Here is a 103,349-nt window from a genome sequence, read left to right on the forward strand (position 1 = left end):
GATCCGTCCGGTGTTGTTCCGGCCGCCCGATTTGGTCAAACCCTCAGTGAGAGACTTGACCGGACGTCCTTTCCAAAGCTCCGAACGGTCGATCAGCACCAGCCCGCGCTGGCCCGGCGTCGTCGGCTTGTACGACTTGAGTGCCATGCTTTCTGTCTTCCGTTTAGCAAGTGCGAGGGGGTTCCCCGCTATGTGAGAGGCCCCCGTAGGTGCCAAGGGTATAGGGCCCCGAAGGTCCCCGGTTCAAAATATCTAAGGCCCCGGAACGAATCCGAGGCCGCAAGATTGGGTGCGTTTAGCAGTGTTGGGGCCGGGTGACAAGAGAGAGTGTCAAACTTCTTCTGTGGCCGTGAATACCACACCCTGGCCGAACGCGTCGTGGTTAACGGCCGGGAATCTAACCGAGTAATGCAGGAGCTGTCGCTGGAACTTAGAGAGCGGGAACAGGACCTGACAGAAAAGATTGAAGCCGTTTCCTGTGAGCTTTGGTGCAGTGAACCCCGATCGGAAGGTTCAGAGACCGGGCTTATAGGTGTCGGGTCGGAAGGTTTCGCGGAAACCGATCTGGCAAAGTGCTGCCCCTGCAATCAGTCCAATGTATTTTATATAGAGCCGCTGTAGCCGGGGGGTCTGATTCATGTGCGGGCTGGGGAAGCACCCGACCGATTGGCCGTATTTGTCAGTCCATCGCGATATTCGTGCAGGGCGGGTTGATCCGGAATGGAGCGAGGGCGTCACCGAGGACATGTTCGGAGAGCCGTAGGATGGGGCTGCTTAATGTCAGGCCAAGTTTGTGGGCCGGGCTTCAGCCCGGCCTACTTGCGTGGGAGTGATAGGTGCGAGCACCCATCGTACGCTTGCTGTCATAGGTGTTTTATTCGTAAAGCTCTGCAATCCTGGCTTGGTCTATATATCGGGTAAAGCCAGTGAGATATTCGTTAACAGCCCTGTCCTGAGCCAACTCAAGCGCGGCAATTCTTCCGAGAGCTTCAAACGCTTTTTCCAGCGCAATGTCGCCGTCTTGCTTTAGTGCTGCACGAGTCTCTTCCATGCATTGATCAAGAAGCAACTTTGTGAAGACATCAGCCACGTTACTCTGAACGTCCTCGCTGGAGCCTTCTTTGGCCGAAACAACGGATGAGACGTCAGGGTGGTTCGAATAGCCAAGAACCATCCATTGGATCAACTCTATTCGATCTTGACCAGTGCTTTGCTTGACAAGGCAATCGGCCATCTTTTGGGTCGCTGGTCCGGCTAACGCACTGCTACAAGTTGTGGCAAATACGATTACGGAGAATACCCTTGAAAATGAGTTTAACATATATGCGTCCTTGTTTGGGTATTGCTGGGTGAGCGAATGCGCCTAACCAGCTAGATCTATTGGTATGATTCACCTCAACAAAGTGGGCAAATCTTATGGTTGTTTGACAAGCCGTGCCATGTTTACTACCGCGCAAACTTCTTATGCTTCAACCGCTTGGGCTCCAGCGCGTCGGGTCCCAGACGGCGCTTTTTGTCCTCTTCGTAATCCTCGAAGTTGCCCTCGAACCACTCCACATGGGCATCGCCCTCGAACGCCAGAATATGCGTACAGATCCGGTCGAGGAAGAAACGGTCATGCGAGATCACCACGGCGCAGCCGGCAAAATCGACAAGGGCATCTTCCAGCGCGCGCAGGGTTTCGACGTCCAGATCGTTGGTCGGCTCATCCAGCAGCAGGACGTTGCCGCCCTCTTTCAGCAGGCGGGCCATGTGGACGCGGTTGCGCTCACCCCCTGACAGCAGAGAGACCTTTTTCTGCTGGTCGCCGCCCTTGAAGTTGAAGGACGAGCAGTAGGCGCGGGAATTGACCTGCGCGTCGCCCAGTTGGATAATCTCGGCGCCGCCGGTGATCGCCTCCCACACGGTGTCGTTGTCGTTGAGGTCGTCGCGCGACTGATCGACATAGGACAGCTGCACCGTATCGCCGTATTCGATGGTGCCGGCGTCGGGCTTTTCCTGGCCGGTGAGCATTTTGAACAGGGTCGATTTACCGGCGCCGTTGGGGCCGATCACGCCGACGATGCCACCGGGCGGCAGGCTGAACGAGAGATTTTCGATCAGTTGCTTGTCGCCCATGTGCTTGGCCAGCCCATTGACCTCGATCACCTTGCTGCCCAGGCGCGGGCCGTTGGGGATGACGATCTGAGCGCGGGTCAGTTTTTCGCGCTCGGACTGTTCGGCCAGCTCGTTATAGGCGTTGATCCGGGCTTTGGACTTGGCCTGACGCGCCTTTTGACCCTGACGCATCCATTCCAGTTCGCGCTGTAGCGTCTTCTGCTTGGATTTGTCCTCGCGGGCTTCCTGCTCCAGCCGCTTGGCCTTTTGTTCCAGCCACGAGGAGTAGTTGCCCTCGTAGGGGATGCCGCGGCCGCGGTCCAATTCGAGAATCCAGCCGGTGATGTCATCCAGGAAGTAGCGGTCGTGGGTGACGATCAGGATGGTGCCTTTGTAGTCGATCAGGTGCTGTTGCAGCCAGGCGATGGTCTCGGCGTCCAGGTGGTTGGTCGGTTCGTCCAACAGCAGCATGTCGGGCGCTTCTAGCAGCAGCTTGCACAGCGCCACGCGGCGTTTCTCACCACCCGAGAGGTTGGCGATATTGGCGTCATCCGGCGGGCAGCGCAGCGCCTCCATCGAGACATCGATCTGGCTGTCCAGATCCCACAGGTTTTCCGCGTCGATCGCGTCCTGAAGGGTGGTCATTTCCTCCATCAGCTCGTCCGAGTAGTTCTCGGCGATCTCCATCGCGATCTCGTTGAACCGGTCGACCTTGGCCTTTTTCCCGGCCACGCCCAGCATGACGTTTTCGCGAACGGTCAGGGATTCGTCCAGTTGCGGTTCCTGCGGCAGATAGCCGACCTTGGCGCCCTCGGCGGCCCATGCCTCGCCGGTGAAGTCGGTGTCGAGTCCGGCCATGATCTTCATCAGCGTCGATTTACCGGCGCCGTTGACGCCGACGACACCGATTTTCACGCCGGGCAGAAAGCTGAGGTGGATGTTTTCAAAGCACTTCTTGCCACCGGGATAGGTCTTGGAGACACCCTGCATGTGGTAGACATATTGATAGGCGGCCATGTCGCGTCCTCTGGGTCGGGGAAATCAGGTTGGACGGTGTGATAGCGGATGGTTGGGGTGGGGGCAATCCGCTGCACATCAGTGACATCACATTCATTCAAGTTTAAAGACGTCCGCATAGTTCCTAAGAAGATAATACAGTTCACTCCGGTCAAAACTGTTAAGATATGAGTGCACTTCGTTGCCGAAGTACTCGGACCAGAACTCGGTTTTCAATTGTTCGGAAAAACAAAGAAACCAAGCGACGCTGAGAGTCTCGATATCGTTCTTATCTGCTTCTGGTGGATAGATCGGCCTAATCGTCCGTGCCAACTCTTCCCAGGTTAGTCGGTCTTCGCGGATCAGATGGATGATCTTGGGAGCAAATGCTTTGAAGAACAATATGCCAACCAACAAGTAGTGGCGATATTCCCCCATACCCGGCGACGCCAAGGGTGTTGTCGCGATTAGCCGCGCAAACTGCTGGATGCCTCGAAGTGACAAGTGAGCACTATCGGCTAAGTGTTTCAAGTATGTTTGACCAATTTCGACGTAGTAATCGCCCTCGATCTGCATTTGTTTGCTGAGGTATTCATAGTAATTCAAATAGACAGAACGCATATTCCGATTTGTCAGCTGGTTTTGAAGGCGAAGAGACACAGACAAGAACTTTTGAAGGTAAAGAGGGGCGTCTACGTCTTGCCCGTAACGAGCTCGAGTTCCGTTTTCAAATTCCCTCAAGTTCACCCCAAAAATGAAATGTACTCCGTCTACGTTGAAGAAGTGTTTTACGATTTCAAGTAACGAAAGTGCATAGTCAGGGCGGCATCGATCCAACTCATCAATCACAACAACGAGCTTTCGAGTTGGTGCTTCTTCGCCGTCCGGTTTGGTCAATCCCACCAAAGCTTGCCTGAACCCCGCCATCGCCGCGCGTTTTCCGTTTTCTCTTTGCCAGAATTCGGCCACAGCCCCGTCGAGCTCGCTGGAAACAGTGTTGATAGCGGCATCCGCCAATTCGTCTGCTTTTGTCACAAGGCCCGCTGTCGCCACTGAAACCCCCGTGCGCACGAGCGCTCGCCCGAGAGCAGGGGCGACCTGTTTGGCTTTTTTCCAAGCTGTTTGAGCCGATGTGTCATCAGCCTCATCGAACCGTTCGGCAATCGCTCCGGTCAAGGCAATCAAAGGATCGTCTAGAAAGTCATGCTTGAAAGCATCGAAATAGACGGTCTGTGTCGTGTTCTTTTCGCGCTTCAGATGCTCACCAACCCAACACTTCAAAAAGAACGATTTGCCGGACCCCCACGCTCCGTCCAATGCGATCACAAGAGGGTCGTCGATACGCTCGACCAGTTCCGACAGTTTGTCACCGGTGGGTTTGCGCGAGAGTTTGTCGTGCTTATCAAACCCGTCTTGGTAAAGCGTGATCTCAGGTTCGGGGATAGTCAGGCGCATGTTTGGCTCCAATTCACAAATCAATCAGCGCTACTATTAGCGGCTGCCTTGCGAAGGGCCAGACTGCTAGATGAGGGGAGGTGCGAAAATCTTGGAGCCATCGATGTCCTTGAAAGATCTCATTGCCGGTTGGGCGCAGCCGGGACGTGTCGAATGGATCGGGCTGCGGCTCGAGCGGCGGTCGGAGATGGCTATAGTGGACGCGGTCACGATCTCTGCCAAGGGGCTTGATGGTGACCGCGCCCGCGTTGGCAAGAGGGCAGTGACTTTGATCCAGCAGGAGCATCTGGCGGCGATTTGGTCGTATCTGGGGCAAGGGCCGGTTTCGCCTGAAATCCTACGGCGCAACCTGGTGGTTTCGGGGATCAATCTGACGGCGCTCAAAGGACGCGAGGTGCAGGTGGGCGAGGCTATTTTGCGATTTACAGTGATCTGTGCGCCATGCAGCCGGATGGAAGAAGCGCTGGGCAAGGGCGGCTATTCCGCCGTGCGTGGGCACGGAGGATGGTGTGCCGAAGTCGTGCGACCCGGGCGGGTTCGGCTGGGCGATGTGGTGCAACCTGTTGATTGACAACGCCCCGCAGTTCTGAACATCAGCAGGGTATGGAGCGGTACGGCATACCCTATGCGCGACCTGGGCAGGTCGTCGGTCTGTTCGGCGGGTCGTTTGATCCACCGCATCAAGGCCATGTGCATGTCACGCTTGAGGCGATGAAGGCGTTCGGGCTGGATCGGGTTTGGTGGCTGGTATCGCCGGGCAATCCGTTGAAGGAACGCGGGCCGGCCCCCATGGACAGGCGACTGTCGGCAGCACGGAATGTGATGCAGCACCCAGGGGTCGAGGTGACGGACATCGAGGCGCTGACGGGTACGCGCGCGACTGCGGATACTCTGACAGCATTGCAGCGATTGTATCCACAGGTCCGATTTGTCTGGCTGATGGGGGCGGACAATCTGGCGCAATTTCACCGCTGGAAAGATTGGCGGAGGATCATGGACAGCGTCCCTGTCGGTGTGGTCGCACGGCCCGGCGACCGGATATCCGCCCGGATGTCCAGGGCGGCGCGGGTTTATGCCAAGTACAGGATCGACGGGCAGGCGCGGCATCTTTTGGGGCGGGCGCAGGCTCCGGCCTGGTGTTTCGTGAACGTGCCGATGGTTGATGTCAGTTCCACTGAGATTCGGACACGCGGCGAATGGCGCGCGGAAGTGTTGCCGGAATAGCCTTGCCGGGCGCATAATCGCAGCGAGTGGTTGCGCGCATTTGATCTGTGGGATTTTATTTCACCTATGACTGGTCGTTTTTCACGTCGTGTGTTTCTGGGGGGATTGGGGGCATCTCTGATCCCGGTAGCTGGTCTGGCGCAGGCGCCGTTGGTCTCGCTCAGGCCGCGCGCGCGTGGTGTGCCGTTGAGTGGCGCCGAGCGTTTGGTCGCAGCCGCAGGGTTGACGGGCGAAGTTGTTTTCGCCGTTGCGGATGTGGCGACGGGGACGACGCTGGAGGTTTTTGGCGAAGGTACGGGTTTGCCCCCGGCCAGCGTCGGCAAGGCGATGACCGCGCTTTACGCGCTGGACATTCTGGGGCCTGACCATCGGTTCGAAACCCGTTTGATCGCAGATGGGCCAATTGAAAACGGAATTCTGCATGGCGATCTGATACTGGCAGGCGGGGGCGATCCGCTGTTGGACACGGATGCGCTGGCCATGATGGCGGCCAACCTGCGCGAAGCCGGAATTATCGAGGTTCGCGGAGCCTTCAAGGTCTATGACGGGGCGCTGCCCTTCGTGTTCAGTATTGATCCCGGACAGCCGGATCATGTGGGGTACAGCCCGGCGATCAGTGGGATATCGTTGAATTTCAATCGGGTCCATTTCGAGTGGAAGCGTGCCGGTAAGGGTTATGATGTGACCATGGATGCACGCAGCGCGCGCTATGTGCCGGCAGTGGATGTGGCAGCCATGCGGGTCGAGAACCGCAGCTTGCCGATCTATACGTATCAGCCAAGCCCGCGTCAGGATCGCTGGACCGTGGCCAAGGGCGCGTTGGGCAATGGCGGGGCGCGCTGGCTGCCAGTGCGCAAACCGGCATTGTACGCGGGTGATGTGTTTCGCACTTTGGCCCGATCCAATGGAATCGTTCTGAATCGGGTGCAGGTGACACGAGAGGCGCCAAAAGGTGTCGACCTTGTCGTGCATCGCAGCGATCCATTGGACAGTATTTTGCGCGGGATGCTGAAATACTCAACCAACCTGACGGCCGAGATGGTCGGATTGGCCGCAACCAAAGCGCGCGGCATTGACCCGCGGAACCTGGCAGAGTCGGCGGCCGAGATGAATCTCTGGGCGGCTCAGAGCTTTGGCGTGAACGGGATCGCGATGGTCGATCATTCCGGTCTTGGCGATGCCTCGCGTATGGTGCCGGCGGATCTGGTCGCGGCCCTTGTCGCGGCCCGGAAAATGGGCGCATTGCGCCCATTGATGAAGCCATTTGCCTTGACGGATCGCAATGGACGGCCGGTCAAGAACCACCCGATCAAGGTCGATGCCAAGACAGGGACATTGAACTTCGTATCCGGGCTGGGCGGTTTCCTGACAACGGCGGACGGGGTTGATCTGGCTTTTGCCATTTTTACGGCGGACGTGGCCCATCGCGCCAAGATCTCACGCGCACAACGTGAACGGCCTGAAGGTGCGCGCAGTTGGAACCGCAGGTCGCGGAAACTGCAACGGGTCTTGCTGGAACGTTGGGGCGCACTCTACGGAAGCTGAAACCTGTAGATTGCCCGGATCAGACCGTGTGGCGTGCGCGCGCCCCGCGTTCGATTGCGGCGGCATGCAGACGGTCGATATTCAGCTCGTACCGGATTTCTTCCAGCAGGCGCAGTTCCGTTTCGGCCAGCGCACCATCGGCAGCCGCAACATCGCAAGCCAGAGCATAGGCCGTTTCGTTCAGACGCTCGGGCAGGTTTTCACGGATCAGGCCAAACAGCGCATCCAGCCCGTCTTCCTGTTCGAACAGGTCAAAAACAACCTGCGATACGCGACGGGTCCGATCACTGTCGTATCCTGCAAAGACCGGCAACATGTTGACGGCAACTTCGATCTTGACCAGCTCGGCGGTTCGGATGTTTTCGTCAGAGGCCGAGACTGCAACCATGATCGCCACAAGGCAATCCTGCGGGGACATCGGGTGGGGCACTTGCTCGGTCATGGGATGGTCCTGATTGGGGTTGTTCGAAGACGCACGATATGAGCGCAGCGGGTCAGGTTCAACACCTTGTTTCATCCACCCCGTGCGATCAGGTGTTCATGACCATCATTCCCGAAATCAAAAGCGCAGCCCCCAGCCAGTAGCGCAGCCCAAGTGTTTCGCCGAAGAAGACGTGCGAGGCAAGTGGCACAAGAACGAAACTGAGGGCCATGAAGGGGTAGGCCTGGGACAGTGTCAGAAACCGCAGGACATACACCCACAGCACCGTTGCCGAGCCATAGATGGCAAAGGCTGTCAGAAGGAAAGGATCGAAAAGCGTCTGGATGAGGCCCGCCAATCCGGAGGCTTCGCGCCCATCAATCCGATTTCCTGCCAGTTTGAACAGGATTTGCCCGGCTGAGATCATGACTGGTGTGCAAAGCAACCCAGCCCAGACCATTGTCGTGGGGGCGGGCGGGGTCATCCTTGTTGTTCCGGTTCCGGTTTTTCCTCGGGGCGGTCTTCACAGTAATAGATGTCGCGCCCCAGATCTTCGCAGACATGGATGTCCGGGCTGGGATGCACGGCACGCAGAAAGCTGTGTGTGTATGGGAAAAAGTTGAAATGTGGATTGAAGGTGAACCTGCTTTCGCGTTCACGCGGGACGACGATAATGACGCGTTTTCGCGCGACACGACGCAGTTCAGCGATCGCTTGCCGGTAGTCCAGAAGATGCTCGATCACATGGGTGCAGATGACGGTGTCAAAGCTGTTGTCTTCAAACGGAAGCTCTTCGATCCGGGCGGCGACATAGTCGATATTGTCGATGGCATCCGCATCATCGACGACGAAATCCACCCCTGTCAGCTGCGTGATATCCGGTCGGGCGGCTTTGATGCGTTGCAAAAGAACTCCGGTGCCGCAGCCGATATCGCAGATGCTTTGCCCAACGATATCCCTTGCTATCCGCTTGATGCAGGCTTCGGAATTGTCGGTGCCCTGATGCACGCGCGGATGATCGCGGTAGAGTTTTTCGTATTCGTCATCCGTCAGGTAGGTTGCGCGTTCACGGAATTCGGCAAGGCGCGTGATATGGTCGCCCCAAACCCTGCATGCCAGCCAATGAAAAGCGGCGCTGTCACGCAGGATGGGCGGCACGATATCTTCGAGTACAAAGCGTATACGGTTGGTGGTTTCGCGTCGCATCCCGTTTCCTCTGGTCCGGGGAAAACCCCCGTGTCGCCTTTGTCTAACACCGCCCGGTAAGCGTGCGAAACAACCAGGTCAAGTTTGCGCCCGCGCCCGTGTCTTTTTTGTTTCGGGGAACAATCGAACCGCCATTGTGGCCTGAGCAAGGCTGGCCGGTGAAAATGCAGCGCAAATATCCCCGACAGAGTGTTTGCGGGCCCAAAAACGGTTTCCCTACCGGCCCGAGGACGACTGTTTTTTGGCGCAGTGTGTCGCGAATTGCGCCACTGCTTTATTGACTCATGCTGCACTGGCACAATAGGAGGGGCCGGTCCGGTTGCATGGGGTGACCGTGACATTTTCCCCGATGGAGCACATTGAAATGTCTGAACTGCGTGAAACCGCGATGTCGTCCAAGGCCTGGCCTTTTGAAGAGGCGCGCCGGTTGCTCAAACGCTATCAGAAAGGTGCTCCGGAAAAGGGGTATGTGCTGTTCGAAACCGGTTACGGCCCGTCGGGCCTTCCACACATCGGTACGTTCGGCGAAGTTGCGCGGACCACGATGGTCAAGCGCGCGTTCGAGGCGCTTTCGGACATACCGACCAAGCTGATCTGTTTTTCGGACGATCTGGACGGGATGCGCAAAGTGCCCAGCAACGTGCCCAACCCGGAGGCGCTTGAAGAGCATTTGCAGCGCCCGCTGACTTCGGTTCCCGATCCGTTTGGCGAATACCCCAGCTTCGGCGAGCACAACAACGCGATGTTGCGCCGGTTCCTCGATACGTTCGGATTCGACTATGAGTTCTATTCGGCACGCGATTTCTATCGGTCAGGCCAGTTCGACGAGATCCTGAAGCGCGCGGTCGAGCGCTATGACGACATCATGGCCATCATGCTCAAAAGCCTGCGGGAAGAACGCCAGCAGACCTATTCGATTTTCCTGCCGATCCATCCGGAAACCGGGCGGGTTCTGTATGTGCCGATGAAGAAGGTTTGCGCTGAGACCTATACCGTCACATTCGATGACGAGGACGGCAAGGAATGGACCCTGCCCGTGACTGGCGGCAACGTGAAACTGCAATGGAAGCCGGATTTCGGGGCGCGCTGGGCAGCGCTGGGTGTCGATTTCGAGATGTACGGCAAGGAACATGCGACCAACGAAAAGATCTATGACGCGATCTGCCGTGCATTGGGCGGCCGCGCGCCCGAGCATTTTTCCTATGAGCTGTTCCTAGATGAGAATGGCCAGAAGATCTCGAAATCGTCCGGCAATGGTGTGTCGATCGACGAATGGCTGACCTATGCACCGACCGAAAGCCTGGCGTATTTCATGTATCAAAAGCCCAAAACGGCCAAGCGGATGCATTTTGACGTGATCCCGAAGGCTTATGACGAATATCATCAACAGTTGCGCGCCTATCCGGGGCAGGACCTGAAAGCTCGGTTGAACAATCCGGTCTGGCACATTCATGGTGGCGACGTTCCTGAATCGACCCTGATCGTACCGTTTGCGATGTTGCTGAACCTGGCGTCGGTCTCGGGCGCGGAAGACAAGGAGACGCTGTGGGGCTTTATTCGCCGCTATGCGCCGGAAGCAACAGCTGAAAGCCATCCCGATCTGGATCAGGCTGCGGGCTTTGCGGTTCGCTACTTCAACGATTTCGTCAAACCAACGCGCAAACACCGCGCACCTACGGATCAGGAGCGTGAGGCGCTGGAAGCGCTGAAAGCCGCGCTTGAAGCTTATGATGGCCCGGCCGAGGACGAGGCGCTGCAATCGGTGGTCTATTCCATCGGGCGTGAGAGGTTCGACCCCATGCGCGGTTGGTTCACCGCGTTGTACGAAGTGCTTCTGGGTGCATCGCAGGGCCCGCGTTTTGGCGGCTTTATCGCGCTGTACGGTGTGCCTGAAACAATTGCCCTGATCGACAAGGCTTTGACCGGAGAGCTGACCTGATTTGACCTGATCCCGTATGGGGCTACTCTTTTTTGCAGGAGGTGGCCCCATGCGTCGATTTTTGCTTGCTGTATCCCTGAGTGTCGGGCTGGGGTCGGGCGCATTTGCGCAAAACGCAGAGATCGAAGCAAACATTTCGGCGCAGATACAGGCCTTCAAGGCGGATGATTTTGCCACGGCCTTCACCTTTGCCAGCCCCAGCATCCAGCGCCTTTTTCAGACCCCCGACAATTTCGGACAGATGGTGCGCAATGGATATCCTATGGTCTGGCGTCCAGCCGACATACGTTTTCTGGAATTGCGTGAAATTGCAGGAGCCTTGTGGCAGAAGGTGATGATCACGGATGCAAACGGGCGTGTGCACATACTGGACTATCAGATGATCCCTCTGGAAGGCGGTTGGAAAATCAACGGCGTCCAATTGTTGGGCAACGCGGACCCGGCGGCCTGAGGCAACACCACCGTCACGGTGAGATGAGCCGTGGTTAACTCTCTTTCGGTATTCAGACTGACGCGTTCGGGGCGGACCTGGACACGGGGTTTGGACGCGTCGCCAGATTGGCGCGGCGCGATTTAGAAAGGGTTTTCAATGAACAAGGCAATCACTGACGGCATCGTCTTCATGCCGCCTCAATTCGCGAATGGCCTGACCGTATGGTCTGCGGGGGACGGAACGCCGGGCTCGCCCACATATGGTGGATCCGGCACCGGGGTTTTCGTGCCTGCGGATGCCGATTTTGGTGGCTGTCTGGAGATCCTGAAAGTTCAAACTACCCAACAGCTTCGATATATGGGCCAGACGCCGATTTTGCCCGGTTGCTATTTGCAGATCAAAGCGCGGGTCAAGGCGATCAGCGGTCCTTTACCGTCGGTGCGTATAGCGGCCTGGGCCGGGGGCGCAGGTGACACGCATGTGGCAGGTGTCGTGGAGCAGGGGCCTGCAACACAGCTGTCGGGCTATGGAAGCGTGCATGAAATAACGGCGATTGTCGGAACCGGCAAGCGCCCCGGCGTGGACATGCCCTGGGGGCTGGCCGCCCTGTATGGCCATTTCGGTCTGGATATTGAGGGCGCGAATGGGGCGCTGGTGCGCGTCGACGATCTGGAGATCACGGATGTCACCGGTGTCTTCCTGCGTGAGATGATCAGTGTTGTGGATGTGCGCGACTACGGTGCCATCGGCGACGGTGTGACGGACGATTCGGCTGCGTTTGAAGCGGCCGACCAGGCGGCGGGTGGCCGTCGGGTTTACGTTCCGCAAGGGACTTATCATCTGGCCGAAAACACCAGTATGACGTCCGAAATGGACTTTGAAGGCACAGTCACCATGCCGGATGACAAGATGCTGTTGCTGACAAAGGATTTCCATCTGCCGGCTTACATTTCGGCTTTCGGAGACGAAGAACTGGCATTCAAAAAAGCGTTTCAGGCCCTTCTGAACAATTCGGATCATGACTCGCTGGATTTGGGTGGTCGCAAGATTTCCGTCACCGCGCCGATCGATATGGCAGCAGCGGTTCCCAACAAGCAGAGTGGTTTTTCAACCCGTCGCGTGATCCGGAATGGTCAGTTTGACGTCAAAAGCAGTTCGGCGTGGGATACGGAAACGTTCACCTCGACCGCGACCTATGACCCGTCCGACAAAACGCGTCTGACCAATGTCGCGAATATCGCCAACATTCCCGTCGGGTCCTATGTTGCCGGCAGCGGAGTCGGGCGCGAAATCTATGTACGGTCAAAGAATGTCGGTGCGGGTGAGATCACGCTGAGCGCGCCTCTTGTTGGGGCGTCGGGGACCCAGTCTTTCACATTCTATTCCTTCAAGTACCTGCTGGATTTCAGCGGCTTCAGCACGCTTCGGAAATTCGGCATGGAACAGATCGAATTACAGTGCAACAGCCGATGCAGCGGAATTCGATTGGCGGCCGCCGGAAGTACATTTTCGTTGAACGACTGTTTCATCAGCCGCCCGAAAGACCGGGGGATCACGTCGACCGGAACGGGGTGCAAGGGCATGCTGATCGACAATTGCCAGTTCCTGTCAGCAGAAGAATCCCTTGTCGTAACGGACCGGTATTCCATTGCGTTGAATACCAATTCAAACGATGTGAAGCTGCGCCACAACCGAGCGGTGCGTTTCAGACATTTCGCCGTTCTGGGGGGCGACAACAACATGGTTCTGGGCAACCATGTTTTTCAGGGCGATAGCATCCCGCAAGGTGTGCGTACGGCCGGTTTGATCATGATCGGCACCTACAACAGCTCCACTATCGCCGAGAATTATGTCGACAACTGTTTCATCGAATGGACCAATGAACGCGACCCGTCGCCGACCTACACGAGTGGCTTTTCGTTCAGTGCGATGAGCATCACGGACAACATCTTTTATTCCAGTCAGGCCCCGTCCTGGTTCAGTTTCATCGTCATTCGCCCCTATGGGCCCGGGCATTATCTCAACGGCCTGGTCGTGACCGGCAACAAGTTCCGTGCCACGAGCGGCGAAATCTTTCGAGCGGAACGGGTGGATACAAGCTTTGCCGACTTGAACAAAGACAGGCACACGAACGTGACCTTCCAGAACAACACGTATCATGGCGTAACCAGGAAATCCGCAAACCCGTTGAGGGTTCGCTATACGCAGAACTCGGTGTCCAATCTTTGGCCTGTCTCGGCAAACGGGCAGTTGCCTTTCGACGGCAAGGCGCGAGGCTGCGATGGGGTTGCGACGATCGGTGTGCTTTCGGGGGTGTTCAACAACCACGTCTTCAGCGCGCCTCATGTTGAGGTCGAACAGGGGGCGACAGGCGACAGTTTTCTGTTGCGTTGGCCAGAGCATGTGAAAGGTACGGCCTCGGTTCTGATGCGCATGGAACGTTAAAAGGCTGTCTGGCCACCCTGAAACGGGTGGCCATTTCACTCTGATCTGACCGTAAATGACTGACCTGGTTTGCAAGGTTGGCAGGAAATAGGCGACGTTTCATTTTCATGTGTTAGGCTTGGGACAGAAAGTGGAGAATCCCGATGCTGAAAATCGACAAAAACACCAGTGTTCAAACAGTTATCACGACCTTTGAAATGACGCCCGGCACCTGCCAGGACCTTCTGGAAGCTCTGACGGATGCCTATGCCGAGTTCATTTCGAAGCAGCCAGGTTTCGTTTCCGCCGGGCTGCACGTCAATGACGCACAAACCCGGATCGCAAACTATTCGCAATGGGAACGCCGCGAAGATTTCCTTGCCATGCTGCGCACGCCTGAAATGCGCGATCGCAACCGCAAGATCAACGAGCTCTGCAAAAGCTTTGAGCCGGTCATGTATGACGTCGCTGAGACATTCGGCAGTTCCTGACCTGAATCAAAGCCTGAAATTCAATTCTGTTTCAAAGTGAGCCTGCAAAAATGGAGGCTCACATCATGTATCACAACATTCTGGTCCCCATCTCGTTCGATGCTGAAAGAGATACATCCGGGCCTTTGAAGCTGGCCCGGATTCTGGCCACGCCAGACGCGCAGGTGACATTGTTGCATGTGGTCGAGCATATTCCCAACTATGCAATCTCGTACATGCCGTCCGAATACCTGACAGAGGCGCGTAAGGCGATTCAGACAGAACTGGATGAACTGGCATCGCAACTGCCGAATGCCAAGGGTCTGGTGATCGAAGGACATTCCGGCCGGACCATTCTGGATTGGGCCGAGGCGAACAAACCCGACCTGATCATAATTGCATCCCACCGACCGGGGATGCAGGATCTGTTGCTGGGCTCAACCGCATCTCATGTCGTGCGCCATGCGGGATGCGCCGTGCATGTGGTCCGCTGAGCGCTAGAAATCCTGTGCGGTAAGGCGGTAGGCCCTGCCAAATCCGGCGTTCAATAGGCCGTCCTGAATGGCGAACCGGACCAGTCCGAAATCGGCGAAATCGATGTAGAGTTTCGCTTTGGGCCGCCGCGTCAGGTACCAGTCGCGCAAGTCACCATAGCCTGCCGTGTCCCGGTGAACTGGCTGAGCGATCACGTGCAAGGTCAGGCGCGGATGGGTCAGCGGGTCGCCTTTGTCTGCGGACTCTCCGATCAGAAGGGCGCAGTTGGGGCAAGCGTTCAACGCGCGCGTATGTTCCGCAAGGGTTGAAATCAGCGAGATGGGGCAACCTGCTTCATCCGTGGCCAGCGCGATCCGCGAGACAGACGGCAACCCGGTGTCAGGGCGCAGAAAGGCCAGTGCGGCACATTTGGCTTGAAAGAGAAGGTCCTGTGCTTGCGAGCGCGCCGCTGTGTCGGGCGTCTGATAAGGATCGGATCGGGTCAAGATATCGGTTCGGCAGCAAAGAAAATACGGGCAGATGAGGTTCCTTGTCATCTTAAGTGCCTGAAACGGATTGCGCCATTTGTTTTACCTCAGCCGATATGGGATTGCCTCGGCTTTGCCACAAATCGACGTTAAAGATCAGACAATGCTGTTCAAGAAACCCTCGCAGGATACGCCTGATACGAAGCCGCGGTCGTCCAGACGACACCGACGCGCAGAGGCAACGCGCAGGCAGGCGTTGTCTCCGGTTCGCATTCTGGTCATGGTTCTGTTGTTGCCGCTGACCACCGTGTTGATCGCCACGGGTGTTTTTCTGCGCCTGTCTGAATTTGAGCGGGACGAGGCGGTGATCCACCTGATCGCATTGGCGGGTTGTGATGCAACGCAGTCGCTGGGGGTGGGGCCATTTTACGAAGGGCAGGCAGGTTATCACAAGCGCAATGACCCGGATGGCGACGGGGTCGCCTGTGGTTCTGCCAGCGTGCCGCGGTCAACTGCGCCGCCAGTTCACAACAGTCCTGAACCGCAACAACGGTCTCTTGGAACGGCCAAGTTCGTGCGACCCTGACGGCGGCAATTGCGAAGTTCAGAAGACCCACTCGGGACAGGACCAGTTGCCTGCGTCACCCGACTTCGGCCCGGGCGATCGGGCGTCATGTCACAGAGGGATGGCAATGCAGCGGATCAACCCCATCTCATACTGGTAGCAAAATGGGAGATCGTATGATGCAATGCCCGATTGACGGAACTCAACTGGTCATCACGGACCGAAACGGGGTTGAAATCGACTATTGTCCGCAATGCCGAGGTGTCTGGTTGGATCGGGGCGAACTGGACAAGATCATTGAGCGGTCGACAGCTTATGCTCCACCGCCTCCGCCACAATCCGGCTATGATGACCGGGCGGATCACGGCTATCGCAAGAAAAAGAAACGTGGCGGCTTTCTGGAAGATCTGTTCGATTTCTGACCCGGTCAGGACAGCTGAGCCCCGGCACATTCGCGGAAAATGCGAACCTGGGGCGCTGCACCGTCCAAGGGAAATTCAGTCACACTGTCCTGCGTAAACGCATAGGCGGTCAGGTTGTATTCCAGCCCGTCCAGCACGTTGCCAAAGCCGGTATCAGTGACTGTCAGAGACGACGAACCGTCAGACAGGACATGATGCGGAGTGGCGATTTTGATGGGGTTCGGCCCCTCGAACCGCATCGCGAACCATGGGGTATTGGTCCAACCTTCGGTCTTGCGGGTAACGGACAGGGTATAGAGCGGTTTTGCCGGGTCATAGGTCAGGAATATCTCTGCCGTGTCCGTCACGTGTGACAGGGTGCAGATTTGGCCCACCGTTGCTTCCCACGCGGCGGCGGGTGTGCCGAGGATCAGTGATAACAGGACAACGCGCATGGTGCGGAGTCTAGCGGCCGAAAGGTCCGGGGCAAGGGCTGCCTCAGCCTTTCATCGCATTCAGCAGTTCCAGCAACCCCTTGCGGTCGTCATCATCGGCATAATCGCCCGCGGCCAACCGTTCAGCGATGCGCAGGCGCAGACGCTCGTGCTGGGTGCGGACCTCTTCGCCGGCGGTTTCGGCGAGGGTTTTCATGATCACGGCCACCGCTTGCTGGCGCTTGGTGGTGGGGTTGGCGATGTAATCGACAAGGCTCTGCTGCCCGGAATCGAGGATGTTTTCGGCCAGATCGCGCAGTTGCTCGCCGTTGGGCAGCAGCGGGGCAGGGGCCTGTTCGGCCGGCAGGATCTCGGGCACGCTGCGCGGGATTTCAGTCAGGGCGTTCGCGCCATCGACGAAGGCTTCGGTGATCATGCGGGTGATCTTGATCGCGCGCGGGTCCTTGAACAGGGCCGAGGCGATGGCCACGCCGTAATCGGTATAGACCCAAGGATTGACCCGCCGCCCGCCTCGGCCCTTGGGTTTTGAGATCACATTCCGTGATTGCAAATCGGCGACCTCGGCATCGGTCAGCTGAAAGCGGTAGCCTTCAAACAGGTCGGTGTTGCGCGAGACGGCCTGGTTGAAGGCGCTGACGGATTTTCCGTAGAACTGCGCCAGATCCTCGGCCAGCACCACACGGGTGCCGCGCACCCGGTGAATGGCGCTTTGGACCTCATGCGTGCTGGGCAGGGTGTTCGGGTTCGTCATGGCAACCGTTTGGAATCACAATTTGTGATTTCAAACGTGGAGGAGAGGGCGCTGGGCTGCAAGGGTTGAGTGTGGCATTGGAAAAAACGATTTGGGATGGAGGATTTCACCCATCAATGCGCGTCATCGGAAAAGATTGGTGCAAGCACTCTTCGTGTATTCGTTGAAGAAAAAGAAACACTAAAATGATGCGGTATATCGCTAGTGCCAATTAATTCAACGGTTTCATAAAAAAGTCACCGCATCCTGGAAGACCTTTACCTCCGTCAGTACCTCTACAGTGGCGAGCGTGAGCGCTACTGTGCATTCCTGGTACAACACACCTACCTTGATTATAGAGCCGGACATAATCCGGAAACTTGACCAATTCGTAATAGATGACTCCGTCATACCATGATCGCCCTCTGCCATGGCCTCTCCGCGGAGTCCACGTATAAAGTTGAATAAGATCTTTACTGGCATGAATAATAAAAAGCGTAGCTCGATCCCCCGACGATGGGACGACCGAGGTGGTGATCACCCGCACGTTACAATAAACCAAACCATTGGGCGCAGGAATGTCTGTGTGCCATTCTTCTCCCGCTACGTTGTAGGTGAAGCTATTGATAACAGCCAATGCATCGATAGCTTTAGGGTCCAATCCAAAGTACGCAGCTGCCGCACTCAATGCGCTCTTACAAAGTCGGTCGTTGAGGCATTCAGGAACTAAATCCGAGGGGCCGCGTGGTTCCATAACTGGGTTGTATCGAAAATAGCCAGAAATAATTTCATCTGCAGCCGCAGGGGTAAAAAAAATATTAACGGAGATTAACAACCATAATACTTTCCGAAAAGCAAATTGCGAAAATTTAGAAAACACTCCAGCCTTTACCATTGCATTTAACCGATCTATCAAAAAAAGGATATTTGATAGTATAACAAAATTGGCAAATCAGAGCAATTTTTTGGCCAAATTTACTTCCGCCGCTTAACATTCCCACCCCTTTGCCCCGGCCTGCCAGCCGTTGACCGTCCGCGCGATTTCACCGCGTCTTCCGAGGCTTTCTCGACCGCCCATTGGCGCGCCATGGGGTCGTCGGCGACGGCCAGATCGACCGCTTCCAAGCGTTTGATCTCATCCCGGATATTGGCGGCCTCTTCGAATTCCAGGTTCTCGGCCGCCTTGCGCATCTTGTCGCGCAGACCGTCCAGATGGGCCTCCAAATTCGCGCCGTGCATCGGTTTGTCGATGGTGGCGGTGACGCGGTTCATGTCCACGTCGCCCTGATAGAGCCCGGCCAGAACGTCCTCGACATTCTTCTTCACCGTCTCGGGCGTGATGCCGTGTTCCTCGTTATAGGCGATCTGCTTGGCGCGGCGGCGGTTGGTTTCCTCCAGCGCGCGTTCCATGCTGCCGGTGATGCGGTCGGCATACATGATCACGCGGCCCTCGGCGTTGCGGGCGGCGCGGCCGATGGTCTGGATCAGCGAGGTTTCCGAGCGCAGGAAGCCTTCCTTATCCGCGTCCAGAATGGCGACCAAGCCGCATTCGGGGATGTCGAGCCCCTCGCGCAGCAGGTTGATGCCCACCAGCACGTCGAAAGCCCCCAGCCGCAGGTCGCGCAGGATTTCGATGCGTTCCAGCGTGTCGATATCCGAGTGCATGTAGCGGACCTTGATGCCCTGTTCGTGCAGGTATTCGGTCAGGTCCTCGGCCATGCGCTTGGTCAGCGTGGTGACCAGCGTGCGGAACCCCTTGGCCGCGACCTTGCGCACCTCGTCCAGCAGGTCGTCCACCTGCATCTCGACCGGGCGGATTTCGACCTCGGGATCCAAGAGGCCCGTGGGGCGGATCACCTGTTCGGTGAAGACGCCGCCGGTCTGTTCGATTTCCCACTTCGCCGGGGTGGCGCTGACGAAGACGGATTGCGGGCGCATGGCGTCCCATTCCTCGAACTTGAGGGGGCGATTGTCCATGCAGGACGGCAGGCGGAAGCCGTGTTCGGCCAGGGTGAATTTCCGCCGATAGTCGCCCCGATACATGCCGCCGATCTGCGGGACGCTGACGTGGCTTTCGTCGGCAAACACGATGGCGTTGTCGGGGATGAATTCGAACAGGGTCGGGGGCGGCTCTCCGGGCGCGCGGCCGGTCAGATAGCGCGAGTAGTTCTCGATCCCGTTGCAGACGCCGGTGGCCTCGAGCATTTCCAGATCGAAATTGGTGCGCTGTTCCAGCCGCTGCGCTTCCAGCAGCTTGCCCTCGCCCACCAGTTGATCCAGCCGCTGGCGCAGTTCCTTTTTGATGCCGATGATCGCCTGCTGCATCGTCGGTTTCGGCGTCACGTAGTGCGAGTTCGCATAGACGCGCACCTGTTCCATCGTTGCGGCGCGCTCGCCGGTCAGCGGGTCGAATTCGGTGATGCTTTCCAGTTCCTCACCGAAGAACGAGAATTTCCAGGCGCGATCCTCAAGGTGGGCGGGCCAGATTTCCAGGGAATCGCCCCGTACCCGGAAGCTGCCGCGCTGGAAGGCCTGATCGTTGCGGCGGTATTGCTGGGCCACCAGATCGGCCATCACCTGCCGCTGGTCGTATTCGTTTCCGACCTTCAGATCCTGCGTCATCGCCCCGTAGGTCTCGACCGAACCGATACCGTAGATGCACGAGACCGAGGCCACGATGATCACGTCATCCCGTTCCAGCAGCGCCCGCGTGGCCGAGTGGCGCATCCGGTCGATCTGTTCGTTGATCTGCGATTCCTTCTCGATATACGTGTCCGATCGCGCGACATAGGCCTCGGGCTGGTAGTAGTCGTAGTAGGAGACGAAGTATTCGACCGCGTTTTCCGGGAAGAAGCCTTTGAACTCGCCATATAGCTGCGCCGCCAATGTCTTGTTGGGGGCGAGGATGATGGCCGGGCGTTGGGTTTCCTCGATCACCTTGGCCATCGTGAAGGTTTTGCCCGTACCGGTCGCCCCCAACAGAACCTGATCGCGCTCCCCATCCAGAATGCCGCCAGCAAGTTCCTTGATCGCGGTTGGCTGGTCTCCTGCGGGGGCGAACTCCGTATGCATGACAAACTGTTTGCCGCCTTCCAGTTTCAGGCGGGCCCGAACATCTTCGGTTGTCATTTGGGTCTTGTCGGAATGGGCGTATGGCATGGGCGGGCTCCGGATCAGGCCCTTACATTTGTTCTTATTTTGTCCAACTGCAAGGGCTGATCCGGTACAAATCCCCCAGTTTCGACACTGGGCAGATACGCATCCGGATCGTGATCCGAGCCAACCTTGCCGGCCAGCGCGGCAAACTCGCCGATGAGAGCCTTCGTCATCATCGGTTTGACGGCGATCACGGCAAGGGCTTCGGTCGAGGGCATCGCCCGGATGTTCCCGGGGTTTGCGTCGACGTCCGGAGTGCGTTCGTGATGGATCATCTGTTTATCCTTTGGCTGATTGATGGAAGATCATAATAGGTCCTGATGACAGTTTCTGGCATTGGCTTGCTTCGGTGATCCGCGACAATTGTTGTCTTGTCCCGGGCCGCACTCTGACGCATAAACAGGTCCAGCCAAGTGAGTACGGAGAGGCGACATGCGCGCACGGATTTACCAGCCTGCAAGGAATGCGATGACTTCAGGGATGGCCAAGACCCGCAAGTGGGTTCTGGAATATGCCCCCGCTTCGGCACGTGAGGTTGATCCGCTGATGGGCTGGACATCATCCAACGACACGCAAACCCAGATACGCCTGAAATTCGACACCAAGAAAGAGGCGATGGATTACGCCCGGGACAATGGTATCGACGCGCAGGTCAGCGAGCCGCACAAGCGCAAACCCAACCTGCGCGCACGCGGCTACGGGGAAAACTTCGCCACCGACCGCCGTGGTCCCTGGACTCACTGAATGATCCAAATTCGCGAGGCCGACCCGACCTCGGACGTGTTGCGCCCGATTGTCGAAGCGCATTTCGCCCACAGCGAATCGGCCGGCCCTGCGGAAAGCAACCACACGATGAGCGCAGAATCACTGGCCGGACCGGGTATTCGATTCTGTGCGGTTTTCGACGATCAGCAGGCTTTGGGCTGCGGCGCCCTGAAGCTGTTGCCCGATGGCACGGCAGAGGTGAAGTCGGTGCATATCCTTGCACGGGCACGGGGGCGCGGACTGGCGCGCGTCATGATGACTCATCTGGCCGAACTGGCGCGCGCAGAAGGCGTCGAAGCATTGGTTTTGGAAACCGGGGCAGAGCATCTTCCGGAGTATGATGCCGCCCGCAAGCTTTACGAAGCGTTGGGTTATTCCTACTGCGGTCCGATCTTTGGGTACAGCGACGATCCGAACAGCGCATTCATGCGCTTGGCTCTTGAACCCCGCTCGTAAAAACCGCAAGAAGGGTGCAGCGGTCCCTTAGCTCAACTGGATAGAGCAGCTGACTTCTAATCAGCAGGTTGAGGGTTCGAGTCCTTCAGGGATCGCCATTCTCGAACGTCAATTTCAATGAACGCATCGGGCCGCAATGCGGGCCGTTTTCTTGTGGCAGTTGGGAGGGAATGAAGGGCTGGACGAGGGGGTCATGCCAGCCCTTCTAAGGGGTCACAGTGTGGTAGTGTGTGTTCCTTAACCAAGTATTAACCTGATTCACCATGTTCCGAAATTGGGGGATTCCCGTAGGACGGCCAATGCGCGGATTTCAGCGTGTGGGTTGCGGCCGGCGGATCGGGACCCGGGACCATATCGCGATTCTTCAGGGTGATTTGGGGATTGGGCCGTAAAAGTGTCAAGGTTGTGAAAAAAATATTGCAACCGGTTGCAAATGGAATCATTGTTGCGCGCAACAACAAGATTCGGGAGATCTGTATGTTGAACGTCGGATTGTTGGGTGCCGGGCGCATCGGGCGTGTTCATGCGCAGGCGATTGCATCGCATCCCGGCAGCAAACTCATTGCTGTTTCCGATGCCTTGCCCGAGGCCGCAGCCAGCCTTGCCAGCGATCATGGGGCCGAGGCGCGCAGTTCCGAAGAGATCATTGCCGATCCGGAAATCGGCGCGGTTCTGATTGCAACTCCAACAGATACGCATTCTGATCTGATTGAAGCAGCGACAGGCGCAGGAAAAGCCGTTCTGTGTGAAAAGCCCGTTGATTTGGACCTGAAGCGCGCCACGGATTGTCTGAAAACCGTCTCGGAACGCGGCAAGCCGGTCATGATAGGATTCAATCGACGATTTGATCCCAATTTTGCGACCTTGAAGGCGGGGCTGGACGCGGGTGAGATCGGTAAGGCAGAGCTCCTGTCGATCACCTCTTTTGACCCGGCGCCACCACCTGTCAGCTACGTAAAGGTGTCTGGTGGTTTGTTTCGGGACATGATGATCCATGATTTTGACATGGCGAATTTTCTGATGGGGGAGGTTCCCGAAACGATCTCGGCGGTTGGGTCCTCGCTTGTGGATGCTGAAATTGGCGCCGCTGGAGATGTGGATACAGCCGCAGTCACAATGACTTACGCGGATGGCCGCATCGCGGTAATCAAGAACTCGCGACGTGCGGCCTATGGTTATGACCAACGGGTCGAGTTGCTGGGGTCCGAGGGGTTGCTACAGGCTCAGAACATGCTGGAAAACACTGTCGTAAAGTCAACGGCGGACGGTGTCGTGGGTGCCAAGCCGACCTATTTTTTCCTGGAACGCTACATGCCTGCATACCGCGTGGAATGGGCCGCCTTTGTCGACGCAGTTGAACGTGGATCCGAAGTTCCGGTCACGTTGAAGGACGGTGTTGCGGCGCTGGCGATGGCCGAGGCCGCAACCCTGTCGGCGCGGGCAGGAAAACCGGTTCGAATGGAGGAAATTTTGAAACCGGTTGCAAAATGATCGAAATTCTTCAAACTGACATCAGCTCGGCCCAGCGCCGCAGCCACTGAGATTCGGCACAGCCGGATGATTGGGGCCGGTACCCCGACAGAAGATCAGACTGAACCATTGGGAGGAAACTGAAATGAAGAAATTCGTTAAAGGCGCGCTTGCTGCCGGGGCACTGGCCTTGGCCACACCTGCATTTGCGCAGGAAATCGTGGTCGTGTCGCATGGCCAGGCCAATGACGCATTCTGGAACGTCGTGAAAAACGGCGTTGAGCAGGCCGGAAAAGATGTCGGTGTGAACGTGGAATATCGTGCACCTGAGACCTTTGACATGGTTGCCATGTCGCAGCTGATCGACGCCGCCGTGAACCAGGAGCCTGACGGACTGATCGTCTCGATCCCGGATGCCGATGCGCTTGGCCCCTCGATCGAACGTGCGGTTGCCGCCGGTATCCCGGTGATCTCGATCAACTCGGGTGCGGAAGTGGCCAAGGAACTGGGCGCTCTGCTGCATGTGGGTCAGGACGAATATGATGCGGGCAAGGCGGCTGGTGAAAAGCTGGCCTCGATGGGTGGAACCAATGCGATCTGTGTCAACCACGAGGTCGGCAACGTGTCACTTGACCTGCGCTGTGAAGGCTTCACCGAAGGGTTTGGCGGTAAAGTAACCGTTCTGCCGACCTCGAACGATCCGTCCGAGATCGAGTCCAAAGTTGCCGCAGCGCTGGCCGCTGACGAAAGTGTCGATACCGTTATGGCGCTGGGCGCGAGCTCGGCCGGCGAGCCTTCGGTCGCCGCGGCCAAAGCCTCGGGGCGGGATTTGAATGTTGCCTCGTTCGACCTGTCGGCCAACTTCCTCCAGTCAATCGTGGATGGTGACGCGGCCTTTGCCATTGACCAGCAGCAGTACCTTCAGGGCTACCTGTCGGTGAACTTCATGGGTCTGCACGCCAAATACGGCCTGATGCCGGGCGGCGACGTGCCTTCGGGTCCGAACCTGATCACTCAGGACAAGGCCGCACAGGTCATCGAACTGTCCGCGCAGGGTATCCGCTGATTTCGGCGCGATCCGACAAACAACAGGATCGGCGCCAACGCGCCGGTCTCACCGAATTGGGAGGAAACCATGAGTGAATCAGCGCCCGTCCTGTCGGACGAAAGGGTCAAGAAAGAACCGTTCCTGACCAAACTGATGAAAAGACCCGAGCTGGGCGCCATTGCAGGGGCGGTTCTGGTATTCGTGTTCTTTGCGATCACCGCAGATGAATCGATGTTCACTCTTGCCGGTGTCATGAACTTCATGACCCCTGCGGCACAGTTGGGTATCCTGGCGATCGGTGCGGCACTGCTGATGATCGGTGGAGAGTTCGACCTGTCGATCGGATCGATGGTCGCGTTCTCGGGGCTGTTTTTCGGCGTCTGCGTCGTGACCTGGCAATTGCCGCTGATCTTTGCCATCCCAATGACATTCGTATTTGCGGCCTGTGTCGGTGCGGTCAACGGCAATATCGTGATCCGTTCGGGCCTGCCTTCGTTCATTGTAACGCTGGCGTTTCTGTTCATCCTTCGTGGCCTGTCACTGGTGGGGCTGAAAATGGCGACAGGCGGTTCGACCCAACTGCGCGGCGTGCGCGACGCGGTCGAAAACGACTGGCTGGCCCCCTTCTTTTCGGGCGAAGCATTCGGCAGCCTGTTCGCATGGCTGGCCGCCAACGGCATGATCGATACATTCAAAAGCGGCGCGCCCAAGGTCCCGGGTATTCCGGTCGAAATCCTGTGGTTCATCGTCATTACACTGGCGGCGACCTACGTGCTGCTGCGTACCCCGGTAGGGAACTGGATTTTCGCCTCGGGTGGTGACAGCACGGCTGCATCCAATTCGGGTGTACCGGTGAACCGCGTCAAGGTTTCACTGTTCATGCTGACGGCGTGCTGTGCCGCCCTTGTGGCGATCATTACCGTCATGGACGCAGGCTCGACCGATGCGCGGCGGGGGTTCCAGAAAGAATTCGAGGCGATCATCGCCGCGGTGATCGGCGGCTGCCTGCTGACCGGCGGATACGGCTCGGCCATCGGGGCTTTCTTCGGCTCGATCATCTTTGGAATGGTCGTCATCGGCCTGACCTATACCGACTTTGATCAGGATTGGTTCCAGGTCTTCCTGGGTGCCATGCTGTTGATTGCCGTTCTGTTCAACAACGCGATCCGCAAGCGCGTAACCGGGGAGCGCTGATATGACCGAAGACACCAAGTTCCACCATGGCGATGCCGTCGATGATCAGGCGCCCATCGTTCAGATGAAAGACATCGAAAAGCACTTTGGCAATATCATCGCACTTGCTGGCGTCAGCTTTGACGTCAAGCCCGGGGAATGCCATTGCCTGCTGGGCGACAACGGCGCGGGCAAGTCCACCTTCATCAAGACCATGTCCGGGGTGCACAAACCCACCAAGGGCGAGATTTTGTTCGAAGGCCAGCCGTTGCATTTCGACACGCCGCGTGACGCGATGGAAGCGGGCATCGCGACCGTGTTTCAGGATCTTGCGATGATCCCGCTGATGAGCGTGACGCGCAATTTCTTCATGGGGCGCGAACCCACAAAGGGCAAAGGGTTGCTCAAGCGGTTCGATGTGGATCATGCAAACGAAGTCTGCATGGAAGAGATGCGCAAGATGGGCATCAATCTGCGCGCGCCGGATCAGGCGGTTGGTACATTGTCAGGCGGCGAACGTCAGACGGTGGCCATCGCGCGGGCGGTGTATTTCGGCGCCAAGATCCTGATCCTCGACGAACCGACCTCGGCGCTTGGTGTGCGTCAGACGTCGAATGTTCTTGCCACGATCGACCGGGTGCGCAGCCAGGGTGTCGGCGTGGTTTTCATCAGCCACAACGTGCGCCATGCGCTGGCGGTGGGCGATCGTTTTACCGTACTGAACCGCGGCAAAACACTGGGCACTGCCAAACGCGGTGAAATCACACCCGAAGAGTTGCAGGACCTGATGGCCGGCGGTCAGGAAATGGCCGAGCTTGAGGGATCACTGGGCGGTACTGTTTAAAGCAAAACACACGGATGCCCCCACGGGGGCATCCATCGGGCGGTGGCACCTGACGCCACTCTGATTTCAGGCTCTGGTAAAAGGCCTGACACCTTCGCAAATGAGAAAACCCGCGGACCGCCGACAGCGGCTCCGAGCTGAAAGGGATCATGATGAGCAAAACAGTCCGATTGACCGCGGCGCAGGCTCTGGTGCGCTATCTCGGGGCGCAGATGAACGAGGCCGGAGAGCCGTTCATCGCAGGTGTGTGGGCGATCTTCGGCCATGGCAACGTGGCAGGTCTGGGCGAGGCGCTGCATGGCGTGAAAGACAGTCTTCCCACCTATCGCGGTCACAACGAACAGACCATGGCACACAGCGCGATTGCTTATGCCAAGCAATTGGGTCGGCGGCGCGCCATGGCGGTGACATCGTCAATCGGACCGGGGGCGACCAATATGGTCACGGCCGCTGCTCTGGCCCATGTAAACCGTCTGCCTGTTTTGTTGCTGCCTGGCGATGTATTTGCGACGCGTGGCCCCGATCCGGTATTGCAGCAACCCGAAGTGTTCTCGGATGGAACGATCAGTGCGAATGATTGTTTCAGACCGGTCAGCCGGTATTTCGACCGCATCACTCGCCCGGAACATCTGCTGACGGCTCTGCCGCGTGCCTTCCGCACGATGACGGACCCGGCGGATTGCGGCCCGGCGACACTGGCCTTTTGTCAGGACGTGCAGGCCGAGGCCTATGACTATCCCGAAAGCTTCTTTGAACCACGCGTCTGGTATCAGCGCCGCATTCGCCCGGATGAGGGTGAACTGGCCCGTGCCGTTGCCGCGATCAAGGCCGCCAAGCGTCCCGTTATCGTTGCAGGCGGGGGTGTGCATTATTCGGACGCAACCGCCGCGTTGCAGCGCTTTGCCGAAGCACACAATGTCCCGGTGGCCGAGACACAGGCGGGCAAGTCCGCATTGCCCTGGGATCATCCGCTCAACCTTGGTCCCGTTGGTGTGACCGGGGGCGAACCCGCCAATGACATCTGCGCAAAGGCGGATCTTGTGCTGGGCGTCGGCACCCGGTTTCAGGATTTCACTACCGGGTCATGGGGTTTGTTCGCGAACCCCGAGCGAGAGTTGATCAGCCTGAACACCGCCGCCTACGACGCCGAAAAGCACGGAGCGATGCCGTTGCAGGCCGACGCTCGGGTTGGTCTAAAAGAACTCGGCGAAGCGCTGGGCGACCATCGCGCGCCGGGTCTGCCTGCGACATTGAAATCTGATTGGTTCGGCAAAGTTGATGCGCTGACGGATGCCCCCACCGACAGCAATGCACTGCCCACGGATATGCAGGTGATCGGTGCCGTGCAGCGGGCCGCCAAGGAAAACACTGTTGCGATGTGCGCCGCCGGCACGATGCCGGGTGAGCTGCACAAGCTGTGGAAGGCGCCGCGCCCCGGTGCCTATCACATGGAATATGGTTTCAGTTGCATGGGGTATGAGATCGCCGGTGCCATGGGCATCAAAATGGCCCAGCCCGACCGCGACGTGATCTGCTTTACCGGTGACGGCACCTATATGATGGCCAACTCGGAAATGGCGACGGCGGCGATGATGGGGATCTCGTTCACCGTTGTCGTCACGGACAACCGCGGGTTTGGGTGCATCAACCGTTTGCAAATGGGGACAGGCGGGGCCGAGTTCAACAACCTTCTTGACCATACCGTGCACGAGACAGCATCCGCCATCGATTTTGCAGCCCATGCGGCAGCGATGGGGGCGACTTCGGTCAAGGTCAGTTCAATTGCCGAGCTTGAAGACGCGCTGGCCAAACGCGGTGAGGTCAACGGCCCCTATGTCGTGGTGATCGACACCGATCCCTACCCATCGACCGAGTATGGCGGAACGTGGTGGGAAGTGGCGGTGCCCGAGGTCAGCACCCGCCCGGAAGTGAATGAAAAACGCGCGGCCTATGAAGCCGCCATCAAGGAAAGAAACACGAAATGAGCGTGAAGATCGGTATCTCTCCGATTGCCTGGCAGAATGACGACCTGCCGGACCTGACCGCAGCCTACACGATGGAGCAGGCGCTGAAAGAAGCGCGCGAGATCGGTTACACAGGTGTTGAACGTGGCCAGAGGATGCCCGGCGACACCGAAGGACTGCGCGCGTATCTCGAAGGCAATGACATTGCGTTGTGTGGCGGTTGGTGTTCCGGCGCCTCGTTAGTCAACGATTTTTCGACTGAACGCGAAACGGTTCGTGAACAGGTCGAACAGTTCGTAGCGCTGAACAGCCCGTGCATCGTCTATGCCGAGTGTTCAAATACCGTGCAGGGTCAGATCGGGACACCGGTGAACAACCGTCCCAAGCTGTCCAAAGACGAGGTTCTGACCTACGCCGCCAAGATCACCGAACTTGCTAAGTGGATGGCAGATCAGGGCATGCCCATGGCCTATCACCACCACATGGGCACGATTATCGAAAGCGAAGATGAGGTGAACTGGCTGATGGAGGGTTCAGGCCCCGAATTGAAGCTGTGCTTCGATACGGGCCATCTGCTGTTTGGAGGCGGCGATGTGATGGCCACGCTGAACCGTTGGGGCGACCGGGTTCATCACGTGCATTTCAAGGATATCCGTCCTGAAATCGTACAGGACACGCGTGAGAACAATCGCAGTTTTCTGGATGCGGTGATCGCGGGCGCGTTCACAGTGCCGGGTGATGGTTGCATCGGCTTTCAGGCCGTGGCCAATGCATTGAAAGCAATGGATTACAACGGCTGGATCGTGGTCGAGGCAGAGCAGGACCCCGCCAAGGCGCCGCCATGTGAGTACTCCAAGAAGGGCTATGACCACATTGTCGAGGTTTGTGGCAAGGCAGGATTGGAGATCAAAGCGTAACAACCCGCCCTTCGAGGCAACACTGAAGCCATGAAAGAGGAGAAAAATCATGGTAAATCAAGAACTCGGTTTCGTCGGCTATTTCGACCGGGAATCCTGTGATCTGGATGAATTCAAGGTGTTGACCTCTCAGTCTCTTTCCGCCGAGACGGTGCCTTTTGCCGCCTCGGTCGAAAAGAACGTGCCCGTCTATGATATGCACGCACTGCGTTCCGGTTTGGAACAGCCTGATATGCGTAGGGCCTTGCTGGCGGAATGGGGCCGGGTGCTGGGCAGATCCGCCGGTGTGATCGCCTTGAAAGGGGCGTACCCGGATACGTCGATCATTGATCGGGCGACGGATGTGTTTCGTGAAATCATCGAAGAAGAACGCCAGGGTGGCGCCGGTGAGGGCGATCACTTTGCCGCCTCGGGCGCGAATGACCGGATCTGGAACGCATTGCAGAAACAGTGCCTGCGCGACCCCGAGGGCTTTGCTCTTTATTTCGGGAACACGGCGATTGCGGCGGCCTGTGAAGCATGGCTTGGGCCGAACTATCAGGTGACAGCTCAGGTCAATCAGGTGCGCCCCGGTGGCAAGGCGCAACAGGCGCATCGGGATTATCACCTTGGGTTTCAAAGCGCCGAAAGCGCGGCCCGGTATCCGGCACAGGCGCATCTGGTGACGGCCTCGCTGACCCTGCAAGGGGCGGTTGCCCATTGTGACATGCCGGTGGAAAGCGGGCCGACCAAGTTGTTGCCGTTCTCGCAGCTCTACCCGCCGGGCTATCTGGCGTTCCACGATGAGGCACACCGGGCGCATTTCGAAGACAGCTGTATCCAGTTGCCATTGGAAAAGGGTGACGCGGTGTTCTTCAATCCGGCGCTGTTCCATGCGGCGGGCGCGAACAGCAGCACCGACATCAATCGCATGGCAAACCTGCTGCAAATCTCATCTGCCTTCGGGCGCGCGATGGAGGCGGTGGACCGGCGGGCGATGTCTGTGGCGGTGTTCCCGTCTCTGATCGCCTTGAAACAGCGCGGGGCGCTGGACGCAGCGCAGTTGGAGGCCGCAATTGCGGCCACGGCTGAGGGCTATCCCTTCCCGACCAATCTGGACACGGACCCCCCGGTCGGGGGCAATGCGCCGGAAAGCCAGGCGGATATTCTGCGTCGCGCGGTTGCGGAAGGGTGGACCCAGGCGCAGCTGGCCAAGTCCCTATCGGCCCGGAACCAAAGGCAAGCTGCCTGAATTCAATACAGGCGGGCGCTCGGGGCCCGCCCAAGAAGGAGAACAAGAATGGCAGACCTGCTGAAGAAACCGATTGGAACCCACGGCAAGGTACATGACATCACTCCGGCCAGCGCGGGATGGAAATACGTGGGCTTTGGGCTTTATCATCTAAAGGCAGGGGATCGCGCAAACGAAGTGACCGCGGATCGTGAGGTCATTCTGGTGATGGTCGAAGGCAAGGCGCGGATCACCGGGGCCGGCCAGGATTGGGGGGTTCTGGGTGACCGGATGAACGTCTTTGAAAAGACGCCGCCACATTGCCTGTATTTGCCCAACGAAACGGAATGGGATGCAGTGGCCGAGACCGATTGTGTCATCGCAGTGTGTTCAGCGCCCGGCAAAGGCGGTCATCAGGCGCGCCGCATCGGCCCGGATGGCATTACGCTGACTGAACGCGGCAAGGGCGTAAACACGCGCTATATCAACAACATCGCGATGGAGAATGAGGACTACGCCGACAGCCTGCTGGTGACCGAAGTGTTCACGCCGAATGGCCATTGGTCGTCTTATCCCAGTCACCGCCACGACGAGGATGACTATCCCCGCATCACATATCTGGAAGAGATCTACTACCACCGCCTGAACCCGTCGAACGGATTTGGGGTCCAGCGGGTTTACACCGATGACGGCCAGTTGGATGAGACGATGGCGGTATCCGATGGCGACGTTGTGACCGTCCCGCGTGGCCATCACCCTTGCGGTGCGCCCTACGGGTTCGAGATGTATTACCTGAACGTCATGGCCGGACCGCTGCGGAAATGGCGATTCGTTCCAGCCCCCGAGGTCGAATGGATCATGGAGCGTGACGGATGAGCCATACTTTTGCCAATTACCCAAGCCTTGCAGGGAAAACGGTTTTCATCACCGGCGGGGCCGGCGGAATTGGCGCGGAAACCGTTCGGGCCTTTGCCGAACAGGGGGCAAAGGTCGGGTTTTTGGACCTCAACGCCGATGCCGGGCTTGCTTTGCTTTCCGAGCTGGACGGAGAGCATGCATTCGCCCAATGCGATCTGCGCGACATTGACGAGATGAACGCCGCAATAGGGCAATTGGTGGAAGAATTGGGCGACGCGGATGTTCTGGTGAACAATGCGGCCCGGGATGACCGGCACGACTGGCGCGAGGTAACGCCTGACTATTGGGATGAGCGCATGGCGACCAATATCCGCCACATGTTCTTTGCCATTCAGTCGGTGGCACCGGGAATGATCGCCAAGGGCGCAGGCTCGATCATCAATATCGGGTCGAATTCGTGGTGGGAGGCCGGTGCGGGCTTTCCCGCCTATGCCACAGCGAAATCGGCGGTGCATGGCCTGACCCGCACCATGGCGCGCGAGCTGGGCGATCACCGGATCCGGGTCAACACGGTCGTGCCCGGCTGGATCATGACCCAGCGCCAGAAAGACCTGTGGGTCACGCCCGAGGCGCTGGCCAAACAGATCGACCGCCAATGCCTGCCCGACCCGATCGACCCGGTCTATGTGGCGCGGATGGTGCTGTTTCTGGCCTCGGATGACGCGGCCATGTGCAGCGCGGGGAATTTCATGGTCGAGGGCGGCTCGATCTGACGGCCTTGGGGTCTTCCCTGTCCGGAATGGACGTGCGCCGATGCGCTGGTGCCGGTTGACGGATCGACACCCGGCAAGGGAAGATGCGGCATGATTGCCTATGTCACGGTCGGCGCGGACGACATCGCGCGCGCAAAACGGTTCTATTGCGCCTTTCTGCCGGATCTCGGCTATGCGTTGGAAGAAGGCCCCGAAGGGCTGAGTTTCGCCCTGCCGGTGCCGCCGGGCCAGCAACCGGTTCTGCCGGAATTTTATGTCAAACCGCCGTTTGACGGGGCTGCGGCCTCGGCCGGGAATGGTGCGATGGTCGCCTTCGAGGCGCGCAATCAGCAGCAGGTGCGCGACCTGCACGCCGCCGCGCTGCGCGCCGGCGGGTCGGACGAGGGCCAGCCGGGCTTTCGCGCCATGTACGGGCCGCGTTTCTATGTCAGCTATCTGCGGGACCCACAGGGCAACAAGATCGCCCTGTTTTCCAGCAATCCCAATGATCCGGGGCGCGACGACTAGAAGCCGCCTACGCGTTTTGCAGAACGGCTCAGGCCGGGACGGTCAGCGCTGCGGCGGCGCACCAAAGGCGCGGATCACGGTGCGGGCGGCAGCCACGACCGGATCGTGGGTTTCCTTCAGGATCGTCACCCGGTCGAACCGGTCGGGGTCGCGGTTCACGGCCGCGCGCAGGGCGGTGCCGAAGGCCATGCGCAGCTCGGTCCCGATGTTGAACTTGCAGATGGAGGTCTCGCGCGCCAGCCGCGCGCGCTGTTCCACGGGCACGCCCGATCCGCCATGGATCACCAGCGGCACGTTGGTCACGGCCTGAATCCGGCGGATGCGGTCCTCGTCCAGCCCGCCTTCCTTGTTTTGCTGAAGGTGGACGTTTCCGACCGAGATCGCCATCGCATCCACGCCGGTCTGGGTGGCGAAGGTCGCTGCCTCGTCCGGGTCGGTCCCGGCCGAGCCTTCGCCCCCGGAATAGCCCACAAAGCCGATCTCGCCCTCGCACGAGATCCCGGCGGCATGGGCCATTTCGGCAATCGCGGCGGTTTCGTCGATATTCTGCTGCAAGGGCTTGCGCGATCCGTCGAACATCAGCGAGGTAAACCCGCTGTCCAGCGCGATCTTGCACTCCTCGAACGTATATCCGTGGTCCAGATGCGCCACGACGGGCACCGAGGCGTTTTCGGTGAGATACCGGAACATCTTGCCCAGAACGGGCAGCGGCGTGTGCTCACGGCAGCTGGGGCCGGCTTGCAGGATCACCGGGGCGTTCTCGGCCTCGGCCGCGGCGACATAGGCGCGCATGTCCTCCCAGCCCAGCGTTACCAGGCCGCCGACGGCATAGCCCTGTTCATAGGCCGGTTGCAGGACGTCTTTGAGCGTAGCGAGGGTCATTTGAATTTGGCGATCATGTCTTTGATGCCCGGGATCGTTTCGATCTGATAGGCATGGGTGGGTTGGAAGTACTGCACCAGCGACCGCTGGGTCAGCCCGCCGAGAATGGTGAAGTAATACATCTCGTATCCCGGCAGCACGCAGCAGGGGTGATACCCCTTGTCGATGCAGATCGTCGAGCCATCGACGATGTGATAGGCATCGCCCGGTTCGTTGTCCTCGCGTTGCAGCATCTGTAGGCCCGAGCCCCAGTTGGGCTTGAAGCGGAAATTGTAGGTTTCGTCATGCCGGGTCTCGTCCGGCAGGCGGTTGGTGTCGTGCTTGTGGCTGGGAAAGCCCGACCAGCCGCCCTGACCCACGGTGAACAGCTCGCTGACCAGCAGGCGGCCGACCTTGTCATGCTGTTTCTGGCCCAGGATATGCTTGATCTTGCGATGGGTCTTGGTGTCGTCGCTGCCATATTGCACCAGGTCATGCTCGCGCACGTCGAACGGGTCCAGCACCTTGTCGTATTTGGCGCCGGCCACGAACACCTCGGCCGTGTCCGAGACGCAGACCATCTGCGCCCTGGCCCCCGACGGAACATAGGCGCCTTCGGGCTCGCCATCCCAGACATCTTCGCCGCGGTTGCCCAGATGGGCAAAGCGCACGCCCTCGACCTCCACGTCGACGCTGCCGGTGGCGGGCACGATGCAGGTCTCGTATCCCGGGACCTGGTATTCAAAGGCTTCGCCCCGCTTCAACTTGACGATGTTGAAATAGTTCAGCGGCACGGTCGGGTCATCGACATCGACGATGGGTTTGTTCTGGTTGTCGTAGGGCGCGATATGCATGGGGTTCTCCTATGTGGCCGGGCCGGGATGAGAAGCGAGGAACGCGTCCAGTTCCGGGGTCGTCGGCATGGCGGGCGCGCAACCGGGATGCGACACCACGATCGACGCGCAGGCCGAACCGCGCATGACTGCGTCTTTCAGATCGTGCCCCGCCGCGATCGAGGCCAGCAGACCGGCCATGAAACTGTCGCCGGCCCCGTTGGGTTTGACAGCCGTAACCGGGTAAATACCGGTTCGCAGCTCTTGCCCGTCCACCAACGTGACAGCGCCTTTTTCACCCATCTTGTAGATGACGATCCGACCGGGTTTTTCAGCAAGTTCCCGGGCCTTGGCAAACCCCTTTTCGATGCCGCCGGCCATGAACCCGAACTCTTCGTCATTGCCGACGATCAGGTCGCTGGCGTCACCGGCCCGCGACAGAACTTCGGCAGCCACCTCGGCCGAGGGCCAACTGTAGGGGCGGTAATCGATATCGAAGATGATCGGCAGGCCTGCGTTCCGGGCGTTCTCGAATGCCCGGAATGTGGCGCTGCGCGACGGTTCGGACGCAAAGACCGTTCCAGCCGAGATGATTGCCGAGAAAGACGAATAATCGACCTTGTCCATGTCCTCTTCGGTGACCTGGAAATCAACGGCCCCGTTGCGATAGATCACATTCTGAAAATCCTCGGTCCGGCTTTCGTACACCGCCAGAGACATGCGGTATTCGCCGCCCAAAACGCGGATATAGGATGTGTCCACGCCGTAATGCCGCAACCGGTTCAGACAGAACCGTCCGATCGCATCATCCGAGACGGACGTGATCAGCGACGCCTCGCTGCCAAGCTTGACCAACCCGGCACAAATATTGGCGGAAGACCCGCCAAGATCGGCATGGAACGTGTCGGCATCCTCGCTTCTGACGCCGATCGGGTCGGCGTACAGGTCCATACCTGCGCGACCCAGAACGGCGAAGCGGTTTCCTTTGATACCATCCATCAAAGCGCTCAAGTTTTGTCCTCCGGCAGAGTGGGGTCGGCAAAGTTTGGACCTTGCGTTGAATCGATTCACACGATACTGATTTTGCAACCGGTTGCAAATGATATGTTCGGAGCCGTTACAGATGCCTGAAATCGGAATTGGAATCGTCGGCGGCGGCTATATGGGCAAGGCCCATTCCGTAGCCATGTCTGCGGTCGGTGCGGTGTTCAACACGGCATTGCGACCCCGGCTCGAGGTCATTTGTGCCTCCAGCCCCGAAAGCGCTGAACGTTACAGGACAGCCTACGGGTACAAACGCGCGACCCACGACTGGCGTGTATTGGTTGAGGACCCACAGGTCGAGGCAATCGTCATCGCCTCGCCTCAATCCACGCATCGTCAGATTGCCGAAGCGGCTTTTGCACTGGGCAAACCGGTTCTGTGTGAAAAGCCATTAGGCGCGTCGCTTGCGGACAGTCAGACTATGGTTGCTGCTGCCGAGGCTTCGGGTGCGGTCAACATGGTGGGGTTCAACTATATTCGCACGCCCGCAAGCCAATTCGCCCGGCAGCTGATCGCCGACGGAGAGATTGGGGATGTCACTTGGTTCCGGGGGGAGCACACCGAAGATTTCTATGCCGACCCACGCGCTCCGGCGACCTGGCGCACGACGGGCATGGCCAATGGCACAATCGGAGATCTGGCACCGCACATGGTCAACGGTGCGTTGGCACTGGTTGGACCCATCGCACAGGTGATGGCGGATGTTGAAACGGTTCACAAAACCCGACCTGGTGGTGAGGTGACAAACGACGACCACGCCCAGATGATGTGCCGGTTCGAAAACGGGGTTATGGGCAACCTGTATTTCAGCCGCGTCGCGACGGGGCGAAAAATGGGCTATGCTTATGAAATATCGGGAACAAAGGGCGCGATCCGCTTCGATCAGGAAGACCAGAACGCGCTGTGGCTGTATAAGCGGGAAGGGCCCGAAGCCACGCGCGGGTTTGCCAAGATCCTGACCGGCCCGGCGCATCCGGATTACGAGCCCTTCTGTCAGGGTCCGGGCCATGGAACGGGCTATCAGGACCAGATCATTATCGAGGCCAAAGACTTTCTTCAGGCCATCCACACCGGAAAAGCCACCTGGCCCACCTTTCGCGACGGGCATGAGGTCAACCGCGTGCTTGCTGCCGCCCTGGCGTCGTCAGAGCAGCGGCAGTGGAAAGACATCCGCGATTTCTGATCGCTCAACCTAAAAGTTCTAATGAGAGACAATGACCATGGCTAAGTTGAGATGGGGCATGATCGGTGGTGGTGAAGGCAGCCAGATTGGCCCCGCGCACCGCTTGGGGGCACAGGCTGACGGGCTGTTTGAATTTGCCGCTGGCGCGCTGGATCACCGGCCCGAAGCGGGCCGGGAATACGCGCAGCGATTGGGCGTTGCGGCCGATCGCGCCTATGGCGACTGGCAAGAGATGCTGGCAGGCGAGAAAGACCGTGAAGACCGGGTTGACCTGGTGACCATCGCCACACCCAACTCGACCCATTTCGAGATTGCCAAGGCGTATCTTGAAGCAGGCTTCAATGTCCTGTGCGAAAAGCCGATGACCATGACCGTGGAAGAGGGTGAGGAAATAGTCCGCGTCGCCGAAGCTTCGGGTAAGATCTGCGCGGTGAACTACTGCTATTCGGCCTATCCCATGGTGCGTCAGGCCCGCGCGATGGTGCGCGCGGGCGAAATCGGACAGGTGCGTCTTGTGGTGACCAATTTCAGCCATGGCCACCACGGGGATGCCACCGATGCGGACAATCCGCGTGTGCGGTGGCGCTATGATCCTGCGATGGCAGGGGTTTCCGGGCAGTTTGCCGATTGCGGTATCCATGCCCTGCATATGGCCAGTTTTATCTGCGATGATGAGGTTAAGACGCTTTCGGCCGATATGGCCTCAACGATCGCAAGCCGGGAACTGGAAGACGATGCAATGATCAACTTCCGTATGGAAGGCGGCACGGTCGGGCGTCTTTGGACATCCTCAGTGGCGATCGGGCGCCAGCATGGTTTTGACATACAGGTCTTTGGCGAAACCGGCGGTTTGCGCTGGGCGTCAGAGCAACCCAACCAGTTGATCTACACCCCGGTCGGTGGGCGCACCCAGATCATCGAAAAGGGCGAGGGCGGCCTGCATGACGACGCCATGCGTCTGTCGCGCGTGGCGATTGCCCATCCCGAGGGGTTCCCGTTGGCCGTAGCCAATATCTATTGCGATCTGGCGGATGCGATCCGCGGTGAAAGCCGGGATGGGCTGCCCAACGCGGCCGATGGCGTGCGATCGATCGCCGCGGTCCACGCGGCTGTTGCGTCGGGCAAAGCAGATGGTGCCTGGCAGGATGCCCGCCCGCCGATGTTCCGCTGATCAGGGGTGGGGCCGCAACGTGCCCCGCTCGACCACCCGGCAGGGGAAAATCCGCGCCTCGGGGTAGCGGTCGGGCGTTTTCAGCATCTCTTCCACCAGATCGACCGACGAGGTGATGATCTGCTTGATCGGCTGATGGATGGTCGTCAGGTTGATATATTCCCAGCGCGACATCTCCATGTCGTTCAGGCCGATGATCCCGATGTCAGAACCCGGTTTCAGCCCGTGATCAGCCAGCGCCGACAGCGCCCCGATCGAAAGGATGTCGTCGCCGCAGAAATAGGCCTGCGCCGGGTCACCGGCCAGCAGGCGCAGCATCTCGGCCCGCCCCGCTTCGAAGGAATAGGCCCCGGCGAAGGAGTGGCTGACCGGAATCTGCTGATGGTTGGCCATTTCTTCGATAAAGCCCCGCTGCCGGTCCAGCGACGAGGTCGCATCGACCGGCCCGCCCATATAGCCCACGCTGGCATAGCCCCGCGCGACCAGCTCGCGCGCGGCCATGCGCCCGCATTCCACATTGTCGATCCCGACCACATGCACCTCGGGTGAGGTCGCCGACCGTCCGAACGTATGCACCACCGGCACACCCGCGTCGTGGAACGCCTTGGCAAAGCTGGGCGGCAGGGTTGACGAGGCGACGATCACCGCATCCACCGAGTACTGCCGCAGCATGCGCACGGAATTGGCGGGCTCGGTCTCGTCGGTCAGGTTCACGATCAGCGGGCGCAGGCCGCGTTCCTGCAAGGCGCGTGTAAACTGGTCGAAGACTTCCAGGAAAATCGGGTTGTGAAAGTTGTTCGAAATCAATCCGATCAGTTTGGTGCGCCCGGTCGTCAGAGACGAAGCCAGAGCATTGGGGCTGTAGCCAAGCTCACGGGCCGCCTTTTCAACCTTGCTGCGCGTTTTTGCGGAAACCGAGGCACCTTCGGTAAAGGTGCGCGACACGGCAGAGCGTGAAACGCCGGCCAAGGCGGCCACGTCTTTCAGAGTTACGCTCACGCTGCGGGACTCCGATTACTGCGAGGCAGGAAAGCAGGTAAGTTTGGCATTGCCCGAGCATTATGCATCATCGACCTGAACTTGCAACCGGTTGCAACCCTGCTTCGACGGTTCAACCCTGCTTGAGTGTCGAAACTTTGAAGGCAAAAAGGTAGGTAATGAGACACTCGAACTCCTGACATCTTCAGTATAGCCGAAGCGCATTTTCCAATCCGCAGATGCACCAAGACGCCGTCTTGCATTGCCACCAAGCGCACAAGTTCCCAGAGATGCCTGGTGTTGTCAGCGATTTGAAGTTGCACAAACTGCGGGACGGTTCAAGGGCATATCCTTTCTTGCCGTTTTCAAGGTCACGTTCGATCAAGCCAAAACAAGCATGCGTTGCCGAAAGGGCCATGGGGCAATTGCTTTTTCAACCCTTGCCATCCCTTGGTGGACAAACATGAGGGAAGCAGTGGAACGCCAATCCGCCCATTCGCAGCGCAGTTTCTATCCAAGGCGGAATTTGGTTGGCGTCACTCCGGTCTGGCTTCGAAAAAACCGAGTGAAGTGGGACTTGTCGGAATAGCCAAGCATGAATCCGATCTCGGCAACTGTCTTTTTGCTTTCTCTGAGGTGCTCCTTGGCGACATCGACCCGCAGCCGCCTCAGTTCTCGGGGAAGTGTTGTCTGATGATTGTGAAGTGCTTTCAGGAACCGCTCGGGCTGGATACCCAGCAATCCGGCCACAACCTCCGGCCCCAGTTCTGACTCGTCCAGTTTTCCACGCAGGACAGAGCGCAAAGCGGCCACCACGGTTACGTCTTCATTGTGCCGGGTCGTGGTTTTCGGCGCTTCGGGATCCTTTGCCGCATGGTGCAAAAACAACCATTCCACGGGAAAACTGATCTGCATTCCGGGGTTGGTTCCAAGGCCGACTTCGATACCCTTGTAGTCGAGAGGCAAGCCAAGGATGTATCTGCTTTCCCATCGCACTCGGGACGGATCCCACGCGTTTCCCACCATGCTTTGCAACAGGCGCACATAGATGGCAGCCCCAAACCCGGTAACCTGAACCGGCGAAACGGTGGGTTCCTGTTGCCGCTCGATCCGATAGATCGCTTTGTCAGCTTCCACGACAAGGCTGTGCCGCACGGCGTTTGACTCTTGTGGCACGAGCCTGACGAACCGGGCAAAAAACTCGAACAGCGTGTTCGAGGATTGCAGCGACCGGGCGAATGGCGGCCATCCTTGCAGGTCAAACGTCTCTCCTACATTCAGACCAATGTATCGATCCCCTGACAATTCGGAGAAGGCATTCAACAGACCATAGACCAGTTCTGAGTGGACATAGACAGATGGGTCGGACAGCAGGTCGGCCTTTAAGCCGACCTGATCCAAGGCCGGTTGCGGATTGATCCTGCGGTCGGTGAGATATTGCAGAAAAGGGGCGGCCAGCGCGAGGCGGATAAAGCCTTCGCTATGCGCTTCAGAAGTGGAACCGAGTGGCACGCCCGTCACCCTTGTTTGAACCAATGGTTTCGTTCAGTGGCCCTTTTTACGGCCACATTCGCACATGTTAGTCCAAAAGTGGCAACCCGCCCAAGAGATTTCGGGCTACACTTGGCAAAACGTGAATGTGAAGGGAGAACCTATGACCAGCATGCGAATGTCCCTTGGCCCGGCGGTAATGGTTGCGGCAGCTTTTGGTTTTTCGGCGGCTGCGCAGGCTCAGGATCAAGAAGATCCTCAAACGCTGTTCACCAATGTACACGTCTTTGATGGCGTGAATGAACAGCGTATCGAGAATGCCAATGTTCTGGTCGAGGGCAACCTGATCAAGACTGTTTCAACCGAAGCGGTCGACGCGCCCAATGCCGTTGTGATTGACGGCGGAGGGCGGACGTTGAGCCCGGGGTTTGTCGAGACCCACGCCCATTTGATGCTGATGGGGCCCACTCTGCCCGCGATGGAAGCCAACGTGACATGGGAAGACTTTGCCATTCATGGCGCACGAATGGCTGAAATGTACCTGATGCAGGGGTTCACCACGGTCAGGGATGCAGGTGGGGCCAATGGCGGGCTGCGCCGGGCAATTGAGGCGGGGCAAATCGACGGCCCGCGTTTCTTTCCGTCAGGTGCGTTCATCGGTACGCGAGGTGGTCACGCTGACTTTGCCAATTTTACTGCACCGCCGGGCTCAGAGACCAACATGAGCCGCCTGAACATGGCGCAGGAAGTCAGCGGCGTGGATGACGTTTACAGGTTTGCTCGCAACAATTTCCGAATGGGTGCGACACAGTTGAAATTCATGCAATCCGGGGGCGTCGTCTCGGCCTTCGACCCCTGGCAATTGCTGGCCGGATCTCCCGAGGAAATCAGGGCCGCCGTGCAAGTGGCAAATGAGTATGGCAGCTATGTCATGGCGCATTCTTATCGCAAGGAAGCAATCCTCGCAGCGCTCGACGCAGGTGTGATGTCGATCGAACATGGATTCTCGTTCGACTGTGACATTGCCCGGGTCATGAACGAAAAAGGGGCCTACATTACCACCAACCTGACGGCCTTCGACCCCGGATTGCTGGACATTCCGGCTGTGGCAAACGTGCCGTCGAGCCTGGCCAAGGCAAAATCCGCCTCGGCCACATTTGCAGGCTATATCGACAATATGAAGGAATGCCCGGTGAAACGGGGATTCCAGACCGATTGTGTTGGTTCGGTCGAGGCTTGCAATATCCAGATTGCCTATGAGAAACACCTGAACAATGAGTTTTTCGGGCCCTATCAGTCGATGGTTACTTTGACGTCGATCGGCGGCGAGATCGTGGCGCTGTCCGGCGATTTCATGAACCCGTATACGGCCGGAAAACTGGGTGTGATCGAGGAAGGGGCCTATGCTGACATCCTGCTGATCGACGGAAACCCGCTTGAAGACTTTTCCGTCGTTGGAACCGGGGATCAATGGTTTGGCGCCGAAACGAGGCCGGAAAGCCCGGAAACGATCCGACTGATTATGAAGGACGGTGTGATATACAAGAACACGCTGGAGTGACCCCAAAAACGGTTGGAGAGATTTCATGGTCCCTTGGTTTCGCGCCGCAGTTTTCGTTGGCTTGGTCCTGAGCGGTCATTCCGCAATGGCAGCGCCCCATGCGACGCTTGACTGGTCTGACCTTCCGGACCCGTCCGTGCAGGTGTTCGATGACCCCTATCGTGATCTCAGCCCTGAACAGTTTGACGATGTCCTTTTCGTCGTGCGCTTGCGCGGCAGGTTGCAGCAGGATGTCGGCAGCGTCGAGGAAAGACAGAAATGGCAAGAGCTTCTGACCGAGACCGAAGACGCCTTGGCCGAGGGTGGCGTTGATGTCGATTGGCTGCTCGATCAGCGCGAGGATGTGAAAGAGCGGCGAAAAAAGGCAGGAACAAGGGGGAATCCGCGATTCGATGGCCAGACGGTTACATTGACGGGCTTTGCCATTCCCGCGCCGAACGATCCGGACGGGCGAGCAGTGACGTATTTGGTACCAGAACGCGGGATGTGCAGCCACATGCCTCCGCCTCCGCCCAATCAGATGATCCGGGTGCGGTTGAACGGCGACTGGGCCCCCAGTTACTTCCATGAACCTGTTCAGCTCACTGGTACGCTGACGATTGAACCCTCGGTTCAGAACATAATGGTCGTGGATGGGCCTGTGCCGATGAATGCGACCTTCAAATTGGAGACGGACAGCGTCGAAACGCTGGAAACAAAGGCCGACGGTCTGGAATGGAGACAGCGTGCAGCCGATCGCGTCCGAGCTGCCGGCAATCGCAAAACCGGCGGCGCAAAGGCGTCGGAATGATAGGGCGCCTCGTTGCCGCATTGAGTGTTGCCTGCGCGGGTATGGCGTCTGCCCAGGGGTTGTCCGGGCCTTCTTCGGTCGAGGCCGAGCTGAAACCTGGCGATGGTCTGACCGATCCGCAATACCGTTCCGAATTTCCGCGCAATATCGCGCCGGGTTGGTTTCGGTGGAAAGACCGGCTGGCCGAGGGCGGGTTTCGTTTCAACGTGGATTACCTGGCGTTGGGCCAATCCACGAACGCTGATTTGGGAACTGGCGAAGCCGCAGGTGGAATCGCTCGCGTCTACGGCAGTTGGCAGGCAACCGAGCGGGGTTCTCTGACATTCAAAATCGAAGATCGGCACGGATACACCGATGTTGCCCCGCAATTCCTCGGGCTGGACGGAGGCGCATTGTCGATCACCGGGACTGCCTTCAACGACAGCGGTTTGCTGCTGACCAACCTGTTCTGGACCCAAAGGGCCGAGAACGGCGCGTGGACGCTGCAAGTCGGCCAGATTGATGTGACGGACTTTGTGGATATCTATGGGTTGGTCAGCCCCTACAGCGGGTTCCAAAACCTGTCGTTCAACACCAACCCGACAATCAACACGCCCAACCAGGGAATTGGCATTGCCGGTGGGATAAAGCTGAACGAAAACTTCTATGCCGTTGCCAGCGTTGCAGACGCAAACGCCGATCCGTCTGATCCAAGTCTTGACGTGTTCAGCGATGGCAATCTCTTCAAATCGTTTGAAATTGGCTACACGTCGGGCTTTGATCGCATCTATTTCGACAATATCCACCTGACCCTCTGGCATGCGGATGCGGCCGACGATGGCAGCCGTGCAGAAGATTACGGGGGTGTGTTTTCCGCGGCATGGTTTGTCGACAACAAATGGATGCCGTTCTTTCGGGCAGGGGCGTCGAAAGGCACGGCAGCGCTGTATGATCGTTCGGTTTCTGCCGGGCTGGGCTATTACGGTCGAAACACAGATCTGGCCGGCTTGGGTTTGAACTGGGCCGAGGCAAGAAACATCGACGGCGGTCAGTTCACGCTGGAAGCATTCTATCGCTTTTCGATCTCACCCGGGCTGCAAATCACGCCGTCGCTACAGTTCATCTCCAATCCGCTGCTGAACCCCAATCAGGATAGCATCACGCTGTTCAGCCTGCGAACCCGGATCGTTTTTTGATGCGGCTCGAAAGCTGCAACTCACACGAAGCCAATTTGGGAGGCTCAGTCATGAAAACTTTGTTGGCCGCAAGCGCCATTGCAATCGTATTCGGTGCCGCACTGCACGCGAGCGAGGAAAGCAAGACATGGGATGCGTCAGATAAGGCGAAGCAATTTGTGAAGGACACAATCGTGCTTGGCATGTTGGCCAGTCCCTACGGCACCGGGTGGACTGAAGACGAACAGCTGCACATTTACTTCGCGCGCGCTCGGGACAACGGCATAACAGGTCACGAGATGACGCTGGCCGCAGCGGATATGTCTTTTGAGACCTTTCTTGATCAGCACTACCACTTCCGGTCGGCGATGGCGCAGCAGCCGGAAAACTACCTGATCGTGAACGAAACCCGTGATATCGAGGCCGCCCATATTCAAGGCAAGACGGCCGTCATCTGGAACAGCCAAACTGCCACAATCCTGAACGGCGACCTCAAGAAGATGGCCTTGCTAAAGGATATGGGGATCAAGAGTATGATCCTGGCCTACAACGATATCTTCCGCACCGGGTCGGGACAGTTGGCAGCCTATAACGGGCGCGACATCGGTCTGACACCTTGGGGGAAGTCGGTCATCGATGAAATGGTGCGGTTCGGTATCCTGCTTGACCTGAGCCACACCGGATCCAAAACCGCCAACGACGCCATGGACTACATGGACGAGAACTATCCGGGCGTGCCCTATGTCTTCACCCACTCAGTCCCCGCCGGCCTTTACGCGAACGAACCCGGTGCGACGCCACGCGGGTGTTATCGGGCCATTCCCGACGACGAGGCCCTGCGTGCGGCCAAATCGGGGGGTTACATTTCTCCCACATTCACCGAATGGATGATGGACGGCGTTTGGCCTGAAGATATCTCACCCAAACAGGCCGCTGACATGATTGATTATTATGTCCAGCTTGTCGGAGTGGACCACGTCGGGATCGCAACGGATGATATGTTCTCGACCGAGCTTGTCGTGCAGTTCGCCACTGAAAACGCAAGCATGTATGATGATGGCGGTTATATGATCGACGCCTTCAAAAAGGGGGCCACCGGTAACGGTGAACTGGCCAGGATACTTGCGGCAATCACCGATGATCTTTGGGCGCGCGGCTATTCCGATGAAGACCTCGAAAAGATCTATGGCGGCAACAAGATGCGGGTTTACGCGCAAGTGTGGGAAGGCAAGCCCCCCGAACGATTTCTGAAAGAATACCCCCAGCGCCTGCGTCTCAGACAGGAACTGAGAGAAGGGTTCTATTCGCGATAGATGTCCAGGATCGGCCTCAATGATGATTGGCCCCGGATACGGAACAGCGCAGCAATTTTTTGGGGAAAGGATGGTGGGTGATGAGAGACTCGAACTCCCGACAAAGTATTATAAAGCAATGGGTTATATGTCGTATTGTAACTGTGTAACCGACTTTAGAATGGCCCAAACTACCAAACGTAAGCCTAGGCTTTCAACAGTCCCTCATTGTGGGTCAGAGCACGACATCTTATTCCGAGCCCAACCCTCTGGGCGTAAGTGTTTCCCGCGCGAAGATCAAACAGTCATCCTGGTCCGATCTGGTAGATGGTCGATCTTCGAAGGCGGCCTAAGAACTGTTCTGCAAATGGATCACAAGCCGCCGATTTGACATTTAGATATACCCTAGAATTGCGGCAACGAAAAAAAATTTCACAAAAAGACGTAAGTCGACAGCCGCAGCGCTATAAAGAAATTGCGCGCTAAAAAGATCGCCCACAAAAACCCACTGTTGAAAGGAATCCTATATGGACGCCGCACCCAACCGCCTTGGCGGAACAATAGATGTTGGTAAACTGAATGTTCCCACCATCGATCTCAAGAAGAATATCTCTGGAGAAAATCACGATTTCATCGACAAGGGCACAGTGTTTTTCTTGCTGAAGACGATGGCCTATGAGCTTAATGGCGACAAGGATGCTCCGGAGCTTGTCAGCTGCCTTCTGGGTATGACCAATGAATTGCTCCAGATGCTTGAACACCAGGAGTTAACTCATATAACGCACACCAACATCGACGGAACAGGATCGGTTACCGAAACCCCGTTGTTTCCGCCGCAGATTCCGCCTTTGCCCCCGCTTACCGCACTGCGCCAGCTTTCTCGTGAAGATCAGGCTCGCTTTCTCGATAAGCGTGCCAGTGATCTCATGCGCGAAATCGAAGGTCTGCGTTTAGGTTACTATGAGGCACCGGATTACCGGCAGAGCTATCGGATGATCGAGCAGGCTCGTCGCCGATTTCGCAAGTTGCGCGACACCGCCATGAAGCTGGGTCACTGGACTGATGGACGCTGGAACGCAGGTTCAGAAGAAACCTACCTCGTCTGATCTGGCGCTAGCCACCTCCCACCCAACTCAAGCACAAAGACAAGACCGGGATTTCGACCGCAAGGTCGGTCCCGGCCCGAAGGAGATGTGTTAAATGATCAAACCTGCACACGACATCCGGCTGACCAAACTCAACCGCGTTCTGAACCTGATCCCTACGAGGTATCGCGCGCGCGAAGCTGAGCTGATGCCGAATAAATGGCCGGAGTATCGTTTTCTGACCCCCATGGATGCGACCAAGCGGTTCCACGAGGCCTACATCGAGGCCTATAGGGACTATCTTCGCACCAACATCGACACCAAGGCAGCTGCCGATATCAAGATCGGCTTCAAATTGAGCCTTCACAAACGGAACGCTCATCTGACCCAGCTCTACATCGCTCGCCAGAAAGCAGACCAGATCGGCCTGCCTTATCCCGCTTACTTGGAGTTCGTTTTCAAGTTCGCGGCCGCTCGCCGTTATCGACATCCGCCACAGCCAAATCAGCTTTGGCCTGGCGAGAAGAAACGCGATGCCTGGCTGACCAAGATAGTGGCGTTCTGGAGTGACGACCGCCATGGCCTTGAATTGAACCGGATGAAGGCCATGCCCCAGTATGCATTTTTTTCCGACCGAGGCCTTCCGGCACAGCGTCAATTTCGTGAGGAAATGATCGATTTGGTCAGCCGCGGTGCCTACTCAATAGACGGATTTGTTGCAAAGCATGTGGTCGAGCGTCAGTACTTTCGTTCTGTTGATTGTAACTTTCTAGGGAAAAGTGCTGTTGAAAATGCTGAATGCAAAGCTCGGGAAGACGTAGCCAACGGCTTCCTTAGACCCGTTGAGCTCAAGACGCCTACAAGCGAGGAGTTCTACCAGAGTTGTTTTGGTGTGCCCGGGGTAGTCACGTCTGACAATCCTATTTGCTCGTCCTGTACGCAACATGGAGAATGTGAATTGGCGCGCCAGGCGGTCATCTCGAAAACCCTTTCAGAAACGGGCTTTGCCGATCCGATTGCCGAGGCTGATAGGCGTGCAAACCGGAGGCGTGTGAATGCATGTCGTACTCGCCAGAGTGCCTCGAGATTAGAGACCAACGCTGCACCGAAGGCGGAGGTTGCCGAGTAATGGCTCCCTTGTGTCAAATATAGTGTAAGAGAAAAGAAGTTAAGTATTAGGGGAGCGTTACACCCTCCGGAGATCAAGAAAACCCTCCGGGAATGTAATGCCCCCCTAGTTAAATACTTTCTCCGGAACATTCCTCCCGAAGTGTAACCTGTCACAAGGGGGGCATTTCACCCTCATTTCCATCAACGCAGAGCCGACCATCAATCGTCTGGTTGGTTTGTCCCCAAGACGCCCAAGATACGCTCGGCCAGCCTCGCCCGTTGGCCAGAATTCTCAACCCCAAACCTGCAGAAGACCTAAACTCATGAATGCTATCAATTTCACTATGTCCGGCCAACAGCTCTCAGCGCTTGACCGAGTTGGCTCCTGGCTGAAGAACGATGCCAAGACAAATAAGATCTTCCGGCTCTTCGGATATGCCGGCACCGGCAAGACGACAATCGCGCGACATCTGGCCAACGGTTTGAATGGAGAGGTTGTTTACGCGGCCTTCACTGGCAAAGCGGCTATGATGATGCAGCGCAACGGCTGTGAAGGTGCTTCCACCATCCACAGTCTGATCTACAAGGCTGTGCAGGGATCGAATGGTAAATTCAGTTTCCACCTCGATCCGGATAGTGCAGCAGCGGATGCGGGCTTGATTGTGCTCGATGAGTGCTCAATGGTTGATTTAGACTTAGCGCGTGACCTGATGTCATTCGGAACTCCTGTCCTCGCACTTGGTGATCCTGCCCAGCTGCCGCCGGTGGCCGGCGAGGGTTATTTCACCAACGCCAAGCCTGACGCCATGCTGACCGAAATCCACCGTCAGGCCAAGGACAGCCCGGTCTTACAACTGGCGACAGACATTCGTGAGGGGAAACCGTTGAAATATGGTGCCTATGGGAACAGCCGTGTGGTGCCGGACGGGAGTCTTGAGATCGATGAGATATTGGATGCGGACCAGCTCCTTGCCGGTAGGAACGTCACTCGTGCCCACTACAACGAAGAAATCCGCAGGGCCTTGGGACGCACCAGTGGCCTGCCTGAGATTGGCGACCGCCTTGTGTGTCAGCATAATGACCATGGCCTTGGTATCGTCAATGGAGGCATGTTCACGGTCGTCTCAGAACCGAAGAATTCCCGGTTTTCGGGGACTTTGTCGTTGGAACTGAAATCGTGCGACTTCCCGGACCATGAAAACTACCGCGTACGGGTGCATCCGGAGTATTTTACCGACGGCGAAGATAGATTGGCGGACAAGGAACGACAAAATTCTCAGCAGTTTAAGTATGGCTACGCGTTGACAGTTCATAAAGCCCAAGGCAGCCATTGGGGCCACGTGATTATAGAGGACGAAAGTCACATCTTCGACAAATATGCGAGGAATTGGCTTTATACCGCTGTTACACGGGCTTCTGAATGCGTGACCTTGGTTACACGCCTCTAGAAGCATTTCCACATTGAAGGCAACATTGGGCAGGCACTTTCTGCCCAATGAAGATGTTCCCTGACGCTATATCAATGGGAGCATTGAACCTCAAAATCTCGTTGGTGCCAGAACGCATCCCCTTCGCATCCAAAGGCTATTTCTAGGACTTCGCTTATACAAAAGGGCGGATTCCGGTCATTGGCTGCGGTTTGCGTGGAGGTCTGGAATGCGGACAAAGCCGACCTTGGATTTTAGGCCTTCGCTGACGCAGTATCCCTTCGCGCGTGCGGCGTACTTGTTGCTGCGGTGCAGTGCATTTCACTCGAACGGTCGTTCACAGATATCAGATTTTCCCGTTCCGATATCGTGCTTTCGCGGCTGCTCATTCCGATCATCCAGATGCGGACTATGCGACTCAGTTCTGCCGCGGAGATATACCCTAACCGATCGTATGATGCAGCTCAGATCGGTCGAAACGATTTTGATCTCGCGCAACGGGTCATCTCGACCTCCAAGTCGAGAGGCACCTTTGAAAGTTTGCGAGCAGAGCTATCAAGGTCGTAGCCGGTCAAGGTCAGTCGGGCTTGTCATTGGTCACAGCCAGTTCGCCAAGCGATATTTCTGGCTTCATGATGTGCAGTTTTTCCATTTCGGCAGCAGAGTGTTCCAAAGTCTCAAGGATCGTCCGAGCGGCTTGCTCGCCAATCTGTTTGCGCGCTGTCCGCGAAGTTGCGATCTTGCCGGGAAACCCTTCGATGAGACCCAAACCGTTGAAACCCGCTAGCGCGACGTCACCTGGAACGTCGATGCCTTCGGCAATGCAGTGACAGAGGCCGCCAAACGCAAGATCATCGTTTGAAAAGTAGATGCAATCAAGATCGGGCTGTCGTTTCAGAAGGTCGGCAGTCAAACGGCGACCGCAATCGACAGCTGAAAGCGCAGTCACATCGACCGGCAAATCCGATCCATCAATAATGCCGGCGAAGGCGAGTCCATGTTCGCGCAGTGCGCTTTGGAAACCTTGTTTCCGTTTCGCGGCCCTAAGGTCCTTGTCGAGGTTGCGCCCCACGTAGCCAAAGCGCCGTAAGCCTGTCTCAAACAGGGCGACAGCAATGTCATGGCCGGCCTCGCTATGCGAAAATCCGACACAGGCGTCGACAGGATGGCCGTCGATATCCATGATTTGTACGATCGGAACGCCTGCGTCTTTCAGCAGCTGGCGGGTTTCGGGTGGTTGGTCAATCCCGGTCACGATCAACCCGGCAGGGCGCCAAGACAGCATGTTTCGCAAGGTTTCGTATTCCGTTTCGGGGTCATAGTCGGTGACCCCGAAAACCGGCTGTAGCAAGGTGCCCTTCAACGCATTGGTTACCCCGGACATGACTTGGGGAAACACGATGTTTGACAGGCTGGGCACCACGACGCCGATCAGGTCGGTGTGTTTGCTCGAGAGGGAGGAGGCAAACTGATTCCCATAATAGCCTATCTCGCGCGCAGCCTGTTTTACCCTTTCAATGTTTGCCTGCGAGACGTCCTTGTCGCCACGAAGCGCGCGTGACGCTGTCATTTTACTGACACCGGCAGCGGCGGCGACGTCGGCTAAAGTTTTTCTGCTTTTCATAGGCTTGCCTTCCTTCTGTCTGCCGGCAGGTGGCCCATCGCCAGCAAAATCCGAACCTCTATTCACGCGTCTGTATCGCAAAGTCGACGTCGAAGCATTGACAGAATAGGTCGAATCGGACACTGGTATCAATACCGGTATCGGTACCGGTTGCGATACCGGTGGGTTAATCCGGGCATTGCCGTGGTTTCGGAGGAGGCCACGATCAACTGAAAATTAGCGCTATTTCGGCGCTGTGGGAGGAACCATGACACACTACACTTTCAAATCGCTCGTCCTGAGCGGCATCGCCGCCGCATCAACCCTTGTCGCGACGTCGGCGCTGGCCCAAGACTACCAATGGACGTTCCAGACATCGGCGCAGGCCGGAGACAACTTCTTTCCAATCGAAGAAGCATGGGCGGACCGCGTCAAAGAACTGTCCGACGGGCGCATCGAGATCACTGTTGTTCCGGTTGGGACCGTGGTGGCGCATAATGAAACGCTCGACGCTGTTGGTGCGGGCATCTTGCAAGGCCACATCACCGATCCGTCCTACTTCTCGGGCAAGGATCCTGCATTCGCCATGTTGGGCAACCTCGTCGGCGCATGGTCTGCACCTGAGCAGATGTTCGACTACATGGAAAACGGCGGCGGCAAAGCGCTGTTCAACGAGTTGGTAAACCCCTACGGGCTGCAGTTCCTTGGCGCCTCTGCAACGGGGGTCGAGGCCTTCTTGTCGACAGTGCCGATCTACGGTGTTGATGACCTCAAAGGCATCAAAATGCGCGCACCAGAAGGCATGGTGCAAGAAGTCTTCGCCGCAGCCGGTGCGTCGCCCGTGAACCTGCCCGGTTCCGAGGTCTACACCTCGCTGGAAAAAGGCGTGATCGACGCAGCCGACTACACCGTTTTCTCGACCAACCATGCCCAAGGCATGCACGAGTTCGCCAAATACCCGCTGTATCCCGGCTTCCACTCGATGCCTGTGATCGAAGTGTCAGTAAACAAAGACATCTATGATGGCCTGCCCGAAGATCTTCAGACCATCCTGAACGAGTCTGTTTCCGTCTTTGCGCGCGATATGGTCAGTCAGCTGGACGAGCAGAACGAGGTCGCCGTTGCAGAAGCGATGGCCGATCCAGACATCACCGTGATTAACTGGTCTGACGAAGAGCGTGCCCGGTTCCGCGGTATCGCTAAGTCGCAGTGGGCCAACTGGGCCGAGCGATCTGACATGGCTGGCAAGGCCTATGAAAGCGTTACGTCCTACCTGATCGAAGCCGGTCTTCTGGCCGAGTAAATCCACACCATGAAACGTTGCGAAGGGGCCAGAACCGGCCCCTTCGCCCCACGCATTCGCTCACGTTCCGGGAGGGGACAATGGCACAGTATGAAACGGCGATGACCGAAGCCGAAGTCGAGGCGCAGCTCGAAGCGCTCAAACGGGCGCACGACGAAGACACCGCCGGCCCCCAGAACGTTCTGGATCGCGGTATTGTCTCGCTCGGGACCGTCTTTAGTTTTCTGTTTGCACTCGCAACATTGATTTCACTGTATGAAATCGCCGCGCGGTATTTCTTCAATGCTCCCACGATCTGGGCGCATGAAACCGTGATCGCACTGATCGCCGTTTGTTACCTTTATGGCGGGATGCAATGTCTTGCCGCTGACAAACATATTCGCATCGGGCTGATCTATTTTGGCACCAGCGGCGGCACGCGCAGATTGCTGGACGTGGTCAACGGCATGCTTGCCTTGTTCTTTGCGCTCGCCATTGCCTACGCCGCCTATACCATGGTCGAAAAGTCGTGGTGGACGCCGCAGGGCGACATCCGACTTGAACGCTCGGGCTCGGCTTGGAATCCCATCACACCGGCCCTCATCAAAATGATGCTTTTGATCACGGCGATCGTCTTGGCGGTGCAATCTGTCGGCCATATCTGGACCGCATGGAAGGGCACCGGCTATCGCCAAAGCGCAGGCGAGGCGCCAAGCAAATGGGCCATCATCGGAATTGGCATCGTTTTCGTCATCCTCGCCACTGGCGGCTACCTGCTGTTTTCGCAAGGACGCGGCCTTGGCATTCAAACCGGCTCGCTGCTGCTTGTCGGCTCGATCATGGTGCTCATCTTGACGGGCATCCCGCTGGCCTTTGTCACCGGCCTGATCGCGATCCTCTTCACCATTGCATGGTTCGGCCCGTCCGGCGTGCCGCTGGTATCGAGCCGGATCTATTCCTTCGTCAATGAATACGTCCTTGTGGCCATTCCGATGTTCGTCTTGATGGCGTCGCTGCTGGACCGCTCGGGCATGGCGCGCGACCTCTACGATGCGATGCGCCTTGTGGCCGGTCGCATCAAAGGCGGTGTTGCTGTTCAAACACTGGTTGCAGCCGTGTTCCTTGCTTCCATCTCGGGCATCATCGGGGGCGAGATCGTCCTGCTGGGCCTGATCGCCTTGCCGCAAATGTTGCGGCTTGGGTACAACCGCGCGCTGGCCATTGGGACGGTCTGTGCCGGTGGGTCGCTGGGCACGATGATCCCGCCCTCCATCGTCTTGATCGTCTACGGTCTGACGGCCAGCGTCTCAATTGGCGATTTGTTTCTGGCCACCGTGACACCGGGCCTGATGCTGGCATCGTTTTACATCATCTACATTCTTATCCGCTGTTACGCGAACCCAGAGATGGGCCCGCCCATTTCGGACGAGGAGCTTAACATCCCGATGTCCGAGAAACTGCGCAAGATGCGCGGCGTGATCTTGCCCATCGGCGTCGCGGTCACCGTGTTGGGCTCGATCTATGGCGGCATCGCCTCAGTGACCGAGGCCGCGGCAATGGGCGTGGTCGGCGTGTTCGTCTCGGCCTTGATCCGCCGCGAAGTCACATGGGCCCTGATCCGCGACAGCCTGAAACAAACGCTTGAAACCTGCGGCATGATCATCTGGATCGGCCTGGGTGCGGCAGCTCTGGTGGGTGTCTACAACCTGATGGGCGGCAACCGGTTCATCGAAAGCACCATCCTCGACAGCGGGGCCTCACCCATGGTCATCGTGTTGATCATGATGGGCATCTTGATCGTGTTGGGCCTGTTCATGGATTGGATCGGCATCGCGCTTCTGACCATGCCAATCTTCGTGCCGATCATCATCAAGCTTGGCATGGACCCAGTATGGTTTGGCATCCTCTTCGCTATGAATATGCAGGTCAGCTATCTCTCGCCGCCATTTGGCCCTGCTGCCTTCTACTTAAAATCTGTCGCGCCTAAGGACATGAGTTTGTCCGAGATCTTTCGCGCGCTGATCCCCTTTATCTGCATCCAAGTCGTTGCGCTTGCTATCGTGCTGTTCTTCCCTGACGTTGCACTGTGGCTGCCGAACTGGGTGAAGGGAGGTTAAAATGACCATAGATACCAAGAACTCTACAAATGTCGCGATTATCGGCCTTGGTTCGATGGGGTATGGCATGGCCGCTTCAGCACTGCGTGGTGGGCACAAGGTCTGGGGCGTTGATATCAACCCGGACCAGATCGCCAAGTTTAAAGCCGAGGGGGGGCAAGATGCTCCTCTTTCTGAGGTCGCCGAAACGCTGGATGCCATTGCGGTGGTGGTATTGAATGCCGCCCAAACCGAAAGCGTTCTGTTCGGAGAAGACGGCATCGTTGCGAAACTGAAACCTGGCGCGGTTGTGCTGGCCTGCGCGACCGTCCCTCCGGCCTTCGCTAAAGACATGGCCACAAGGTGCGATGAACGCGGCGTTCACTATCTTGATGCGCCGATTTCCGGGGGGTCGATCAAAGCCGCCAGCGGTCAACTTTCGATTATGGCGTCCGGCTCCGTGCAGGCATTTTCTTCCGCGCGCCCGCTGCTGGACAGCATCGCCGAAACGGTTTTCGAGCTTGGTGACGAAGTTGGGGCTGGTAGCGCGATGAAAGCAGTGAACCAGCTTTTGGCTGGCGTCCATATCGCCACCATGGCTGAGGCTCTGACCTTTGGCATGACCCAAGGCGTGGCTCCTGAGAAGTTTGTTGAAGTTATCAGTAAATGCGCCGGAACCAGTTGGATGCTCGAGAACCGCGCGCCACATATCGTGGCGGGGGACTACACGCCGCATAGTTCGGTCAACATATGGCCCAAGGACCTTGGCATCGTGCTCGATATCGCAAAATCAGCACAGTTCAGCGCACCCATTACTGCGGCGGCGCTACAGCAATTCGTTGCAGCTGCCGGAATGGGACATGGGCAAGAAGACGACGCCGCAGTCGCCAAGGTGTATGCCCGCAACGCTGGATTGACCCTGCCGGGAGAGGACGCATGACCACCATCCTTGGCTGCATCGCCGATGACTTTACGGGCGCAACCGATCTTGCGGGCTTGCTCGCACGAAGTGGTGTACGCGTCTCCCTGCGCATCGGTGTTCCCGATAGCCCGCCTTCTGACACTGCCGCATTCGAAGTCATCGCACTAAAGTCTCGTACTGCACCGGTTGATGAGGCCCTCGCCGAGACCCGAGCCGCGTTGAAGTGGTTGCAGGCAGCAGGGGCGCAGAGGTTTTTCTGGAAATACTGTTCCACCTTCGACTCGACAGCGGAAGGCAATATTGGCCCCGTCGCCGAGGCGCTGATGGCCGACCTTGGCACTGACCAGACGATCTATTGTCCGGCTTTCCCCGAAAACGGGCGCGCCATCTTTATGGGCAATCTGTTTGTCGGACAGCAGCCTTTGGCAGAAAGCCCGATGAAGGATCACCCGCTGACCCCGATGCGTGACAGCAACCTGATGCGGCTTCTGCAGCCGCAGGTCACCCGCCCGGTCGGTCTGGCCGACAGGTTGACCGTGGCGCAAGGAACCGACGCCCTTCGAAATGAACTTGACCAACTCAAAGCCAAAGGCGTGGCGCATGTGGTGGTTGATGCCGTTGCCAATTCGGATCTGGGGATCATCGCCGAAGCCTGTCGTGATATGCCGCTTATGACGGGCGGAAGTGCCGTGGCTATGCCGCTTCCGGCGCTTTATTTGGCCGATGGAACCCTGTCGGCGGACGCCCGCAAGGCGGAGGCGCCTGAACTGGGGGCGGCAACGATTGTGCTGTCCGGCAGTTGCTCCGCCATGACAAACAAACAGGTGGCCGACTACACAAGTCGCGGCGTTCCGGCGTTCCAGTTGGACCCGCTGGCTTTGGCCGAGAACGGCCCGCAAAAAGCGCTTGATTGGTTGTCCAGGCAAGATCTCGACCAAGCTCCGATCATCTATGCAACAGCCAACCCGCAAAGCGTTCGCGCAGCACAGGAAAAACTGGGCGTGGCAGGTGCCGGAGAGATTGTAGAGGCCACCCTATCAGCTTGTGCTGTGGCGGCACGGGATAAAGGTGCGCGCCGTGTCATCGTTGCGGGCGGTGAGACGTCGGGGGCCGTGACCAAGGCGCTTGGTGTGACCCAGCTTGATATTGGGACAGAAATTGCACCGGGTGTCCCTTGGACCTATTGCCAGTCGGGCGGGCATCAGATTGCCCTGACTCTCAAGTCCGGCAATTTCGGGACAGAAACCTTCTTTACCTATGCCCAAGAAAAGCTGGACGCAGTATGACAAGCGAAGCAAAACTGCGCGAGCAAATCTGCCTGCTGGCAAAGTCGATGTTTGATCGCGGCCTGACCGGTGGCAGCACCGGCAACATTTCTGCCCGAACAGAAGACGGCGGGCTTCTGGTCTCCCCTACCGGGACAAGCTTCGGTAGGCTCGATCCTGGTAGACTCAGCCGATTTGACGCGATGGGAAACCACATCGACGGCGACAAGCCGACGAAGGAAATGCCACTTCACACGGCATTCTACGACACACGCAGCACGGCAGGTGCAGTGGTGCACTTACATTCCTGTCACTCGGTCGCGCTGTCGCTTATGCCGGACACCGATGAAGACAATTTCTTGCCCCCATTAACGCCTTACGGAATCATGAAGCTGGGGAAGGTCAAGTTGCTGCCGTTCTTCTTGCCCGGGGATCCGGCAATGGGGGAGGCAGTGCGTGGGCTTGCCGGTAAGCGTAGTGCGGTCATGCTGGCCAATCACGGGCCGGTTGTTGCGGGCAAGGATATCGAAGCCGCCTGCAATGCCATCGAAGAGCTCGAAGACACCGCGCGACTGGCCATGCTCACGCGTGGCATGAACCCGCGGATGCTGACACAGGCGCAGCAGCAGGCCTTGATCACAAAATTTGATGTGGAGTGGGACCAATGAGATTTTCTGCGAACTTGGGGTTTCTGTGGGCGGACCGGCCTTTGCCTGACGCGATCCATGCGGCCAAGGCAGCAGGGTTTAGCGCCGTGGAATGCCATTGGCCCTACGATGTGCCCGCCGGGGATGTGACGGCGGCCCTGCAAGAAACCGGCCTGCGCATGTTGGGGCTCAACACCCGGCGCGGGGATTTAGCGAGCGGCGAGAACGGATTGTCTGCGTTGCCCGGGCGCGACAAAGACGCGCGCGCCGCCATTGATGAGGCGATTGCCTATGCGGTCGCGATCAACACGCCCAACATTCACGTCATGGCCGGGTTTGCGGAGGGCCGCGATGCCCATGAGACCTTCGTCGAAAACCTGCGCTACGCTTGCGAAAAGGCGGCCCCCTACGGGATCACGATCCTGATCGAGCCGTTGAATAGATATGACGCACCGGGCTATTTCCTGACCACGACCGATCAAGCGCTGGCCGTGATCGCCGACGTCGGGACCACGAACCTGAAACTAATGTTTGATTGCTACCACGTGCAGCTGATGGAGGGTGACCTGACCCACCGGATCGAAGCGCTCCTGCCCTCAATTGGTCATATCCAGTTCGCCTCTGTCCCCGATCGGGGGGCTCCGGACAACGGCGAGGTCAACTACGCCCACATCTTCAGCACCATCGCGCGGCTGGGATATGACGCGCCCCTGGGAGCCGAATACAAGCCCGGCGGCGGCACGGATGCGACGCTGAGCTGGATGAACGACGCCTGACACTTGGGCGTCTGTGTCGCCCCTTCAAAGAAAAGGCCTGTACCATGAACGCCAATCAGATCACCTTTCGCGAATTTCTTTTGTCCCAGCGAAGTCAGCACCAACTGGACAAGGATCTGATCTTCCTTATGGAAGACATTGCGACCTCTTGTCGGATCATCTCTCACCAAATTCGCGGCGGGGCGTTCGCTGGCAGGCTGGGAGCTACGAAATCAACTAATGTTCAGGGGGAGACGCAAAAGCAGCTCGATGTGATCGCCAACGATGTCTTCGTACGACACTGTTCGAACTGCGGGCGCGTTGCTGCGCTGGTTTCGGAAGAGGTCGACGAGGTTTATTGGCTGAAAGACAAGCCTGAAGCCGGGGATTACCTCGTCTATTTCGACCCGCTTGATGGGTCTTCAAACCTCGACGTGAACCTCTCCGTCGGGTCGATCTTCTCGATCTCGCAACTTCCCACAGCTATTGATGCCACCGACGACCGGTCCGTGCTGCGCGCCGGCGCGGAACAGATCAGTGCCGGTTATGCGATCTATGGCCCTTCGACGGCTCTCGTCATCACGACTGGCAATGGCGTGCATGGTTTTACGCATCAGCAGGGCACCGGAGAGTTCCGCCTGACCTTCCCTGATATGGTTATCCCCGAGGCCACGGGCGAATTTGCAGTCAACGCCTCTCGTTACTCACTCTGGGATCAGCCGGTGAGGCGCTATTTCGACGAGTGCATCCAAGGTAAAAACGGCCCCCGTGAAAAGACCTTCAACATGCGCTGGACCGCTTCGATGGTCGCTGAAGTGCACCGGATCCTGATCCGTGGTGGCGTATTTCTCTATCCACGGGACGCAGGCAATAATGCCGACGGCGGCAAGCTACGCCTGATGTACGAGGCCAACCCGATGGCGTTGGTTGTCGAACAGGCAGGTGGTTCCGCGTCTACGGGAACCGAACGCATTTTGGATGTGCAACCCAACGCGCATCATCAACGTGTTCCCGTGATCCTTGGTTCGAAAGAGGAAGTAGCCGTTCTGGAGCGATATCACCGCGAGAGCTAACCACAGCCCCCTTGAGCCGCTTTCTTCAATTTTTCTGGCGCGTTGCGCCGCAATGGAGCGCTTGAAATGCCCCTGATTTCCCTTCGCCAACTTCTTGATCACGCCGCCGAGCATGACTACGGCCTCCCGGCATTTAACGTCAATAATATGGAACAGATGCTGGCCATCATGAAAGCGGCCGACAAAGCGAACAGCCCGGTCATTATGCAGGCCAGCCGTGGGGCGCGGGCATTCGCCAACGACATCGTTCTCGCACACCTTATTCGTGCTGCGATTGAGATGTATCCGCATTTGCCGATTTGCATGCACCAGGACCATGGAAATTCTCCGCAAACTTGCCTTTCGGCACTTGTGAACGGCTTTTCCTCGGTCATGATGGACGGGTCTTTGACCGATGATGGCACCACGCCTTCGGACTTCGAATACAACGTAAACGTGACAGCAAAGGTCAGCGAAATGGCCCACCTTGTCGGTGCTTCAGTAGAGGGCGAGATCGGGCATCTAGGCTCTCTGGAAACCGGCAAGGGTGAGGCGGAAGACGGTCATGGATTCGATGGAGAATTGAGTCGGGACCAGCTCGTGACGGATGCAGATGAAGCTGTAGAATTTGTGCGGCGCACCGAGGTCGACGCCCTCGCCGTCGCCATCGGGACCAGCCACGGGGCCTACAAGTTCACCCGCAAACCGGATGGCGATATCCTCGCCATGGACGCGCTCAAGTCGATCCACGCCAAACTGCCGGACACGCACCTTGTAATGCACGGCTCCTCCTCTGTTCCGCAAGAACTGCAGGACATCATCAACGAACATGGGGGTGAAATCGCCCCAACCTGGGGCGTGCCCTTGGAAGAGATAGAACTGGGCATCAAGCATGGGGTGCGCAAGGTGAACATCGACACCGACCTGCGCATGGCCCTCACCGGCGCGATCCGTAAGGTGTTTGCCGAGGACAAGGGGCAATTCGATCCCCGGAAATATCTGGCGCCGGGCGTGGAAGCCATGTCGGCGGTCTGTTTCGACCGGTTTGAACGGTTTGGCTGCGCCGGAATGGCGTCAAAAATCTCGTCCATTCCGCTCTCGGACATGGCCCAACGATACCAATCCGGAAGCATGAAACCCTCTTTAGGACGCTGAGACCTCACCCTTTCGTCTTGATCTCCATTGCCTGCTTCGGGCGCGCAACGACTGCAGGCACGCGACGAGACCATATAGTGCCGCCTATTTTTGTATCAGGATATCCACTCCGTCTGCTTACAACTAATTCGGTATTGTAGGCTGTTTTCGCAAAGAGTTTCGGTTGTCCGCCCTACTTCTAAGTACTTCAGCCGCTGCAGCGATGACCAAGCAGGCACGACGAACGGCAGATTGGTTCGCGACTTGAACTTGGTCGTTTGATATTCACTTCGCCAAGCACGAACAACCGGTGTCCCCCGCCGCTTCGCAGCAGAGAAATTTTTGCACGTGCGGAACCTTTCCTGCCGCGAGCGCATGCAGCAAGATGTCCATAGGTCTGGTATGGGCTCAAACCAGCCTCTCGCTGCAAGATGTGTCGACGGCGGCTGTGGGCCGCCCGCGTAGGCGACCCAACTGCACTAGATTTCAATGGCTTCAGCGATGGCCAAGGCATCCTCGAGTTCGACACCGAGGTATCGGACCGTACTGTCCATCTTCGTGTGGCCCAGAAGTAGCTGAACCGCGCGAAGGTTTCCGGTCTTCTTGTAGATCTGAGTGACCTTGGTTCTACGCATCGAATGCGTGCCATAGGCGCTTGCCTCCAGACCAATCGACGTGACCCAGTCGCGGACGATTCGAGCATACTGACGGGTCGAGATGTGCAGCCGCTCATGGAAGCGGCCCGGCCAAAGGTACTCGGAGCCGATCATCACCTCGTCTTCCATCCACTTCTCGACCGAGGCGCGAGTCCCTTCGGATATCTCAAATCGCACAGGTTTCTGTGTTTTGCTCTGTAGGACCGACGCCCGTTCCTTGATCTGACCTGTCGCCATAACATCAACGACTTTCATCTTCACCAGGTCGCAACCGCGGAGCTTGCTGTCGATCGCCATATTGAACAGTGCCAGATCGCGATGGTTCTCAGCGAGTTCGAGCCTAACCCGGATCGCCCAGACGTGTTTTGGCTTCAGGGGGCGCTTTTGACCAACAATACGTCCTTTGTTCCAGGCGGGACGAAGCGCACGAATGGCAGGTAAGTTTGGTGTTTCCATGACTGATCCTCCGATCCGCCATGCCCTCCCACAACGGCAACCCGACGTTGACCGAGGCAACATATCACAGGATGCTGCGCCGCATTCGAGGTCTGGAACGAGCCCATCGCGTTGCTTGCTGCGCCCTGCTCGAACTGGTGCAATGCGCAATCAGCGGACATCCAGCCTGGCCTGCCTGCCAATCGGCAACATGCGATCGCAATTTGACAGGTTGATCGGCCTTGATAACGTCGGGATAGCCCAGCTTCAGGTTTTCGGGCATGTTCCAAGCAACGCTCAGAGACGGAAAATCCCTAGCGGCTGGCATCCTTGCGATCATCTTATGTCACTGCCCCAGTCACGCACACACTGCATACGAGCAGCGGGAAACAGGTTGCGGTCAGGGCACTTTCCCCGGTGTTCCATTTCGGCCGTTGCGGCCCTCCGGTTCCGGCCCGATCAGAACCTGAACTTTGCACCAATGAAGGGCCCTGAGAAAGTCAGGTCCGACATGACCGGAGAGTTGCTGATATCCCAGGTCAGGTGACGATATCCGAAGCTCAGATCCCATTTGTTGATCCGGTAGTCAAATGACAGCGACGCTTGCCAGGTCAGGTCGCTTTCACCTGTTCCGACATCCGCGTAGTAGGCCAGCGTCCAGCGATCTGCCAGAACCTGCGTTCCGCGCAAACCGACAATGGCGTCCCAGTTGGTCAGGTTCGCGTTCGCGCGCTGCGATCCCCCGGCAATGGCAATGTTGGCGGTCGTATCCAACTGCATGTGCCGGACCCCGCCAAACGCGTTCAGACGGGACAGGCTGTCATGGACGACATCGTAACCCGCACCGCCGGTAAAGACGAACCCCTTGATGCGGGCATCCGCCGTGGCCGGAATGCCGGGGCCGAACGTGGCGTTCTTGTCCTCGGCCAGTTGCAGGTAGAGCGCATCCCCGAACAGGGCCCATCGACCTTTGGTGGCTTCAAGAGACCCCATCAACCCAAAGTCGAGCTTGTCCAGGATGTCGGAGAAGCTCATGTCGACGCTTTGGCCTGTTGTGGTCGTCCCGCCGAGGGTGGCTCCCCAGAGATAGATGAACCCGGTGAAATCCCAGCTTTGTTGCGCTGAAGCGGAACCGGCTGCGCTCATCGCGAATGCGGTGGAGAGCGCGGCGGCAGCAACGGTGCGTCTCAGGGCATGTCGTGTTGTCATGTCGATCTCCTCAAAGGTAATTGAGTTTCTTGGTGACCCAGAAAAGGATCTCGGCCAGAACGCCGATCGCGTCGGCCTTGTCGGTCATGACCAGCGCTGTTCCTGAGGTGCCGAATGCCAATGCATCTGCATACAGACCCTCCGGCAATTCGATCAGGACCGCATATTGAGAGGCCCCGGCCAGCTCTCGAAGGCTGGGCAACCCCGACCGCAGGTCCAATGTCCCCTCAGAAGACGCGGTGGGCAGCCCGACGATTGTCCCAGTGATTTCTCCTCCGGGCGGAGTCCTCATCGCGACACGGAGGTCGTCACCGACGGCGACGTTGACGCGGCTCGATTGCGGCAAGGTGGCCACGACAAAATGGTCCTCGGGGTCAACAAAGGTGATCGCGCCCTGCATCGAGGTTGCCCGGTTGCCCGGCCTCAGCGACACGCCGGTGACAACCCCGTCGCCCGGTGCGCGCACAATGGTCTGGTCCAGGTTCCATTGCGCTTGTGCCAAGGCCTGTTCAACCTCGACCACGGCGGCATCGCGCCCGTCGATCCGCGCCGCGATCCGGCGTTCCAGACCGGCCTTGGGTGCCTCGGCTGCGCGGGTCCCGGCTGTCAGCTGGTCGATGGTTGAAACGGCTTCCTGCAGCTGAAAGGTGGTGGTCGCTCCGCGTTCCTCAAGCTCGACAATATCGTCCCGCCGCTGGATCCCGAATGTCAATTGAGCGTTCAGGGAGGCAATGTCAGCCTCCGCGGCGGCCAGATCCGTCCGCAATTGGTCGGCCGAGGATTTCGCCGTTTCCAACGACGCTTCCAGCCGCGAAACTTCGGCCGCGTAAACGGTGTCGTCGATTCGAAAAAGCACATCGGCCTCGCTGACCGCCTGGTTCGCGTCAACCGCCACTTCGACGACCCGACCCGAGACGTTGGGTGCGATGTTGGTTGCAACACCCTGCACGGAAACCGTGCCGGTCGGCGTGGCGTGGTTCAGCGCACCGATCACCACCAGCGCGACCACGACGGCAACACCGTAGACCAGCGTTTTCCAGAACCCGTTCCACGGCAACAGCCGGAGTTTGGAAAAGACAAGCCAGACAAGTCCGAAGTAAAGGCCGAGGATGATCAGCATGGCTGTTTGCCCCGATAAAATGGCGCGTTTTGAACCGTTTTCGGTGCGCGTGGCCGACGCTTATTGCAGTCGGCCACGGCGTTGATCATTTCTTGAGTTGCCAGCTGTCGAACAATTCCCGCGTGGCGATGCTTTCAGGACGGAGATTGTCGATGCCTTCGTAAGGCACGCCCTTTCCCAGAGGCAAATGCGGATACTGTTCGATCATGATTTTGTGGCGTTTGATCATGTCCTGGAAGGACGCGCCCGACCAAAGGGCGTTCCCGATCTGGGGATGTTCTTCCCTTGGGTCACGCAGAAGGTTGAACACGGGCGCGGCTGCTCCGGGAACGCCAGGGGCGGGCACATGCATCTTGAATTCCTGCTTCACGACCGACCGCATGACGGGACCTTCGTAAATATAGACATAGTCGCGGCGCCCGTTTCCTTCGCCTTCCAAAAGCAGCGCAGTCTGATCAATCCCATCGATGATACGATCGCGCGGGATGTGATCTGTGCCCCCCGCGATGCGCGCCAAGGTGGTAAACAGGTCTGACACATGCACGATATCACCCGCTGCCGAACCGGCTTCAACGACGCCGGGCCAACGAATAAACGCATCCGTGCGCACACCACCTTCGAGGTGTTGCGTCTTCCCGCCCCGATAAATCAGCTGGTTCAGCCCCGAGGTGCCTTCATAGTGATACATCAAGCCGTTATCGGCCATGAAGATCACGATGGTGTTATCGGCCTCTCCCAAGTCCTCCAGACGCGCAAGCAATTCACCGATCCAGCCATCAAGCAATTGCAGCTTATCCGCGTGAAATCCGCCGTTTCGCGAAATCGCCTGATCCGGATACACAAAGTTCAGCGGATATAGCGGCCAATATTGCAGGAAGAACGGCTCATCTGCGGCTGACAGTTTTTCGAGCTGTTCGACAATCTGGCGCTGATACCGCTCGTTCATCTCTTCGTACTTGGCTTGCGTCCAGCGTTCGCCCGGCTCTATGTCAACTTCGCTGGCCTGCCCGCCAGCCTCTCCTTCAACGCCTGTCACCAGCCCGAAGGGCTTGAAATTCTGATCCAACGCGAATTGGTTCGATTGCCCTTCCAGAGCGAAGCCGAGCATGTTGTTGGCACGCATCGCCTCTTCGGTCATGAGACTGAGCTGAACCTGCTGATGCAAAGGAAATGCAGCCCAATCAAAACCCTGGTTGTGAGGATAAGCCTGCTCGATGTCGCCCTGGTGCCATTTGCCCACGTGGGCCGTGTTATAGCCTTCCTCCTTCAGGATCTCGGCCAGCGTGACTTCCTGTTCGTGCAGACCTTCGCCAACCAGGGCGACCTTCACCTCGTTCACGCCGGCACGAAAAGGATGGCGCCCGGTCAGAAACGCCGCACGGGTCGGCGTGCAGGACGGTTCTGTATACATGCGCATCAGCGACATGCCTTCGGTGGCAAACTGGTTGATGTTGGGCGTCTCGATGCCCATCACATAATTCATCGTACGATTGCCCATCTGGCCGAAGCTGACGTCGTCGATCAGGATGTAGAGGATGTTCGGCGGCCTGCCGTCATTGGCCTCGCGAATGCTTGCGAGCCGGTCGTCTATCTCATCGTCCTGTGCATCCCAGCGCTCCCCATACTGAGCGCGCAGGAAATTGAATTCCCCATCATGAATGATCGGAGTGTCCTCGGCTGCCGCCATCGTGGCGCACGCAACCAGCCCCGCTATGATACCTGATCGTTGCATATCTACTCCCTTTCTAGCTTCGTTTTTCTGGCAGTTCCTGTTCCGCCACACCGATGCGTCGCAGCAGGGTTTCGATGTCATCCGTCAATTCCGACAGCGCTTCTTCCAGATCGGCCAGATATGCCGTGTCAGCACCGCCTGGCGCCGCAAGCGCCTTGGCCTTTTCTCGCAACAAGACCAGCACATCGCGGCACAGCTCGTTCAGGTGAGCGTCCCGCGCGGACAAATCCATGATGCGCCGCGCAGATTGTGGAAACACTTCGGCCAAGGCGGTTGCATCGGGATGAGACATGGTTTTCAGGATTGCGTCGTATCTTGCGGGTCGAGTTGGGGGCTTTTTAGCAGGCCAGCCGGAGCGATTGACCGTTGCACGGCGCATGCTACGGTAGGTGCAACGGTTAAAAAGTGTTTGTTTTTTGTGTTCTTTGGCGTGCCAGACTGGGGGTAAATGTCTTGTCGCAAAGTGTCGATTCAGAGCAGGTCAGAGCTGCCCTGACCAAGATCTGCGCCTCAAGCGCCTTTGCCAATTCGACGCGCCTGCAAACACTTTTGACCTACGTGATCGAAGAGAAACTGGCCGGTCGCGGGTCCAAAATTCGTGCCAAGACCATTGGCTTGGATGTCCACAAGTATTCCCCTGAGGAACTTGCTGACCGAGAAGGCGTTGTGCGGGTCGATGCCGGTCGTGTTCGACGTAAATTGGAGGAGTATTACGCCCAAGATGGCGCATCGGATGACTTGGTCATTTCGCTTCCTGTGGGCGCATATGTGCCGGAATTTGAAACCAAGGCTGACAGATCAGGGGTGAACAAAGCCGAACCATCAAAGCACCAGTTTGCGCGCCCGGCGCTGGGCCTTTTGACCGTGACAATTGCAATCATCGCGTCGGTTCATTTTTGGCCCGACAAAATGCAGCCGGGCGTGGGCAACGATCTTGCGGACACAGACCGGCTTGGCGTTTACGATATCTCCCCGGCGCGGGTCGAAGCCGCCAATCTCGCCGCAATCGGCCGAGACCTGATTTTTCCAGCGGTTGACCAAAGGCGCTTGGCCCTGGCGCTGGAGGTGTTTTCTGCGGCCATCGAAAAGGATGACACCTATTATGGTGGCTATGCGGGCGCGGCACAGGTCCACGCAATGGTGTCCATATTAACCTTGGACCCCGATCTTTCGGCCAGCGCTTTACAAAAGGCAGGTGAATTTGGTCAAACAGCACTTCGGCTGGAACCCAATGAAGCGTGGGCGCTATCCGCGACGGCCTGGGTGCAATTTGCAAGTGGCGGTCGGGACTCTGCAAAAAGTCTCTCCCAACGCGCAGTGCAACTCTCGCCTCTTGACCCACATATCGCGGAGTTTGACGCGTTGATTGCTCTCTACAACACTGATTTTCAGCACATTATCGATTTCGCAAAGGCGCGCGCCGAAGACGTCGAACTGGGGCGCAATTTCGTGTTCCAAAACGCGCTTGGATCAGCACAGTTCCATGCGGGCGACTATCATGGGGCAATCTTGACTTTTGAAGACGCTGTCGCGTCAGGCGCCCCGTTCGGGCCGATTTCGATCGCGTATCTGGCCGCGTCATACCAGTTAAAAGGAGAGCCTCAAAAGGCGGCGGCTTTGGCCTTGCTTCTTGACCAGACTTGGCCCGATGCAAGACCCGACGAACTTCAACGACGGTTGTTTTCCTCGACTGAGCCTGCAGATCAATTGACCGAAGCTTTGCGCGCGGCCGCAGGAATGGATTGAATCGTTTCACTGTTGCAGCGAGGCAGTTGTCTGTCGAACCACCGCCATAGGGAGTTCAAATTTTCAACGTCGGATTTGGGTCAAATGCACTATTCGGTGGCGGACAGTCAAGCGACCGGTTTGTCCGCGATCTGTGAGTTCACTGAGCTCCGGATTTTGCGCGCGCAGCGAATGGCAGCAAAGCGGGCTGCGACCGCAGCATCTGGGTTGGCCGCTGGATGTCAGCTCAGGGCCGACGCCGCCTAACAAGGAATTTGCTGCCTATTTATTTTGACCTATTCGGGCAACCCAGCGCGCCTTAGGCCTTCCAGCCAATTTTCCCAGTCACCCGGCTCTCTAACCGGTACCATCTTGCGTACCCGCTCTATTGTCAGCCCCGGCATCGTTTCAAGCAATCGTGCAACAGCAAGCTGTGCTTCTTCTCTGCGTCCCAACATGCCTAATGCAGCTGCTTCTTGCCGCATTAGTGAGGCGTAGCCTGGGTGTTCTTTCAGGCCTTCGATCGCGTTTTCAAGGCAGAGATCGTATTGTTGGGCAATATAGGCACCGATCCCAAGTCCTCCACGCCAAAATGCTTTCAATGGATCGCGGGGGCTAAGAGCCATCGCATGTTTGGCTGATTGCGCTGCTTTGTCGAATTCACCCGAAACGCCATACAAAGCTGCAATGTTGCCATGTCCAATCGCTAAGCTTGGGTTCAAGTCGATGGCTCGCAACAAATAGATCAGAGCTTCATCGAATTTTCGTCCAAAGCACAAAGCCATGCCCAAAATAGCATGAGCATTTGCATTTTGATCATCCAGTTGTACTGCAAGGCTAGCCTCAATTTCTCCTGCGTGGATTGCTTCCTTGGTATCTGTGCGCCACAAGTGAAGCATGCCTACAATGTGACTGAGAGCCAAAGCTGCGTGTGTTTCACTGTCGTCCGCGTTGCTTTCTAGAGATCGCTTTAGAAGATCATGGGCGATCCGATTGTTTTCGTTTGTGAACTTTCCAAGGTGCCATCTGGCTTGAAGCACTTTGTCCCAAGCACTGAGATTGCCTGATCGTTTCGAACGGGCACGTCGGGTTTCAGCGCCTATCGTCTCTGGTGCGACGGCCGAGACAATGGACTGGGTAATCTCGTCCTGAACGGCAAATACGTCGGTCAATTCCCGGTCGTATTTGGCGGCCCAAATGTGAGCGCCGCTCTCTCCGTCAATTAGCTGAGCAGTCACTCTCACCCGTTCGCCAGCTTTTCGCACACTTCCTTCCACCAGATACTTCACGCCTAGATCTTGGCAGACCTGATCGACCCGAATTGCCTGTCCCTTGTACGTAAAGCTTGTATTGCGCGCGATTACGAAGAAATCGCGGAAATGCGACAATGCAGTGATGATATCTTCAGCTATTCCGTCGGAGAAATACTCCTGTTCCGGATCAGACGACATATTGTCGAAAGCCAGTACGGCAATTGAAGCCTTTCCAGCATCAAATTTCGATGATGGTGGATGTGAGGTGTTAATGTCGCCCGGGGTCCAGTGAAAAACACGGATCGATGTTTCTATGTTTTTGAGTTTTTGTTCTCCATCATCTCGAAATCTTGCGTTGATTTTGCCCCTTAGACTGTCATGAACGATTCCGGAAATGCATACCCCGCCTGGTTCAGCTATCGGTTCCAGCCTCGCAGCGATGTTAACTCCATCACCGTAGATATCCTCGCCAGTAGTGATCACGTCGCCCAGATTGATACCTATTCTAAGTTGGATCGGATTTTCGCTCTGAGCTGTGGCGCTTTTCTGGATGGCGATCGCACAGGCAACCGCGTCCAGTACGCTCGCAAACTCCACCAACGCACCGTCGCCCATAAGCTTAACAATTCTGCCATTGTGCTGTGCAATCTGCGGATCAAAGCAGTTGCGACGAAAAGCAATCAGCTGTTCCAGCGTGCCTTGTTCGTCACGCGACATCAATGCGGAGAATCCAACGACATCAGCGGCTAGAATGGCGGCAAGTCGACGCAAAAAGAACACCTTGTCTCAGGGGCAGTTAAGAGCGAAATCGCACACCTATTCCACCAGACTATTAGGCGTTTGGCTATCCCACGCCTTACTAATTTTTGGTCCGAATTGAGAGATGGGCAAATTTGGCTCCCGGATCGGTGTTGTCCCTGAGTCTGTCGGTTCAACGATACTCTCTTTTCGCGGTTGCAGCGAATGACGGCAATGTGGGCTGCGACAGCAGCATTCAGACGGGGTGCGCAATGTCCGCTAAGGGCCGTTATAACAAGTGGCGGAAAGAAATCACGGTATCACCTTAGATATCAGCGCTATCGCTCAGATTGAACTAAGTTGGCTACGCCAATTCGCTGGCCATCGATTTCAGGTGGCGCATGTCGGTACCGCAGCACCCTCCAAATACTTGGATCGACGGATTCTGCCTCGCAATCGAGGCAATCTGTTTACCAAGTTCAGCTGGATCGCCTTCGTCCAGCTCATCTGCTTCGTCAAGTTCCGCATGCGAGCAACTCGAAGCGTTTGCCACCATGCCTTTAAGTCGGGGGTGGTTGCCAAGCGCTCCTGCGAAATGGGTCGGATGAGCGCAGTTGACCATAAAAAACAGCGCCGCCGAGTCCGTTGCCGCGTCAATCTGGTCAATTCCGTCCACAAGTTTGGTTCCGTCTGCCAGGCATCCGTCTGTCTCAACAACCAGAGACATGATGATCGGCAGTTCAGCGTCTCGGGCAGCGAGGATACATCCGGCTGCCTCGCTTGGGCGGTTGAATGTATAAGCAGTGACCAGGTCGACGCTAGTGTCTTTCAGGCTTTGCATTTGAACAGCATGGTATTGACGTGCATCTTCGACGGGTACCGGCGGGATGTCGGCGTAAGGATCATAGCGCGGGCCGATACAGGCCGACACCAGTATATCATCGCGAGCGGCAGCCTGGCGGACGTCCTCCATTAGGCTGACCGCATCTTTGTTCACTTCAACGAGCCGTTCTGCATCGTACCCCAAGGGCGCTGCCCGGTCGGCGTTCGCCATCCATGTGGGCGCATCAAGGATACACCCGACATTCATTTCACGGGCGAGATCAACAAGTGTCTGCATTTGACCGGCCAGTATTGCCCTGGTGCCAGGTTCTTCCAGCAATGGAAACGACGCGAAACCGGGTAAGTCAACTCCGTGATTGAATATCAGGTCGGTGCCAGTACCCGCATAAACCAGAAAGGTCTTGTTACCTTCGAGTGGGAACTGTCGCGCCATTCTGATCCACGCCTAAATACCGTTACATCTTCACGAGAAACATACATCGTCTCGGGTCTCCTGTGAACCTTAGGGCGACGACAGGATGAATTCCGTGAGCATGACCTCATCTTCCCGGGTAACTCTCAACCGCAGCGAAATTCTCCTTCGGCGGGCCGCACTACAGCGTCATAAAGCCATAGCCAATGGCAGTTTGGGCCGGAGCCTTTTTGCATCAGGCATCCGTCATATGCTGGACCAGTGAGGTCAGCTGTCTGTCGCCATAGCCATCGTCCCAAGCCGTTTTGGTGCGGTCATGCATCAGCTGGATGAAATCAGCGGGCGCATTAAGTGAGAGGCAGGTCTTCAACGCATCCTCTTGCGCCATCGCGTAAACCTTCAGGGAGGCTTCGGCATTGTCGTAATCTTCGGTCGGAACAGTTCTGGCAAAAAGGTCATGGTAGTCATTGACCAGTTTGATCGTGGCAGGGAGTTGGTCGGCATAAACCTGCATCGGGATGCCCGCTTTTTGGCAGACAAGTGCACCGTATATCTTTCCGAACATGAACCCCTGTCTAACCGTGAAAAGGCCGGCAAAGAGCGCGGCAAGTGCCGTTGGTTTCTCTCCAACATGGGCGGACTTTCCACCCAATTCTCTGATGATACTGCCATAGTGGTCCCAGGTTCCGGCACTGCCCACCGTAAGGATTGTGGTTTCGTCACCGCCAATACCGGAAGGGTAGGCATTGATCATGCCCAGCATGTAGCCAGCCTCCTGTCTCTCCAGAATGGTGACCAGTCTATCGGCATCCGAGGTATCGCCCGTGCTCATGTCGCAGATGGTCTTACCCTTCAGCAAATCACTCAGCCCATTGACCAGTTCAACAGTTTCCTTGTGGCTCTTGATACAGATGATGACAAATTCAGCAGCTGCGATGGCATCATTCGGTGATGAGCAGATCGTGGCTCCAGCTTCAGCAAAAACCTCTGCCTTTTCCGACGTACGGTTCCAAACGCTGACATCGTGGCCTGCCTTGAGCAGGCAATGCGCCAGCGCTGAACCCATATTGCCCAGTCCCAAAACAGCAATTTTCATGATGTTTGCCTCCTGTGGTCGCCAATGAATTACTGCACCAGCATGCGCCGGCATCGGATGATCACATAGTTGTAAATATTTCTATATTGTTAGATGATCTTACTTATGGATTGGCGCACGCTTCCCTCTTTGACATCTCTCAGAGCCTTCGCCGCCGCTGCCGAGTTTCGAAATCTGACACGGGCGGCAGAGGCACTGAACGTGACCCATTCCGCAGTCAGCCAGCAAATCCGCGGGCTCGAACACCATCTCGGCACTCGGCTTGTCACCCGTACCCGGCACGGTATTTCTCTGACATCGCAAGGCGAAATCCTGTCGGCTGGCCTGCTTGAAGCCTTTGCTGAAATGGCCTCCGTGACCGAGAGCGTGTCGAGTGCAGAGTCGGTTCGACCGTTGGTGGTCAGCGCGACTCCGATGTTTTCAAGCGCGTTCCTCATGCCGCGTCTGTCGACGTTTATTGACGAATTCCCCAATATCGAATTGAGGATCGATTCAACGATACAGGCTGTCGACCTCAAGCCGGGCGGAATTGATATGGCCATCCGATACGGAACAGGTCACTGGCAAGGGCTTGTCTCGCAGATGCTGCTGCCAGGCTGTCTGACGGTCGTAGCGTCCCAAGAACTAATCGGAAACCGGGTGCTTACGAATCCTTCAGAATTGCTTGATTTCACGCTTCTTCAGGAACAAGCGTCAGTCGAGTTTGACCTGTGGTTAGAAAAGGTCGGAATTCCGACCGACGCCGACCGGAGAGTTGTCCGCGTGCCGGGCAATATGCTGCTGGATGGCATCCGGCGCGGTGATGGTATCGGGGCGACGGTACCGGCTTTTGTTTCTGAGGAGTTGAAGTCCGGACAACTCGTGGCACTGTTTGATGATCCAATACCGCAGATCGGTTATTACCTTGTCACGCTGCCGGGCCCGGTTCGACCAGCGGCAAAGTTGTTCATGCGGTGGCTCTCGAAATCAATTACCGAATATGAGAAAAGCCTTTTCCGATGGACGCCCTCTCACTTGCTGGAGGCAGTAAAGAGCACCGGCTGGAGCTAAATGGGGTCTGATTTCGCAAGATAACAGCCTGATAATGCTGCTCTATTGATGAAAGTCCGTTTACAGGAAGTCAAAACACCGGATATTTGAACGGATGAGTGTCTGTTATGGACCATCCACACCTAAGCAAGTTGGGGCCATCGAAAAGATGACGCGATCGCTCCGACGTTAGCAAGTAAGCCATATTGACAGGTGCTGCGAGAGGCATGAATGGCAGAAACACTTGCATAGTAACCTTTGCAAAGATCGGAAGATTCCCGACTGTGGAAATCAGAGTCGATTGCAGCGCGCGGAAAGCCGGATTCTCTGAGTTAGAGTAGTATGTTGGTACCACAGCCTGCCTTGCGCTGCCTTTGTCGCGACAGCTATTTCAACTCAGCTATTCAAATCTTGGTTTCCGGGACCCCTAGTCTGCGTAAGTCATCTAGCCATCGATTGAGGTAATCGTCACTCTCGAACGGTGCATTCCTTGCCTCTTCGATGCTGTAATTAGGGTTGTCTTCCAAAAATTGGCCGATCATTGTTTTTGCTTCCTCTTCTCGCCCCAACCGCAAGAGTATCGGCGCAAGCGTGCGTCTTAGACGATCCGGGACCTCGTTCATCTTTTCAATCGAAGCAAGCGCGCCAGCGTAATCCTCTGCAAAATACTGTGCCCATCCCAGATTCCACAGATACCAATCGGGATGATGCGGGTTGAGGCGAATGGCCGAAAGCATCCGTTCAACGGCTTCATCGGCGCGTCCGCTGTAGACCAGCGGGTCAGTTGAGTTCACGAGGGTGCCCGCAGAATTCGGATTTAGAGAGATAGCCTTGTCATATAGCGTTACAGCCCGGTCAAGATCTCCGCTATACATCGTCGCATAAGCCAGAACGGCGTAGCCGGCAAAGTTGAGGGGTTCCAGGTCAATCGCCTTTCTGGCCATTTTGAAGGCAAGATCGAGGGACTCTTCGCGTGAGAGATCCTCGCTCCAACCAAAGCGGTACCCAAAGGAATGCGCCCAAGCAAGTTCGGCATATGCGCCCGCGAAGTTTGGATCGAGCGCAATCGCTTGCTCACTCAGTTGCTGTGCTTGAATATTGTCCATCCTGCTGAATCTAAGCGAGTGTTCCTCTGCACGCCTGGAGAGTTCATAGGCCCCGAGGCTGTCAGTGGGTTGGTGCTTCAATCGGTCATACTCTGCGAGATCGATACTAGTACTCAACGTCGAAGCGATAGTTCGCGTAATCTCATCTTGAACGTCGAATATGTCTTGCAGATTGCGGTCGTATTGATCGGCCCAGAGATGCTTGCCGGTAGTGGCATCGATTAATTGTGCGTTTGCGCGCAAACGTTCCCCTGCGATCTGAACACTGCCTTCGACGATGTATCTCACGCCGAGTTCCTGCGCGATCTGCTGCACCTCTGCGGGCTTGTCCTTGTATGAAAAAGTCGAATTGCGTGCGATGACAAAAAAGTCTGAGAACCGAGACAGCGCTGTCAGGATGCTCTCACTCAGGCCATCACTCAGATAGTCCTGGCTCGGATCGTTGTTCAGATTGTCGAAAGCCATGACCGCGATGGACGGTTTACCAGACACAGGCAAATATTGGTCGTCGTTGACGGAAGACATCGCATCCGGGTTCCAAGGCTGCCACCATGCCAAGATCCCAAAGAACAGGGCGAGCACGGCGCCGATGGCAACTCCCAATCGACGGTGTGAAGGCTTTGCTGAATTCCTCACGATGGGCGATACTAAGGTCGTGGCCTTTTCATCAAGTGCTAGCCTGAACACGTGCAGCGGGTCGGTCATGTTCTTGACCTGATGCATTCCCGTGTCTTCAATGGTGAAGCCAAGTTTGTCCTTAACTTGATCGAAGACACTGAGCGACATGCAGATGCCGTCCGGTTCGGCCAGGCTTTCCAATCGAGAGGCGATGTTGACGCCGTCTCCTTGAATGTCGTCCTGATCAACCACGATGTCGCCGACATTGAGCCCTATCCGGTATCGAACCTGAGTGTTGTCCGGTAAGCTCATGTTCTCGATCCCAACATAATGCTGCATTTCGACAGCACATCGAACGGCCTCGACGGCGCTTGCGAATTCTATCAGCAACCCGTCACCCATCAATTTCACAATGCGTCCGCTCCGCGCCGATACAATTGGCTCGAATAGACGTTCGCGATGCGTTTTGACGATCTCTAAAGTACCGGCTTCATCATTGCGGACGAGACGGCTGTAGCCAACGACGTCGGCGGCAAGTATCGCGGCGAGGCGGCGTTCCAAATTCCTACCTCCAAAGGTTGAAGACAGGCTAGGCAGAAAGCTACAACTAATCCAGAACCTTTAAGACCGTTGATACATGCCTCAAAAACTGTCTTTGTCTGAGCCACTGCTGGCAGCTGCTATTCCGCAATTTCCCAATTCACAGCCGGCGCGGTGAGGGTCAGTTATCGCAGGTTCGCGCTACGATTTGTGCTCCCGCGTCGGCGAAGCTGTGCCAGTATGTTGGCAACAGAGGAGGGGAAATGCCGCAATGCAATGATACCGACATTGGCGAAGACGCAGCGAAAAACTGCAAAGTCTGCGATCTGTGAATTCGTTTGGCGGTTCGTTTTGCTCGCGTAGCGAACGGCAGCTTCGACGGGCCGCAACGCAGCATTTGTATATTGCGTTGGACGGCAGGTAAGGGCCGTCCTCGCGTGAACAACGAGGGCCTGAATTTAGGTCGTTGACTTGATCAAAACTCGCCGTGATGTTCGCCGCTCCATCGAATGAAGTCCGCCAGCGCGCGTGTGAGCTGTCCATCGACGTCCGATTCCACCGTACATTCCCATACGACGAGCGTCCGCCAACCCAGATCATGCAGTTGCTGAATGGCCTCGGCGTCCCGGCGCATGTTGGCTGCAAACTTTTCATGCCAGAACGCGACATTTGACTTTGGGGTGGCAGCTTTCGGGCATCCGGTATGCCGATGCCAAAAACAACCGTGAACGAAAATGGCAGTACGCCACTTCGGCAGCACGATGTCAGGGGACCCAGGAAGCCTCCGGACATTCAAACGAAACCGGAAGCCTTGCGCATGCAATGCCTTGCGCAACAGGGTTTCAGGTCTCGTATTGGTGCCGCGAATGCGCGACATCATCCGTGAACGGGTCTTACGATCAACTGTATCGGCCATTTGCTCAACATAATGCCCGCGGACCGGATTTCGACCTGGAACATCTGCGGAAACCTGGTAGAACCTCCGCAGTAGAGGAAGGACATGCCAAAAGAATTCGCCATCATTGACCTTTTTGCCGGTCCTGGAGGTCTGGGCGAGGGATTTTCTCAGGCTGGGCGCGACCCCGGCGCACCGATGAAGATCAAGCTGTCGGTTGAGATGGACGACCACGCGATTCAGACGCTCCAGTTGCGAGCTTTTCTTCGGTCCTTCGACGAGTTTCCGCAAGAATACCATGATGCTCTGAATTGCGGTTCGCAGCTGCCCGATTGGGCCGACCTGTATCCAGTCAACTGGAGGCTCGCGACGGAAGAAGCTCGGCGACGTGTTTTGGGGGAGCCCGGCGTTTTCGAGGAACTTGCGGTCGAACTTGATCAAGCTCGCGAAAACCATCACGGCAACACGATCCTGATCGGCGGTCCGCCCTGCCAAGCCTATTCACTGGTCGGGCGAGCCCGAAACAAAGGCAAGGCTGGATACGTGCCCGAGGACGACCACAGGCATTTTCTCTACCGTGAATACGTACGCATTCTGGACAGGCTTCGCCCGGCGGCATTCGTCATGGAAAACGTCAAGGGAATGCTGTCAAGCAAGGTGGATGGAGGCGGCATCTTCAGCAGGGTTCTAGATGATCTTGAGTCCGCCGGAGACGGCTACCACCTACTACCTCTGTCCAAACCCGCCCCTTCGGACGGATCGCGAGCTGCAGCCCGGGACTTCCTGATCAGAGCCGAGGACCACGGTGTTCCGCAGGCGCGGCACCGAGTGATTATTCTCGGAGTTCGGAGCGATCTCGCCAAGGGAATCGAACTCGAAGGGCCCATCCCCATCCTCGGCAGCCCACAGGCCCCCGTGACGGTGGCTGAAGTCCTGCGCGATCTGCCCCGATTAAGAAGTGGGCTGAGCCGCGGCGACGATGCTGATGAGTGGCAGGCTGCCGTGCAGGATCAAGCTTTCGCCATCGCCGCTTTGGACGCGGCGCCTGAGGAGGTTCGCAAAATCGCTCACGCCATGGCCAGAGCCAACAGATTACCCCGACTCCGCACCGGCACCCGGCGAAAACGCTCCTGTGAATTGCCGGCCCATCTTGCGGATTGGTTGTTGGACGATCGGCTTAAGGTCGTTCTCCAGCACGAGACCAGGGGGCACATTCCGGACGATCTGGGACGCTATCTTTTTTCGTCGGCATTTACCCGGGCGTTTGGCAGGTCCCCGAAGCTTGCGGAGTTTCCCGAGTTTTTGCAGCCGGCGCACCGAAATCGGGGGTCCGGCGATTTTGCCGACCGCTTCCGGACGCAATGCGCGGATCGGCCGTCGACAACCGTCACCAGCCACATTTCCAAGGATGGCCACTATTTCATCCACCCCGATACCATACAGTGTCGATCGCTGACCGTCCGCGAAGCCGCGCGTCTGCAGATGTTCCCGGACAACTACTTGTTCTGCGGTCCGCGCACCAAACAGTACCATCAGGTCGGCAACGCGGTTCCTCCCTATCTGGCATTTCAGATCGCAAAAGCGGTGCGGCGGCTGCTGGGCTGACGGCAGGCTATTGCGCCGCAGCAGCCTCGGATTCCCTGAACCCGTTTTCCATCAATTTGTTCAGAACCTCGATCGCGAACTGAGACTGTTTTTCCGTCGGTATTCTCGTCGGCATCTTCGAGCAGACGTCCAGCACTCCGTATTCCGATGGTGACAACAGCTTGTTGGAGCGCCCCCAAGTCTTGGCCTGTGCCCAGAACTGTCCACCGAGTTCAAAGACACGGGTCTGAGCCTCGACGCTTTTCGTCAGGTTCTCGTCATCCGAGACGTCGTCATCTTCCGACTTGGCCTCTTCCGGCTCAATCAGAATATCCCCGAACTCCTCCGGGTAGGACAGTTCACGCTTGCGGAAGGCTTCCCAGCAGGCCTGCTTCTTCGCCCACTCGCTCATGTTCCGAATGCCCTCAGGCGGGTTGGTGATCGCCTCCTGCGCCTCGGCGGCTGCGACAAGCAGCGCACCCTCCAGAGTTGCGGGAGCGTCCTGCGACCGCCAGACCCGGCTCAGATCGACCACTAGGTCCCGCTCGGCCGCGTCACGTGCGACCTTGGCGATGGCATAGGTCACGATGTTGGCGCGGTAACCTCCTTCGTACCAGTCCTGGGCCGACACCAGCTTTTCCATTTTGCGGAAGATGATCGCCTTGGAAATCAAATGGCGATACCAGGCCTCGTTGATGCGCGCACCATTCTTGCCCCACACCTTTTCGATAGTCTTGGCAAAGTCAGCAAAGTTCTTCTGCGCACCCAACGAAACCATGTGGGGCTTGCCGCTCCAAGTGTTTTCGAATTTGGCGAGGTCTGTCTTGGTGAAGAACTGGCGCCGTGGAAACTCGGCGTCCCACTTCTTCCGCTCCGCAGGGGTTTTCTTGCTGCGCTCGTCTGCGTACTGGCCCCGGGCCCGTTCGTAGAACCATTTGGTTTCGCGGTACCCGTTGATGCCGACCGGCGCCAGGATTTTCCGCGAAAGCTCCTCGATCTTGATGTGGAAGGGGTGGTTGGCGAAGAAATCCGCCGCATTTACCTTGTTCTGGCTGTTGGCGAATTCCGAGATGCGCGGAACGACGGTATCCGACAAGATCGGTGGAACGACGCTCAATTTCATCTGGACGAAGATGTCTTTCAGACCCTCGCCGGCCAGTTTCCGCGCTGCGTGAATTGACGCTGTCGTCTGCCCGCCGTTCACAATCTGAAGGTTGTCGGCCTTGGTGATGACCAGTCCTTCTTCGGTCGGTGCCAGCTCAACACTTTCAGCAGTTGCAGCCAGACCGTTGTTGTAGGCCAGGAACATGTGGGGCTCTTCCAAGATGGTCTTTCGGATTCCCTTGTTCACGTTGCCCCGGGCCTGCAGAAAGCTGCGAACGTTGGATTCCAGCAGGCGCGCACCCCACTTGTCGTAGATGGCAGCCAGCTGGGAGCCTGGTATGACCGCGATGTAGCTTTCCAGTGCGGCATCCGACCCTGAGGCTTTCAGAACCGGGATGCCACCGCCAAAATCCTCGGCGAAGTCGATCGTCAGGTCGGCCCGCGCCTTGCCCTGCTCGACAAAGGCCTGCAGGCGCTTGAGATCCCAGACGTTGTACGTGACCGGCTTGTCATCGATGTTGCCGGCCGGCATGGCGTCAACCTTGGCCCTGTTGTCCGAGTTCGTGACGAAGATCAGCTTGATCTTCTCGATGCCGTTCCAGCGGGTGTTGATTAGATCGGCTAGACCCGCTCCGAGGCTGGTTTCTTCCAAACTCTCTCTGAACGCCTCGCGCCGGGCGTGGCGGAGAAATTCGACCAGTTTGTTGAACTGAGCTTTCAGATCAGCCCCACGCGTCAACCGTACTTCAGGCGTAATCTGAAAATCACACAGGATTAGCGACAGGACACCATCGCTTTCCGCGGGATCGCCTCCGTATCCGCTGACTTGCAGGTGGACTACGCGCCGTCCTTGTTGTTCGCTTCCCTGAAAATAGGCATAGTCGCACTGATCGATCTCGCCTGCTTCGGTCAGGATTTCGCCGACTTTCTCGAAAAACGCTTCCTGAGTGTACAGGCCCAACGCATCCGCGTCGCCTTGGATGTCTGCGATGAAACTCTGGTGGAAATCTGCAAGATCCGACATTCGTCAACAACTCCGCAAAATCTGGTTCAGGTCTTCTGACCGCTCAAAGGCTGCGCAGGCATCCAGACGGATCGCATAGCTCACCTCTTCGACGCCCGGCGGCAGAGGTGGCACCAACCTGGGGAAACCTTCTCTGACTTCGAATGTCCGCACCGTCCCCAGATACCAGCGGCGGTTTTCCTCGACCGTTTCGTCCTGATATCCGGTCGCCGCGAGCCTCTGCTCCCAAAGGTCCAGTGCCTCAATGTCCGCATCGAACAACTGGGCCGTGCAGCGGACGTGATCGGCCAGGTTTTGTCCTTCGTCTCCCAGCAGGGTGTCGACGTCGTGCACCCGCAGGCAGAACCTCGCGCCTTCGATGTCCGACAATTGCGCTTCCGATGAAATGCGCACCTTGGGGTGCGCGCCGCTGCGCCGTGCCTTAATCTCGAAATACAGTCCGGGCAGCTCAAAATCCTTGGCGCTGTTCTCAGGGCCTTTCCAGGCATCCACGGCTTGGGTCGGTCCGATGTTCTGAACCAGCTCTCTGAGGAAGGCTAGCTCGGCCACCAGACCCTGCTGTTCTTCAATAGACAGGCCGCGCCTGCCGCCGCTGCGCAGCAGGTGATGCCAGCGCAGCGTTCGACTGACTGCGCGCGATAGGGCGTGCTGCGGTTCGCTCGCCTGTTCAGCCGCGGCTACGACGTCTCGGCACAACGTCTCGAACAAGTCGATGTGGGCCTTTTCCTGCAAGGTGATGCAATAGGAGTTCCGGCCATCGACGACTCGGTAGAACACCCCGATATGCTTCAGCTTGGGCAGCGAGCATACTTCGGACATATCATCCGACATCCGCAGAAGCAGGGCAGGCGCGTTGTCGGGCATGCGCACCCAGAAGAAATCATGGCACCCCTTGCTGTTCACACGCCGCGCCCCGCTAGGGGGCAGTCCGTCCCACGGCGTCTCAGTCATCTTCGAAGGCTCCATCATCCTCTTCATCCGACCCATAGATCTCGCGGAACTTCTGGGTATTGATGATGTACTCCACCCGATCGCTCGGCTTGGCGGATTGGGGGAAGCTGATGCTCCAGCCGATGACGGGCCGATCTGGGATCCGGTCCAAGTGCGGGAGATCGCCTTCCTCCGGCGGCCGGACCTTGACGACATGGAGCACGAACAGCGGCTTGTCGCGCACCTGCCTGTATATTCTATCCGGGAATGAAGGCCGGTGGGATTCAGGCTTTCCGTCCTCTTTCAAGCTCTGAAGGTATTCCTCTTCTGCCTGTTTCGCCTTCACCGGCTCGACACCGATCTTTTCCACGCCGCGTGAGGCGATACGAGCACGTTTACCGCTCATGGAAAGCATGTGGTCAGTCAGATCCTTGTAGCCGACGCTGCGCACCTGAGGGCCTACCCTCCACCCGGCGATATCGAACAGCTCCGTGTCGCCGGAAACGCTGGTGACCAACACGTCCCATTTCTCCAGTTCGTCATGCTGTCGCTCGCCGATGTAGGATCGGATGGGCGTGGTTTGCGTCAGGAAGGCCTGTTCGTGGTTGCGCCACGCCAGCAGGAAGTTGTCAATCAGGTTCACCGAGACATCGCGGATCAGGAAGCCACCGGTTTCCTTTTTGGCTGAAGACCGGTGGAAACCTGCGCTGGATAGGCCCTCCAGGAATTTCCGGGCGGCGTCTTCGTTGGCTGAAATATCTGCCGGTTTGGCGCTGATCTTGGCCGTTTCGACCCAAGCGTTGGACAGCCCGATCAGCACGTGCTTCTGGCCCGACCCCATCTTGTTGCGCGCGGTCACCAACAGTGATGCAGGATGGCTGCGCACGGCCAAACCGAAATCGGCGGGCGAGGCCTTTGCCTTCTCCATCTTCTTGAGTTCCAGATGGAGCTCCTCACTGGCCTCGGCGATGTGGGCGTACCAGTCGATCGCCTCTGATGGCATCCAGATCCGACACAGATCTTCGTACCCGCCGCGGTAGCCGAACCACCGACCCATCTGCATCAGGGTGTCGTACATCATGGTGTTGCGCAGGAACCAGGTGATCGTTAGGCCTTCGAGAGTAAGCCCCCGCGACAGTGAGAAACCGCCGACTGAGATCACGGTCTGACCGACGGGGGATTCACCGGAATAGTCCAAGCCATTGGATCGGCTGTTGACCTCGACGACCTTGGCTGGCGCCACGGCGTCCAGCATGGCGCTTTGGATCGGATCCCAATCCAGTTCGGCTTCCGCGTATTCCCGTTGCCAGGTTTTCTGCAAGGCGGCGATCTGAGGGTCGCGTAGTCCGTCCCTGCCACGCGATCCGTTGACCCGCAGAGAATCGAGAATCGCACCTAGGTATTCGTGTAGACGGTTCCGCAATCTGCCTTGGACATCAGTGAAACGGCTCGCGTTGACCAGCATCGAACAATGAGAAGATGCCTGACCGCGTAGGTTCCTGATGGTGCGGGCGATCAGAAATGCTCGGGCTGCCTCCTTGAGGCTTTCAGGCAGTTCATCCACCTTACGGTCGATCTTGTGTTTGATCGGCAGGATATCTTCGTTGTCACGGATGGTGCGCAGCCAGACAGGATCACCTTCGTCAGGGATGCCGTCGATGAAGATTTTCTTCGCGCCGAAGTAGTTCGACGGCGCGTCCAACCCGACGATGAAGTGTTTGGGGAACAGGTCTTCCTTCAACACGTCGTCGTACTGATCGGGATCGACGAAGATGTTGGCGAAAGGCGTCGCAGTGTAGCCGACATAGCAGCTGCGATGAAACATATTCAGAAGATCGCGGATCTGACTGTTGATCTTCGTGATATCTTCTTTGGAATACTTGGTGTTGATGGACGCGTTGTCAGCCTCGTCATCGATCAGCAGCATGGGCTGGTCGATCATTTGATCGTCGCCACGTGCGCTGTTCTCGCGCAGCCAGTCCAGAAGGTTCTTCAAAGTGCTGTGGTTCTTCTTAATCACCAGCACCACGGGCACCTTGTAGGAGTCGATCTGGCTGGTGTTGGTAGACGCGGTGCCTTTTTTGAAGTCGAACAAGGTGTTAGTGAGACTCACCGGAACCTTGCGGTCGTCGAAAAGCCCGACACCGATGGCCCGGTTTCCCTTTTTGCCTTGGGTTGCAAGGCGCCCCGTGTCGCGGCCGATGAAGCCCTCGTCGATCCGCTCCTGGGTCTGGTTGCGCAGATTGTTGTGGATCCCGGCAATGACAACGATAAGCCGATACCCTGCGTCGGCGGCTTTGCAGATGAGCCCGGTGTAGTTCGCCGTCTTACCGCTCTGGACGTGACCAACCACCATGCCCCGGCGATCCCACTTTTCGGCCAGTCCCGGGTTGCCTAGCCGCCCAAGTATTCGGTCGGTGATCTGGTCCAGACCGGTTACGACGTCCTGCGGAAGACCATTCTTGTGCAATAGCTTCTTGTAGCGGTCCCAGTAATAAGGATCGATGCTGGCCTTGGCTTCGTCCAACCAGGGGCGGAAACTCTCGTCGTCGACGGTTGCGCCAAGTCCCATGGTTATGCCGAACCGCTCTTCAATGTCGCGAGCCAGCTGTTCCAACGCCTCTGGAGCGGCATTCACGTTGAGAGCAGCGTTCATGGTCTTGATGAAGCTTCTAAGATCGTCGCCGCTCTTGCGCTCATGCGCCAGAGACTGGGAAACGACGTTATCCAGATGCTTGAGTTGTGCGCTCACTAATGTTCTCCTTGCTCGATTTCTTCAGCCAGCTGCCGGACGGAATCCTTGTGATTCACGAATGGCTCGGTTGAACACAGGGTCTTGAGGATTTCGGAACCTGTCATGCCGGTCTTCAGTAGTTCCCGAATGGCGGTTTCGGCCATTTCCGACAGATCGGCGAAATCCGACCTGTCCGACTCGACACTTTCGGCACCGCCAAGCATGTCGGCATGCAGCGCTGCGACAGGCAGACCGGACCCCAGAAGCGTGATGCAGGCCCGAAAACCGTGTCGGAACTCCTCGGGCAGGAGATCCGAAAAGCCTTTGATCGACGGGTGTTCTATGTTTGGCCGGTACACGATCCCGCCATCTTTCTGGATGCGGTTCCAAAGCGGCAGGTTTTCTTCTGACACCAGCTTTCGGCCGCGACGCTGATATGTGCGTTTGGAGGTTCCTTGGAGCCTTTCGACGATCTTGCGAAGACGCTCCCGAACGATGGGCGGCATCTGGGCTGACGCTTTGCGCACGTCGATCTTCCAGTCCGCGTCCATCGTGTTGGGGATGTCGACCCTGACACGCGACAGTTTCGTCAGCTCGGTCTGCCTAGCTAGGCCCAGCCAGCTACCTGCGATGATAAGGCGCTTTTCCCTGTAGATGTAGAACCCCTGCGATCGCAGATGCCCCTCGGGCCCGCCCAGCTCCTCCCATTCGGCTCTCGACATCATCTTGTGATGCGGCAGTGTATAGCATTGGGTAACGACCTCGCCTCTGACCAAGGGCAGAACTTCTTCCGGATCGACCTGCGTTGCCTTGTGGGTCGTGGCGAAAGGGTCATTCGGCGCAAGAAGCCGACCGTTCAAAAGGAGTTTCAACTTGGGTCTGCTTCCCTCCATGTAGCGGTGGAAGCAAAGGCGCAGGTGCCGTTCCGCGCCCGACAGCGCCTTGTTGATCTCAGCGGATCGTTTGGCCGTGTCGTGCCGGAAATTAGTCGAGAGTCGGTCCAACTTGCGCCAGAGGACTATTGTTCCGGTCTCGGGCAGTCTGTCTACTGCAGGAAGGCCATGGAGGTCGTCCTCCAGATCCACGTTCCAGACATTCTTTTTCGCCACCTTGTCCAGATCCCAAGTGGCCCCCGAAGTATGTCCGTCCCTGCGGGAAATCACAGTAAGCTGGCGGCATTGCGAAAAGCTGGCGCTCTTCAACCCCAAGCCAAAGCGACCAAGATCGTGTCCTTCGCGCTCGGCCAACGGGTTTTTTGAACCCGGTCGCATGGCTTCTATGAGTTCTGCCTCCGTCATGCCGGATCCATCATCGACGATCGCGATCCAAGGTTCGTCGGTAGTTGTTTCGGCCAGAACCTCGACGCGTCCGGCTCCGGAGGTGACCGAATTGTCGATGATGTCGGCCATGGCAGTTTCTAGGGTATATCCGAAGTCCCGCATGCCTTCGATCAACGATGCGGCATGTGGTGTGGCATCCGCCTGCCTTTTTCCGTTGATTTGTAGGTTGCCTTGGACTGATTGCACGGCTTCTTCTCGCTGTCTGTCGTATTTGCTTGAAATCTGCAGTCCTTTCTCGAGTCCCGAATTGACACCAGTTCCTGCGAAAGGTGAAGAGGTCATTTCGGTTTCTCTCCCAAATTCGGATCGGGCCGTCGCGTTCGCAGAGTTCGCCCCGCGGCCGCGTTCAATTGCCTTCAACAGTTAAAATGGTGATGCGCACTAAGTGAAACCACCTGCCTGAGGTTTGAAAGTCTGCCATTTCCTTTCGATCTGGCGCCATTTTTAATGAAAGTTGAGATCAACAAGATGGTAGGCGTCGCCCGAGGTGGATGTGTCCGCTGACCAGGTGGTCCTCGGATCGATGCAAGCAGTTGAAGAGTATTCCGCAATATGTCGAAGTATTCCACTTGATCCCGTGTCGCCAATGCCATTTGGCATTTAGCTTTTGAAGGACTGCAACTCAGAAAAAAGGAAGCGGATATGAAAAAGCCGAACCGCAATGCCGACATCAAGAACCCTAACAAAGGTACTCCGGGGCAGAACAAGACTCATGCCAAGGCGCAAGGAAATCGCGGCAAGCAGCTGAACCCCCACAACAAACTTGCGGGTTCAAAAAAGCCGTGATTCATATTGTACGGGGCCGTTTGTCGGCCCCGGCAATTTTAGAAAGAACAATGACCAAAAAACCAACTTCGAAAAAGGACAAGTTCCCTCAAACAAAAGAACTTGTGCGTATCGCCTTGAATGATGGAATGACCCAGGCAGCAATTGCAACCATGTGCAGAACTCAGCAGTCACAGGTGAGCAAATGGAAGTCGGGCGAGCGATTGGCGGCCCGCGGTCAGGTAACAGAGTTACTCAAACGATATGGCGACAAATTCCGCCGTGTTCCTTTCAAACTCTATCAGACGAGGGGCAATTCCAGCGCGTCTGAGCAGTTGGTGCGTGTCGAAGGGAAGTTGATACTGAGAGAGAAGTTCCGCGCGACATGTGGTCTTGCAGGGCGCAATCGTGATGGTTGCACGGCGCTACGCATCTCTGTCCATCATCAAAAAGATGAATTCTTTGTTGTCGTGGTCGAAAACACCTGTGCACCTTTCCCTGGCCCAGGTCTCCGCCACCAAGTTCCCACTATCACGGATCGGCATGCATCATGGTTTTTGTGCGGAACGCTTGCGGCGGCGATAAAGGAGTGCAACATCGGGGAACTGCTGAACTGGATGTATAGCCTTGGTAGGAGCAAATCAGTCGATGATTTCCCGGGACTGTTCGAGCTTCCATTTCTTGTGACAGAATCGCTTTTGAACCACGGGTTCAAGTTGAAAGGTATTGTGGAATTCAAGGTGCCTGAATAGACTGGCGGTCCACAACCAGACAGCCCAACCAGGCATCCCGGCACCGCCAAGTAACGGAAAAGGTGCGTCAGGTTCGTGAGCAGTACTGCACGCCACGCGGTCGAGCCTTTTGCTTTCGCGTCGCGCACGAACCGTTTTGGACCGAACGGGACGACCCGAGCCAAAGCCTAACCCGCGATGGCAGGCTCCTCCCCAAGGGGTTAGGGGTGGGACAGCCGCCAAGCCGCGAGCCTGGCTCGCCGCTTGGCGGCGCTTTTTTCGTTTTATGGGTGGGAGTTTGAGCGCCAAGGGTATGATAGCCTTCGGGGCCGGTTGTCCAGTTTGCTTGGAAACCAATTTGTTGGTTTGCGGCAGGCTGGAAGGAGGGGCGATCGGTCCTTGCAACCACTCCTTGCAAAAAATCTAACAATGACAGGCGCGTCGGTTCGCCTCAAAATTTGACCCCGGATTTTGCAAAAATGGCCAAATGTCAAACTAAGGATGGTGCTGAACCATCTATACAGCATGGGGAACTTAGAGCGGCGTAGGGAAAAGGTGGAAGTATACGGGCCGTCGGTCGGGAGCACTCCTCCCGACGATCTCTGTTCACACATCTCTGGAGATCACCAAGCCTTTTAGGGCGCGCCTGCGTTCTTGCCTCCTCACGGGAAAGCCTAAGCCGTCGAGAGTATTCTTTTTTCCGGCACGATTTTTTACTTCTTGAGTATTCGCAAGTTTCCCATCTCGGAACGTTAAAAGGTCTACTTGGCCTGTTCGGGCGCGTAAGCTCTCTATATGGCTCGTGCTGAGCCAAGCTGTACGCTGGCCTGAGTTGAATAAGTGTTCTTCTCTATGCCAAGTGTGACCCAGCATGTGTTTCGTCGCTCAGAGAGCTTTTCTGGCTTGCGTTCGGTTGCGTTTCTTCCAGAGAGTCATGTTTTATTGGGTTTTTGCGCTTAATAGGTTTACCTTTTGGTTTGAAAAACCTGATTTCGGGCCGAAATCTGTCAACTTAATGTAAACTTAGTGTAAACCTTTGGCCTGATTTTGGGGTGTTTTTGAGGTCGAAAGGTTTACATCCGTCGATCCCGCGAGGGGTGGATGTAAACCTTTGTCAACCTTATGCAACCTCAGTTCAATCAGCGAGGGACCCGGCGAGGCAGGGTTCACCAGCCATTCCTCGCTGCAATCTCGAAAACCCATTCCATTTTTCTTTGTGAGGTCGACAAAGGCGCCTCAATAGCTGCACTCTCCGTAAGGTAGGCTCAGGATCACTCCCGTTGCTCACGTCACGGAGGAACCGCAACCAGGCGAGCTCATTCATTGTCAGGACGTCTTTCTGGTCATACATGGCTCCTACCTCCCGAAGATAGTCTTGATCGCCGTCTCTGACCGACTGGTCAACCGAGGATCGGTGTTGTTGGAGGCCTTGCGAATTGCCTTTAGCCAGCCAAGTTCATTCGACGTGACAGGTTCTCCGAACACCTCGAAAACTGCCTCAGCTGCAGTCAGGCCGATCGACTGCTCAATTGCGAGGCGCATAAGGTAGGCAGCGTCGCATTCCAGAGCTTTCGCTAAAGCCGGGACGCGATCCAATGCCACCTTGGAACTACCCTGCTTGATCATTGTAATCATGTTCGGGTTGACGTATCCCACCTGCGCCGCGATCTCGGCTTGGCTCTTGGTAGGTTTCAGTTCGAGCACCCTTCGTTCGACATACGTCGCCATCCGGGTGTCTCCATACGGTTTATTTGTCATCGCTATCCTCTCAGAAGTGATGCAGCACGCGCTGCATGTCTTCGATATAGCGATGATCTGGATGGGAATGCGCGGCGGGAGAAGCAGAAGAAAAGGCCTCCAGAAGGGGCAACTCGGGATCTTGCGAACCCTAGTTCCCACTCAGTTCATACCAAGGCAACGGTTCTATCGCATTTATCTTTGCTGTTAGAGTTACATCGCCATAGTCGTCACCTGCCGTCTTTCCGGCATGCCCTTGGATGGCATCAACCACGCGATCTGAGATACCAAGTTCACGACACTGAGTCTTGAAACGATGCCGCCACGCATGATTGGGCAGCAAACCTTCTGGCGCCAGCCCGGACTTACTAAGCCATGCTGCAACCTGATTTGCGATACGCTTTGCTTTGCGTGAATAGTCCTCTTGTTTCGTGCCGCCATGGAACATTGGGCCGGGATTCGAGGCTTCGACAAAATCGATGAAGCCCTCGCTTATGATCTGGGGATGCAGCGGGGCGTCACGATATCCACCTGTCTTGATTGAACCAGCGTCGGGCGTGATCCTGACAACCCAATGCCCATCGATCTTGCGCACGTCTTCTTTTCGAAGCTGGGTAATCTCAGATATGCGCGCGCCGGTAAAGGCGCAGATGATTGGTGCCCATCGCTTTGCATCGACCAAGTGCGATTTTTCCCTGACGTAGCCACGCTCATCTTCGTTGGGTTGATAGGTGCGGCTGGCCCTCAAGACCTTGTTAGCTTCGGTCACCACGTAGCCGCGTTCTCTGGTGTGTTGTTTCTTAGGCTTTGCTTGCCGCACATTGGCAGTTGGGTTCTCAGTCAGCATTTCGTTTTCGACCGCCCACGAAAATAATGACCTGATGGTTGAGAGATACACGTCACTGACTGTCTTGGCGGACAAATCATTCATCAGGCAATCACGCCACGCTATCAGGTCTTTCTTAGTGACCCGTGTGGCGTCGTCGTGTTTCAGGTGTTTGACGAGCTTATCAATGACCGGCTGTTGTCGGCCTGTGCCAGACCGCATGAACCCGGCTTGCTGACGGTGCGCAACATAGCCTTTCCAGAGCTGTTTAATGCTGACCGGAGTAGGGGCGTTTTCCGAGGGCTGTGCGTTCACAATGATTGATGCGGTGGGTTTGCCTGTAAAATCGCCTTCATCGCGCTCAGCGACGTGCGCAAGTGCTTCTAGCTCCGCATGGCAAAGGGCACGAGCTATCTCACGCCATTCGGTGCTGCCCGGTGCTGCATCAAGGTTGCCAGCGGCCCTGAAGCGTTCAATCTGCGCACCGACCAGTTCACCCAGTTCTGCGTCATTGGCGTTTCCGGCTATGGCGGTGCGTAGGCGTTCGACCAGCAGGTCATCGATGCCAACTGCAGAGTAGCGTGGATCATTTCTAAGCTGATCATCTAAGGCCATGCGCTGGTGGTAGTGGCTGTGCGCGATCTGGCCTGGTGCCAGCGGAAAGCGGGCTGGGGAGTTGGGTTGCTGGTTCGGGTTCGCTTTTTGCTCAGCCACTGCGATCTGGTGTTGAATCTGCGTAACAGCCCCGGGCAAAAGCTTGAGCGCCTCGCGGCGATCACCGCCCAGCGGGATACGCAGTTCGGTCTTGCCGATGATTCCGCGCAGGTCTTTCGGAACCACAACACGTGCGTGATACCGTCCGGAACGGTTTACGAGGTGACGAACTCTGCCTGCCATGGGAACTCCTTTTGTAACCAAAGTTGTAACCTTGAAGCGGACAAATGCCCCTATTTGCAAGGCTTTTCTTTTATATCAAAAGGTTAGGATGGTGGGTGATGAGAGACTCGAACTCCCGACATCTTCGGTGTAAACGAAGCGCTCTACCAACTGAGCTAATCACCCGTGATGCTGCATTTAGCCAAGCCTGCGGGCAGGTGCAAGAGGGTCTGGAAGATTTTCTTGCGTTCCGTCTTCGGCGGCCGACCAACGGGGCATCGTGCAAGCAGTAGGCAGAACATGCGGGTGCTCTGGGCGCCTTTCGGGCCGGAAGGTGCACAGCCTAATTTTCAGACAGATCGATAGAAAACGCTTTGCTGAACCTGCGACCCATCACGTGTAAATGGCCAAAGGCGCTTGCGCGCCACCGGTGGCGTCCGATATCCCCGGAGAGACTGAAACAAACCGGTCGGGAGTTTACATGACCCTATCCTTCGCCCGCCGATTTTGGATGGTGGCATTGGTCCTTGGCGTGACGGCGCTGGCCCCGATCCGGGCCGGTGCAGAAGGCATTCTGGTCTTCGCAGCGGCCAGCCTCAAGACCGCATTGGACGAAATCGTTGCCGGATACGAAAACCAGACCGGTCAGAGCGTTTCCGTTTCCTATGCGGCGTCGTCGGTTCTGGCGCGGCAGATTCAGCAAGGCGCACCTGCGGATGTGTTTGTCTCGGCCAATACGGATTGGATGGATGTGTTGGAGCAGGATGGTCTAATTCGGACAGAGTCTCGAGTGGATCTGCTGGGCAACGGTCTGGTTCTGGTCGGGGCTGAAGATCATGCGCAAATGGGTGAAATCCAGCCCGGATATGACCTTAGGGCGGACTTGAAAGAAGGCTATCTGGCCATGGCACTGGTCGACGCGGTGCCTGCCGGGATTTATGGCAAAGCTGCTTTGCAGAGCCTGAACCAGTGGGAAGCTGTGCGGACACAGGTGGCGCAGGCCGACAATGTGCGCGCTGCGCTGGCTCTGGTGGCGGCAGGGGCCGCGCCACTTGGGATCGTGTACCAATCAGACGCCAGGGTGGAAGAAAGGGTCCGGGTCGTAGCGACTTTCCCTGCCGATCTGCATCCACCGATAATTTACCCTGCGGCCCTGACCCTCGAGGCAAAAGAAGGAGCACACGATTTCCTTGAACACCTGAAGACGGATGCTGTCACGGCTGTATTTCTGGAGCAGGGATTTACCCTGCCGGGCAGGTGATTGCCTTGAATTGGTTGGGACCTGCCGAAGTAGAAGCCTTGAAACTTTCATTGCGGGTGTCCTTCTGGGCGACGCTGGCGACTTTGCCGTTTGGGATATTTGTCGCTTATGCTCTGGCGCGTTGGCGGTTTCCCGGGCGACAGGTTTTGAACGGTCTGGTGCATTTGCCTTTGATCCTGCCGCCCGTTGTCACCGGATACCTGCTGTTGCTGACCTTCGGCATTCAAGGGCCGCTGGGGCGGATCTTGGCCGAGTTCGGGATCGTAGTGGCCTTTCGCTGGACAGGCGCGGCCCTTGCCGCCGGGATCATGGCCTTCCCTTTGATGGTCCGGGCGATACGTTTGTCGATCGAAGCGGTGGACCCGAAGCTGGAACAGGCAGGGGCAACTCTGGGCGCGTCGCGTCCGATGGTGTTTTGTACGGTGACCTTGCCGATGATTTTGCCCGGGGTCATAGCCGGGGCTATTCTGGCCTTCGCCAAGGCCATGGGTGAATTCGGTGCGACGATTACCTTCGTGTCCAACATCCCGGGTCAGACGCAAACATTGCCTTCGGCTGTTTACGCGTTTTTGCAGGTCCCGGGCGGCGAGGCCGCTGCGACGCGGCTGGTTCTGATCTCGATCGTCATCGCGATGAGCGCGTTGTTGCTTTCAGAATATGTGGGACGCCGCGCCGCCGCGCGGGTGGCCGGATCATGAGCCTGTCTGTTCGGTTGCACCATGATCTGCCGGGGATCGATCTGGACGTCAGTTTTGATGCACCCCCTGGCGTAACAGTGCTGTTCGGGCGCTCGGGATCGGGAAAGACCACCATCGTCAACGCAGTCGCAGGGTTGCTGCGGCCCCGGGCGGGCCGGGTGGCGGTAGATGACTGGGTTCTGTTCGACACGGAACAGGGGCTCTGGCTGCCGCCGCATCGGCGTCGATTGGGGTATATTTTTCAGGAAGGGCGGTTGTTCCCTCATCTGACCGTGCGCCAGAACCTTGCCTATGGGCGATGGTTCGCGCCGAAGAATACACGGCGCGAAGATCCCGACAAGGTCATCGACATGCTGGGCATCGGTCATCTGCTGGACCGCAGACCTGCCGGGTTGTCAGGCGGAGAGAAACAACGCGTCGCCATCGGGCGGGCCTTGTTGGCAAGCCCGCGATTGATCCTTGCCGATGAACCGCTGGCGGCACTGGATGATGGGCGAAAAGCGGAAATCCTGCCCTATTTCGAGCGCCTCAGGGATGAGGTTTCGGTTCCGATCCTCTATGTGACGCACTCGGCTGCTGAAGTGGCCCGATTGGCAACGTCCGTCGTTGCGTTGCAGGATGGCAAGGCCGTTCGTCATGGGCCCGCATCCGAAGTTCTTGCCGACCCGTCTGTGGCCCCTACGGGTGTCCGTGCCGTCGGGGCCGTGTTGCAGGTTCAGGTTGCAAAACATCATTCCGATGGGCTGACGGAATTGAATGCCAATGGCGCGCGGTTGTTTCTGCCTCGTATCGGACATGAGATCGGAGCCAACTTGCGTATTCGTATTCCTGCGCAGGAAGTGATCCTGTCGAACAAAAAACCCGAGGGGCTTTCGGCGCTGAATGTGCTCAGCGGTACTGTCGAAGAGATCCGGTCGGGCGAGGGACCCGGTGCGATCGTGTCCGTAAGGACTCCGGCGGGCAATGTGCTGGCGCGGGTCACGCGCCGATCTGTTGTGGCCCTGAACCTGCAACCGGGCAGCACATGTCATGCGGTGATCAAGACGGTTGCGTTGGCACCGCAGGATGTCGGCGGACATATCGTGGCCGGTAGTTAGTCTCAGGCGAGCGCGCGGGCTTCGTGTTCGCGCAGTATCAGACGAGCCGCGCGCCCGAATCCGATATGACCCGAGGTCGGCCTGTCCGGGAAAATTGCGGCCAGCTCCCGCAACGCGTCAGAGGACAAGGCATACAGCGCCTCTTCCCCCAAAAACAGGCTTTCGGCCAGCGCTCCGTTGGCGCTCAGGATTTCGTGGCGGTCCAGCAGGACGTGGAGATACTCGATGGCTTCAACAGATGTATCGATGCCAATGCCGTGCCATCCGCACAGGTGTTTGGCGGCAACCAGGGCTTCGGATGCGCCGAAAAGCAACTCGACCTTCGGGCCCTTTACCAGAATTCTGTGCTGTTGCGACACCAGAAGGTCGCAAGAGGGTTCGTTCGGCCCCAGACTGCCCGCCGAGATACGAACGGGGCGCAAAGCAGGTTCATCGAATAATCGTTCGGGTGGAATCCTGCTGCTTTCGATCCAGCGGATAGGTTGCAGACCGTGATCGGCAGTGGCCACCATATGACCTGTGCCCAGCGTTTCGATCGCAAGCGGGCCGCTTTCAGTCTCGATCAGAGTTCCGGCCGCAAAACAGACGCCTTCGATCCTGATGACCACTTCAACCGGGTCCGGTGTGCCGGTGAATGGAAGGGTGAATGGGCCGGCTTGGGTTGTACCCGAGACGCTGATGAAGAAAGAATCGAAGACAACCTCGCCTTTGTCGAGGCCATCGAAAAATGTCGGGTCGACGGTATAGGTCCACTCTCCTGTGTTCGGGTCAATCGAGGCGGTACCGTTGGCGGGCTGTGCCGCAATCGTCCAGGTTTGCGTGACCGGGTTGAAGTTTCCATTGTCCAGAGTGGGTTGCCCCGTCTCAACGTTGGGCGGGAAACCAGTCACATCCCCGGTCAGTTCACCTGTGATCGGAACTGAAACCAATTAACCCTCGCCTTGCTGCAACACGCGTTCAAATTCCTTCTTGCGATACAGGCGCATGTGAACCTCGCCCGCTTCATCCCGCGTCCATTCGACAATCCGATTGCGTGTCATGTCACTGTCCATCCGGTTGGTGCGCACACGCGGGTGCGGGATTTCCTGCTTGAGGATATCAACAATTTGGCTGGTCTGTCCAAACGGAGCCACCAGATCAATGATCCAGAAGGATGATCCGCTGGTGAAATCCGTGTCTGAAAGGGGTTTTTCTTTCACCGCATATCGGAACTCGGCTTCGGGGCTGAGCCCGGCGAAGGTGACAAAACCCCGGGGGAATCCGTGCTGCCGGAAGATATGGTACTGGCCCAGGCGAAACGGGGTTTCGAACGCGTACAAAACCTGCGCCAGACTGCGTTTCTGATGTGTTTTCGTCAAACCCGCCAGATAGAACATAACGCCCAGATCCGCGTATTTTTCAGGCGTGAAATCGAACCAGTCTTTTGGAAACGTCTTGCTCAAAGAGATGCCCAACAGTGTAACGGGAACCAAAAGTCTGCCGCGAGTGTACTGCTTTCCTGCAATATGGGTAGAATAAATTCTTTGATGTGGTCAGTGTTACCGTTTCGTTGGCCTGTCCTGCTTTACTCGCAGGTCGTCCCGGCTATGCTATTGGTATCGGACCCTTGTTTCGGGATATCTGGATTATGCGTTCATTCAAGACTTTGGCTGCTGCCGTGCTTTTATCGATACCTGCAATGGCCGAGGCCGTTGGGTTCGGTCTGTCCGTTCGGCCACAATTTCGCACGGAAATCACAGCCTTGCCGAACGGTGTCTACGAGGTCAAGGCCATCGGATCGTCGGCGCCCGTGAACTATTGGTGTGGGATCGGGGATTACGCGATCCGCTCGCTGGGTGTGCCAAACAACCAGCGGATCTATATCTGGCGCGCCTATGAACCCGGTGTCCGGACCGTGCAATTCTCGCTGAGCCCGCCGCCGGGGGCGGATACCAAGCCGGGATATTCCATCACCGTCAGGAAGGTTGGGGCCAATATGTCGGCGTCGTCGGCGCAGAACTACTGCTATGACAATTTCATCATGGACACGTTCTAAGCGTCAGACCCATTTCGCCATCGGCGGCAGGCTCATCAGAACGGCGTCCGGGTCATGTCCGGTTTCCAGTCCGAACTTGGTGCCCCGGTCATAGACCAGATTGTATTCCGCATAAAGACCGCGATGCACCAGCTGGGTGTCTTTGTCGGCGTCCGAGAAACCCTGTACGCGCCGCTTTTCAACCAATGGCAGGAAGGCCGGCAGGAAAGCCCGACCGATATCCTGCGTCAGGGCGAAATCGGCCTGCCAGTCCCCGGTGCAATAGTCATCCATGAAAATGCCGCCCACGCCGCGTGCGCGTTTGCGGTGGGGGATATAGAAGTATTCGTCCGCCCACTCTTTCAGGCGTGGATAGTGCCCGGGACCATGCGGGTCCAGGTGAGCCTTTTGGGTCGCGTGGAAATGCGCCGTGTCTTCATCATACTCGATGCAGGGGTTCAGATCCGACCCGCCGCCGAACCACCAGGCGTGCGGGGTCCAGAACATGCGGGTGTTCATGTGCACCGCCGGGACATGGGGGTTCTGCATATGCGCCACGAGGCTGATCCCCGAGGCCCAGAAACGCGGGTCTTCGGTCATCCCGGGAATGCCTTTGCGCGCTGCCATTGCCTGTTGTGCACGCTCGCCCAGGGTCCCGTAAACCGTCGAGACATTGACCCCGACCTTTTCAAACACGCGCCCGCCGCGCATCACGGACATCAGACCGCCCCCTGCGTCAGAGCCGTCCTCGGACTGGCGTTTGGTTTCCTTCACTTCAAAGCGGCCGGGTTTTGCGTCGGAAAACGGGCCGGTGTCGTGGCTGTCCTCCAGTGCTTCGAATGCGGCGACAATGTCGTCGCGCAATTGACGGAACCAGGCAGAGGCGGTGTTTTTTTCTGTTTCGAACATGGGTCTTAATGCGCAGGTGCGGCAACGGGGTCAAGCAATGTGCGGCCACCGTCGATTGTCAGGATCTGGCCGGTGATGAATCCGGCTGCATCCGATGCCAGATACTGCGCGGTTTCCGTCAATTCGGTGGCCGACGCGATGCGGGCAAGCGGTGTGTGCTTTTCGATGTCGTCGCGGAATTCTCGGTTCTCTCTCAGGGTCGATTGCAGGGATGCACTCATGACCGAGCCGAGCGCAATCGAATTGACCCGGATGCGGTTCGGCGCCAACGCCACGGCCAGTGAACGTGTCAACTGATCCAGCGCGGCGGTCGACACGGAATAGGCCATCAGGTCCGGATGCGTGCGGCGGGCCGCGATGGATGACAGGTTGATGATCGATCCGGCCGGGTTTTCATCGTCATCCCCGGCCTGTTTGATCATGCGTTTCGCGACCAGCTGGCTGAGCCGCAGCGCAGGCATCAAGTTCTGGTTCAGCAAGGTGCGCATCGAATCGTCATCGGGGTCCAGCGGATCAGACTGGATCACCTGGCGCGCGCCGTTGATCAGAATATCCACCTGATCAAACGCATCCAGTGTTGCCGACAGCAAATTGGCAATGGTCAGTTTTTCGCGCAGATCGCCTGCGAAGTAGCGAATATTGCCGTCTTCTGCCTGTTCCCCAAGCTCATCGATCAGACGTTTTTCATCTATATCGGCGAACATGACATTTGCGCCCGCATCCGCGAAATGCCGACCTACGGCCAGCCCGATGCCATTGGCTCCGCCTGTAACGATTGCTGTCTTGCCTGCGATGGAAAAGGACATCCGAATCCTCCTGAATTGGGGGCAGGTTAGCTGGCCTTATCGCCGAGGGCGAGAGGCCTCAAACACCTTGAACCGGTTGTCGCCGGCGGCTTCATCGACCCGAGCGAAGTGTTCGTTCAGAGTGGTTTCGTAGGGGAGATGGCGATTTGCCACCATCCAGAGCGTTCCGTTGCGCGTCAGATTGCGTGCCGCTGCTGCGATGAAACCCTGCCCCAGCGCAGGGTCGGCACTGCGTGAGGTGTGAAACGGGGGGTTCATTACGATGGTGTCCATCGGCTCTGGCGCAGACCAGGTGACGGCGTCAGCCCAATAAAACCGGGACTTCGGGTCAGAGGCGTTGATGCGCGCACAGGCAAGGGCCGTGTGATCTGCTTCGACAAGATGTACGGATTTCACAGTGTCGCGCTTCAGTATCTCTGCGGTCAGATACCCCCATCCGGCACCCAGATCGGCCACGCGCGGCCCCAGCTTGGCGGGCAAGGCCTTCAGCAACATGGCCGAAGCGGGATCGATCCCGTCCGCTGAAAACACACCCGGTGCCGTGTGGTACCCATCGACGATCTGCGTCTTTGGCGCAGCCCAATCTGCAAAGCTCTGCGGGTCAGCCTGAAACCAGAAGATTTTCCCGTGCGCTTTGGACAGAGGTCCTTCGACCGAGATCCTTTTGCGAACATCTTTCAGAATGCTGTCCACGCCATCGGTCTTTGCGCCATCGATCACGACAATGCCGCGGGCTCGTGAACTGGCCAGATGGATCATCGCCCGTGCCAGCGCCTTGGCACGCGGCAAAAACACAATGGCATCCTGGCAAGGGTTGTCTGCCTCGGGCACCGTGTCAAAGCCCTGCGCAGCAAAATGGTCGTGAAAAGGTTTGAACGGTTGCACCACCTGCGCTTCATTGGGAAGCGCCGACAGATCATGGGCCGGAACAGGGCAGATCACGCTAAGGGGCGACGACAGCGACAGGCCGTTCTGCAATGCAAGTTCCAGGCGAAGGGACATGGGCAATTCCGGCAAATATGGGTGAGTGTCAGGCAAAAAGCCCTATTCTTCCCGTTCCATGGTGCATTGCAGCGGGTGCTGGTGCCTGCGGGCGAAATCCATGACCTGACCAACTTTGGTCTCGGCAATCTCATGGCTGAAGACCCCGACGACGGCCACACCTTTTTTATGCACGGTCAGCATGATCTCGAACGCTTCTGCATGGGTCATGCCGAAGAAACGTTCCAGAACATGAACCACGAATTCCATCGGCGTGTAATCGTCGTTCAGCAACAGCACCTTGTACAAAGGCGGACGCTTGGTTTTTGGGCGCGTCTGCACCAGAACGGACGCGTCGCTGTCGTCGTCCGGTTCGTCAGACATCATCCAGGTCTTTTCCAGCATCGTAGGCAACTGTCCGATTCAGTTTTGGGGTTTATCTTCGCGCTTATATAACGTGGGGATGGCCGGTGAAAAGAGCAAGCGGACGTAAACGAGATGACTGACAAGCTGACGACAATCGGTTTCGATGCGGATGATACTCTGTGGCACAATGAGCGTTTTTTTCAGCTGACGCAGGCGCATTTTGCTGAATTGCTGGCCGAGCATGCCGACCGGGACCATCTGATGGAGCGGCTTCTGGCGGCCGAAAAGCGCAACATTCGACATTATGGCTATGGTATCAAGGGCTTTGTCCTATCGATGATCGAAACCGCGATCGAGGTCACGGACGACCGTGTTCCGGCCTCGGTCATTCGCCAATTGATCGAAGCCGGCCAAGAGATGCTGGCCTATCCGATCGAGCTGTTGCCCCATGCCCGCGACGCGGTGGAAGGCATGACCGGCTTGTGTCGGGTTGTCTTGATCACCAAAGGGGACTTGATCGACCAGGAACGGAAACTGGCCCAGTCGGGTCTGGGCGATCTGTTCGACGCGGTGGAAATCGTGTCTGAAAAGACCCCTGAAACTTACCGGTCGATATTTGAGCGGCATGGCGATGGCCCGACGCGCGCGATGATGGTTGGCAATTCCATGCGATCTGACGTCGTGGCTCCGATTCAGGCAGGAAGCTGGGGGGTTCATGTCCCGCACGGCCTGATCTGGGAGGTGGAGCATGCTGAAGCCCCGGTCGACAGTCCCCGATTCCGGGAGTTGAGGGATTTGGGCGGTCTGGCCGATCTGGTGCAGAGCCTGAAGTGATGTTGCCTTTTGGCCGCAGTTCCACGAAAACCCTGCCGGGCGTTGACCAAGTTCTGCCTCAATCGCGCATCTGGTGGGCTTTGGGCGGCATCTGTCTAGATATAGCCCTGTTCGGGCGGCCTGACGAAACCGCGAAAAGCTCAGCTTTCGGTTTATTTCACCAAGTCTCTGTGATAGTCTGTACGGTAATAAAACAAAATTTGCCGACCGGGAAAACCCGGCGGCGCGAGGCAGACAGAGGCAATAATCGTGCAGATTCGGCGGACAGTTCCGGCCCGAATGGGCTTTCTTCTCATAGTGTTGCTATGTGCTCTGGCGTTTGCGCCGCTCAGGTCCATGGCGGCACCTTACGCGGCGATGGTGATTGATGCCCGAACCGGAGAGGTTCTGCATTCGCGCAATGCTGACACAAGACTTCACCCGGCATCGCTGACCAAGATGATGACGCTTTATATCGCGTTCGAAGCGGTGCGGAACGGTGAGATCACGCTGGATACCCCGGTTCGGATCACCAAAAAGGCAGCAGCCGAGCCGCCATCGAAGCTGGGGCTGCGCGCCGGTCAGACGATTGCTTTTCGCTATCTGATCCGCGCGGCTGCCGTGAAGTCGGCCAATGATGCCGCCACGGCCATCGGCATTGCCATCAGCGGATCCGAGGCAGCTTTTGCGCGGCGCATGACGCGAACCGCCAAGGCGATGGGGATGAGCCGCACGACCTTCAAGAACGCCCATGGTTTGACCGAAGCGGGTCATCTTTCGACCGCACGTGACATGACCACGCTGGGCCGGCATCTGCTGTATGACTATCCGCAATACTACAATCTGTTCTCGCGCCAATCGACCTATGCAGGGATCAAAACCGTTCCCAACACCAACCGCCGCCTGCTGGCGGCCTACAAGGGCGCCGACGGCATCAAAACCGGGTACACCCGTGCAGCGGGGTTCAATCTTGTGGCATCGGCAAAGCGCAAGGATGAACGCATCATCGCCACCGTTTTCGGCGGAAAGTCCGGCGCCTCTCGGAATGCCAAGGTTGCCGAGCTTCTGGATTTGGGCTTCCGCCGCGCCCCGTCGCGTGCGCCCATTCGCAAACCTGCCCGACCGGCCTATGCTGGAAATACCGGATTGGGTGTCGGGACGCAGGTCGCCAGCGTGAGCGGCGCGCCAAAATCCAGTTTGCGCCCGGTTCGGCGCCCGACCGCGGCAACGCAAGTCGCAAGCGCGGTTGCAGCGGCGGCTGACGAGAATCGCGACAGCATTACCAGCGCGATCGCGGCGGCCATTGCAGAGGCGGATATCGCGCCAACTGCACCGCCTGTGGAAACATCCGATACCCGTCCGGCATTGCGCCCCGAAAATCTGGTTCTGGCTTCGACGGATTCCACGAAACAGCCAGAGCCTGAGCAGGAGGTTGTCACTCGGTTGTCTTCGTCAGGTGGGCACCTGTGGGGGGTCAATGTGGGTCGCTATACCACGCGGTATGAGGCTGAGAAGGTTTTGCTGAAAACCGCATTGTCGGAAATGACCACGCTGGAAGGCACGCTGCGCAAGGTGAACCAAAGCGCGCGCGGGTTTGACGCAACCTTTCAGGGCATGACCCGCGAACAGGCGGATCTGGCCTGTCGCCGTTTGCAGGCTCGCAACGTCACCTGTTTCATGATCGGGCCATCATAAGGTTCGGCATTCTCTCTCCTGAACGTGTCTGGGCTGCGGTTTTCCGCAGCCCTTTTTTCAGTCAAAAACGTGACCGTGCTGGTATTGTTCATCCTGCCCGGCGGCAGCCGTCAGGGCGGCGACGTTGTCCTTGGTGAAGAACCCGTCGTATTTGTGACACCGCTCGATATACTCGGTAATCAGCAGGGTGTGCTTGGAGTGTTTCGAAAAGATCTGTTTCAGGTTCGGGTCGTCTTTGCACTCACCCACCACATGGGCCAGGAACGGCACACCCTTGTCCTTCAGGGTGTTCACCACGAAATCGACGTTCTTTTCCCCAGCGCCGTGATCGCCATCCTGAATCTCGACCGCCATGTGGTGCAGACGACGGCCAAAATTGCGCACGAAATCTTCGGTCGGCATCGGCAGTTTGGCGAAGGAGTTGACGAAGGATGGCGTGTTGTTTGCGGTGAATACCTTGGCCGGAGACTTTTTGTCATCGTCTACATTGCCGTTGCGGTTCACGTTGGTCGATGAGTTCATGTCGAATATGTTGTAAGCGCCCCAGAAATAGTAGGGCACCATGGTCAGGAACTCGAGAATCGCATCCTCGCGCTCACCCGCCAGCACCCGCGTCGCAAGATGGTCGATTCCCAGCATCAGCGGGGCGATCCTGCTTTCGGTTCCAAAGGCGGCGGCCTGTTCCAGACGGGCCTGTTCCGTATCGCTCAGCAACACGCGATCCCCAAGGCCCAGACTGTCGGTATCGTTAAAGTCGTGGGTCGAATACCCGACGCGGTTGCAGGTGAAATCGGACGGGGTGGTGAATCGGTACCCGTCTGTTGTGTAGAACGGGTTTTCGGTGTCGCCGGAAAACTCGAAGCGTATGTTCTGATCCTCAAGTGCTCGGGTCAGCGCGTCCAGATCACAGGCAGCGAAAACCTCACCTACGTAACGCGTCTGAGGATTGTTGCGCGCAAGCGGGTACATGCGGTTGATGCGGGGGATGAAATCTTCAAACCCGGGGCTGAGCGGGGCCATCAGGATCAGCGCGGGATAGTCGGGATGTGAATGCAGTACCGAAAACCTGTGGGTCTGCCCCAGATAGCTGGCGGTGTGTCGATACGGCGTCATCACGTAAAGCTCGACCATTGTGTCGAACACCGCGTCGGGTTCAACCTGAATGATGATGGCCTTCATTGCGCCGACCTGGTCCGCAATGCCCGAGCTTGTCCGGCGTTCGTAAATCTTCGGAAGGTATTCATTGAAGAAGTCCGAGTTCTTTTTGTCGCCCCGGGGCTGATAAGACATCAGATCAAATGACATTCCACGACCTCCTTGCACTTGCCCGCTGCGGGTCAATGCATTGTTTGCAATTATGGTATTCAGAATATGCGTTTGCCCGTCATGCTAGGCGCTGAGGCCTGCACGGGCAACAGTCGTGAAATTGGGCTGCCGACGTTAACGCATGATGTTCAGCGGGTGAATTTCGTCACCTCGACACCGCCCCCGATCAGGCTTTCGCGAACTGAACGGGCGATCTGAACGGCAGTTGGTCCGTCTCCGTGCAGGCAAATCGTGTCGATGGATGTCTCCAGCCGCTTGCCGCTTTCGGTGATGATCGCGCCTTCACGCACCATGTTCAGGATGCGTGGTCCGGCGACATCTGCGTCGTGGATCACCGCGCCGGGCAGGCTGCGGTCAACCAATGTTCCGTCGTCATTATAGGCACGGTCAGCAAAGATCTCGCCCACCCATTTGCAGCCCAGCTCGCGCACGGCGTCTTCCTGTTTCGTCACGGCAAGAACCATCACGATGATGTCGGGATCGACGTCCAGCGCGCCCTGATAGCAGGCCCGCGCCATATCCATATCGACCGAACACATATTGGCCAGTGCGCCGTGCAATTTCAGATGCCGCACTTTGGTGCCGACCGCCTTGGCCATGCCCATCGCCGCACCCAACTGATACCGCACAAGGTTGCGCAGATTTTCCTGGGACAGCTTCATGTTCCGGCGACCAAAACCTTGCAGGTCCGGAAACCCGGGATGCGCGCCGATGCCGACACCATTCTCGGCCGCCAGCTTCATTGTAGATGCCATTACATCCGGATCACCCGCATGAAATCCGCAGGCAATATTGGCGGAGGTGATGATTTTCAGAAGGCTTTCGTCATCGCCCATTTTCCATGGACCAAAGCTTTCCCCCATATCGGCATTCAGATCGACGCTTGGCATCGGCACATCTCCTTAGTCGGTGGCAGAGATCACTCCGCTGATCAATTGGTAGGACAGCAAGTCCGGGATGTCATGCGGGTCACGCACCAGCGCCTCGACTTTTGAGGGCAAGCGGGCAAGATCCGCCAGGAATGCCGCGTGCAAATCGGCGGCCTGATCCAAGGTCACAAATTCGAACGTGATCGCTCCGCCCGCGGGCGTCTGCGCTGCGCGGGGCATGTCGCAGGGCAAAACGGTCGCGATGCGGGGGTACCCTCCGGTGGTCTGGCATTCAGGCAGCAGAATGAATGGGTCTCCGGTTCCGGTCATCTGGATGTCGCCCGGGGTGATCACCTCGGACAAGATGTTCAGTTGGCCAGTGGCTGCAAACCCGTCGCCGTCACTGTTCACTTGCATCCCCATCCGGTTGGCGCGTGCGCCACGTTGGAATGAGGTGCGCGCAAACCGATCAAGCGTTGCGTCATCAAACAAGGACGTCTGAAAACTGGCAACGACACGCAAAACGCCACCCGAGAAGCGCTCGGAGGGGGTCAGTTTCAAACTTGCGTCGCCTGCATCCGGGCCACATGTCAGCCTGTCGCCTGGCTGCACTGCCCGCCCGATCCGTGCCGTCAGATGCGCGGATCGAGATCCAAGAAAAACCTCTGAATCGATACCGCCCCCCAAGTGAAGATAGCCGTAATTGCTTTGCAGGGCCGCACCGATGACCAGCCGTTGTCCGGGTTCCAGGTGATGTGAGGCATTCCAGGCCACGGGGCTGCCATCAATACTGGCCTGCATCCGCGCACCGGTCAAAGCGATACGCATGTTCTGTGTGGCCTCGAACGCGCCGCCCATCCCGGCCATTTCCAGCGCAGCGAATTCCGGGCTCTGGCCAAGCAACGCGGCACCTTCATGAAGGGCCAGTATGTCGGCAGCACCAGACCGGGACAGGCCCTGGTCCAGATAACCAATGCGCCCCTGATCCTGGATGGTGCAAGTCGGGCCGATCTGGTGGACGATCAGGCTCATGGCGCAATCTCCTCGCAGGTTGCTCCGCCTGTGCTATTCTCATTATTGGCGCTTATGTGTTCCAGGTCTTCGCGGGACACGGGTTCGAAAATCAGTTCATCCCCGGGGTTGAGGGCGAATGCCTCATTTGTCTCGGGCCGGAAACACCGAAAAGCCGTCTGCCCGACATGCCGCCACCCGGTTGGCGTCGGCCCGGAAAACAGCACAAACTGAGATATTGCGAGAACCAGAGCACCTTCGGGCACCATGGGGGTAAGGGTTTGCAGCCGCGGAATATTGAACTCGGGGCCCAATGGTCCAAGGTAGGGTTGTCCGGGGGCGAAGCCGATTGTCAAAACCCGCACGCGGGACTGGCCAAGCCGCCGTACCGCTTCTTCCGGCGTGAGACCGGCAGCAGCAGCGGCATCGTCCAGCTGAGGCGCAAGGTCGGTGCCATAGACCGTCGGAATTCGCCACAGCCTGCGGCCCGTTGGAAGTGGTGTGTTGTACCAGTCCCTTTGGTCGACGAGGTCCTGAAGCTTGTGCAACATCTGCTGATGGGTGGTGCGTTGCGTATCGAACCGGACATATGCCGAGGCCAGCGTGGCAGAAGACTCCGTGACCTCTGCCCATTGAAGCCGAACCAGTTCAGATCGAAAGGCCAGCGCCGCTCGGTTCGCTGTCTCAGACATCGTGTCCGCAAATGTGACAAGCGCTCCGTCAAATCCGACGGTTCTGACCAGTGGGAACGTAAGGTGCCGCGCCATGCCTGTCTCGCTATTGAAACCGAAAATGAATTGCCCGGACCAGAGCGCATCCCGGAGGGATGTGCAAGATGGGTGATCAGAATGCAGCCTCATTGAAGGCGCGGTCGGACTTAATGTCTGTCGGCCAGACTCGGCGCGGTTCGAAATCTGGTGTTTGGGGTTTTCAATGCAGATTCTGGCAGAGTCGCGAGTCGATTCACTTACTTGAGTCGCGCAGCCTTGTGTTCAGTGTCGGTCGATTCCCTATATATAGTAGTGCCGTCTTGTGTCTTCCGGGTTGTGTCGTGGCCATCCGAGGGAGAGAGTCCCGACTGGCACAGAAAAGGCAAGCTTTCTGACTTTTTAAGTTTTTGTTTTTAAATGATTATATCTAATTTTTCAAAAAAATGCCCTGCGGCGTCATTTTCCACTTGCGGGTTTTGTTGGTTATACTTAGAACCCCCTTCACCGGCGCTGCTGAGGCGGTGCTGATGGGTCG

General features: G+C 57.4%; 94 protein-coding genes, 2 tRNA genes and 2 pseudogenes. 52 read left to right on the plus strand and 46 right to left on the minus strand.

What is annotated here, in order from left to right; all coding sequences use genetic code 11:
• From rplB to AC2FFD_RS19530, 4 genes and pseudogenes are all read right to left on the minus strand, one after another.
• Positions 1-147 (minus strand): annotated as a pseudogene (gene rplB / locus AC2FFD_RS19515) (50S ribosomal protein L2); the annotation flags it as partial.
• Between the two features lie 727 nt (positions 148-874).
• Entirely contained in the window at positions 875-1,321 is a 447-nt protein-coding gene (locus tag AC2FFD_RS19520; protein ID WP_496873892.1) for a hypothetical protein, read from the minus strand.
• Positions 1,322-1,446: 125 nt separating this feature from the next.
• Entirely contained in the window at positions 1,447-3,114 is a 1,668-nt protein-coding gene (gene ettA / locus AC2FFD_RS19525) for an energy-dependent translational throttle protein EttA (protein WP_496873893.1), read from the minus strand.
• Between the two features lie 93 nt (positions 3,115-3,207).
• Positions 3,208-4,548: a KAP family P-loop NTPase fold protein gene (locus AC2FFD_RS19530; protein ID WP_496873894.1), complete on the minus strand. Its 1,341-nt coding sequence runs from the start codon at positions 4,546-4,548 to the stop codon at positions 3,208-3,210.
• A 103-nt stretch (positions 4,549-4,651) separates the two neighbouring features.
• Between AC2FFD_RS19530 and AC2FFD_RS19535 the strand changes: the two genes are divergently transcribed.
• The 3 genes from AC2FFD_RS19535 to dacB all read left to right on the plus strand — a co-directional run bounded on the left by AC2FFD_RS19535 (position 4,652) and on the right by dacB (position 7,317).
• Positions 4,652-5,119 carry an MOSC domain-containing protein gene (locus tag AC2FFD_RS19535; protein WP_496873895.1) on the plus strand — a complete coding sequence of 156 codons (468 nt, stop codon included), beginning with the start codon at positions 4,652-4,654 and terminating at the stop codon, positions 5,117-5,119.
• 32 nt (positions 5,120-5,151) lie between these two features.
• Positions 5,152-5,772, plus strand: a complete 621-nt coding sequence (locus tag AC2FFD_RS19540) for a nicotinate-nucleotide adenylyltransferase (protein ID WP_170347363.1) — start codon at positions 5,152-5,154, stop codon at positions 5,770-5,772.
• A 66-nt stretch (positions 5,773-5,838) separates the two neighbouring features.
• On the plus strand, positions 5,839-7,317 hold the full coding sequence (gene dacB / locus AC2FFD_RS19545) for a D-alanyl-D-alanine carboxypeptidase/D-alanyl-D-alanine endopeptidase (protein WP_496873896.1): 1,479 nt from the start codon (positions 5,839-5,841) through the stop codon (positions 7,315-7,317).
• Between the two features lie 19 nt (positions 7,318-7,336).
• Here dacB and AC2FFD_RS19550 read toward each other — a convergent pair whose 3' ends face one another.
• From AC2FFD_RS19550 to AC2FFD_RS19560, 3 genes are all read right to left on the minus strand, one after another.
• Positions 7,337-7,759 (minus strand): tellurite resistance TerB family protein, encoded by a 423-nt coding sequence (locus AC2FFD_RS19550; RefSeq protein ID WP_170347312.1) that lies wholly within the window; start codon positions 7,757-7,759, stop codon positions 7,337-7,339.
• A gap of 88 nt (positions 7,760-7,847) precedes the next feature.
• Positions 7,848-8,222, minus strand: coding sequence for an EamA family transporter (locus AC2FFD_RS19555; RefSeq protein ID WP_496873897.1), 375 nt, complete (start codon positions 8,220-8,222; stop codon positions 7,848-7,850).
• Positions 8,219-8,944, minus strand: coding sequence for a class I SAM-dependent methyltransferase (locus AC2FFD_RS19560; protein WP_496873898.1), 726 nt, complete (start codon positions 8,942-8,944; stop codon positions 8,219-8,221). The genes AC2FFD_RS19555 and AC2FFD_RS19560 overlap by 4 nt, the downstream gene beginning before the upstream one ends.
• A 364-nt stretch (positions 8,945-9,308) precedes the next feature.
• Here AC2FFD_RS19560 and AC2FFD_RS19565 point away from each other — a divergent pair, with 364 nt between their 5' ends.
• The 5 genes from AC2FFD_RS19565 (at position 9,309) to AC2FFD_RS19585 (ending at position 14,704) form a co-directional block, all read left to right on the plus strand.
• Positions 9,309-10,883, plus strand: coding sequence for a lysine--tRNA ligase (locus AC2FFD_RS19565; RefSeq protein WP_425080025.1), 1,575 nt, complete (start codon positions 9,309-9,311; stop codon positions 10,881-10,883).
• A 49-nt stretch (positions 10,884-10,932) separates the two neighbouring features.
• Positions 10,933-11,334: a DUF4864 domain-containing protein gene (locus AC2FFD_RS19570; protein ID WP_257600018.1), complete on the plus strand. Its 402-nt coding sequence runs from the start codon at positions 10,933-10,935 to the stop codon at positions 11,332-11,334.
• 138 nt (positions 11,335-11,472) lie between these two features.
• Positions 11,473-13,761: a glycosyl hydrolase family 28-related protein gene (locus AC2FFD_RS19575; protein WP_496873899.1), complete on the plus strand. Its 2,289-nt coding sequence runs from the start codon at positions 11,473-11,475 to the stop codon at positions 13,759-13,761.
• A gap of 143 nt (positions 13,762-13,904) precedes the next feature.
• Positions 13,905-14,231 (plus strand): antibiotic biosynthesis monooxygenase family protein, encoded by a 327-nt coding sequence (locus tag AC2FFD_RS19580; protein WP_170347317.1) that lies wholly within the window; start codon positions 13,905-13,907, stop codon positions 14,229-14,231.
• 65 nt (positions 14,232-14,296) lie between these two features.
• Positions 14,297-14,704, plus strand: a complete 408-nt coding sequence (locus AC2FFD_RS19585) for a universal stress protein (RefSeq protein ID WP_170347318.1) — start codon at positions 14,297-14,299, stop codon at positions 14,702-14,704.
• A gap of 3 nt (positions 14,705-14,707) precedes the next feature.
• Here the strand turns inward: AC2FFD_RS19585 and AC2FFD_RS19590 are convergent, their stop codons facing one another.
• Entirely contained in the window at positions 14,708-15,190 is a 483-nt protein-coding gene (locus tag AC2FFD_RS19590; RefSeq protein ID WP_496873900.1) for a HugZ family pyridoxamine 5'-phosphate oxidase, read from the minus strand.
• 262 nt (positions 15,191-15,452) lie between these two features.
• On the opposite strand from AC2FFD_RS19590, the gene AC2FFD_RS19595 reads away from it, so the two are divergent.
• Together AC2FFD_RS19595 and AC2FFD_RS19600 are read left to right on the plus strand one after the other, a co-directional pair.
• A complete protein-coding gene (locus AC2FFD_RS19595; RefSeq protein ID WP_496873901.1) occupies positions 15,453-15,758 on the plus strand; it encodes an excalibur calcium-binding domain-containing protein in 306 nt (101 codons plus the stop codon).
• A 158-nt stretch (positions 15,759-15,916) separates the two neighbouring features.
• Positions 15,917-16,159: a TFIIB-type zinc ribbon-containing protein gene (locus AC2FFD_RS19600; protein WP_170347365.1), complete on the plus strand. Its 243-nt coding sequence runs from the start codon at positions 15,917-15,919 to the stop codon at positions 16,157-16,159.
• A 5-nt stretch (positions 16,160-16,164) separates the two neighbouring features.
• Here AC2FFD_RS19600 and AC2FFD_RS19605 read toward each other — a convergent pair whose 3' ends face one another.
• The 5 genes from AC2FFD_RS19605 to AC2FFD_RS19625 form a co-directional block, all read right to left on the minus strand.
• A complete protein-coding gene (locus AC2FFD_RS19605; RefSeq protein ID WP_496873902.1) occupies positions 16,165-16,593 on the minus strand; it encodes an excinuclease ABC subunit B in 429 nt (142 codons plus the stop codon).
• 43 nt (positions 16,594-16,636) lie between these two features.
• Positions 16,637-17,344, minus strand: coding sequence for an ORF6N domain-containing protein (locus AC2FFD_RS19610; RefSeq protein ID WP_496873903.1), 708 nt, complete (start codon positions 17,342-17,344; stop codon positions 16,637-16,639).
• Positions 17,345-17,555: 211 nt separating this feature from the next.
• Positions 17,556-18,218, minus strand: a complete 663-nt coding sequence (locus AC2FFD_RS19615) for a hypothetical protein (protein WP_496815986.1) — start codon at positions 18,216-18,218, stop codon at positions 17,556-17,558.
• An 80-nt stretch (positions 18,219-18,298) separates the two neighbouring features.
• Positions 18,299-20,482 (minus strand): excinuclease ABC subunit UvrB, encoded by a 2,184-nt coding sequence (uvrB, locus tag AC2FFD_RS19620; RefSeq protein WP_496873904.1) that lies wholly within the window; start codon positions 20,480-20,482, stop codon positions 18,299-18,301.
• 14 nt (positions 20,483-20,496) lie between these two features.
• A complete protein-coding gene (locus AC2FFD_RS19625; protein WP_496873905.1) occupies positions 20,497-20,754 on the minus strand; it encodes a hypothetical protein in 258 nt (85 codons plus the stop codon).
• 157 nt (positions 20,755-20,911) lie between these two features.
• Between AC2FFD_RS19625 and AC2FFD_RS19630 the strand changes: the two genes are divergently transcribed.
• From AC2FFD_RS19630 to AC2FFD_RS19690, 13 genes are all read left to right on the plus strand, one after another.
• Positions 20,912-21,223, plus strand: a complete 312-nt coding sequence (locus tag AC2FFD_RS19630; protein WP_152459136.1) for an ETC complex I subunit — start codon at positions 20,912-20,914, stop codon at positions 21,221-21,223.
• On the plus strand, positions 21,224-21,700 hold the full coding sequence (locus AC2FFD_RS19635; RefSeq protein ID WP_496873906.1) for a GNAT family N-acetyltransferase: 477 nt from the start codon (positions 21,224-21,226) through the stop codon (positions 21,698-21,700).
• A gap of 21 nt (positions 21,701-21,721) precedes the next feature.
• Positions 21,722-21,798 (plus strand) — tRNA-Arg (locus tag AC2FFD_RS19640).
• 379 nt (positions 21,799-22,177) lie between these two features.
• Positions 22,178-23,191 (plus strand): inositol 2-dehydrogenase, encoded by a 1,014-nt coding sequence (gene iolG / locus AC2FFD_RS19645; protein ID WP_496873907.1) that lies wholly within the window; start codon positions 22,178-22,180, stop codon positions 23,189-23,191.
• Between the two features lie 124 nt (positions 23,192-23,315).
• Positions 23,316-24,236, plus strand: a complete 921-nt coding sequence (locus AC2FFD_RS19650) for a sugar ABC transporter substrate-binding protein (RefSeq protein WP_171638033.1) — start codon at positions 23,316-23,318, stop codon at positions 24,234-24,236.
• Positions 24,237-24,305: 69 nt separating this feature from the next.
• Complete coding sequence (locus AC2FFD_RS19655; RefSeq protein WP_171118992.1) at positions 24,306-25,412, plus strand: ABC transporter permease; 1,107 nt, start codon at positions 24,306-24,308, stop codon at positions 25,410-25,412.
• Position 25,413: 1 nt separating this feature from the next.
• Positions 25,414-26,235, plus strand: coding sequence for an ATP-binding cassette domain-containing protein (locus AC2FFD_RS19660; RefSeq protein ID WP_152459131.1), 822 nt, complete (start codon positions 25,414-25,416; stop codon positions 26,233-26,235).
• 152 nt (positions 26,236-26,387) lie between these two features.
• Positions 26,388-28,220: a 3D-(3,5/4)-trihydroxycyclohexane-1,2-dione acylhydrolase (decyclizing) gene (gene iolD / locus AC2FFD_RS19665; protein WP_496873908.1), complete on the plus strand. Its 1,833-nt coding sequence runs from the start codon at positions 26,388-26,390 to the stop codon at positions 28,218-28,220.
• On the plus strand, positions 28,217-29,116 hold the full coding sequence (iolE, locus tag AC2FFD_RS19670; protein WP_496873909.1) for a myo-inosose-2 dehydratase: 900 nt from the start codon (positions 28,217-28,219) through the stop codon (positions 29,114-29,116). The genes iolD and iolE overlap by 4 nt, the downstream gene beginning before the upstream one ends.
• Positions 29,117-29,165: 49 nt before the next feature.
• Entirely contained in the window at positions 29,166-30,347 is a 1,182-nt protein-coding gene (locus AC2FFD_RS19675; protein WP_496873910.1) for a phytanoyl-CoA dioxygenase family protein, read from the plus strand.
• Positions 30,348-30,395: 48 nt separating this feature from the next.
• Complete coding sequence (iolB, locus tag AC2FFD_RS19680) at positions 30,396-31,202, plus strand: 5-deoxy-glucuronate isomerase (protein WP_496873911.1); 807 nt, start codon at positions 30,396-30,398, stop codon at positions 31,200-31,202.
• Positions 31,199-31,957 carry an SDR family NAD(P)-dependent oxidoreductase gene (locus AC2FFD_RS19685; protein WP_257600030.1) on the plus strand — a complete coding sequence of 253 codons (759 nt, stop codon included), beginning with the start codon at positions 31,199-31,201 and terminating at the stop codon, positions 31,955-31,957. Before iolB ends, AC2FFD_RS19685 begins: the two co-directional genes overlap by 4 nt.
• A gap of 90 nt (positions 31,958-32,047) precedes the next feature.
• The gene (locus AC2FFD_RS19690) at positions 32,048-32,464 is read left to right on the plus strand and encodes a VOC family protein (protein ID WP_496873912.1); all 417 of its coding nucleotides are present in this window, start codon (positions 32,048-32,050) and stop codon (positions 32,462-32,464) included.
• A 42-nt stretch (positions 32,465-32,506) separates the two neighbouring features.
• Here the strand turns inward: AC2FFD_RS19690 and AC2FFD_RS19695 are convergent, their stop codons facing one another.
• From AC2FFD_RS19695 to iolC, 3 genes are read right to left on the minus strand one after another with little or no spacing between them, the layout of a single operon-like run.
• Complete coding sequence (locus AC2FFD_RS19695) at positions 32,507-33,346, minus strand: class II fructose-bisphosphate aldolase (RefSeq protein ID WP_496873913.1); 840 nt, start codon at positions 33,344-33,346, stop codon at positions 32,507-32,509.
• Entirely contained in the window at positions 33,343-34,179 is an 837-nt protein-coding gene (locus tag AC2FFD_RS19700; protein WP_170347339.1) for a 5-deoxy-glucuronate isomerase, read from the minus strand. Before AC2FFD_RS19700 ends, AC2FFD_RS19695 begins: the two co-directional genes overlap by 4 nt.
• A gap of 9 nt (positions 34,180-34,188) precedes the next feature.
• Positions 34,189-35,157, minus strand: a complete 969-nt coding sequence (iolC, locus tag AC2FFD_RS19705; protein ID WP_496873942.1) for a 5-dehydro-2-deoxygluconokinase — start codon at positions 35,155-35,157, stop codon at positions 34,189-34,191.
• 124 nt (positions 35,158-35,281) lie between these two features.
• On the opposite strand from iolC, the gene AC2FFD_RS19710 reads away from it, so the two are divergent.
• Both AC2FFD_RS19710 and AC2FFD_RS19715 read left to right on the plus strand, forming a co-directional pair.
• Positions 35,282-36,385 (plus strand): Gfo/Idh/MocA family protein, encoded by a 1,104-nt coding sequence (locus AC2FFD_RS19710; protein ID WP_496873914.1) that lies wholly within the window; start codon positions 35,282-35,284, stop codon positions 36,383-36,385.
• Positions 36,386-36,422: 37 nt separating this feature from the next.
• Positions 36,423-37,556 carry a Gfo/Idh/MocA family protein gene (locus tag AC2FFD_RS19715; RefSeq protein ID WP_170347342.1) on the plus strand — a complete coding sequence of 378 codons (1,134 nt, stop codon included), beginning with the start codon at positions 36,423-36,425 and terminating at the stop codon, positions 37,554-37,556.
• Here AC2FFD_RS19715 and AC2FFD_RS19720 read toward each other — a convergent pair whose 3' ends face one another.
• Positions 37,557-38,555 carry a LacI family DNA-binding transcriptional regulator gene (locus AC2FFD_RS19720; RefSeq protein WP_480686109.1) on the minus strand — a complete coding sequence of 333 codons (999 nt, stop codon included), beginning with the start codon at positions 38,553-38,555 and terminating at the stop codon, positions 37,557-37,559. It abuts the gene before it with no gap.
• A 489-nt stretch (positions 38,556-39,044) separates the two neighbouring features.
• On the minus strand, positions 39,045-40,046 hold the full coding sequence (locus AC2FFD_RS19725) for a helix-turn-helix transcriptional regulator (protein ID WP_496873915.1): 1,002 nt from the start codon (positions 40,044-40,046) through the stop codon (positions 39,045-39,047).
• Between the two features lie 142 nt (positions 40,047-40,188).
• Between AC2FFD_RS19725 and AC2FFD_RS19730 the strand changes: the two genes are divergently transcribed.
• From AC2FFD_RS19730 to AC2FFD_RS19760, 7 genes are all read left to right on the plus strand, one after another.
• On the plus strand, positions 40,189-41,586 hold the full coding sequence (locus AC2FFD_RS19730; RefSeq protein ID WP_425080049.1) for an amidohydrolase family protein: 1,398 nt from the start codon (positions 40,189-40,191) through the stop codon (positions 41,584-41,586).
• A 25-nt stretch (positions 41,587-41,611) separates the two neighbouring features.
• Positions 41,612-42,376: a DUF3299 domain-containing protein gene (locus AC2FFD_RS19735; RefSeq protein ID WP_496873916.1), complete on the plus strand. Its 765-nt coding sequence runs from the start codon at positions 41,612-41,614 to the stop codon at positions 42,374-42,376.
• Entirely contained in the window at positions 42,373-43,551 is a 1,179-nt protein-coding gene (locus AC2FFD_RS19740; RefSeq protein ID WP_496873917.1) for a carbohydrate porin, read from the plus strand. Before AC2FFD_RS19735 ends, AC2FFD_RS19740 begins: the two co-directional genes overlap by 4 nt.
• Positions 43,552-43,601: 50 nt before the next feature.
• Entirely contained in the window at positions 43,602-44,843 is a 1,242-nt protein-coding gene (locus AC2FFD_RS19745) for a dipeptidase (RefSeq protein ID WP_496873918.1), read from the plus strand.
• Between the two features lie 506 nt (positions 44,844-45,349).
• Positions 45,350-45,928, plus strand: coding sequence for a hypothetical protein (locus tag AC2FFD_RS19750; RefSeq protein ID WP_496873919.1), 579 nt, complete (start codon positions 45,350-45,352; stop codon positions 45,926-45,928).
• A 94-nt stretch (positions 45,929-46,022) separates the two neighbouring features.
• Positions 46,023-47,036, plus strand: a complete 1,014-nt coding sequence (locus AC2FFD_RS19755; protein ID WP_496873920.1) for a hypothetical protein — start codon at positions 46,023-46,025, stop codon at positions 47,034-47,036.
• 304 nt (positions 47,037-47,340) lie between these two features.
• A complete protein-coding gene (locus tag AC2FFD_RS19760; protein WP_496873921.1) occupies positions 47,341-48,465 on the plus strand; it encodes an ATP-dependent DNA helicase in 1,125 nt (374 codons plus the stop codon).
• A 556-nt stretch (positions 48,466-49,021) separates the two neighbouring features.
• On the opposite strand, the gene AC2FFD_RS19765 is transcribed toward AC2FFD_RS19760, so the two are convergent.
• Positions 49,022-50,068, minus strand: a complete 1,047-nt coding sequence (locus AC2FFD_RS19765) for a LacI family DNA-binding transcriptional regulator (RefSeq protein ID WP_369927129.1) — start codon at positions 50,066-50,068, stop codon at positions 49,022-49,024.
• Between the two features lie 247 nt (positions 50,069-50,315).
• Here AC2FFD_RS19765 and AC2FFD_RS19770 point away from each other — a divergent pair, with 247 nt between their 5' ends.
• The 9 genes and pseudogenes from AC2FFD_RS19770 (at position 50,316) to fba (ending at position 59,221) form a co-directional block, all read left to right on the plus strand.
• Positions 50,316-51,350 (plus strand): TRAP transporter substrate-binding protein, encoded by a 1,035-nt coding sequence (locus AC2FFD_RS19770; protein ID WP_369835325.1) that lies wholly within the window; start codon positions 50,316-50,318, stop codon positions 51,348-51,350.
• A gap of 101 nt (positions 51,351-51,451) precedes the next feature.
• Positions 51,452-51,994, plus strand: a pseudogene (locus AC2FFD_RS19775) (TRAP transporter small permease subunit); the annotation flags it as partial.
• Positions 51,995-52,168: 174 nt separating this feature from the next.
• Positions 52,169-53,446 carry a TRAP transporter large permease gene (locus tag AC2FFD_RS19780; protein ID WP_369835335.1) on the plus strand — a complete coding sequence of 426 codons (1,278 nt, stop codon included), beginning with the start codon at positions 52,169-52,171 and terminating at the stop codon, positions 53,444-53,446.
• Between the two features lies 1 nt (position 53,447).
• A complete protein-coding gene (ltnD, locus tag AC2FFD_RS19785; protein WP_369835324.1) occupies positions 53,448-54,365 on the plus strand; it encodes an L-threonate dehydrogenase in 918 nt (305 codons plus the stop codon).
• On the plus strand, positions 54,362-55,633 hold the full coding sequence (otnK, locus tag AC2FFD_RS19790) for a 3-oxo-tetronate kinase (protein ID WP_369835323.1): 1,272 nt from the start codon (positions 54,362-54,364) through the stop codon (positions 55,631-55,633). The genes ltnD and otnK overlap by 4 nt, the downstream gene beginning before the upstream one ends.
• On the plus strand, positions 55,630-56,280 hold the full coding sequence (gene otnC / locus AC2FFD_RS19795; RefSeq protein WP_369835322.1) for a 3-oxo-tetronate 4-phosphate decarboxylase: 651 nt from the start codon (positions 55,630-55,632) through the stop codon (positions 56,278-56,280). The genes otnK and otnC overlap by 4 nt, the downstream gene beginning before the upstream one ends.
• Positions 56,277-57,035 (plus strand): hydroxypyruvate isomerase family protein, encoded by a 759-nt coding sequence (locus AC2FFD_RS19800; protein WP_369835321.1) that lies wholly within the window; start codon positions 56,277-56,279, stop codon positions 57,033-57,035. Before otnC ends, AC2FFD_RS19800 begins: the two co-directional genes overlap by 4 nt.
• A 44-nt stretch (positions 57,036-57,079) precedes the next feature.
• Positions 57,080-58,087, plus strand: a complete 1,008-nt coding sequence (locus tag AC2FFD_RS19805; protein ID WP_369835320.1) for a class 1 fructose-bisphosphatase — start codon at positions 57,080-57,082, stop codon at positions 58,085-58,087.
• A 66-nt stretch (positions 58,088-58,153) separates the two neighbouring features.
• Positions 58,154-59,221, plus strand: a complete 1,068-nt coding sequence (gene fba / locus AC2FFD_RS19810; RefSeq protein WP_369835319.1) for a class II fructose-bisphosphate aldolase — start codon at positions 58,154-58,156, stop codon at positions 59,219-59,221.
• 458 nt (positions 59,222-59,679) lie between these two features.
• Here the strand turns inward: fba and AC2FFD_RS19815 are convergent, their stop codons facing one another.
• The 5 genes from AC2FFD_RS19815 to AC2FFD_RS19835 all read right to left on the minus strand — a co-directional run bounded on the left by AC2FFD_RS19815 (position 59,680) and on the right by AC2FFD_RS19835 (position 64,644).
• The gene (locus tag AC2FFD_RS19815) at positions 59,680-60,312 is read right to left on the minus strand and encodes a tyrosine-type recombinase/integrase (RefSeq protein ID WP_480495824.1); all 633 of its coding nucleotides are present in this window, start codon (positions 60,310-60,312) and stop codon (positions 59,680-59,682) included.
• Positions 60,313-60,750: 438 nt separating this feature from the next.
• Positions 60,751-61,500 carry a hypothetical protein gene (locus AC2FFD_RS19820; RefSeq protein ID WP_496873922.1) on the minus strand — a complete coding sequence of 250 codons (750 nt, stop codon included), beginning with the start codon at positions 61,498-61,500 and terminating at the stop codon, positions 60,751-60,753.
• A 10-nt stretch (positions 61,501-61,510) separates the two neighbouring features.
• Positions 61,511-62,620, minus strand: a complete 1,110-nt coding sequence (locus AC2FFD_RS19825) for an HlyD family secretion protein (RefSeq protein WP_496873923.1) — start codon at positions 62,618-62,620, stop codon at positions 61,511-61,513.
• Between the two features lie 85 nt (positions 62,621-62,705).
• Positions 62,706-64,352: a sulfatase-like hydrolase/transferase gene (locus AC2FFD_RS19830; RefSeq protein ID WP_496873924.1), complete on the minus strand. Its 1,647-nt coding sequence runs from the start codon at positions 64,350-64,352 to the stop codon at positions 62,706-62,708.
• Positions 64,353-64,365: 13 nt separating this feature from the next.
• Positions 64,366-64,644, minus strand: a complete 279-nt coding sequence (locus AC2FFD_RS19835; protein ID WP_496873925.1) for a hypothetical protein — start codon at positions 64,642-64,644, stop codon at positions 64,366-64,368.
• A 161-nt stretch (positions 64,645-64,805) separates the two neighbouring features.
• Here AC2FFD_RS19835 and AC2FFD_RS19840 point away from each other — a divergent pair, with 161 nt between their 5' ends.
• A complete protein-coding gene (locus AC2FFD_RS19840; protein WP_496873926.1) occupies positions 64,806-66,098 on the plus strand; it encodes a tetratricopeptide repeat protein in 1,293 nt (430 codons plus the stop codon).
• A 275-nt stretch (positions 66,099-66,373) separates the two neighbouring features.
• Here the strand turns inward: AC2FFD_RS19840 and AC2FFD_RS19845 are convergent, their stop codons facing one another.
• From AC2FFD_RS19845 to AC2FFD_RS19855, 3 genes are all read right to left on the minus strand, one after another.
• Positions 66,374-68,101, minus strand: coding sequence for an adenylate/guanylate cyclase domain-containing protein (locus tag AC2FFD_RS19845; RefSeq protein WP_496873927.1), 1,728 nt, complete (start codon positions 68,099-68,101; stop codon positions 66,374-66,376).
• Positions 68,102-68,432: 331 nt separating this feature from the next.
• Positions 68,433-69,344: a homocysteine S-methyltransferase family protein gene (locus AC2FFD_RS19850; RefSeq protein WP_496873928.1), complete on the minus strand. Its 912-nt coding sequence runs from the start codon at positions 69,342-69,344 to the stop codon at positions 68,433-68,435.
• Between the two features lie 214 nt (positions 69,345-69,558).
• Positions 69,559-70,473, minus strand: a complete 915-nt coding sequence (locus AC2FFD_RS19855) for an NAD(P)-dependent oxidoreductase (RefSeq protein ID WP_496873929.1) — start codon at positions 70,471-70,473, stop codon at positions 69,559-69,561.
• A gap of 51 nt (positions 70,474-70,524) precedes the next feature.
• Here AC2FFD_RS19855 and AC2FFD_RS19860 point away from each other — a divergent pair, with 51 nt between their 5' ends.
• Positions 70,525-71,469: a LysR family transcriptional regulator gene (locus AC2FFD_RS19860; protein WP_496873930.1), complete on the plus strand. Its 945-nt coding sequence runs from the start codon at positions 70,525-70,527 to the stop codon at positions 71,467-71,469.
• A gap of 383 nt (positions 71,470-71,852) precedes the next feature.
• Here AC2FFD_RS19860 and AC2FFD_RS19865 read toward each other — a convergent pair whose 3' ends face one another.
• A complete protein-coding gene (locus AC2FFD_RS19865; protein WP_496873931.1) occupies positions 71,853-73,733 on the minus strand; it encodes an adenylate/guanylate cyclase domain-containing protein in 1,881 nt (626 codons plus the stop codon).
• A 454-nt stretch (positions 73,734-74,187) separates the two neighbouring features.
• Positions 74,188-74,628, minus strand: a complete 441-nt coding sequence (locus AC2FFD_RS19870; protein WP_257600044.1) for a very short patch repair endonuclease — start codon at positions 74,626-74,628, stop codon at positions 74,188-74,190.
• A gap of 84 nt (positions 74,629-74,712) precedes the next feature.
• Here AC2FFD_RS19870 and AC2FFD_RS19875 point away from each other — a divergent pair, with 84 nt between their 5' ends.
• Positions 74,713-76,212: a DNA cytosine methyltransferase gene (locus AC2FFD_RS19875; protein ID WP_257600045.1), complete on the plus strand. Its 1,500-nt coding sequence runs from the start codon at positions 74,713-74,715 to the stop codon at positions 76,210-76,212.
• Positions 76,213-76,219: 7 nt separating this feature from the next.
• Here the strand turns inward: AC2FFD_RS19875 and AC2FFD_RS19880 are convergent, their stop codons facing one another.
• From AC2FFD_RS19880 to AC2FFD_RS19895, 4 genes are read right to left on the minus strand one after another with little or no spacing between them, the layout of a single operon-like run.
• Positions 76,220-78,319, minus strand: a complete 2,100-nt coding sequence (locus AC2FFD_RS19880; protein ID WP_257600046.1) for an AIPR family protein — start codon at positions 78,317-78,319, stop codon at positions 76,220-76,222.
• A gap of 3 nt (positions 78,320-78,322) precedes the next feature.
• Complete coding sequence (locus tag AC2FFD_RS19885) at positions 78,323-79,270, minus strand: PD-(D/E)XK motif protein (protein ID WP_257600047.1); 948 nt, start codon at positions 79,268-79,270, stop codon at positions 78,323-78,325.
• Positions 79,263-82,001, minus strand: coding sequence for a Z1 domain-containing protein (locus AC2FFD_RS19890; protein ID WP_257600048.1), 2,739 nt, complete (start codon positions 81,999-82,001; stop codon positions 79,263-79,265). Before AC2FFD_RS19890 ends, AC2FFD_RS19885 begins: the two co-directional genes overlap by 8 nt.
• Positions 82,001-83,605, minus strand: a complete 1,605-nt coding sequence (locus AC2FFD_RS19895) for an ATP-binding protein (RefSeq protein WP_496873932.1) — start codon at positions 83,603-83,605, stop codon at positions 82,001-82,003. Before AC2FFD_RS19895 ends, AC2FFD_RS19890 begins: the two co-directional genes overlap by 1 nt.
• A 360-nt stretch (positions 83,606-83,965) precedes the next feature.
• On the opposite strand from AC2FFD_RS19895, the gene AC2FFD_RS19900 reads away from it, so the two are divergent.
• Positions 83,966-84,109: a hypothetical protein gene (locus tag AC2FFD_RS19900; RefSeq protein ID WP_257600050.1), complete on the plus strand. Its 144-nt coding sequence runs from the start codon at positions 83,966-83,968 to the stop codon at positions 84,107-84,109.
• A 50-nt stretch (positions 84,110-84,159) separates the two neighbouring features.
• On the plus strand, positions 84,160-84,840 hold the full coding sequence (locus tag AC2FFD_RS19905; RefSeq protein ID WP_257600051.1) for a hypothetical protein: 681 nt from the start codon (positions 84,160-84,162) through the stop codon (positions 84,838-84,840).
• A gap of 1,335 nt (positions 84,841-86,175) precedes the next feature.
• On the opposite strand, the gene AC2FFD_RS19910 is transcribed toward AC2FFD_RS19905, so the two are convergent.
• The 3 genes from AC2FFD_RS19910 to AC2FFD_RS19920 all read right to left on the minus strand — a co-directional run bounded on the left by AC2FFD_RS19910 (position 86,176) and on the right by AC2FFD_RS19920 (position 88,444).
• Entirely contained in the window at positions 86,176-86,547 is a 372-nt protein-coding gene (locus AC2FFD_RS19910) for a helix-turn-helix domain-containing protein (RefSeq protein ID WP_306978690.1), read from the minus strand.
• Between the two features lie 160 nt (positions 86,548-86,707).
• On the minus strand, positions 86,708-88,279 hold the full coding sequence (locus AC2FFD_RS19915; RefSeq protein WP_257600053.1) for a DUF6538 domain-containing protein: 1,572 nt from the start codon (positions 88,277-88,279) through the stop codon (positions 86,708-86,710).
• An 89-nt stretch (positions 88,280-88,368) separates the two neighbouring features.
• Positions 88,369-88,444, minus strand: a tRNA-Val gene (locus AC2FFD_RS19920).
• Between the two features lie 295 nt (positions 88,445-88,739).
• Between AC2FFD_RS19920 and modA the strand changes: the two genes are divergently transcribed.
• The 3 genes from modA to modC are packed head-to-tail and all read left to right on the plus strand — an operon-like array spanning position 88,740 to position 91,314.
• Positions 88,740-89,519: a molybdate ABC transporter substrate-binding protein gene (gene modA, locus AC2FFD_RS19925; RefSeq protein ID WP_496873933.1), complete on the plus strand. Its 780-nt coding sequence runs from the start codon at positions 88,740-88,742 to the stop codon at positions 89,517-89,519.
• A gap of 5 nt (positions 89,520-89,524) precedes the next feature.
• On the plus strand, positions 89,525-90,217 hold the full coding sequence (modB, locus tag AC2FFD_RS19930; protein WP_170347349.1) for a molybdate ABC transporter permease subunit: 693 nt from the start codon (positions 89,525-89,527) through the stop codon (positions 90,215-90,217).
• Complete coding sequence (modC, locus tag AC2FFD_RS19935; protein ID WP_170347350.1) at positions 90,214-91,314, plus strand: molybdenum ABC transporter ATP-binding protein; 1,101 nt, start codon at positions 90,214-90,216, stop codon at positions 91,312-91,314. Before modB ends, modC begins: the two co-directional genes overlap by 4 nt.
• A 2-nt stretch (positions 91,315-91,316) precedes the next feature.
• Here the strand turns inward: modC and AC2FFD_RS19940 are convergent, their stop codons facing one another.
• Entirely contained in the window at positions 91,317-92,243 is a 927-nt protein-coding gene (locus tag AC2FFD_RS19940) for a Hint domain-containing protein (protein WP_496873934.1), read from the minus strand.
• Positions 92,244-92,756 carry a toxin-activating lysine-acyltransferase gene (locus tag AC2FFD_RS19945; RefSeq protein ID WP_496873935.1) on the minus strand — a complete coding sequence of 171 codons (513 nt, stop codon included), beginning with the start codon at positions 92,754-92,756 and terminating at the stop codon, positions 92,244-92,246.
• Positions 92,757-92,941: 185 nt separating this feature from the next.
• Here AC2FFD_RS19945 and AC2FFD_RS19950 point away from each other — a divergent pair, with 185 nt between their 5' ends.
• Positions 92,942-93,349 carry a hypothetical protein gene (locus AC2FFD_RS19950; protein WP_170347353.1) on the plus strand — a complete coding sequence of 136 codons (408 nt, stop codon included), beginning with the start codon at positions 92,942-92,944 and terminating at the stop codon, positions 93,347-93,349.
• Between the two features lie 3 nt (positions 93,350-93,352).
• Here AC2FFD_RS19950 and hemF read toward each other — a convergent pair whose 3' ends face one another.
• Genes hemF through clpS form a run of 4 tightly spaced genes read right to left on the minus strand, consistent with a single transcriptional unit; the run spans position 93,353 to position 96,429 of the window.
• Positions 93,353-94,237, minus strand: coding sequence for an oxygen-dependent coproporphyrinogen oxidase (gene hemF / locus AC2FFD_RS19955; RefSeq protein WP_257600057.1), 885 nt, complete (start codon positions 94,235-94,237; stop codon positions 93,353-93,355).
• Between the two features lie 5 nt (positions 94,238-94,242).
• The gene (locus AC2FFD_RS19960) at positions 94,243-95,043 is read right to left on the minus strand and encodes an SDR family NAD(P)-dependent oxidoreductase (protein WP_496873936.1); all 801 of its coding nucleotides are present in this window, start codon (positions 95,041-95,043) and stop codon (positions 94,243-94,245) included.
• A 36-nt stretch (positions 95,044-95,079) separates the two neighbouring features.
• Positions 95,080-96,045, minus strand: coding sequence for a class I SAM-dependent methyltransferase (locus AC2FFD_RS19965; protein WP_496873937.1), 966 nt, complete (start codon positions 96,043-96,045; stop codon positions 95,080-95,082).
• A gap of 42 nt (positions 96,046-96,087) precedes the next feature.
• Positions 96,088-96,429: an ATP-dependent Clp protease adapter ClpS gene (gene clpS, locus AC2FFD_RS19970; protein WP_152456986.1), complete on the minus strand. Its 342-nt coding sequence runs from the start codon at positions 96,427-96,429 to the stop codon at positions 96,088-96,090.
• A gap of 93 nt (positions 96,430-96,522) precedes the next feature.
• On the opposite strand from clpS, the gene AC2FFD_RS19975 reads away from it, so the two are divergent.
• Both AC2FFD_RS19975 and AC2FFD_RS19980 read left to right on the plus strand, forming a co-directional pair.
• A complete protein-coding gene (locus tag AC2FFD_RS19975) occupies positions 96,523-97,224 on the plus strand; it encodes an HAD family hydrolase (RefSeq protein ID WP_496873938.1) in 702 nt (233 codons plus the stop codon).
• A 279-nt stretch (positions 97,225-97,503) separates the two neighbouring features.
• Complete coding sequence (locus AC2FFD_RS19980; protein WP_425080071.1) at positions 97,504-98,898, plus strand: D-alanyl-D-alanine carboxypeptidase family protein; 1,395 nt, start codon at positions 97,504-97,506, stop codon at positions 98,896-98,898.
• Positions 98,899-98,955: 57 nt separating this feature from the next.
• Here the strand turns inward: AC2FFD_RS19980 and AC2FFD_RS19985 are convergent, their stop codons facing one another.
• From AC2FFD_RS19985 to AC2FFD_RS20000, 4 genes are all read right to left on the minus strand, one after another.
• A complete protein-coding gene (locus tag AC2FFD_RS19985; protein WP_496873939.1) occupies positions 98,956-100,203 on the minus strand; it encodes a hypothetical protein in 1,248 nt (415 codons plus the stop codon).
• 149 nt (positions 100,204-100,352) lie between these two features.
• Positions 100,353-101,114, minus strand: a complete 762-nt coding sequence (locus AC2FFD_RS19990) for a LamB/YcsF family protein (RefSeq protein WP_257600062.1) — start codon at positions 101,112-101,114, stop codon at positions 100,353-100,355.
• A gap of 12 nt (positions 101,115-101,126) precedes the next feature.
• Positions 101,127-102,125 carry a 5-oxoprolinase subunit C family protein gene (locus tag AC2FFD_RS19995; RefSeq protein ID WP_496873940.1) on the minus strand — a complete coding sequence of 333 codons (999 nt, stop codon included), beginning with the start codon at positions 102,123-102,125 and terminating at the stop codon, positions 101,127-101,129.
• Entirely contained in the window at positions 102,122-102,871 is a 750-nt protein-coding gene (locus AC2FFD_RS20000) for a 5-oxoprolinase subunit B family protein (RefSeq protein WP_496873941.1), read from the minus strand. The genes AC2FFD_RS19995 and AC2FFD_RS20000 overlap by 4 nt, the downstream gene beginning before the upstream one ends.
• Between the last annotated feature and the right edge of the window lie 478 nt (positions 102,872-103,349).

This window comes from Ruegeria sp. YTSC002 (assembly GCF_059609845.1).

What these genes read in the sequence shown, in the direction of transcription:
- AC2FFD_RS19900 (WP_257600050.1), top strand. Translation starts at nt 83,966, where the DNA reads ATGAAAAAGCCGAACCGCAATGCCGACATCAAGAACCCTAACAAAGGT.
- AC2FFD_RS19675 (WP_496873910.1), top strand. Translation starts at nt 29,166, where the DNA reads ATGGTAAATCAAGAACTCGGTTTCGTCGGCTATTTCGACCGGGAATCC.
- AC2FFD_RS19825 (WP_496873923.1), bottom strand. Translation starts at nt 62,620, where the DNA reads ATGCTGATCATCCTCGGCCTTTACTTCGGACTTGTCTGGCTTGTCTTT.
- AC2FFD_RS19885 (WP_257600047.1), bottom strand. Translation starts at nt 79,270, where the DNA reads ATGACTGAGACGCCGTGGGACGGACTGCCCCCTAGCGGGGCGCGGCGT.
- ltnD (WP_369835324.1), top strand. Translation starts at nt 53,448, where the DNA reads ATGACCATAGATACCAAGAACTCTACAAATGTCGCGATTATCGGCCTT.
- AC2FFD_RS19770 (WP_369835325.1), top strand. Translation starts at nt 50,316, where the DNA reads ATGACACACTACACTTTCAAATCGCTCGTCCTGAGCGGCATCGCCGCC.
- AC2FFD_RS19695 (WP_496873913.1), bottom strand. Translation starts at nt 33,346, where the DNA reads ATGACCCTCGCTACGCTCAAAGACGTCCTGCAACCGGCCTATGAACAG.
- AC2FFD_RS19685 (WP_257600030.1), top strand. Translation starts at nt 31,199, where the DNA reads ATGAGCCATACTTTTGCCAATTACCCAAGCCTTGCAGGGAAAACGGTT.
- AC2FFD_RS19595 (WP_496873901.1), top strand. Translation starts at nt 15,453, where the DNA reads ATGGTTCTGTTGTTGCCGCTGACCACCGTGTTGATCGCCACGGGTGTT.
- AC2FFD_RS19980 (WP_425080071.1), top strand. Translation starts at nt 97,504, where the DNA reads ATGGGCTTTCTTCTCATAGTGTTGCTATGTGCTCTGGCGTTTGCGCCG.
- iolC (WP_496873942.1), bottom strand. Translation starts at nt 35,157, where the DNA reads ATGGATGGTATCAAAGGAAACCGCTTCGCCGTTCTGGGTCGCGCAGGT.
- AC2FFD_RS19855 (WP_496873929.1), bottom strand. Translation starts at nt 70,473, where the DNA reads ATGCCGGCGCATGCTGGTGCAGTAATTCATTGGCGACCACAGGAGGCA.
- AC2FFD_RS19800 (WP_369835321.1), top strand. Translation starts at nt 56,277, where the DNA reads ATGAGATTTTCTGCGAACTTGGGGTTTCTGTGGGCGGACCGGCCTTTG.
- AC2FFD_RS19915 (WP_257600053.1), bottom strand. Translation starts at nt 88,279, where the DNA reads ATGGCAGGCAGAGTTCGTCACCTCGTAAACCGTTCCGGACGGTATCAC.
- hemF (WP_257600057.1), bottom strand. Translation starts at nt 94,237, where the DNA reads ATGTTCGAAACAGAAAAAAACACCGCCTCTGCCTGGTTCCGTCAATTG.
- AC2FFD_RS19740 (WP_496873917.1), top strand. Translation starts at nt 42,373, where the DNA reads ATGATAGGGCGCCTCGTTGCCGCATTGAGTGTTGCCTGCGCGGGTATG.
- AC2FFD_RS19990 (WP_257600062.1), bottom strand. Translation starts at nt 101,114, where the DNA reads ATGCCAAGCGTCGATCTGAATGCCGATATGGGGGAAAGCTTTGGTCCA.
- AC2FFD_RS19615 (WP_496815986.1), bottom strand. Translation starts at nt 18,218, where the DNA reads ATGGTAAAGGCTGGAGTGTTTTCTAAATTTTCGCAATTTGCTTTTCGG.
- AC2FFD_RS19580 (WP_170347317.1), top strand. Translation starts at nt 13,905, where the DNA reads ATGCTGAAAATCGACAAAAACACCAGTGTTCAAACAGTTATCACGACC.
- AC2FFD_RS19655 (WP_171118992.1), top strand. Translation starts at nt 24,306, where the DNA reads ATGAGTGAATCAGCGCCCGTCCTGTCGGACGAAAGGGTCAAGAAAGAA.
- AC2FFD_RS19710 (WP_496873914.1), top strand. Translation starts at nt 35,282, where the DNA reads ATGCCTGAAATCGGAATTGGAATCGTCGGCGGCGGCTATATGGGCAAG.
- AC2FFD_RS19805 (WP_369835320.1), top strand. Translation starts at nt 57,080, where the DNA reads ATGAACGCCAATCAGATCACCTTTCGCGAATTTCTTTTGTCCCAGCGA.
- uvrB (WP_496873904.1), bottom strand. Translation starts at nt 20,482, where the DNA reads ATGCCATACGCCCATTCCGACAAGACCCAAATGACAACCGAAGATGTT.
- otnC (WP_369835322.1), top strand. Translation starts at nt 55,630, where the DNA reads ATGACAAGCGAAGCAAAACTGCGCGAGCAAATCTGCCTGCTGGCAAAG.
- AC2FFD_RS19995 (WP_496873940.1), bottom strand. Translation starts at nt 102,125, where the DNA reads ATGAGCCTGATCGTCCACCAGATCGGCCCGACTTGCACCATCCAGGAT.
- AC2FFD_RS19690 (WP_496873912.1), top strand. Translation starts at nt 32,048, where the DNA reads ATGATTGCCTATGTCACGGTCGGCGCGGACGACATCGCGCGCGCAAAA.
- AC2FFD_RS19625 (WP_496873905.1), bottom strand. Translation starts at nt 20,754, where the DNA reads ATGATCCATCACGAACGCACTCCGGACGTCGACGCAAACCCCGGGAAC.
- AC2FFD_RS19860 (WP_496873930.1), top strand. Translation starts at nt 70,525, where the DNA reads ATGGATTGGCGCACGCTTCCCTCTTTGACATCTCTCAGAGCCTTCGCC.
- AC2FFD_RS19600 (WP_170347365.1), top strand. Translation starts at nt 15,917, where the DNA reads ATGCAATGCCCGATTGACGGAACTCAACTGGTCATCACGGACCGAAAC.
- AC2FFD_RS19530 (WP_496873894.1), bottom strand. Translation starts at nt 4,548, where the DNA reads ATGCGCCTGACTATCCCCGAACCTGAGATCACGCTTTACCAAGACGGG.
- AC2FFD_RS19965 (WP_496873937.1), bottom strand. Translation starts at nt 96,045, where the DNA reads ATGTCCCTTCGCCTGGAACTTGCATTGCAGAACGGCCTGTCGCTGTCG.
- AC2FFD_RS19550 (WP_170347312.1), bottom strand. Translation starts at nt 7,759, where the DNA reads ATGACCGAGCAAGTGCCCCACCCGATGTCCCCGCAGGATTGCCTTGTG.
- iolB (WP_496873911.1), top strand. Translation starts at nt 30,396, where the DNA reads ATGGCAGACCTGCTGAAGAAACCGATTGGAACCCACGGCAAGGTACAT.
- modC (WP_170347350.1), top strand. Translation starts at nt 90,214, where the DNA reads ATGAGCCTGTCTGTTCGGTTGCACCATGATCTGCCGGGGATCGATCTG.
- AC2FFD_RS19555 (WP_496873897.1), bottom strand. Translation starts at nt 8,222, where the DNA reads ATGACCCCGCCCGCCCCCACGACAATGGTCTGGGCTGGGTTGCTTTGC.
- fba (WP_369835319.1), top strand. Translation starts at nt 58,154, where the DNA reads ATGCCCCTGATTTCCCTTCGCCAACTTCTTGATCACGCCGCCGAGCAT.
- clpS (WP_152456986.1), bottom strand. Translation starts at nt 96,429, where the DNA reads ATGCTGGAAAAGACCTGGATGATGTCTGACGAACCGGACGACGACAGC.
- AC2FFD_RS19780 (WP_369835335.1), top strand. Translation starts at nt 52,169, where the DNA reads ATGGTGCTCATCTTGACGGGCATCCCGCTGGCCTTTGTCACCGGCCTG.
- AC2FFD_RS19750 (WP_496873919.1), top strand. Translation starts at nt 45,350, where the DNA reads ATGGACGCCGCACCCAACCGCCTTGGCGGAACAATAGATGTTGGTAAA.
- AC2FFD_RS19715 (WP_170347342.1), top strand. Translation starts at nt 36,423, where the DNA reads ATGGCTAAGTTGAGATGGGGCATGATCGGTGGTGGTGAAGGCAGCCAG.
- iolE (WP_496873909.1), top strand. Translation starts at nt 28,217, where the DNA reads ATGAGCGTGAAGATCGGTATCTCTCCGATTGCCTGGCAGAATGACGAC.
- AC2FFD_RS19950 (WP_170347353.1), top strand. Translation starts at nt 92,942, where the DNA reads ATGCGTTCATTCAAGACTTTGGCTGCTGCCGTGCTTTTATCGATACCT.
- AC2FFD_RS19540 (WP_170347363.1), top strand. Translation starts at nt 5,152, where the DNA reads ATGGAGCGGTACGGCATACCCTATGCGCGACCTGGGCAGGTCGTCGGT.
- AC2FFD_RS19735 (WP_496873916.1), top strand. Translation starts at nt 41,612, where the DNA reads ATGGTCCCTTGGTTTCGCGCCGCAGTTTTCGTTGGCTTGGTCCTGAGC.
- AC2FFD_RS19820 (WP_496873922.1), bottom strand. Translation starts at nt 61,500, where the DNA reads ATGACAACACGACATGCCCTGAGACGCACCGTTGCTGCCGCCGCGCTC.
- AC2FFD_RS19570 (WP_257600018.1), top strand. Translation starts at nt 10,933, where the DNA reads ATGCGTCGATTTTTGCTTGCTGTATCCCTGAGTGTCGGGCTGGGGTCG.
- AC2FFD_RS19830 (WP_496873924.1), bottom strand. Translation starts at nt 64,352, where the DNA reads ATGCAACGATCAGGTATCATAGCGGGGCTGGTTGCGTGCGCCACGATG.
- AC2FFD_RS19660 (WP_152459131.1), top strand. Translation starts at nt 25,414, where the DNA reads ATGACCGAAGACACCAAGTTCCACCATGGCGATGCCGTCGATGATCAG.
- AC2FFD_RS19560 (WP_496873898.1), bottom strand. Translation starts at nt 8,944, where the DNA reads ATGCGACGCGAAACCACCAACCGTATACGCTTTGTACTCGAAGATATC.
- AC2FFD_RS19870 (WP_257600044.1), bottom strand. Translation starts at nt 74,628, where the DNA reads ATGGCCGATACAGTTGATCGTAAGACCCGTTCACGGATGATGTCGCGC.
- AC2FFD_RS19895 (WP_496873932.1), bottom strand. Translation starts at nt 83,605, where the DNA reads ATGACCTCTTCACCTTTCGCAGGAACTGGTGTCAATTCGGGACTCGAG.
- AC2FFD_RS19605 (WP_496873902.1), bottom strand. Translation starts at nt 16,593, where the DNA reads ATGCGCGTTGTCCTGTTATCACTGATCCTCGGCACACCCGCCGCCGCG.
- AC2FFD_RS19850 (WP_496873928.1), bottom strand. Translation starts at nt 69,344, where the DNA reads ATGGCGCGACAGTTCCCACTCGAAGGTAACAAGACCTTTCTGGTTTAT.
- AC2FFD_RS19765 (WP_369927129.1), bottom strand. Translation starts at nt 50,068, where the DNA reads ATGAAAAGCAGAAAAACTTTAGCCGACGTCGCCGCCGCTGCCGGTGTC.
- dacB (WP_496873896.1), top strand. Translation starts at nt 5,839, where the DNA reads ATGACTGGTCGTTTTTCACGTCGTGTGTTTCTGGGGGGATTGGGGGCA.
- AC2FFD_RS19630 (WP_152459136.1), top strand. Translation starts at nt 20,912, where the DNA reads ATGCGCGCACGGATTTACCAGCCTGCAAGGAATGCGATGACTTCAGGG.
- iolD (WP_496873908.1), top strand. Translation starts at nt 26,388, where the DNA reads ATGAGCAAAACAGTCCGATTGACCGCGGCGCAGGCTCTGGTGCGCTAT.
- AC2FFD_RS19745 (WP_496873918.1), top strand. Translation starts at nt 43,602, where the DNA reads ATGAAAACTTTGTTGGCCGCAAGCGCCATTGCAATCGTATTCGGTGCC.
- AC2FFD_RS19975 (WP_496873938.1), top strand. Translation starts at nt 96,523, where the DNA reads ATGACTGACAAGCTGACGACAATCGGTTTCGATGCGGATGATACTCTG.
- iolG (WP_496873907.1), top strand. Translation starts at nt 22,178, where the DNA reads ATGTTGAACGTCGGATTGTTGGGTGCCGGGCGCATCGGGCGTGTTCAT.
- AC2FFD_RS19700 (WP_170347339.1), bottom strand. Translation starts at nt 34,179, where the DNA reads ATGCATATCGCGCCCTACGACAACCAGAACAAACCCATCGTCGATGTC.
- AC2FFD_RS19985 (WP_496873939.1), bottom strand. Translation starts at nt 100,203, where the DNA reads ATGTCATTTGATCTGATGTCTTATCAGCCCCGGGGCGACAAAAAGAAC.
- AC2FFD_RS19565 (WP_425080025.1), top strand. Translation starts at nt 9,309, where the DNA reads ATGTCTGAACTGCGTGAAACCGCGATGTCGTCCAAGGCCTGGCCTTTT.
- AC2FFD_RS19755 (WP_496873920.1), top strand. Translation starts at nt 46,023, where the DNA reads ATGATCAAACCTGCACACGACATCCGGCTGACCAAACTCAACCGCGTT.
- AC2FFD_RS20000 (WP_496873941.1), bottom strand. Translation starts at nt 102,871, where the DNA reads ATGGCGCGGCACCTTACGTTCCCACTGGTCAGAACCGTCGGATTTGAC.
- AC2FFD_RS19520 (WP_496873892.1), bottom strand. Translation starts at nt 1,321, where the DNA reads ATGTTAAACTCATTTTCAAGGGTATTCTCCGTAATCGTATTTGCCACA.
- AC2FFD_RS19610 (WP_496873903.1), bottom strand. Translation starts at nt 17,344, where the DNA reads ATGACGAACCCGAACACCCTGCCCAGCACGCATGAGGTCCAAAGCGCC.
- AC2FFD_RS19905 (WP_257600051.1), top strand. Translation starts at nt 84,160, where the DNA reads ATGACCAAAAAACCAACTTCGAAAAAGGACAAGTTCCCTCAAACAAAA.
- AC2FFD_RS19880 (WP_257600046.1), bottom strand. Translation starts at nt 78,319, where the DNA reads ATGTCGGATCTTGCAGATTTCCACCAGAGTTTCATCGCAGACATCCAA.
- AC2FFD_RS19760 (WP_496873921.1), top strand. Translation starts at nt 47,341, where the DNA reads ATGAATGCTATCAATTTCACTATGTCCGGCCAACAGCTCTCAGCGCTT.
- AC2FFD_RS19910 (WP_306978690.1), bottom strand. Translation starts at nt 86,547, where the DNA reads ATGGCGACGTATGTCGAACGAAGGGTGCTCGAACTGAAACCTACCAAG.
- AC2FFD_RS19960 (WP_496873936.1), bottom strand. Translation starts at nt 95,043, where the DNA reads ATGTCCTTTTCCATCGCAGGCAAGACAGCAATCGTTACAGGCGGAGCC.
- AC2FFD_RS19875 (WP_257600045.1), top strand. Translation starts at nt 74,713, where the DNA reads ATGCCAAAAGAATTCGCCATCATTGACCTTTTTGCCGGTCCTGGAGGT.
- AC2FFD_RS19575 (WP_496873899.1), top strand. Translation starts at nt 11,473, where the DNA reads ATGAACAAGGCAATCACTGACGGCATCGTCTTCATGCCGCCTCAATTC.
- AC2FFD_RS19835 (WP_496873925.1), bottom strand. Translation starts at nt 64,644, where the DNA reads ATGTCTCATCCCGATGCAACCGCCTTGGCCGAAGTGTTTCCACAATCT.
- otnK (WP_369835323.1), top strand. Translation starts at nt 54,362, where the DNA reads ATGACCACCATCCTTGGCTGCATCGCCGATGACTTTACGGGCGCAACC.
- ettA (WP_496873893.1), bottom strand. Translation starts at nt 3,114, where the DNA reads ATGGCCGCCTATCAATATGTCTACCACATGCAGGGTGTCTCCAAGACC.
- AC2FFD_RS19815 (WP_480495824.1), bottom strand. Translation starts at nt 60,312, where the DNA reads ATGGAAACACCAAACTTACCTGCCATTCGTGCGCTTCGTCCCGCCTGG.
- AC2FFD_RS19585 (WP_170347318.1), top strand. Translation starts at nt 14,297, where the DNA reads ATGTATCACAACATTCTGGTCCCCATCTCGTTCGATGCTGAAAGAGAT.
- AC2FFD_RS19635 (WP_496873906.1), top strand. Translation starts at nt 21,224, where the DNA reads ATGATCCAAATTCGCGAGGCCGACCCGACCTCGGACGTGTTGCGCCCG.
- AC2FFD_RS19535 (WP_496873895.1), top strand. Translation starts at nt 4,652, where the DNA reads ATGTCCTTGAAAGATCTCATTGCCGGTTGGGCGCAGCCGGGACGTGTC.
- AC2FFD_RS19650 (WP_171638033.1), top strand. Translation starts at nt 23,316, where the DNA reads ATGAAGAAATTCGTTAAAGGCGCGCTTGCTGCCGGGGCACTGGCCTTG.
- modA (WP_496873933.1), top strand. Translation starts at nt 88,740, where the DNA reads ATGACCCTATCCTTCGCCCGCCGATTTTGGATGGTGGCATTGGTCCTT.
- AC2FFD_RS19730 (WP_425080049.1), top strand. Translation starts at nt 40,189, where the DNA reads ATGACCAGCATGCGAATGTCCCTTGGCCCGGCGGTAATGGTTGCGGCA.